This is a genomic window from Cohnella faecalis (assembly GCF_003570905.1).
GTDB classification, from domain to species: domain Bacteria; phylum Bacillota; class Bacilli; order Paenibacillales; family Paenibacillaceae; genus Cohnella; species Cohnella faecalis.
This window is the reverse complement of record NZ_QXJM01000039.1, coordinates 57672-173014: the sequence shown is the minus strand read 5'-3', so window position 1 is coordinate 173014 and position 115343 is coordinate 57672. Positions and strand designations below refer to the sequence as shown.

The window sequence follows — 115343 nt, the reverse complement described above, 5'->3', positions numbered from 1 at the left end:
CGTCCATATCGTGAGTGACGAATACGATCGTCTTTTTCAGCTCCTGTTGAAGACGGATTAACTCATCCTGCAATTGATCCCTGCTAATCGGATCGAGCGCGCTGAAGGGCTCGTCCAGCAAAATCACATCGGGATCCGCCGCGAGCGCCCTGATGACGCCTATCCGCTGCTGTTGGCCGCCGCTAAGCTCGGACGGGTAGCGGCTGCGATAGACTCCCGGATCGAGATTGACCATGCGCAGCAGCTCGTCTACCTTTTGCTCCGTCTTGCTTTTATCCCACTTCAGCAGCCTCGGGACGACAGCAACGTTCTTCGCGATGTTCATGTGCGGAAATAAACCTACGTTCTGGATGACGTAGCCGATACTTCGCCGCAATTCTACCGGATCGATTCGGGAAATGTCGCGGTCGCGAATATAGATGGCACCCGTCGTCGGATTGTTCAGCCGGTTGATATGCTTCATCAAGGTCGACTTTCCGCATCCGCTGGGCCGATCAGAACGGTAAGCTCGCCTTCCGAGAATTCGAGGTTGATTCCCTTGAGAGCTTCGAAGCCGTCGTCGTATGTTTTCGTCACGTTCTCGAACCGGATCATCCGTTCAACCTCCGATTAGTCTTGCGCTTAGACTGTCCTTTTGCGGCGAAGACCATGCCTGCTTCTGGCATTCATGGCTGATTCTTCAGCCGCTTCGTCCAGAAGCCTCCGCGAAAAGCGCGCGGCTCGTACGAAATAACGAACGCTTTTGGAGCCACCTCGTTAAGAATGCGCATAAAGTACTTTTCCTGATTCCTCTTCGTTAATACTTCCATCACCAGCCGCGGACCGTCCTTTCCTTCCGCAAGCCAGTTCGTGACGCCGAAGCCCCTCTCTCTTAGCAAGACCGGCAGCCGGTTGGAGCCGGATTCGACGACGATCTGCAGCGTTATGTAACCGAGAGCAAGCCACTCCTCGATTTTGATTCCGAGCCAAACCCCGCCTCCCCACCCGATGCAATAAGCAGCCAGATTTAGCGGGTCGTCGATATTTTTCAGCACGATGTTCAGAGCCATCAAATAGACGAAAACCTCGAACGTACTGATCAGAGAAGCCAGCAATCTTCTCGCTTTCATAACGAGAATGATTCGGATCGTAAATAAAGACACGTACACGACATTCATGAGCACGATGGTCAGAATGGTCTGCAATCCGTTCATGGCGGCTTTTCTTCCCCTCTCCTAGCAAGCACCCGTCAACGCGGTATTTTTCACTAATGCGCCGGATGCTATTCGAATGACGGTTTGGAAAAAATAAGCGCTGACGGTCGCCGAATTCCGCAAAATGAAGCCCTGCTAATCTAACGCCATTTGTCAGCTTCGTGAAGAACGCTTATAATAGCGACTAGTCACAAAATGTCGATAATAATATTATTTAAAATTTACAAAATGACTTGGAGGTCATCAAATGAGCGCAGCGATTAAAATAGGTATCGTCGGCTACGGCAACCTGGGCAGAGGCGTCGTGTCCGCGATCGGACAAAACCCCGACATGGAGCTGGTCGGCGTATTCACGCGCCGGGAGCCTGCTTCCTTCGGGAGCGAGGGCGGCCTGACTTTCCTGCACGTGTCCGACTTGGAGGGCTACAAAGACCGCATCGACGTCTTGATTCTATGCGGCGGATCGGCAACCGACTTGCCGGAGCAAGGACCGTTCTTCTCGAAATCCTTCAATACGGTAGACAGCTTCGACACCCATGCGAAAATCCCGGAATATTTCGAGCAGGTGAACGATTCGGCTCTTACAGCCGGCAAAGTCGCGGTCATCTCCACCGGCTGGGATCCGGGGCTCTTCTCCATCAACCGCCTGATGGCGGAATCGATTCTGTCCGAAGGAACGGATTACACCTTCTGGGGCAAAGGCGTCAGCCAAGGGCATTCCGATGCCATCCGCCGCGTGCAAGGCGTCAAAGGCGGCGTTCAATACACCGTTCCCGTGAACGAAGTGATCGACCAAATTCGCCAAGGGCAAACGCCGGAATTGTCGACTCGCCAAAAGCATCTTCGCCAATGCTTCGTCGTAGCTCAAGAGGGCGCCGATCAGGAGCAAATCCGCCAAGAAATCGTGTCGATGCCGAACTACTTTTCCGACTATGATACGACCGTTACTTTCATCAGCGAGGAAGAGCTTCGCCGCGATCACTCCCAGATGCCGCACGGCGGATTCGTTATCCGCAGCGGCGTGACCGGGACGAATACGAGACAAATCATCGAGTATTCCTTGAAACTGGAGAGCAACCCGGAATTCACGGCCAGCGTTCTCGTCGCCTACGCGCGCGCCGCTTACCGTCTGAACAAGGAAGGGGCTTCCGGCGCGAAAACCGTGTTCGATATCGCTCCGGGCTACCTGTCCCCGAAATCGGCGGCTCAGCTTCGCAAAGAGCTTCTGTAATCCGCTTGCTATTGCGGAAGATTAGGTAATTTTTGTGACCTATGCATAGTTCGTCTATGCATAGGTCTTTTTCGCGTTGTAAATAGTCCATAAAAAATGTTTTAACCCCCAAAAATAATTTTTATTTTCCTTTTTCGACTTCTGTATGTATAATTATTCGCTATAGTGCAAATTAAGTGTCATAAAGTGCAAAAATACGGAATTTAATAACATTTTACAGAAACAGGAGCTAACGACATGATCACAGCAACTCGCGCAAGCCTTTATGTTCAGCAGGTTTATGAAGGTGTTCTGAAAAGAAACCCGAACGAGAACGAGTTCCATCAAGCCGTGTATGAAATCCTCACTTCTCTGGAGCCGGTATTCGAGCAGCATCCCGAATTTATCGAGCGCGGCATTCTTGAAACGATCGTCGAGCCGGAAAGAATGGTTTCGTTCCGCGTTCCATGGGTCGACGACCAAGGCAAGACGCAAGTGAACCGCGGCTTCCGCGTGCAATTCAACAGCGCAATCGGGCCTTACAAAGGCGGTCTGCGTTTTCATCCTTCCGTTAACGCGAGCATCATCAAGTTTTTGGGCTTCGAGCAAATCTTCAAAAACTCCCTCACAGGTCTTCCTATCGGCGGCGGCAAAGGCGGCTCCGACTTCGATCCGAAAGGCAAATCGGACAACGAAATTATGCGCTTCTGTCAAAGCTTCATGACCGAGCTTTACCGCTACGTCGGCCAAGACACCGACGTTCCGGCCGGAGACATCGGCGTTGGAGCTCGCGAAATCGGCTATATGTTCGGCCAGTACAAAAGAATTCGCGGCGGCAACGAGCCCGGCGTCCTGACCGGCAAAGGATTGGACTACGGCGGAAGCCTTACCCGCAAGGAAGCGACCGGCTACGGCTGCGTTTACTTCGTCGACGAGATGCTGAAGACGGTCGGCGACAGCTTCCAAGGAAAAACCGTCGTCGTATCCGGATCGGGCAACGTGTCCATCTATGCGATTGAGAAGGCCCACCAGCTCGGGGCAAAAGTCGTGGCGTGCAGCGACTCCGGCGGATACATCTACGATCCGAACGGCATCAACCTCGATACGGTCAAGCAATTGAAGGAAGTCGAGCGGAAGCGGATCAGCGAATATGTGAAAATCCACGCCGGCGCCGAGTTCCATGCGGATTACCAGAACATCTGGTCGATTCCTTGCGATATCGCGCTTCCTTGCGCCACGCAGAACGAAATCGACGAGCAGTCCGCCAAAACTCTCGTAGCGAACGGCGTCAAAGCGATCGGCGAAGGCGCGAACATGCCTTCAACGCTCGAAGCGATCAACGTGTTCCTGGACAACAAAGTGTTGTTCGGTCCGGCCAAAGCGGCCAACGCCGGCGGCGTGGCGGTATCCGCCCTCGAAATGTCCCAGAACAGCATGAGATACTCCTGGACGTTCGAAGAAGTCGACACGAAGCTCAAGCAAATCATGACTTCGATTCACGCCAACAGCGCCAAAGCGGCCGAGCAGTTCGGACACCCGGGCAATCTCGTCGTCGGCTCCAATATCGCCGGCTTCCTGAAAGTGGCGCGCATCATGATGGCTCACGGCGTTATCTAGGTCTCCGCTACAGAGGCGATTTTTGGACAGCTTAACTGGAAAAGCCTCCGCAAGTGCAAAATCGGACCACACGACCCTCAAACGGCGCTCTCCCGATATATAGCCTTGCTCGTATATGCGCAAAAGCCCGGCAACCGCTGAAAAACAGCGATGCCGGGCTTCTTTGCGTTCCTTTGAGCCGTTTAACCGTTGCTGCTGCTAAGCCAATCCTGCAGCCTCTTCTTCTGAAGAAGGTGGTGGCGAAAGTGCATCTCGACGAGCGCAAACCATTGATTTGCGTTAAAAGCGCCGAGCCTCGGATGGTCGACGGTTTGCCGCGGATCGATGCTTTCCAATTCGGAGCTTATTTCCTTCATTCGGCGAAGCACCGTTTGCAGCCCTTCCGCAAGCTGCTCTTTGCTCTCGGGCTGTCCGGGCGTATATTGAGGGGAGGGCGGCACTTGAATGCGCACCGGAGGGAAGCCCCCTGCAGCGAAAATCGCTTGGCCGGCTTCCGTTGCCCCCTTCGTCTCGGTCACGCTCTCTCCGCTCCGGTCTCTGCAAATTTCCACATTGCGAAGCTGCATGTTGAGAGCGGTGTTAATAAGGTGAACGTACATTTGCCCGAGCGACCATTCGTCCTCGCTTGGCTTGCGAGTCAATTGTTCCATGCTGTAAGCCTTCAATTCATCGGCGTACAGATCCGTTAGCTGCCCCAGGCTAGTTACCGTCTCGATATGGCTTATCATAATCATCGGCTCCTTCGATTTTCAATCTGTTCCGATCATACAAAAACGCTACTGACATCTGTCTGTCAGTAGCGTTTTAACATTTTTTTGAGCTCATCCTTTACCCGCTTTCGGAACGAATCCGGCTCCAGCACGATGATGCCTGCCCCCACCCGAGCACCCATTGCAAAATATCTTCCGGATCTCGGACGCGGAACGTTACAAGCAAGCCATCCTTCGTCTCCTCGGTCGATTCCATGAAAAAGTTAGTCGATTCCTGCACAAAATCGGAGACAGCCGGCTTCGCCAACACGCGCACCCGAATATTGCGATCATCCGGTACCTTGTATTCCTCCAGACGAAAATCAGGTGGAAGCTGGTACCGCTCTTCCGTCACGGCAAGCTCGATCATGCGAGACAGCCGAAAATGCCGCAGCTCTTGCCGAAGATCGCAATGCGCCAGCAGGATCCACGACCCATGGACCAACACGAGCCCGTATGGAGCCGCTTCTCTTAGGGATTGCCTTTTTCCGTCGGCGTCCGGTTTCCTCTTCGAGTACTTGAACCGTACTTTCCGCCCTTCCAGAATAGCCCGGCGAATCGTGCGCAAGCCTTCTTTCTCCCGTTCGCCGCTTCTCGCTTCCGTCGTATCGATCAGCCGAATCGTCGTCCTTGTACGAGCGGCCTCTCTGCTTATGGCGTCCGGCAAAATCGCCTCGATCTTCCCCTTCGCAGACAGCGCCTTGGAACCGTAGCTCTCGTCAAATTGCTGCTCGACGAAGTCCGCTCCGACGAGAAGTGCGACGGCTTCCTCGACCGAAAAGCTCACCGGAGGCAAAAAGTACCCTGCCATGAGCGAATACCCGCGCCCCGCTTCGCCGATAATCGGAACTCCCGCCTCGCTCAGAGCTTGCATATCCCGATAGATGGTCCGAACGCTCGTCTCGAACGCGGCAGCCAAATCCTCCGCCCGCGAGACGCCTTTGCGCTGAAGCTCAAGCACGATGGCTAACAAACGGTCTGTTTTGTTCAAGCTGCCGCATCCTCCCCGGTAAGATGACTTTATGATCATTTTACCTGAAAGACGGCGGAATACGAACGATTTTGTTTGGGGCGGCGAAAAACAGGCGGCGTATTTCGGCTGCTCAATGACACAGGGGGGAGTGTGCAGAAGCGCGGTGGAATAAGGCACCCTCAGTTACTATTTCCGGCGGTCGGATGGCAATTCGAGGAAATAAGGCACCTACAGTTACTATTTCCGGCGGTCGGGCGGGCATTCGAGGAAATAAGGCACCTACAGTTACTATTTCCGGCGGTCGGATGGGCAGGCGTGGAAATAAGGCACCTACAGTTACTATTTCCGGCGGTCGGGTGGGCAGGCGTGGAAATAAGGCACCCTCAGTTACTATTTCCGGCGGTCGGATGGGCAGACGCGGAAATAAGGCACCCTCAGTTACTATTTCCGGCGGTCGGATGGCAATTCGAGGAAATAAGGCACCCTCAGTTACTATTTCCGGCGGTCGGGCGGGCAGACGCGGAAATAAGGCACCCTCAGTTACTATTTCTGGCGGTCGGGCGGGCATTCGAGGAAATAAGGCACCTACAGTTACTATTTCCGGCGGTCGGGTGGGCAGACGCGGAAATAAGGCACCCTCAGTTACTATTTCCGGCGGTCGGGCGGGCATTCGAGGAAATAAGGCACCCTCAGTTACTATTTCTGGCGGTCGGGCGGGCATTCGAGGAAATAAGGCACCTACAGTTACTATGACGAGCCATTCGAGAGCGCGGCGACCGGCCCGTTACTCGGCCGCAAGACGGCGGCGCATGAAGTACCAGCTGAGCATAGGAGCGCTGCCGATCAATAGCAGCAGCCAGTTGATGACCACCGGAGCGCGACTTATGTAAAGCGTCGAAATAAAAATGGCCATGCCCGCGATTCGGCCCGCGTTCAGCGCAAGCTCCCTCATGACCACGTACTCGACTCTCTGCCGCGCGCTTTCCTCGTCCTTCCCTATCATATCGAATACCGCCGACGTCATCGGAATCGTATAGAGCGGGATGAACAACGCAACGCCGATGCCGAATAGCAATAGCGTCGTAAAGCTAACGCCAAAAAAGAACGGGACAATGACCGCCGTCATGACGATCGTGCCGACCAGCATCGCTTTTTCCCTCCAAGCCGGCTTCAGCCATTTGCCGACCGCATAGAAGCTGGCGAAGCCGACCGCGGAGGTGATCAAAGCGAAGTTGCCAAGCTTCCATTCGCTGCCCGTCTGAATGTACACAAGTACCCCGATGACGATGCCGAAGACACCCTCCCGCAGCCCTTGCGCAACAAGCGCCGCCACGACCGGCCTCCAAGGCGCACCCGGTTTTCGCAAAGCCCGAACGGTCAGCAGCCAGTCGTAGTTCCCCGCCGCCGCTCTTTTTTGCAACAGGAAGCTCACCCCGATACCCGCCAAAAACAAACCGAACGAAATCATAAAAATGACCCGGTACCCGCTTTCGCCCGCCATCTTCGAGATGAGATAGCCCGAGCACCAGGGCGCGACCATTCCGGCGACTGAGCCGATGACCCCCGACCACCCGTTGAAGCGATCGCGATTGTCGGCGTTCGTCGCTTCAAAATAGACGACGTTAAAGGCCAGCCAAAAAAATCCGACCGCAATCCCCTGAACGATGCCTAACAGCCACACATACTGAATCGCAGCCTTGCCAAAGAGAAGCACGAGGACATAAAAGGAGGCGGACGCTCCGATCCCAAGCCTCAGGACAATCATTTTGTTGCCTTCCTTCGCTACGTTCCCGGCAATCCAGAACGTCAGCGCCATAAAAGCGTGAGTAAGCAGCGTAAACCATCCGAGCAAGATGAAGTCGTTGCTTTCTTTCCACAGGTACACTCCAAGGAAAGTACCGGACAAAGCATTGGCTGTAATAAAAAGACCGTTGACCGCGAGCAGCAGCAATGTCTGTTTGTCCAATTGACCGCCAGCGTGTGCGGATTGTCGCTTATTATGCATCCTTATTGCGCCGTATAGCCGCCGTCCACGAGCAAGCTAGCCCCGGTAACGAAGGAAGCGTCGTCGCTAGCTAGAAACAGAACCGTTTTCGCTACTTCATCCGGTCGACCGAGCCGTTTCATCGGATGCAGATCGACCAAGTGCCGCGTGATCGCTTCCGTTCGCCCTCCGATTAACGGCGTATCGATATAGCCGGGGCACACCGCGTTAACGCGAATTCCTCGGGTCGCATAGTCAATCGCCAATGTCTGGGTGAGCAGCTTCACTCCGCCTTTTGCCGCCGCATAAGCGGTAACGTTCCCTTTGCCGACGTGACTGTGTATGGAACCGCAATTGACGATAGTCCCGCCCGTTCCTTGCGTCAGCATCTGCTCGATAGCGTACTTATCGCAGTAAAATACGCCGGACAGATTGATGTCGATCGTCAGCCTCCAGGCATCGGAGGTCAGTTCGTGCGCAGGGCCGTCCTTGGCGATTCCGGCATTGGCGAATAACACGTCCACCTTGCCGAACGCCTCCACCGTGCTCGCGATCATCCGCTTAACTTGCTCCTCCTGCGTCACGTCCGTTTTTTCGAATAAGGCTTCGCAGCCTTGCGATTTAAGCTCCTCCGCCAGTTGCTCTCCGCGATCCGAGAAATCCGCGATGACAACCTTTGCCCCCTCAGCCGCGAACAGCCGAACGGTCGATTCGCCGATTCCGCTTGCCCCTCCGGTTACGATAACGCTTTTATCCTTGAACCTCATATCGCCAGATCCCTGCCTTTCTAACATCGCGCTCTTTCGAGAACTACGTAGTTAGACTGGCTTTTGAGTTCTAAAATATACGGCGCGCGTCGGATGAATGCTTATACCACAGCAATATTCCTATCGAACACAGACTGACGGCGAACAAGAGGCCATATACGTGACGATAGGCGTTCGCGAGCGAAGCATGCATCTGATATTCAAGCAGGAGGCCGCATATTGCAACCGAAACGGAGCCTCCGAAAAATTGAACGAGCTGGAGAAGTCCCATTCCGGAGCCGATCAGCTTTTGCGGGAGCAAGAGCGACGTTTCATTGTTGATGGAAGCCATCGTTGCAGAAAAAGCGGGCGAGAATACGAGGTATCCGCACAAAATGACGAGGGGCGAGGCTGCGAGCTCAAACGTGAAAAAGACCAGAACCGCAGCGATCATACATTGTCCGATCAGCAAAAATCGCACGTTGCCGTATCGATCGATCCACCGGCCGACGAAACGCGTAAAAAAAGTCGATAAAATGGCGCCCGGAGCGATCAATAACCCGATCGTCATCGCCGATTTGCCGAACAAATGGGCAAGCGCGAGCGGCATGAGGAACAAATTCCCCAAATTAAGCACGAGCATGCAAAACCCGACGGTCAGCAGCTTTCCATAACCTTTTTGCTTTAGCAGCTCGGGATTGATGAACGAATTTTTCGCTTTTTTCATATGCCGGGCATGGACGGCGAACGATCCTATGCTGACGGCAAGCCATAGGGCCGACTGCTGAGTAACCGCCGTTAGAAGCGATGCCGCGTTGACGACGGTCAGAAGCGCTCCCCATACGTCGAATGCCCGGCCGGCAGCGGGCTGCTCCTTGGGCAGCAATCGAAGCAGCACCGGGAGGACGGCAAGCACAAGACAAGTGACAGCGAACAGACCGTTCCACCCGAAGTACTCGCTGATCAACCCGCCTGCGATCGGTCCAAGCCCGAACGCCATCGCGCTTCCCGCCGAGATCATGGCAATCGCCTTGCCGCGTCGGCTGGCCGGGATATACCGGCTGGCGAGCACAAGACCAAGCCCTGCCATCGCGCCCGCTCCCGCCGATTGCAAAATCCTCGCACCCAGCAGGGCATTGAAATCGCGCGCAAATATTCCCAGAACAGAGGAAATACCGAGAATAAGAAGTCCCACGGTCGTTAGCTTTCGGATGGACGCAACATCCGATAATCGGCTGTAGATGACCGTCGACAGAGCATATCCGATGGAATAGCTCGAAATAATCCATGAAGCGAGATCCGCCGTTATGTGGAGATCCGCCGTTATGCTAGGAATCGACACGTTGAACATCGTCGTATTCATGACGACGATGAACAGGCCGAACGTCCAGATAGGCATTACCATTTTGTCATTCATAGCTGTCTCTTCTCTTTTCGTTGCGGATGCGGAGCTTTATTGAACGCCATGCAGCTTGTCGGGATTAAGTACCATATACAAGTTCCTGATCCGGTCACGCTCCGGCGTCAGCTCGATGCATAATACGCCGCGGGCGACCCCATCCTCCGAAAAAACGATGTTCGTCTCGCTGTTGACGAGCGTCAGCGAATGGCTCCACACGCTGCGCGGTTTGATCAGCGCTTTTGGAGATGTCAGCAGAGCGATTACGCGCTTGCGGCCGAGTATCGGATGGATAGCCGAGTTCACGCGGCCTCCTCCGTCCAAGATCATCGTCGCATCCTGCGCCAGCAATTCCAAAAGCCTTTCAACATCGTAATGTTGAAAGGCTTCGACGAATTTTTCCACAATCGGGCTTCGGATCAACGGGGTATCGGCGGCGGCGGACACGTCCTGCATCCCCGCCTTGGCGCGGCTGAAAATTTTCCGGCAATTCGTCGCCGATTTGCCGAGAATGTCCGCTATCTCTTCGTAGTCGTATTCGAACGCCTCCCGCAGCAGAAAGACCGCCCTCTCCGTTGGGGTCAGCTTCTCCAGCATGACCTGGTAGGCATAGGAGAGCGAATCGTTCTGCTCCGCCTCCAGTTCGGGAAGCCCCGAGGATTCGGAGAACGGCTCGGGGAGCCATTCTCCGACGTAGAGCTCTCTCTTGCGCCGAGAAGAACGAAGAACGTTCAGGCAGCGGTTCATTGTCCACTTGGCCAAATACGCTTTCGGATTCTTTATGTTTCGGGAATCGGCAGCGTACAGATCCGCGAACAAATCCTGCGCCGCATCCTCCGCATCCGATACCGATCCGAGCATCCGATAGGCGATGGAGATGACATACTTGCGGTAAGTTCGGTACCAAATCTCCCCCAAGGGAGGCTCGACGGCGCCCAGCTCCGTATGAATCAACTCAGCTCCCCCTCTCTCCGAAACCGCAATTACGAGAAGCAGCCGGGAACATTCCCGTTGCGATAGCGATTCGGTTCCAGCTATTGATCGTATTGATCGACACAATGAGATCGATGTACTCTTTCTCGTCGAAGTAGGCTCTGACGTTCTCGTACACCGGCTGCGGCACGCCGACCTGCGAAATATTCGTAACATGCTCGGCCAGCTCCAGCACGGCTTTTTCCTTATCCGTGAAAATAGGAACTTCCCGCCACAACCCGATCAGCAATATCCGGTCCGCGTGATCCCCGAGCTTCATCAAATCTTTGGCGTGCATATCCAGACAGAACGAGCAGCCGTTTATCTGGGAAACGCGTATTTTGATCAATTCGTACAGAACCTTGTCTACTCCGCTCTGGCTAATGTGAGCTTCCATCGCTCTCATAGCTTGATAAGCCGGCTCGTTGGCCGCGCGGTAATTGAATCTGAGTGACATGTAAGTTGCCTCCTTTAGTATTGTACACCTAGAAGACAACTGACAACCTCTTTTTGTGACATTAGGCAAAAGGAGGGGCTCTCCCGTATGTTTGCCCGTCGCATTCCGGCGCTGTCCCCTCTATTCGCCAGCCATAGTAACCATGAGTGTCTTATTCCGGCGCCGCTTCCTCCGTTGGCCCGCCATAGTAACTGTGAGTGCCTTATTTCGGCGTGCTCCCTCGCTTTGGCCCGCCACAGTAACCGTGAGTGCCTTATTTCGGCGCGCTCCCTCACTTTGGCCCGCCATAGTAACTGTGAGTGCCTTATTTCGGCGCGCTCCCTCCATTCGCCCGCCATAGTAACTGTGAGTGCCTTATTTCGGCGCCGCTTCCTCCGTTGGCCCACCATAGTAACTGTGAGTGCCTTATTTCGACGCGCTCCCTCACTTTGGCCCGCCATAGTAACTGTGAGTGCCTTATTTCGGCGCTGCTCCCTCCATTCGCCCGCCATAGTAACTGTGAGTGCCTTATTTCGGCGCGCTCCCTCACTTTGGCCCGCCATAGTAACCGTGAGTGCCTTATTTCGGCGCGCTCCCTCACTTTGGCCCGCCATAGTAACCGTGAGTGCCTTATTTCGGCGCGCTCCCTCACTTTGGCCCGCCATAGTAACTGTGAGTGCCTTATTCCGGCGCACTCCCTCACATTTCCCCGCCATAGTAACCGTGAGTGCCTTATTTCGCCGCTGCTCCCTCCATTCGCCCGCCATAGTAACTGTGAGTGCCTTATTCCGGCGCACTCCCTCACATTTCCCCGCCATAGTAACCGTGAGTGCCTTATTTCGCCGCTGCTCCCTCCATTCGCCCGCCATAGTAACTGTGAGTGCCTTATTTCGGCGCGCTCCCACACTTTGGCCCACCATAGTAACCGTGAGTGTCTTATTTCAGCGCTGATCCCTCCATTCGCTCGCCATAGTAACTGTGAGTGTCTTATTCCGACGCCGCTCCCTCCATTCGCCTGCCATAGTAACCGTGAGTGTCTTATTCCAACGCCGCTTCCTCCATTCGCCCGCCATAGTAACCGTGAGTGCCTTATTCCGGCGCGCTCCCCTCCATTCGCCCGCCGCAGCGTCCCCCACCCCAACGAGAAGAGTCGGAACGCAGCAAAGCCCCGATCAAGAGATCGAGGCTTGCTTCCGTTTTATCGTTTTCGATTACGATTCCGGCAAATTCTCTTTGCAGTAAGCGGCAAGCGTCTCTTCTTCGTCCGCTTCCGGATCGAAATCGAGGACCCGATCCGTCGATTTCTCGATGAAATTGCAGGTAACGATACTTGTCTTATCCTCGTCCACCTTAAAGACGACCCGGGCGTAGATTCCATTCTCCGAGTAGAGCTCGTCCTCTTCGTCGACTTCCAAATCGAGCTTGAATTCGTACCTTTTGCCGACCAGGATTCCGAACGGGTCCTTGGCCGCTTCCACGCTGTGCTTCGTTACTGTGAACATAGTTTCAATCCTTTCCGCGACAGTTCTTACCCATTATACACTTGTCGAGGCCATCTTGAACGCCGCGCCGAAGAACCCCGTCTGCGCAAGCGGCAGAGAGGTTCGTGCACCTGTCATTATCGGCTCATCGTTCTTGCTCAGTTCTTGCTCTTATCGGCGTAGACAGCCATCGCATCCCGCATGAACACAGCCAAGCCTTCGCCGAACTGGTCGATGTTAGCGGTAAACCGTTCGTCGTCGACGTACATTTGGCCGAGCGCTTTGAACGCCTCGGGCGAATAGCTGCCCATTTGGTTCAAAAAGTCGTACCATTCCTTGATGGCAACCTGCGCCTCCTCGGATTCCGGCGAACCGCCGCGCAGGGTGGCAAGCTTGAAGTAAATGGCGTTCATCTCGTCGGAGATCTCCTGCTGTTTATCCTTGGACAAGCCTCCAACCTTGGCGTTAGCCTCGTCGACCGCCTCGTCCCCCCATCGCTCCCGCGCTTCTTGCTCGTAAGGAGTGCGGCTAAAATCGAAGCCTTCGAATTTTTCTTTGTTGGTCATTTGAATTTCCCCTCTCGCATGTCGAACCGTCTTCTCGATCGTCGCGATCATGGCGTCGATCCGGCTTCGTTTTTCCATTAGCAGCTTGCGGTGCAGCTCCATCGCTTTTTCGCGGTCGAAAACGGGACTGCTCATGATTTCCTTGATCTTTTTCAGAGGGAAGTCGAGCTCCTTGAAAAAAAGAATCTGCTGCAGCGTCTCCAGATTAGCGTCGGAATAGAGGCGATATCCGGCATCCGTCGTCTCGTCGGGCGCTAGCAGCCCGATTTCATCGTAATGGTGCAAAGTACGCAAGCTAATGCCGACCAGCTCCGCCACTTCCTTCACTCTCATCGACACCCTCGCAGCCTCCCCTCAATCCGAATTATAGAGTATAACGATACGTTAGGGTCAATAGAAAAAAGCAAACGTATCCTCTACGCTCTCCACCAAGGGGAAGTCGGATATTCGGGAGCTCCGATCGTCACGGCTTGCCCGATTCTCGGGGTCGCTACGTCGGCCCCGCTCTGCTCGGCCTTGCGCAGCACCCGCTCCACAGGATCGGTCCAATCGTGCACCGCCAGCGTAAACGCTCCCCAATGGATCGGAATCATGAGCTTCCCGCCGACATCGAGATGAGCTTGAACCGTTTCCTCCGGCATCATATGAATCAGCGACCATCTCTCGTCGTATTGCCCGCACTCCATCAGCGTCAGGTCGAACGGACCGAAGCGCTCGCCAATCTGTTTGAAATGAGGCCCATACCCGCTATCCCCGCTAAAAAACACCTTCGTACCGCCGCCGTCGATAACCCAAGAACACCACAGCGTCGACAACCGATCGTTAACGCTGCGCCCGGAGAAATGCCTGGCCGGAGCGCACACCAGCTTCAGCCCCTCGAATTCGGCTTCGTCCCACCAGTCGGCTTCGGTAATACGTTCCCGAGAGACGCCCCATCGTTCCAGATGGGCTCCTACTCCCAACGGCACGAAAAACCGCCGAACCTTCTTTTGCAGCTTTTTGATGGAGCCGTAATCCAGATGATCGTAATGATCGTGGGAGAGGATTATCGCATCGATCTCGGGAAGCTCTTCGATCTCGAACGGCAGCTTGCCTCCGTAGCGCTTCCCTCCCAGCAGAGGAAAAGGCGAGGGTGCCGAGCCGAACATCGGATCCAGCAGAAGGGTCAATCCGTTCATCTGGAGCAGCAGCGCCGAATGACCGAACCAGATCGCTTTCGCTTGATTTTTATTTTGCAGAAGCAGAGGGTTAAAAGTATCCGCTGGGAGCGCTTTTCGAGGCTTGCGATTCGGGCTGCCCTTCAGCATTTCAGCCATGACGCCCATCATCGTCTTGAAGCTCATATCCATCGGGGTGGGCTCCGGATAGACGAACCGTCCGTCTGCGTAGTTGACGGAACCGTCGATAGACCGCCGATCGTCCCCTGCCGCTTTGGCTCCCAAGGGAGGATACAGCTTGATGACGAGATAGGCCGCGACAACGATAGCCGTTATAATGAGAAGATAAATCATAGGGATAGACAGCCTCTTTTCCGAAAAAATTCGCGGATTCGAGCAGCTGACTCCGCCCCTATATCCTATCAAACCGAAAAAGCGAAAACCAGAACGACCCGGCTTTCGCTTTCTTGCTCCAAAAAGGGAGGCTGTTCGGCAATGATTTTGCACAAAGGAGAGACGCTCTTTCGCCAGGGCGAATCCGGCCCGCTATACCGGTTGAAGAGCGGCTTGCTGAAGATCGTTCGCCTGCACGGAGACGGCACTCCGATTCTCGTCAACGTCATCGTACCGGGCGAGACGATTCCCCATCACTCGTTGATCAGCCCCAATCCTTATTACGGCACCGCCATTGCTCTCGTCACGTGCGAAATCGACGTTATACCGGCTGCGGAATGGTATACGGAGCTGGAACGAAATCCGGACAAATGCCGCTCGATCGCCCTGCTCCTTCAGGACAAGCTGAGAATGATGCAGCAGCGCATCGACCAACTGACGGAAGTCGCTCCGGCGGACAAGCTGCGCAAGCTGCAAGCCTGGTTCCACTCCTATATCGCTCCGACCAGCATGACCGACGTGCTCACGCAGGATGAGATCGGCCAATTCATCGGCCTCCGCCGGGAGACGGTGAACCGACTCCTTCGCTCCCAAGCCGCGAACGACGCTTACAAGGTTCCCGCCGGCCCGAAAAACTCGTAATGAATATCCGCCGCCGCAACGCCCAGCTCTTGAAGCGAACCGTTGATCGCCTTCATGAACGGCACCGGTCCGCAGAAATAAAAGCCGGCGTCCGTCGTCGGTACGACCGTCCGCAGCCACGGCAAGTCGACGTACCCTTCTTTGTCAAAAGCGTTCGCCGCCCGATCCTCGTCCGTCGGCTTCTCGTAGCACCAGTATAAAGACACTTGGGCGTGGTTGCGCGCAATCTCCTCCACCTGCTCCTTCAACGCATGAGCGTTCCCGTTGCGTGCCGCATGCACGAACGTGACCTGACGGGCAGGGTCGGTGTCGACCACAGCAGTCAGCATGCTAAGCATAGGAGTTAGTCCCACCCCACCGCTCAGCAGAACGATCGGCCGCTTGTCTTCTCTGTCGAGCGTGAACTCCCCGGCCGGAGCCGATACGGATAGAATGTCCCCTTCCTTCAATTGCTCGTGCAAATAGACCGATACTTTCCCGGCGGCAGCTCCGCGATTTCGTCCTCCCGCTTGACGGAAATCCGGTAGTACGGCTTACCCGGAGCGTCAGACAGGCTGTATTGGCGCAGATGAGTATGCTCCTCGCCCGGAATCGCCATTTTTAGGCCAATGTACTGCCCCGGCTCAAAAGCGGCGATAGCTTGACCGTCCTGCGGAACTAGGTAGAAGGACGTGATCACTTCGCTTTCCTTAACCTTCTTACTCAAGACGAAATCCCGATACCCCGCCCAGCCGCCATCCTGCTTCTCGGCCTGCTCGTACATCTCCGCCTCCACGCCGATGAATGCGTCCGCGATTACTCCGTAAGCTTCCGCCCACGCTTGCAAGATATCCTCGGTCGCCGCATCTCCCAGCACGTCCTTAATGGCAGCCAGAAGGTTCTGTCCGACGATCGGGTAATGCTCCGCCTTGACGCCAAGGCTGCGGTGCTTGTGGGCGATCTGCTTGACGACAGGCAGAATCGCGTGCAGCTTGTCGATATTCTGAGCGGCGGCATATACGGCGTTCGCCAACGCGGTCTGCTGTCTTCCCTGCTTCTGATTGGCATGGTTAAAAATATTCAGCAGCTCGGGATGTCCGGTGAACAGCCGCTCGTAAAACCGCTTCGTAATCGCCGTTCCGTGAACCTCAAGCACCGGAACCGTCGACTTGATAATAGCTATCGTGTTGGAGCTTAGCATTTTGATTTCCCCGCTTTCGTTGCGCTTGATATGTCCCAAGCCAAGTATACGGGGCGAGACGGCATCGAACGTGTGATTACAATCACTCGAATTAGCAACGAATTGTGACCGTGTATCGGCCGGCGGCGAATAATTCACGAACCCGGAGAAAAGCTAACGACAACTGCGAAGGGAGCGATCCTCAACGTGTATACCTTGTTATTTATTCTGGGCGCGGCCGCCGTCGTTTACTTGCTGGTCGGTTCCATCGTGCTTTTTCGCAAGCAGCAGCGCGAAAACTCGACTCTCGACAAAGGAGCCAGCATGACTACGGTGAAGCATCCTATTGCCGCGAATCCAATCTTCATCCTCTATCTGACCCTTCCGCTGCTCGCCGTCGTGTTGGCCATCATCTGGATTGCCGTCACTCAATAGGAAAAAGGAGGAGGCCTATTCCGTCATGGATAGACAACGATACTATGTGTCCGTTCAAGCCAAGACGATCACGAACCATCAAGGCGACGCGGCCTACGAATTCGCCATCGACGCCTTGCCCGAGGACATCGACAAGCTGCAGGAGCTGTTCGCCGCTATGGAGGAATTCGACGAGATGAGCTTTATCCGCAATCCTCTGCCGGGAATTCCTTACCATCACGACAGCGAGAACGACGGCTACGACTATTACTTGAAGGAAAGCTACAAGCTTATCGGACAGCTTAGCGACGAGAAAACCCGAAGCTTTATCGCCTCGATGCCTTTGAATGCGGAAACGTAATTCAAGCCTGCTGTCGATTAACATTCAGAGTACTTTCAGTTGGCCTTAAAGCTCCTTTCACATTGAACCTTCATGACGGTGCTAAAGAAACTTTTGCTGCGCCCACCGCAAGAGCCTGCTCAAAAAGCAACGGGCGGAGAGTGCGGCGTAACTAAAATAATGCTCAAAGGGCTGTCCGAGGGTCTGAAAGATGACCTTTGGACAGCCTTGTGCGTTTGCGGGCCCGCAGAGAGCGCGGCGTTGTACTCATTTAACAGAAGTACTATAATTGGAATAACTTTACACGAAAGCGAGTGGTTCTCATGTTAATGCTTAAATCCGATTCGACGCTAATCAAGGTGCGGAAGGGATAATACTGACTTCCCTTCCGCGATACATTCCAATTCTCGGAGGAAATGAGCGTGTCTTTTAGTTACTACGGCGAGCTTTGTACGGAAGTTTACGATCTGACCAAGGAAGTCGGTCAATCATTCGACGGCGACTTGGAATATTACCGCAGCCGGCTCGAAGGCTGCAAAGGGCGCATTCTTGAAGCGATGGTAGGGTCAGGACGCGTAATCGTCCCGCTGCTTCAGGCCGGATTCGACATGGACGGAGTCGACTATTCGCCCGAAATGCTGGCTTCTTGTCGCCAGCGTTGCGAGGAACGGGGGCTCAAGGTCAATTTGTACGAGTCCCATCTGCAAGATCTGATTCTGCCGCAACAATACGAGGCCATCATTATCCCTGGCGGCTCATTCTTGTTAATTGAACGGAGAGAAGATTCCCTCCATGCGTTAAGGCGTCTTTACGAGCACCTTCAGCCAGGCGGCCGGCTCATTCTCGATCTGTTCCTGCCCGACAATCGTTTCGAAATCGGTCCGTTAGGCGGAACATCGACGTTCCATCTCCCCGACGGCGACATCATTACGATGGAAAGCAAGCTTGTCGAGGCCGATTTGTTCAACCAATACAAAATAACTTACTTAAAATACGAAAAATGGCGCAAAGGCGCACTCGTTCAAACGGAATTGCAGCGTTTTGCTCTGCGCTGGTACGGCGTCGAAGAGTTTAAGCTCGTGTTGGAGAGCATCGGCTTCTCGGATGTTACGATATCGGCCGATTTCGTCCACGGTAAGCCGCCTGCCGACGGAAATCAGAAATTTGTGTATGAAGCGATTAAAAGGACATAAAAGCAAGGGTCATGGTTTTTTGCCATGACCCTTGTTTTTATGTTGCCCCGCATTAACAAGCACTCAACACCACAGGGTTTGATCGGACGCATGAATGTAGGATGCCAGAAAGCCGGTTTTCATCATGATAAAATTTCGAAAGAATGCGACAAAAATCTAAAAAAAAGGGATTTTCATCTCGGCAAAATCTGACATCATTATCCAATGTAATTCCAGAAATTATCACTTCTGTATGGTCTGAGCAAACACAATCCGCACATTTGAAGAGGAGTCTATGGAATGGAACCGGTTCGATCGAAAGCATATGCGAACAGGCAATCGAAGATATTCCTTTATTATGTAAGCATATTGAACAGTGGTTTCATTTAGAAAAGACACGTCCTTGTTTGCCAACATACCCACAATAATAAAGATATGTATAAGACCTTGAATGGCCCCGTGCTGTTCAAGTTTTTTCTTATCCCTATATTCTCCTATCACCTAGTAAGCGTAAACGCAGCATGTACCGTTCGGACCACAATACATATCAGGGGGATTACAAGCAAGGACGGGGATTTTTTTCTCGTCCTTGTTTCAATTTTACTGGATTATTTATCATAGTGAGTCTTTTCCTACAGGATAATAGCATAAATTGTCGAACTTCTTGTTATCTGTACGAATTCAGAACCTGGATTACCAAGAACGATTGGTTAAGAGGTGCGTAATGAAGACGGTGCGTTGGCTGGCGACTATCCTTACTCTTTTCGTTATAATTTCGCTATTTGCGTTGATGCCCCCTCGTGCGAGCGCCACAGCTAACAACGATAATGTTATTGAGAATTGGCATCTGCAATGGATTCCAGCGGGCAGTTCTACCGATAATATCCCGCTTTTGAACGGAACTTGGCTAGATGCCGACGTAGATAATCCTCAGACCACCCTTCCCGACGGAACAATTGGAATGTGGGTCCATTTTGTCATGCCTTCTACGGATAATTGGCAGCGGCCGGGAATACTCATCGAACGGTTATACCTGGATATATCCGTTTTTGAAGGAAGCCGGCTTATATTCGAATCCAACCGCGATTTCATCTACGAAGAAATAAGCTATTGCTGCCTGTCGACCCGCTTCCTGTTAAGACGGATTATTATGTTCGAATAAAAGGGAAGGAACGGGCAGGCTTCAGCAGCGACATCCAAGTCGGTGAGTTCGAACGATTATCCGACCAATACGTACGTAAGGGTCTGCCCGACCTTTTATTAGGGACATCAATCGCATTTTTAGCTCTAATAATGTTAATTTGTTCCGGCTATCTGAACCGTCGCCAGCGTCGATCATGGATATCGCTATGTCTGATAGCCCTGACTACAGGTACGTTAATCGTCGCCTATTCACCCTTGCCCTATATCTATTTCGAAGACTACGGTAACGTGCTGCTCATTTTTTTCGACATATCCATGTTCGTTCTCTTTCCTGCGCTCAGTACCTATATCGATGATGTCTTCGAAGGTCGATTCGTCTATTTTAAGAAGTTTCGTCGTTTCCAAACGGCCTACTCAGCGTTTTGTCTCGCCGCACTCTGTCTCTATAAAGCTACCGATGGAAAATACTACGCTCTATACGACTTCTTTTCGAATACGATTCTAGGTCCTCTCATTTTGATACAATTGATTTTTATAATCGTGCTCGCAGTGAGGAATGCAATCAATGGCAACAAAAATGCGGCTATTCTCTCCGTCGGCATCTTTCTTCTCGCATTATCGGGAGCGGCCGATTTGACCATCTATTACTTAAGCGAAACAAGGTACGTGCTGTTCCTTTGGAAATTCGGCATTATCATCATGATCGTGACTCTCGTCGTCATTCTAGCGAGGCGTATATCTGCCGATTACGCGATGCTCGTCACGTACTCGAAGGAGCTTGAGCTTTACAACCATAATTTGCAACGAACCGAAAAGATGAAGATTATTAGCGATCTAGCCGCATCCGTCGCACATGAGGTCCGCAACCCGCTGCAAGTTACTCGCGGATTCCTGCAATTGCTTTCGGAGAAATCCGACTTGGAGAACAAGAACTACTTCGGAATGGCGATAAATGAATTGGATCGAGCATCTACCATCATTACCGATTTCCTTACGTTCGCCAAACCGGAAATGGAAACGCTCGTAATGTTGGATTTATCTGAAGAAATTAAAAAGATTGAAGGAATCATGTCGCCGCTGGCAGCATTGCACGGGGGCATTCTCGTCATCGACATTCCCGAAAATTTACATATTTACGGGAATTCATCGAAACTTAAGCAGGCATTTATCAATATCATAAAAAATAGCATTGAAGCTATAGGCAAAGACGGTGTAATAGGAATTTACGCTTACTCAACCGAGAGGGATGTCATTCTTCGAATCTCGGATAACGGTGAAGGAATGGAAGAGGAGAAACTCGCTAGTCTGGGGGAGCCTTTCTTCTCGACGAAATCCAAAGGAACCGGGCTTGGACTTATGGTTACATTCCGTATAATCGAAGCGATGAAGGGGTCGATTGAATTTCGCAGCACCAAAGGAAAGGGAACCGAAGCTATTATCCGGTTCCCTCTCATTAAACAGTCTTAATTTAATTCCAGACCGTATTCGTTGATGATCCGGCGCCGCCTTGGTCTTCCGGATTAGGCGGTATGGTCAAATAGTAGAGAGATGAGCTTTCTACCACTACCTTGAGGTCGATGGCTGCGGGAATTTCTACACCGAATGCCGCTTGAATCGCTTGCTTCGGATCGGCTAGAAGGCTTTCCTTAAACGCAGGCTCTGCCCAAGCTTTTTTAATAATCTGTACCTTCAAAGATTCTAAAGACATGTCAGCACGACCCTTCCAAATAGTGGATTAATTACATTTCCATCATATCATGTCAATAGAGCGTAAGTCGCTATAAATTTATTGAATTCGACAAAAATATAGGACAAACCTCCTTATATACCCTTTCCCGAGTACTACGAGCGACACAAAGTAACGCCTCCTATCAGAAAAGACCGTTAGGGAAGCGCTCCCTAACGGTCTTCGCTTGTATATGATCATTTTGCGGAATGGTTTAGTAGAATAACCGAAAAACCGCCATTGAGAGCCAAATTAGTCGTCCATTCCTCCGCTGCCCGAGCATCCTCCCGAATCCCCGCAGCTATCGAGTCGTGAAAAGCTGTTACCTTGGGAGGAACATCCGGAAGCTCCTTCAATCGGCGGCCGTAGCCCTCAACGATGTCCGCCAAAGCATCCAGGCAGCCGTAACGATAAATCGCCTGCTTCACCGTCCGCTCATCCAAGGGAACATCCTGCGAAGCGGATAGCCTTTCTCTCGCGAGCGTAAGAAAAGCGCTGCAATTCTCGTCCGCCAGATCGTCTCGCCAATCGGCCCAATCATCGGACAGCTGCAGCGTGGCGAGCGCCAGATCAATGGCTTCTTCCGTAGTCCGGATTCGTTCTTGCCCGTCCGACAGCAGCAGCATGCCTGCCGCGCACAGCTTGACCGGAGCGGACTTGCGAGCCAGCCGGGCGGGATCGCGAGGGTCCGCCGGCTGCCGGCCTTCCAATGAAACAGCGGAAGCCCAATTCTCGACATAAGCGCGGTAATACGCCCACAACTCAGAATCGGCCGAAAAATGGCGCGAATACCGCTGCTGGAACCGAGCCTGAAGAAGCTGACCGAGAGCAAGCGAGCTCCGTATCCACCCCTTTTCCGCCGTTACCGGGTCCGTATCCATCGCGTCGTCGAGCAAGAAGAAATGAAGCATGGCAAATATGTTCCCAACCGACAAGTCTCTGCACAGGACGTCGGAGCCGGAGGTCTGCTCCTTCATCCAATAGGGGAGCAGATAACTGATAGAGTTGGTTCCTCCGCCGTTGCTCAACGGATTGGCGCGGGCGAGCAGCTTCAATCCGAACTCGCTCAGATGAGCGGGGAACGAAGCGATTTCCGCAGCCGCCTCCTCGAACACAAGCTCCAGCTCTCCCCGATAAGCCTCGATCACATTCATACGAGCACCTCCGCGCGACTTTTCGATTATGACTTTGAGTATAGCATCGGATAGAGACAGATATTGCTATTTAATTCGAAGCGTCCTTTCGGAAAGACCCGCTAACGTAGAAGAGCACCCCGAATGAAGGCACCCTCTTCGATACGTCTCTATGCAGATCGAATTCAGACTAGCGCGCGATGAAGCGAAGCGCCTTCCAGCCCTCCTCCTCTTCCAACCGAGCTTTTTCCAATAAAAGTATCGCTTGCCTCTCGCTTTCCGAGCCGGACGGGGCTTGAACTCCTCTCGGATAAGGATAGAGAGCGCGCAGCTTCCAGAGGGCGGAATGAACCTCGCGGAAATGCCGCAACGCCGTCTCCAACGCCAGCCGGATTCCCGGTCGCTTGTATAACGGCATATTCGAGTCAAGACATTCCTGCAAAAACAAGACGGCATTCCTCCTTGCGTCGCCCGTATAAGCGACCGCGAAGCACATCCCGAAATTTTCGCAGGCTCCCTCCCGGAGCAGTCGAATCCATACATCGTACGCTTCCAAGCCCTGTACAGTGCCCTCTATCGCCTCTTCCGTTCCGAAAGCATGATCTCCCATCCGCTTGATCGCGCTGAAGAACATCTCTTCTTCCTCCCGAGGACGGCCGGGAGCAATCCGCATGACGAAGAGCTCCTTTCTTACGAAATCCTCGTATGCCGCCTGCCGATGCTCCCACATCCCCGCGATCTCGAACTTCTGCGCCTGATCGTGGTAGCCCGTAATCAACCCGAAGAGCGGATTGCGCAAGTTCCAGCCGATAATCGGACTGCCCTCGTCGATCGCCCGGCGTACCCAGGCCACCGTCTCCAGGAACGTCTCCGGGGTACAAGGCCGGTCGGCGCTCCATCGGTATTCCGCCTGATATCCGATATTGGCGAATCCTTCGGAGTAAGCGCGGCCCCAATGAAATGCGAAAGGGCTGCTCGCATCCAGCCGGTCGCGATGAAGCGTAAGGCGGAAAGCTTGCCCGGTCATGCCCATTAATCGGGGAAGCGTATATTCGTTGCCGTGCGTGTTCTTCATTATTAACAGCGCGCCCAGTATCGCCGTGTCCCATACTTCGCCGAAATATTGAAAGGGAAGCGGAATATGGCGCTTGCCAGCCACACCCGCTCGGGTAACGGCATCCAAGTAATCCTGCAGCAGCAAACCGTAGCGCGCTTTTTGCAGCTTTTGCCGGGATCGCGACAGCAGCTGGTAGACGTTGGCAGGCGTAAGCAGCAATCGGACCGCTATCTCGCCCGCGGACAGCCGGCTGAACAAATGTGCTTCCATGACGGCTCTCTCGCGGGTGTTCAGCCCGTCGAGAAGACGGCGAAGCATATTCTCCGATTCGATTCTCGCCGCCTCGCGATCCGGCTCCGATTCCGGATCTCCGATCGCCTGCAAGAATGATTCATGCCCGGCGTCAACCGGCCTCTCCTTGCGGTAATACCCGCCCCGGCGCGCCTTCATCAATGCTTCGTTGCGCACGATCCGATACAGCCACGCCATAAAATGATCGGCGCCCAGGAGCGATTCCTTGCGCAAATACGCCCGCAAAAAAGCATCCTGTACGATATCTTCGGCCAAATAAGGATCCTTGACGACGTCGCGCGCCCAGCGATACGCCTTCGCCCGATAAAGCCCGATCAATTCGCCGAAAGCGATATCGTTTCCGGCTTGGGCTTCTTGGACTAACGAGACAATCGCCTCATTCGTTCGATCGGTGCCTCTCATGGGCGAACCTCCTGTTGTGTTCCTGCACTACGCCTTAACCGAGTAAAGATATCCGTCCCTGCTTGCAAAATAGACGGCGCCATCGGCGATTTCCGGGGAAGCGTACAGCGGCTGCTCCACCTTCACTTGCCAGATCGGCGTTCCCGTCGCCGGGTCGATCGCGTACAAATGATCGTCGTGCTTCTCTTCATAGGCGTAGGCCGTCGTCACGTACAGAATTCCGCCTGCAAGCTTGGGAGATGTGTTCACGTTGCTGCCGGTGTTGAAGGTCCAACGTTTTTTGCCGGTGGCCGCGTCCCAGGCGTATACCAAATATTCGTCCGAGCTGCCCGAGTAGACGATGCCTTCATGAGAGACAGGGGTGGATACGAACCAGGAGCCCATGCTCGATATCCACTTCCAGCTTTGTTCGCCGGTAAGAGCGTTCAAAGCGTAAAAGCTTGTTCCGAGACGCGTTCCAAAATACACCTGGCTTTCATCCGCAGCGGGCGAGCCCTGAATCGAGCCCATGCCTACTTGTTTCCACTTCAGCTTGCCCGTCTTGCCGTCTAACGCATATATGCGGCCTTCCCAGTCCGAGATAAAGACGATTCCATCCTTCAGCGTCGGAGTCGAATGGGTCGGTCCCCCCATCTCGTAGCTCCAGATCGGTTTGCCGGTTCCGGCATCGATTGCATATATGAAACGGTTATCGCTTCCGAAATACAAGACATTGTCTTCAAGAACGGGCGAGGAATCGTAATAATCCCACTCATCCACTTGCACGAGCGTGTCCCCCTCCGCTTTGAAATGCCACGTCTGCTTGCCGGTGGCGCGGTCTACCGCGTACAGATTGCCGAAGCAATCGACGAAATAGACGTTTTTGCCGTCTGCCGCAGCCGCAGACCGGATCGCTCCCTCTGCCTGGAACTTCCAGATCATCTCGCCCGTTTCTGCCGAAACGGCATATTCGTGCTTGTCGTAGCTGCCGACGTAGACGACTCCGTCGATAGCGCGAGGAGCGCCGTTAATCGAACCGTCCGATTTGAATTTCCAAGCGATTTCTTTGGCGGGAACCGCTCCGCTTGGCTCCGACGGAGCGCCGCCGTTCATCGCATCCGTCGCCCCCGCGCTTGCGGTTACCGTAGGAGTCGGCTCGGGCTTCGCTGCCGCCTCCTTCTCATTCGCTCCCGCTCCCTCTTTTCCCTTCGAACACGCGGCTAAAGATAAGCTTAGCACGATACAAAAGACCGCGACCATCAATCTGCGAACGAATATCATCTCTAAAGGGCCCCCTTCTGAATAACTTCCCTTATAGAGATGCCAACGGGCTTATTTTTCTGACAAAACGACAAAACGCCTCCTCGTCAGCCCGAAGGCAACATGGAAGGCGTTCTTAAATAAGAACGGAATAATCGCATTAGCAAACGTTCGTCAGCCGGCCGCTTTTATTTCGAGCAGCTCGTATTCCACCTTGCCCATAGGGGCGTTCACGCTGATTTTGTCGCCTACCGACTTGCCGATGAGAGATTGCCCGAGCGGGCTTTCGTAGGATATCTTATTCTCCATTACGTCCGCTTCGGCAGGCCCTACGATCCGATATTCGATTTTCTCCGCAAATTCCAGATCGTTCAGCACGACGACGAATCCGACCTGTACGGTCGAGATGTCCGCGCTTCGCGCGACTTTGGCGACCTTCAGCATCCGTTGGATGGTCTTGATTCGAGTCTCCATGAAAGCCTGATCGTTCTTGGCCGAATGGTACTCGCTATTCTCCTTCAAGTCGCCATAGCTAATCGCTATCTTGATCCTCTCGGCGATTTCTTTGCGCTTGACGATTTTGAGCTCCTCCAGTTCCTGCTCCAAATTGGCTAAACCTTCGGGAGTTAGAATAATTTCTTCATTGGACATTTCGACAGCTCCTATAGTCTCGATCGATTTAATATAGCTTACGCTTCCCTATTCTACACTATACCGGCCCGCAAAAGCGGAAAGCGCGGAATCCGTATGCGACGAAGACTCGAATAACACATTTTCCCCGTCGCATAAATCCGTCTCCAGCCCGATATTCGCCACGCACTCCAGCAGGAAGACACCCTATTGTCGGCGTGCTATTCTATTCGTAATCGAGCAATCAAGGTTTGCCGCAAAGGAGCGAGCATGTTGTCTATGAACCGCAAAACCCTCTTAGGGCCTCTATTCATTCTGCTTGGCGTGTTTATGTTCATGAAAGGAGGGCGAGATTTCGACGTCGGCACGATATTCGCCTATTTCTGGCCGACGCTGTTCGTTATTCCGGTAGGCGTCTTCTTCCACTGGCTGTATTTCTCCATGCTGCAGCGCCGGGGCGTTGGCGTTCTCGTGCCCGGAGGCGTTCTGCTGACAGCCGGAATCGTCTGCCAAATCGCCATGCTGTTCGATCTATGGGACGTGATGTGGCCCGGCTTCATCTTCGCTGCCGCCGTCGGTCTGTTCGAGCTTTATTGGTTCGGCGGACGCAACAAGTGGCTATGGATTCCGATCAACGTTCTGACGGTCGTATCGCTGTTGTTCTTCGCGATCTTCTCCGTAGGCAAGCTGCTCGGCAGCCTATTCCACGGCCAACCGATCTTCGCGCTGGCGCTTGTCGTCATCGGGTGCCTGATCCTGTTTCCGCGGCGCAAGGATACGTTCTAAGCAGAGGTCGCTCCTTCTGGAGCGGCCTCTTCCTTAAGCTGCTTGCTGCGCAGCTGTCCGCAGGCGGCGTCGATGTCGGCACCATGCTCCAAGCGGACGCTGACGCTGACGCCTTGCTTCTTCAACGTGTCGTAGAAGGCGAGTATCGATTCCTGCGCGCTTCGCTGATATTGGCTGTGCTCGTCCACCGGATTATACGGAATGAGGTTGACGTTAGCGAGCGGCTTCCGCTTGTCGCCGATCAGCTCGGCAAGCTCGAGAGCATGCTCCTTCCGGTCATTGACGTCCTTCAGCAAAATGTACTCGAGCGTAATTCTCCGGTTCGTTTTTTCGAGGTAGTAATCGACAGCCTTCATCAGCTTCTCGATCGGAATCGCTCTATTGATCTTCATAATTCGCGTCCGAAGCTCATCGTTCGGAGCGTGAAGGGAAATCGCCAGATTGACCTGAAGGCTGCGGTCCGTGAATTCGTAGATTTTGTCGGCCAGTCCGCTGGTCGACACGGTAATATGCCTGGCGCCGATAGCGAGACCCTTGTGATCCTTGACAACGGTCAGGAAGTCGACCAGGTTCTCGAAATTATCGAACGGCTCGCCGATTCCCATCACGACGATGTGGCTTACCTTTTCCCCTTGTCCCGCTTGATCCAGGTGCTGCTGCACCTTCATAAGCTGACCGACGATTTCCCCGCTGGACAGATCGCGGCTCTTCTTGATCAGCCCGCTCGCGCAAAAGCTGCAGCCGATATTGCATCCCACTTGCGTCGTGACGCATACCGACAGCCCGAATTTATGTCTCATCAGCACCGTCTCGATCAGATTGCCGTCCTGCAGCTGAAGCAGCAATTTGACCGTGCCGTCCGCCGATTGCTGCTTCGTATGCTCGCGGAGCGTCGTGATATCGAAGCTTTCCGCCAATACTTTAACGCAATCCGCATGAACGTCGGTCATCTCCGCAAAGTCCGTCACGCGCTTCCGATAGAGCCAATCCCACACCTGCGCGGCCCGAGACTTCTTATGTCCGCGCTCTCCGAGCCAGGCCGTCAGTTGATCTAAAGTCAGACCGTATAGGGACGGTCGATTCATACTTTCCCCTCCTTGCTAAGCCTTCTCTTCTTATTCTACACTTCCACGTCATTATAGAATATCACTTCCCCCTCCGATGGGCCAATTCTCTTATCCCTAAGCATGCCGCCTCGATCAAGCGATGAGCTTCGTTTTCTTCGCGTTCTCGTTCGATTTCCGGGTGATGCCGCTAAGCGGACGCTTGAGGAACAAAGCCGCGCACAAACTTAGTCCAATGTATCCGGCCAAATACAGCATATCCCGGAGCGCCGTCTCCCATAAAATCCCCCCGACCCCTTCTCTCAGAAGACTGATTGCGTAAGTGAACGGCATGAACGGATTCAGCGCTTGAAAAAACGGCGACGTCATACTGACGGGGAATGTGCCTCCCGAGCTGGAAAATTGGAACACCATGAAGATGATCGCGATACCTTTGCCCACATTGCCAAAAACGGACAGCAGCGTATAAGTAATCGCTACGAACACCGCGCTGATGAGTATAGCGAAAAGAACGAACGGCAGCTTGTCCGCGACGTACGCGCGCAGAAGGAACAAATTGCCGAGCGTAATGCTCAGCGCCTGAAGAAGCCCGATGGTCGCGAACGTTGCCAATCGGCCCAAATACAACTGATAAGGCTTGAATCGCCCTTCCGGATTTTCCGCTTCCGACTTCAACAAGGAAATCAACAGGGTAGCCCCTACCCACAGCGATAATACGCAATAAAACGGGGCCATCGCCGAGCCGTAATTCGGAATCGGATATAGACGGTTTTGCCGAATCGTAACCGGACTGGCCAGAAACTCGCTCTCCTTCTGAATATCGCCTCGCAGCAGCTTCGCAAGCTCGGCGAAGCGATTGTTCGCCTCGACCTCCCTGAGCTTGTCCGCCGCTTGCCGAACGGCGCTCTCCAGTTGAGGCAGGTCGTCGCGGACGAGACCCGCGACTTTGTGTACGCCAGCTTCGACCTCCGGCAGCGTATTGCGCACGAAGTCGGCGAGCTTGGCGAGCTCTTGCTCCGCCCGGGCAAGTCGTTGCGGACGAAGGATGTCGCCTCGTCGAGCTTCTTGCCGATAGCGGGGAGCCGGCTTTCGACGAAGGGGGCGGCGGCTTCGATCGCCTTCGCGAACTCGTCCGTCTTGCTCTGGAGCGCTTGCGCTAGCTCGTGGACCTTCGCGCGAATTTGCGGCAGCTCCCCTTGGAGGCGGGTCAGCTCCGCCAACCCCGATTCCAATCCGGTCTTCGCGTCCGCCAGGATGGCCGCGATGTCCGGCAGCTTGTCTTGAGCCGACTGCAGCTTGTCCGCAGAAGCTCCGGCTGTCGTCCTCAGCTTGCCGATGCCGCGGGCAATATCCGGAACGAGCTTGCTGTCGTATACGGAGAGAAAGCCGCCCAAATCGTCGCTCGTCTCACGGGAGAGTTCGTCTAATCGCCGAACGGCGTCCTTGGAGGGAGACTTCCCGTTGTCCAGAGCGGCTGCGAGCGTGCCAAGCAAGCGAATTTGCTCGTTCAACCGACCGTTCGCCGTCCGCAGACGCTCGATGTCGTCGCTTAAAGGCCGGTCCGGAATATTGGCGTCAATCCGATCCAGCAGAGCTATGGCGTTATTAATCATGCTTACGACACCGGCAAGTCTAAGCTTGACGGCGTTCGCCTCGTCTGCGGACGGCAAGGAATCGGGGTCGGCGCCGAGCAGCCGCTCCGCGAGCAGGGACGCCGCATTGGCCGCAAGGCGAGCCAGCTCCGCATTCTGCTTCACCAGCGGCGCAATCGTCGCGAACGCTTCGTCGTTGGCTGCCAGATAGTCGCCTGCCCGATTCGCTAACGCGGTGCCTTTATCCGCAAGCTCGGAAAGTCCCGGGAGCGCCTCTTGAGCGGCCGTAACGGTCGCTAGCGCTTTGTTCGCCCTGTCCGTCGCAAGGGCGACCGTGTCCGCCGCCTTGCCGAAGTTCCGATCCAGCTCCCCGATTCGAGCGGCCGCACTCCGAATGTCCGGAAGCTTGCTCCGGATAACGGCGATGTCCGACAGCGCTCCGCTGATTTGCGGCCAATAGCTTTGAATCTTGAGCACATATTGAGCCGCTTGATTGATTTCGGGAAGCTTGCTCTCCAGCTCGGGAATGATTTGCGCTTTGTTATGAATGGCCGGAAGCTTCTCCTCCAGCGCCAGCACCTTCCGGCCTGCGGCCTGAATGTCCGGAAGTCTGGCCTCCAGCTCGAATATACCGTTCTCGACCTTGCGGATAGTCGGCAGCTGTTCCTCAATCTGAACGCCGATTTCCTTGAGCTTCGTCAGCAACGCTTCGCTCACCGCTTCCGTGAAGCTCTCGTTGATTGTCTTGGCGAGCTCGGAAACCCCGGATGAGGTAATCTTGGGGGCTATCGCGCTCACCTTTTCGTTAACGCTGTAGATCACTTCGGGTCTGTCCAGCTTTCCGTCGACGATTCCCGTTATTCGGGATGAGAAATCCGCCGGGATCAGAATGGAGGCATAATAAGTCCCCTTGTCCAAGCCTATCCGCGCCTCCTCCTTGTCCACGATCGTCCACCCCAGCTTTTTGTTCGTTTTCAAGCCGTTGAGCAGCTCGTCCCCGATATGGACGGGCTTGCCGGCGACGGTCGCCCCTTGATCCTCGCTCGTCACCGCAACCCGGATTCCTTCCGTATGGCTGTAGGGGTCCCAGACCGATTTGATGTTGACCCAAGCATAGAGGCACGGAAGGATAATGATCGCCGCGATCAAAAAGATGCCGGTCGGCACCTTGAAGACGTTCAGCCAATCCGTCTTGTAGACCTGCCATATGGAGCGCATGCGCGTTTTCTCCTCCTCGGGTAGGCTGTGTGGACATTTCGCCATGGAAGTAGAGTCCCTCGCAAAAGGAATTTTTACCCGTTGAGGCGCAGTTTCATGTTAATCTGCTATTATAGGCGTGAATAGCCAGATAGATTAACCGGACCGGATGGCGGAGACAAAGGACGGAAGCCGTGAACAAACAACTGGCGGTACTGCTCGGAATGATCGGCATCTTCTTTATCGTTACGCTTATTTTCATATGGGATTGGCTGAACCCTCCGGGAGAATTTCCGGAAGCCCGCAATGGCGTACTGGATGCGCGGCAGTGGGATTTTGCGGAGCAAGGGGTTATTCCCCTTAGCGGACAATGGGAGTTCTATGAGGGGCAATTGCTCGGTCCGGACGATTTTCGCAGCGGCTGGAAGAGCATGCAGGCGCGTCCTCAGCTCGTAAAAGTACCCGGCAGCTGGCAGCGAGCGGTGAATTCCGTCAGAGGGGAAGGCTTCGGCGCGGGCACTTATCGCCTGCTCGTGGACGTGAACCGGGAGGACATCTACAGTCTGCGCGCCAAAAAAATTCGCCTCTCAAGTCATATCTATATCAACGGCACAGATGTGGGCGGCACCGGCCGACCGGCCTTGACGGCAGAAGACTTCGTCCCCAGCAACGTCCCCTTCTTCGGCACCGCCGCCGCGAATGCCGGTCAAGTGGAAATCATCATGCAAGTTGCCAGCTTCGAATTTTTCCAGGGCGGACTCGTACAAGCTCCGATCTTCGGCTTGACGGGGGACGTCATGGCGGATCGCGACAACTCACGGCTGGCCGATATGATTCTCATAACGACGCTGCTCGTGTTCGGGCTCTACTACGTCGGCATGTTCAAGCAATGGCGCAAAGAACCCCATATTATGTACTTCAGCCTGTTCTGCTTGTCGACGGGCCTGTTCTTCAGTCTGGACGACGAGATTTTGGCGACAACGCTAATTCCGTCTCTCTCGTTCCCATGGCTGCAGAAGATGATCTTTATTTTTCCTTATATGACGTTTCTTTTCTTTTTTCGCTATGTTTACAGCTATCTGGGCGAAAAGGAGTCGACTTTTATCCGGCTTCTCCGCCAGTTCTCTTATATGTATTTGGCTCTGGCCGTTATCGTTCCCAACTCGTATCTTACCCGCTTGTTCTCACTCGGGATTGCTCTGCAAATCCTTTGCTTTTTCGCTATCTTTTACGCCATATTCCACAGCCGCAGGCGAGAGACTCATGGCGGCTACTATGTGACGCTTGGCGTGTTTTTTCTGATTTTCACCTGGATCTACGGCCAATTTCGCTACTTGCTGGCGCTCGACAATCCGTATTACATCATCGTAACCCCGCTGCTGCTCGTCTTCTCGCAAGCGTTCCTCATGTCGGATCGGATTCGGGACGCTTTCCAGAGAAGCGATCGGCTGACTACCCGGCTGCTTCAATACGACCGTCAGAAGGACGAATTTCTGGCCACGACGTCGCATGAGATTCGCACTCCTCTGCACGGCATCATCAATTTGTCGCAAGCGCTGCTGGACAATCAGGATACGCCTCTTCGCCCGGAGCATCGGGAGAATATACAGCTGCTTCATCTGATCGGCAGGCGGCTTGCCGGACTCGTTCACGACATTCTGGACATGAACCGGATCCGGTACGGCCAGCTCTCCATCCATCCGACGGCCGTCAATGTCGGTACGTCGGTTCGGTTCGTCATGGAGACGCTGTCCGTCTCCTCCATCAACCGGGAAGTCAAGCTCGTCAGCGAGCTGCCCCGCAAGCTCCCCTTGGTGCGTGCAGACGAGAACCGGCTCCGGCAAATTCTTCACAACCTGATGGAGAACGGCTTGAAATACACGGACAGAGGCACGGTAAAAATTTCGGCGGAAGTACGGGAAGACGAGCTGGCCTTAACTGTCGAGGATACGGGCAGGGGCATACCAACCGATGCGTTCGCCGACCTCTTTCAGCCGTTCGTCCAGTATCAGGAAGACAGCTCCGGTTCGCGCGACGGCATCGGTCTCGGGCTCAGCATTTCGAAGCAGCTTGTAGAGCTTCAGGGAGGCCGGCTGGAGGTGGAATCCGAAGTCGGCGTCGGCTCCCGATTCACGTTCACGCTTCCGATAGCCCATTCGGAGGAAGAGGCCGCCGCGACGACGGAATGGACGGGCACGGGCGCGGCTGCGGAGGAGACGACGGCGCCATTGTCGGGAAGCTTGCAAGGCGGGAAAGCAGCGGAATTCCATATTCTTATCGTAGACGACGAGCCGTCCAATCTGAAGGTGCTGATCGACGCCGTCACCTCCATGAGACATGCCTATACGGCGGTCGGAAGCGGCAGGGAAGCGCTCGATACGCTGCTCCGCGCGCCTAAGCCGGATTTGGTGCTGCTCGATCTGATGATGCCCGGTCTATCGGGGTTGGAGGTGTGCCGGGAAATCCGCTCGCTGCGCGGGCTTGCGGAGCTGCCCGTCCTTATGCTGACCGCCTCGGGCCAGACGGGAGATATATTGGCCTCCTTCAATGCGGGCGCGAACGATATCGTGCAAAAGCCGTTCGAGATGGCGGAATTGAAAGCCCGGGTGCGTTCGCTGCTCGCTATGAAGAACTCGTCCGAGCAAGCGATTCGTCGGGAGATGGATTTCCTGCAGGCGCAGATTACGCCTCACTTTCTATATAACAGCCTGAACGCCCTCGTCGGACTGAGCTATAAGGACGTAGATAAGCTTCGGGAGACGATTCATCATCTGACGACCTATTTGCGGGGCAAATTCACGTTCGTGTTCCAAGGCGAATTCGTAGCGTTCGAGCGCGAGATGGAGCTGGTTCAAGCGTATTTGGCGATCGAGCAGCTTCGATTCGGAAGCCGGCTGCGGGTACGGTACCGGAACGAGGACGAGATTCGCTGCTTGCTGCCTCCGCTCACTTTGCAGCCGATCGTGGAGAATGCGGTTCGTCACGGAATCGGACAAAAGCCATCGGGAGGAACGATCGATATTAGCGTAAGCCGCAGCACGGACGGAGTCGAAATTATCGTCGAAGACGACGGGGTCGGCATGGACGACGACGCCTTGCGCTCTCTGAACAAAGGCGGAGCCTCGGGGGTCGGAATCGGCAACGTGAACCGTCGTCTGCAAATGCTATACGGCCGCAAGCTCGAAATTCGAAGCAGCCCCGGACAGGGAACGCAAGTCAAGCTCGTTATACCGGAGGACAACTATGTTGAACGCAATATTGATCGATGACGAAGAAATCGCTCTGGACGTGCTGGAAATTCTGCTTTTGGAAATTGGCGGCATCGCCGTCGCCGGCAAATTCCGATTGGCTGCCGATGCGATCGAGTGCGCGGCCGGGTTGAAGCCGGACCTTATTTTCCTGGATATCGAAATGCCGGGAACGAACGGGCTGGCGGCCGCAGAGCTGCTGCTATCGCGCTATCCAGACGCGGAGATCGTATTCGTTACCGCTCATCACCAATATGCCGTGGAAGCTTTCGACACGAATGCCATCGGCTATTTGCTCAAGCCGGTCGCGAAGGAGAAGCTGGTCAAGACGCTCGGGCGCTACACCGCCTTGCAGGCGAAAGCCGCGAAGCGCCGCGGGGATTCGTCCGGGGCAGCGACCGGAGGCGCGGATCGGGAAAGCTCCGGCGGCGGTGCCGGTGCCAATGCCGGTGTCGGTTCGACCGTGCGAAAGCCGCTGAATCTGAAAGCGATGGGCAGCCTGGAGCTGTACGATGCCGAAGGCCGTCTCGTAACCTGGCGAACGAAAAAGACGAAGGAGCTGTTCGCCTACTTGTGGCACCATGGCGGTTCTCCCGTCTACCGATATCGAATCCTCGACCATTTGTGGCCGGAGCTTGCAGCCGACCGCGCCCAAACGCTGTTCCACACGACACTGTACAATTTGCGCAGCACTTTGCGGACTGCCGGATTTCCGGAAGCGGTCGCCTTCGGCGACGAGCGCTACTGGATGCGCACCGATGACATTGGCTGCGACGCCGACCGCTTGGATGCGATTCTGCGAGCCGGAGACACGGCGGAATTCGCGGAAGAGCTGCTGTCGCTGTACAGGGGAGACTACTTGGAGACGGAGTATTACGGCTGGGCGGAGAGCCGGAGATATGAGCTGCGTTCCGCCTTTATCCGTTACCTCGACAAGGCGGTCGGCAAAGCAGGCATGACAGCCACAGAACCGATGCTGCGCAAGCTGATCGAATACGAGCCTTACCGGGAGCGCTCTTACGACCTGCTTCTGCAGCATCTGACCGCGACGGGCGATACCGCCGGAGCGGATCGGCTGCGGCAGTCGAAAAATCGGATATTCGACCAAGAGCTCGGGCTTCCGGAGTAAATCGAGTCTCGCAGTCGATTTCGGAAGGAGCCGAACGAAGCACATGGATGCCAGCCTTCAAAGCTATGCCACGCTGTTAAGGCGATTCAGCGACATACCCGATTCGGAGTGGCAATGGTTCGCAGCCCGATTGCACGCTCGCACATTGCGGAAATACGACTATTTTATCCGCTCGGGTGAACAGGCCCGGTTCATCGCTTTTTGCGCCGAAGGGCTGTTCCGGTTTTATTACGATACGGAGAACGGGAACGAGCTTAACAAAAGCTTCTGCGGCAAAGGGGATTTCGTGGCCTCTTTTCATTCTCTGCTGCTGGATTCGCCTTCCCGCCTGCACATTCAGGCATTGGAGGACAGCGAGCTATGGGTCATCTCCTATGCGGACTATATAGGCTTGTATGATAGACATGTTTGCTGGGAGCGTCTCGGAAGAAGGATGGCGGAGAGGCTGTTCATCAAAAAAGAACAGAGAGAACGGGAGCTGCTTCTCTGCTCGGCGGAGGAACGGTATCGTTTGTTCGTTAACGAGAATCCCGAGCTGCACGAACGGATTCCGCTGTATCATATCGCTTCCTACCTCGGCATCACTCCGGTAGCCTTAAGCCGAATCCGCCGCCGAATTAACCTAGGTTAAGGTAAAAAAGCCCCTCATGCCGTATAGTCGGGACTACCAGACTCGGAAGGGGCGATTAAGGCAATGAGAACTTCGGGCCATACGGTCTTGATTACGGGAGGATCGGCCGGAATAGGACTTGCGTTAAGCAAGCGGTTCGCGGCGAGCGGGAATCGGGTTATTGCCGTGGGGCGGGATTCCCGGAAGCTGCTGTGGTTGAAAGAAGCGCTGCCGCAAGTGGAGACGATCGCGTGCGATCTTGGCGACGGCATTCAGCGCGAGCGGCTTATCCATACGCTGAAGGAGCAGTATCCGGATCTAAGCATTATCGTCAACAATGCCGGCATCCAGTACAACTACTCCTTTCTTGAGGAAAAGGAACCGCGAATCGCGGAGGAAATCGCCATCAACCTGACGGCGCCCATCGAGCTGTGCTCCGGGCTGCTTCCGCTTCTGAAGACGAAGGAGGAAGCGGCCATTGTCAATATTTCGTCCGGACTGGGCTTGGTTCCGAAAACGTCGGGCGCCGTCTATTGCGCGTCCAAAGCGGGGCTCCATCTGTTCAGCAAAGCTCTTCGCCACCAGCTGGAAGGGACGAACGTCCGCGTATTCGAAGTGCTGCCGCCCGTTATCGACACCGATATGACGCGAGGAAGAGGCCGCAACAAGCTGTCTCCGGATCGGCTTGTCGACGAGTTCATGCCTGCCTTCGCCGGCAACCGGTTCGAGATCGCCATCGGCAAAGTGAAGCTGCTCCGATGGCTCGTTCGGATCGCTCCGGGCGCGGCAGATCGTCTGTTCAAGAACGATTGAAGTTTGGGAAGCCGCGCGGCGGCTTCTCCTCCCCCTCGAACCTCGTTTTCTCCTGCGCGAGCTTACTTCGCGAGACGGAGCCGATATTGCCCGGCCGTCTCGCCCTTCCACTTTTTGAATGCATTCTGGAACGCGCTCGGCTCCGAATAGTGCAGCAGATAGGCGACATCGCCTACACTGTACTGTCGGTTGCCCAGATATTTGATCGCCAGCTCCATCCTTACCCGGGATAAAATCTCGTTGAAGGTCGTCCCTTCCCCTTTGAGCTTCGCCTGCAGCGTCCGGGTTCCGACATGAAACCTCTTGGAAGCTTCGGCGAGGGACGGCAGTGCGGAGGCCATGGCGGATACCATCCACTCCGCGAGCCGGTCGGACAGTGCGCGGCCGTAAAGCAGGCGGCTGCGAACGTCCTTGACGTCTTCCTCGAAAGCTTGCAGCAGTTTCGCGTCCGCATACATGATCGGGAAGTCCAGCATCTCCCTGCTTACGCGAATAAGATTGCTCTCGCCGCCGAACTTCGGCATGACGCCCCAGACCGAAGCGTGCCCTCCGTATTCGCCGGGCTCGGGGTAGACGAACTCCACGGCACGGACCGGAACGCTTCTTCCGCTCAGCTTCGAGAAGAGGTGGAACAAGGAGCTTGCAACGCCTTCCGCGCAATGCCGCGACGGGTTCGAGGCAGGATTCGGGAACGTGACGAGAATATCGGCCTCTTCTCCCGACTCCTTCGTCGTTACGTCGATTCCGTTGCACAAGACCACATTGTACCGCTGATAGGAGGCCAGCGCCTCCCGGATCGTCCCGGAATGAACCAGGACGTATCCGAGAATGCCCAGGTCGAATATTTCAAGCGCCATCCCCTGCCGGACCCCGAACGATTCGTCATCCGTCAGCTCCGCCGCCGAGTTCAGAAGCCGATCGTATTCCAGCTCGGAAATCCGCGCCTCCGGATCCTGAAGCAGCCGTTCGTCGAATCCCGTGACGGAATAGAAACGAGCCAATTCGATGCCTTGAGCGGATAACGTCTTGACGATCGGATAGACGAGCTTGATAGACAATCCGATGTCGCTCATTAACAGCCTCCTTTGCGCGGAATCGCACTTTTTTGGCGTCCGATCTCATGGGAACGAATGCCGAATCTTCTTAGAATAAGATTATCGCAAGCATCGATGAACAAACCGATGAACAAAGGAGAATGAACATGAATATTGCCATTGTTATGGGGCATCCGGATTCCGGCAGCTATTGCGCCGCATTGGCGGCAGCCTACGGCAAAGGAGCTATTGACCGTGGCGCAAGCGTCCGGACAATCGATCTCAGCCGAATGGAGTTCAACCCGAGCCTGAAGCACGGCTACCGTCAACGAACGGAGCTGGAGAGCGATCTTGCCGCCGCTCAAGAGACGATTCGGTGGGCCGACCACCTTGTATTCGTCTACCCGACGTGGTGGGGCACGATGCCCGCTCTGCTCAAGGGCTTCCTCGACCGCACGCTGCTTCCCGGCTTCGCCTTCAAATACAGGGATAACTCCGTCCTATGGGATAAGCTGCTCGCCGGAAAATCCGCCAGGCTGATCGTCACGATGGATACGCCGTCCTGGTATAACCGCTTTGTGTACGGCAAGCCGGGCCATCGGGCGATGAAGATCGCAACCCTGCAGTTCTGCGGCGTCAAGCCGGTCAAGATTACCGAGATCGGCCCCGTCCGCCCATCCACGGAGCAAGCTCGGCTCAAGTGGCTCGGGAAGGTTGAGAAGCTGGGGACGCGATTTGCTTAGCGCTAGGCTCGGCTTGGTGCGTCTAGAGCGGCAAGCCCGCTTCCAGATTAACCCATGCTTCGTCCAACAGCTGCACGATATCCCCTTCGGGGTGTTCGGCATCGTAGAACATAATTGAAATGCTGACTCCGATAAAGGCTCCCGCGAAAGTCTGGACGGCAATGTCATCGATCCGCCTCTTGGTCCGCTTGGCTACCAATTCGGCGATGAGATGCATCGTCTGAATCATATTGTTCATCGAGGCCGCCCGCAATTCGGGAACCGTCATAATCAATCGGTTTCTTTCGCGCAGCGTCGCGATGTCTTCGGCCGTAAAGCTGGCGAACGCCGACTTCATAGCGGCTCGAATAGCTTGAAGCGGACTCAGCTCGGCCGGCTGCTCTTCGAATGCGGCAACAAGGAGAGGATCGTAGTTGTCTTTGATGACTACGTCCTCCTTGGTTGGAAAATAACGAAAGAAAGTGCTGGGAGAAACCTCCGCGGCTTCCGCAATCTGCTCCACGGTCGTCGCGTTATAGCCGTTCTCGCCGAAAAGCCTTGTGGCATGCATCTGGATGGCAGCCATCGTCTTCGCTTTTTTGCGTTCGCGCAATCCGACAGCCCTCTGATCATCTGGCGGCACCTTGCTCACTCCCCAATGTTGTTGGATCGGACCCCGCCTGTCTTCGCCCTTGCGCTCGTTGCGGCAAGAAGACCAACGTCAGCACGATTCCTAGCGCGGCAACGCCTCCGCACACCCACAGCATGACGTCCATGCCATGAACGAAGGCGGAACGAACCGAGTGGAGCAATGCCGTCGATTCGATCCCGTGCGCAGCCGCCACTCCGGCGGATACGCTTCGCTGCGCCGCCTCTGCGACATCCGCGGGCAATTGTAATTCGTCCACCTTCAGTTTATCACGATAGCCGTGGCTAAGCACGGTTCCCAGCATCGCGACGCCGATCGTACCGCCGACTTGCCGAAGCGCCATAATCAGCGCCGAACCGATGCCGCTCCGCTCGGCGGACAGCGCGCCCATCGCCGCATCCATAGCCGCAGGCAGCGCAAACCCAAGCCCCAGTCCGATGACGGAAATCCATGCGGCCACGAAGCCATAGCCGCTATCTATGCCGGTATTGGCCCCGACCGCCAGACCGATCGCGAGCAGCGCAAAGCCCAGCGTAATCGTAACCCCGGTTCCGACACGAGACTTAAGCCGCTCGGAAACCTTTGCTCCGATCAACAAGCCGCCCATAATCGGCAATAGCCGCAACCCGGTTCCGAATGAATCCGCCCCTTCGACCGCTTGAAAAAATTGCGGAGTTACGAACAATAGTCCGAACATCGCAAAGGATACGAGGGTCGCCAAAATCGAACCCCAGGTGAAGCCGGACGAACGGAACAGAGAGAGGTCAATTAACGGGTGACGCGCACGGCGCTCCCACAAGATGAAGCCGACGAGAACCGCAGCCCCGGCTATGATCGAGACCAACGTCATCGAATCGTCCCAGCCCCTCTCCCCCGCTTCGATAACGCCGTAAGTTACGCCGACCAGCCCCAGGCTGGAGGCCAAGACGCCGATGAAATCGACCTTGGGGCGCGTCGCGCTCTTGGATTCCGGCAGCAGGACGGAAACCGCGATCAGCGCTATCACAATAATAGGGATATTGATCAGAAACACCGAACCCCACCAATAATGGTTGAGAAGCCAGCCGCCTACGATAGGGCCAAGCGGAATACCCAGAGCATTGGCCATCGTCCATATGCCGATCGCCTTCGGCCGTTCCTCTTCCGTGAACAGCACGGGAATGATCGACATGGACAAGGGCATTAGAAACGCGGCCCCTAGCCCGAGAACGGCGCGTCCTGCGATCAGCCCTTCCGCAGAGCCGGCGAAGGCGCATGCCGCCGAGGCCGCTCCGAACAGAAGCAAAGCCAGAAGGAGCATCTTCTTCCGCCCATATCGATCGCCAAGCAGCCCGGCCGGCAGCAGCGACGCGGCCAGCACCAGATTGTAGGAATCGGCGAACCATTGAAGCTGCCCGTTGGTCGCGTGCAATTCCGTTGCGAGAGTAGGCAAAGCCAGGTTCAGCACCGTTAAATCAAGCCCGACTGTCAGCAAGCAGAGGGCCAGCGCTCCGAGCACCCACCACCTGCGGTTATTCGAATTTTTCATGATAGTTACCACCTTTTGAATTTTTATATTTAATGACAGTTTATTTTATTTGATAGTAACTGTCAATTTATTGATTTTGTCTTTGTCCTGCTTAAGGTTGTCCCGTGAGGTCGAATGAGACAGAGTGGGTACCTCGCGGCAGATAGTATGGGGGAAATATGAGAAAACAAAAAAAGTGTTGAGCAGAATGAAATCTCTGCTCAACACTTTTTTCAATACACAGCGGGTTTATTCAAACATCTGCACTTCGGCGACGGAAGTTGAATAAGCGCCGTTATTCGCGGTGATGACCAATCGATACATGGTGTAATCGCCGCTCGTGGTCGTTAAGAAAGGACCATACGTGAAATTCGGGTACAGCCAGTTCGATTCGGTAGCCAGCACGGTCCAGCTCGAACCGTTGTTGGAACCTTGGAGCGTCCAGGTTTTCGGAACGTTCCCGAGGGGCTCGGAAGAAGTCCTTACCGTATAGGACGTGACCCTCTTAGAGGTAGGGAAAGTGAAGCGCAGCTCCCCATAGACGCCGCTGGAGGTCGACCAGTAAGTGCTGTTGTCGTGGTCGAACGCCTTATAAGCATCATGGGTTGCCCACTCGCTGCTCGCGTAAGCGGTGCCATAAATGCTCGAATTGGAAGTCATGAGCGGGATGATGTTGCTGCCCGCGCTTGCGCTAATGATGCTCAAACCGGACACGACCGCCAGAGCGGCCACGGCCGAGATTACCTTTTTACCTACTAGGCCTTTTTTCAACAAACGCATGTCCTATCATCTCCTTAGTATGATCTGAAGCCAACTTGCAATCGTTGCCTTTTCCATGCGTCACACCTTTGCTTACAGCAATCCCGATACTTGCTATCCCTTAAATATCCCGCCTCCTTCCATTTGTAAGCGTTTCAATAGCACCTTTAATTTATCATATCCTTTCTGAAAAAAATGTCGAAATTAGGCGAATGAATGAGAAAATTCCAGTTTGTTAATCCGCGGCATTATACGGTTAATTACCCGTGCTGGAGAAAGCGCGAAGCCCGCGATTCCAGACGAAGTAAGCGATGGTCAAGCTCACGACGGCAACGATCGGCGAGATGACCGCGAACTGCCGGAAGCCGTCGGGATCCAGAAAGACGGCCGCCGGGTAGAACGCAGTAAAGCCGTAAGGAATGATCCATGTCAGCACGAATCGGATTCCTTTGCCGTAGATGCTCATCGGATAGCGGGCGAAGTCGCTCGAGCCGTGTACGGCGACCATGATCGGCAAGCTGTCGACCATCCAGAACGAGAACGATGCGAGGAACAGATTGACGGCCAAGAAGATCGCCGAGCTGGATACGATCATGAGGAGCAGCAGCAAAATGTCGGCGAAGCCCCAATCGATTCCTACGTGCGGCGCGGCCGTGAACATGACGATCAGCCCGATCAGCAAATTGCCGACTCCGTCCTGCTGCACCCGCTCTGCGATAAGCTGGAAAAGTACGTTCACCGGCCGAATGAGCAGACGGTCAAAATTGCCGGGTCGGATATATTGAAAGCCTATCGTCCATAAGTTGTCGAAAAAAATATGCTCGAGCGACCGGCCCAGCAGAGCGACCGCATAGATGAACATAATTTGATGATAAGTCCAGCCGTGCAAGGAATCGATCTGATCGAACACGATGCTGACGAACAGAATGGAAGTCCCTTGGATGAAAAAAACGGAAAAGACGCCGAGCAGAAAATCGACCCTGTATTCCATCATGACTTTCAATCGGGCCTTGAAATATTGCCAGTATAGTTTGCTGTAGCGCTTCACATGCAAGCTCCTTTCCCCTTATCCTCAGCCTCCGAATATCGTCACCTTGCGGATCGCGAACGACCAGGCCAACCGGATCGCCGCGTAGATGCCCGCCAACCATACTATTTGAATCCCAATTGCGTATACGGCTTCGATTCCGGCGATTTTACCGGTGTAGATGGATACGGGAACGTAAACCATCCATTGGAACGGAAGAAAATTGCTGACCGTCTGAAGCCACTCCGGAAACATCGAAATCGGCAGCAGCGCCCCGGAGAAGAACAGGAAGATCGCGTTGCGGAGCACCCGGAGTCCCCAGATGTACAAGAGCCAGAATGCCGCGATTCCAAGCACCAGGTCCAGTTGCGTGCCTATCAGAATGCCCAAGGCGGCGCTAACGATAAACAACGGAAAATCGGCCCAGCTATTAGGCGCGTTAATACCTATGAACAGGTATGCGACGAGCATCATCGGCAGCGCTTCGCGGAGAGTTCCCGACACCTTGTTGCCCAGATCCAGCGCCACCAGCTTATCCAGCAAGTTGTAAGGACGCATAAGCTCGACCGCGACGCCGCCGTCGCGAACGTTGCCGGCCAACTGGTTGCCTACGCCCGCCATATAGTTGTTAAGCGCCATAGCCAGGACAACATAAGTAATCATTGTATCGATAGGCATCTCGCCGATTGTGGTCCTGTTCTCGTATACGGCGTGCCAGAACGCGTAAATAATGAGCATCCGAAGGATCATCGACACCGTGCCCGCCCAGTACCACGCGTTATAAGCGGTGTCCACCTTGATCTGCGACTTCATCATTTCCCAATATTTTTTCATAGCTAGATACCTTTCTCGTAAATTTCCTGTACGATGGTCTCGATCTTCGGGTCAGCGATCGTCAGGTCGCGAATTCGGTAGTCCTTCATCACTTCCGTTATGACGTCGGCGGCCGTAATCGCCTGGTTGCTGAAGGAGACGCTGACAATCCCGTCCTCCTCCTGGCTGAATTCCGCCTGATTGGACAGCCGTTCGGGAAGCGCGAACAGCCCTTCCTGATCGAGCTCGAAATGAATAACACGCTTATGGCCGAACTGGTCTTTTATCGATTGCAGGCTTCCGTCGTAGAGAACTTTGCCTTCGTCGATAATAATGATACGATTGCAGATTTCCTCGATGTCCTGCATATCGTGCGTCGTCAAAATAACCGTCGTTCCCCGTGCTTGATTCATCTTCTTGATGAATTCGCGAATTTTGACTTTAACGGCCACGTCGAGACCGATTGTCGGCTCATCCAGAAAGACGATGGACGGGCTGTGCAGAAATGCGGCCGCGAGCTCGCAGCGCATCTTCTGTCCCAGCGACAGCTGGCGCACGGGCACGCCGAGAAGGGGCTCAAGCTGAAGCACCTCGGTGAACATCGCGATCGTCTCCCGGTACTCCTTGTCCGGAATCTCGTAGATATGCTTCAACAAATCGTAGGATTCCCGAACCGCGATATCCCAGAACAGCTGCGTCCGCTGTCCGAATACGGCGCCGATATTTTTGGCGTTCCGCTTTCTTTCCTTATAGGGAACGATGCCACCCACACGAACCTCGCCGCTGCTAGGGGTCAGGATGCCGCACAGCATCTTGATCGTCGTCGACTTGCCCGCTCCGTTAGCGCCAATGTAACCTACCATCTCGCCCGGCTTAATTTGAAAGCTGATATCGTCGACAGCTTTCTTCACGGTATATTCCCGCGAGAACAACCCTTTGACCGCTCCGGACAATCCCGGCTGCTTCTTGACAATCCGATAGTGCTTCGACATTCCGCTGACTTCGATCATAGTGACTCCCCTTCTTTTGTATGCGGATAGATGAATACAAAAAAACCCGATTCTCCGTGAAAGAGAAATCGGGGTTGACAGTAAACCGCGAATCTTGTCGGTTTAGCATACAGTGCCCTTAACTTGTGTAAGCGCGGACATGGAAAATATATACTGATTGTATGTGCAAAAGAATGCCGCGTCAATTAAAAACCGTCTAAAGATTACAAGGTTACCAGCCGCAAACTGTGCTAATTTTCGAGCTTGGCCGTTTGTCGAATTAAAAAAGCTGTCGGAAATCCATTGTTGGAATATTTTAGGGCGTGTTTTATAATGAATTGATGCAAAATGCGCAAACGACTGCGCTTTTTGGCTTACATAACAGGGGAGGGAAATTAATTGAAGAGAAGATTTGGATTAACGTTGCTGGCTTTGCTGCTCTGCCTAAGCACGGTATTTGTATCCGGTTCTTTGAGAGCGGTTTCAGCCGAAGCGACAACCGAGTTAATCATCCACTACAAGCCAGCGGACAAGGATACGCGAGATTGGAGCTTGTGGGTTTGGGAGGACGGCAAAGACGGCAAGCCTTACAAGTTCACAGGCTACGACGCTTTCGGCAAGGTAGGAAAAATCTCGCTGGCGGGAAGCGTGAAAAAGGCCGGCTTTATCGTTCGTACGGAGGATTGGCAGAAGGATGTGCCGGGCGACCGGTTCATTGAGAATATTGCGGGCGCAGCGGAAATTTGGCTATTGCCCGGAGATTCCCGTATTTATACCTCGAATCCCGAAGAGCCCGAAGGGCCTGCCAAATCCTTTGACGAGGTGAAGGTCAAGCTCCATTATTTCCGTTATGACGACAAATATGACGGATGGAACGTATGGGGCTGGGCGGAAGGCAAGGACGGCGCGTCCTATCCGCTGAACGGCGAAGACGAATACGGCAAATATGCCGAGTTCACCGTGCCCAATACGAAGGATTCGAAGCGGATCGGCTTTGTTCTCCGCCTCAGCGATGCCTCCAGCGACTGGGCCAACCGGGAATTCAGCGACCGCTTTATCGAGAAGATCAACGATGACGGCACCGCCGAAATCTGGATCGCGCAAAATCAGGAGCCTGTCTACTACAAAGACTATTATGTAGACAAATCCCCCAAAATTATCAAGGCTCAGCTGGACGATGCGCGGGTCATCTCCTTCGAAACCAACATTCCATTCCCGATCAGCGGTTCCGGAGACGAAGGCTTCACGTTAAAAACCGGTGATATCCAAATTCCTATCGCATCGGTGAAGCCAATCAATCCGGACGACAAGGGCGTTACGCGCCTAGCGAGACTGACGACCTCCGTAGATTTGGATCTGAGATCGAGTTATACGCTAGTTAAGGAAAATTACTTGCAAGCAACCGTTACGCTGGGCAAAATATTTGGAAGCGCCTCTTTCGACAAAACCTTCTACTACGCGGGGAACGACTTGGGGGCGACATATACGAAGGCGAAGACCAAATTCCGCGTCTGGGCTCCGACCGCCGCCGAAGCCAAGCTGGTCGTCTATGCGAAGTGGAACGATGCTTCCGGCCAAGAAATCGCCATGACCAAGGCGGAAAAAGGAACGTGGACCGCCTCCCTGGCTGGAGATCAGAAGGGCAAGTTCTATACGTACAAAGTGCTCGTTAACGGCAAATGGAACGAAGCCGCCGATCCGTACGCGTCTTCGGTAGCGTTGAACGGCGATCGCGGAGCGATTATCGATTGGGCCGCCACCGATCCGAAGGGCTGGAGCACGCAGAAGAAGCCTCCGTTCAAAAATTCGGTAGATGCGATTATCTATGAGCTGCACGTGAGAGACTTGTCCATCGCCGCCAACAGCGGAATCAAGAACAAAGGCAAGTTCCTCGGCTTGACGGAGACCGGAACGAAAGGTCCGGGCGGCACCAAAACCGGCCTAGACCATATCAAGGACCTCGGCGTCACCCATGTTCAGCTCCTCCCGATCTATGACTATGCAACCGTAGACGAGAGCAAGCTAAACACGCCTCAATACAACTGGGGCTACGATCCGAAAAACTATAATGCTCCGGAAGGCTCCTATTCGTCGAATCCGGCCGACCCTTCGGCGCGCGTTCGCGAATTGAAGCAAGCGGTGCAAGCGCTCCATCAGAACGGCCTGCGCGTCATTATGGACGTCGTATACAACCACGTCTACTCCGTGGATGCGTCCAATCTGGAAAAGCTGGTGCCCGGCTATTACTTCCGTTACGACGAGAACGGCAAGCTGTCCAACGGCTCCGGCGTCAACAACGATACGGCATCCGACCACTCGATGGTTCGCAAACTGATCGTCGACTCCGTCAAGCATTGGGCGAAGGATTACAAGCTGGACGGCTTCCGGTTCGACCTGATGGGGATTCACGATATCGAGACCATGAATCAGGTTCGCAAAGCGTTGGATCAGATCGATCCAAGCATCATTACGATCGGGGAAGGCTGGATACTGGGTACCGCGCTGGACAGCTCGCTCAAAGCGAATCAGCCTAACGCAGCCAAATTGCCTCGTATCGGACAATTCAACGACAGCTTCCGCGACAGCACCAAAGGCAGCGCATTCCTGCTCGATCAAACGGGCTTCGTAAGCGGCAATTATTCCGTGGAGAACAGCGTAAAAGGCGGCATCGTCGGCGGTATCACGTATCAGCCGAATATCGCCCAATTCGCGAAATCCCCGGATCAATCCGTCAACTACGTGGAAGCGCACGACAACAACACTCTCTGGGATAAGCTCGCATTCTCAAATCCGAAGGATTCCGAAGCGACCCGGATCAAGATGCACAAGCTGGCGACCACAGTGACGCTTACCTCGCAGGGCATTCCTTTCCTTCATGCGGGACAGGAGTTCCTGAGAACGAAGGGCGGCAACGGCAACAGCTACAACTCGTCCGACGCCGTCAACCAGCTCGATTGGACGCGCAAGGCGAAGTACCAGTCCGTCGTCGATTATTACAAGGGCGTCATCGCTCTGCGCAAAGCGCATCCCGCTTTCCGCATGACGTCGGCCGCCGATATTAAGAAGAACTTGAAGTTCCTCAATACGAAATCCGGCTTGATCGGATACACCATCGACGGCCGCGCCGCCCGCGATTCCTGGGCCAAGATCGCCGTGTTCCATAACGCCCTGCGCCAACCGCAGCAAGTAACGCTGCCGAAGGGCAAATGGAAGATCGTCGTGAACGGGGAAAAAGCGGGAACGAAAGCGATCTCCAGCGTTAAAGGAACGACAGTTACCGTGCCTGCCCTTTCATCCATGGTGCTGTATAGCCAATAAGGGCAATGTCGATGCTTAGAACACCGAGATGCTTCCCGTTAATTGATTCCTAGCGGAGCGGCATTGACTGCACGCGCGGTTAGTTCGTTTTTCCAGAACGAAAAGGAAGGGGCTGCCCCTAGGTCTATTTTATGACCTTTAGGGGCCGCCCCTTTAGCGTTCACGCCTACTATCCGCCGAATGTATGGTACCACGTCCCACTGTTGCGCTCTCAGTCACGCTTCCCGCAGAATGTATGTTACCTCGTACCCCTGTTGCGCTCTCAGTCGCGCTTCCCGCCGATTGTATGGTACCTCGTACCCCTGTTGCGCTCTCGATCACACTTCCCGCCGAATGTATGGTACCTCGTCCCACTGATGCGCTCTCAGTCGCGCTTCCCGCCGAATGTATGTTACCTCGTACCACTGTTGCGCTCTCAGTCACGCTTCCAGCCAATTGTATGTTACCTCGTACCCTTGTTGCGCTCTCAGTCACGCTTCCAGCCAATTGTATGTTACCTCGTACCACTGTTGCGCTCTCAGTCGCGCTTCCCGCCGATTGTATGGTACCTCGTACCACTGTTGCGCTCTCAGTCACGCTTCCAGCCAATTGTATGTTACCTCGTACCACTGTTGCGCTCTCAGTCACGCTTCCCGCCGAATGTATGTTACCTCGTACCACTGTTGCGCTCTCAGTCACGTTTCCCGCCGAATGTATGGTACCTCGTACCACTGTTGCGCTCTCAGTCACGCTTCCCGCCAATTGTATGTTACCTCGTACCACTGTTGCGCTCTCAGTCACGCTTCCAGCCAATTGTATGTTACCTCGTACCACTGTTGCGCTCTCAGTCGCGCTTCCCGCCGAATGTATGTTACCTCGTACCACTGTTGCGCACTCGACCACGCTTCCCGCCAATTGTATGTTACCTCGTACCACTGTTGCGCTCTCAGTCACGCTTCCCGCCGAATGTATGTTGAACCTCTGTCAAGAAAATAGACACTTAGAATCGAGAAAATTAGGCCGGATTTGAAAACGCCCGTTCGTAACTGTTCGGCGATAAATAGCCAATGGTTGAATGAATTCGTTCACCATTATAGAAACATGTAATGTACTCAAAAATCTGTTTCTTCGCGTCCTCACGCGTCCTGAATTTTGTAAGATAAATGAGTTCTTTCTTGAGGACGCTATGGAACGATTCAATGCAGGCATTGTCGTAGCAGTTGCCTTTTCGGCTCATGCTTCCTTCCATCTTGTACTGCTTCATTTTCTTCTGGTATTCGTGTGAGGCGTATTGGCTTCCCCGATCGGAGTGATGGAGTAATCCGGCTCCTGGCCGACGCTGGGCGTAGGCACGATCTAGCGCCTTAATGACGAGATCTTTGGTCATTCGATCCGACATGTGAAATCCAACAATTTTACGGCTGTACAGGTCCATGACGCTCGCTAAATACAACCAGCCTTCATTGGTCGGGCAGTAAGTAATATCAGTAACCCACGCCTGATTGGGAGCCTCAGGTATGAACTTCCTGTTCAGCGTATTATCATGTACGGGCAGGTTGTGTTTGGAATTCGTGGTAGCTTTATATTTCTTGACGGTACGGGATTTTAACCCCATTACCTGCATCAAGCGAGCAACGCGTTTCTCGGATACAACGACTCCCGAGTACGAAGGGCAGCTGTTACTTTCGGGCTGCCATACAGGCGTCTGGAGCCAAGAAATATACGCCTAATCTTCTGCTCCAAATCTTCTCTGCGTTTGCGGCGCTCAAGCCGCTTGTCGTAGCTTTTTTGCCATGCGTAGTAACCGCTTCGGGAAACCTTAAATACAGAGCACATCTTTGCGACACGGAGCTTAAAGCGGTATTTGTAGATAAACGGAAAAATCAGCGCCGGTCTTTTGCAAAGTAGTGCATTGCCTTTTTTAAGATTTCATTTTCCTCCTGCAAGTCACGAAGTTGTTTCTGCAAATCGCGTAGCGCCTTATCCTCAGGCTTTAGATTACCGCTTCCTGGGAAAGCCTGCATACCATCCTGTTTGAGCTCGGCAATCCAACGATATAGTGAGTTTTCATGGACGCCTACCTCACGTGCTACCTGCGCAATCGGCTTGCCTTCTTGAATCATCTGAACCGTCTGCATCTTAAACTCTCTGTCGTATTTCTTCGTCATGTCGGACACCTCGAATGAAAGTAATTATATTCTCCCATTCTCGATTCTTCGTGTCCACTTTCTAGTCTAACAGCACACTCGACCACGCTTCCCGCCGATTGTATGTTACCTCGTACCACTGTTGCGCTCTCAGTCACGCTTCCCGCCGATTGTATGGTACCTCGTACCACTGATGCGCTCTCAGTCACGCTTCCAGCCAATTGTATGTTACCTCGTACCACTGTTGCGCTCTCAGTCACGCTTCCAGCCAATTGTATGTTACCTCGTACCACTGTTGCGCTCTCAGTCGCGCTTCCCGCCGAATGTATGTTACCTCGTACCACTGTTGCGCACTCGACCACGCTTCCCGCCGATTGTATGGTACCTCGTACCCTTGTTGCGCTCTCAGTCACGCTTCCAGCCAATTGTATGTTACCTCGTACCACTGTTGCGCTCCCGATCACACTTTTCACCGAATGTATGGTACCTCGTACCACTGTTGCGCTCTTGAAGGGGCTATTCCTATGGTCTTTGCAAACCGTTAGAACAGTCTCGTTTGAGCGTTCATCGGCTCTTCTCCGCCTTATTGTTCAAGCAATTATCCTCCAGCATGCAGCTTTTGTCGCCGTATTCTTTAACGATGTGGTTTTCTCCCCAAGCGCACAGCGAATCGAGAATCGGCCGCAAGCTCGAACCGTATTCGCTAAGCTCGTACTCCACCTTCGGAGGCACTTGATTATAGCTGATCCGGTTCACAATGCCGTCCTGCTCCAATTCCCTTAGCTGCTGCGTCAACATTTTTTGCGTAATTCCGGGCATCAGCCGTTTCAAATCGCTCGTTCTTTTTTTGCCGTACGTCAAGTAACAGAGGATCACGCATTTCCACTTTCCCCCGATAACCTCCAAGGTCGCTTCCACGGAAATATTATATTTCTTCCGGTCCATCGACTATCCCTCCAAGCCGCTCTGTAGGAACATATAAGTGCCTATATTACTTTTTTGCCCCTATATTACTCGAAAGTGCGTACTATTCATTCCCGCTCGAAAAACCCATAATAACATTTGCCGGCCGGAGATAACCATACTGGAGGAGTGAAGCCGATGTCAGCAGATAAAAAAAGAAGCACCTGGGCGCTCCTTGCATTAGCGATAAGCGCCTTTGCCATTGGCACGACGGAGTTCATCAGCGTGGGGCTGCTGCCGCTAATCGCCGATGACTTGCATATATCTATCACGACCGCGGGACTGACCGTTTCCCTATACGCTTTGGGGGTGACGGTGGGAGCTCCGATTCTGACTTCCCTAACGTCCAGAGTGTCGCGCAAAACCTTATTGCTCTGGATCATGATCGTCTTCATTGCCGGCAACAGTCTTGCAGCCGCCGCGAACGGAATTGCCTTGCTGCTTGCAGCGCGAATCTTGTCCGCGTTCGCTCATGGGATATTCATGTCCATCGGTTCTACCCTTGCGGCCGATCTGGTTCCCGAGAACCGCAGAGCCAGCGCCATTGCCATCATGTTCTCCGGGCTCACCGTAGCTACCGTTACCGGGGTGCCCGCAGGCACCTGGCTTGGCCAGCAATTGGGTTGGCGGATGGCCTTTGTCGCCATCGTCGCCATCGGAATTTTGGCGATCATAGCCAACGGGATACTGGTGCCTTCCTCTTTGCTCAAAGGAACGGTTACTCCGATTCGTGAGCAGCTTAAAGTCATAACGAACGGACGGCTGCTGCTTGCATTCGCCATCACCGCGTTAGGGTACGGGGGTACTTTCGTCGTCTTTACTTATTTATCCCCTTTACTTCACGACGTAACCGGATTTAAAGAGAAGGCGATCGTCGTTATTCTTCTTGCATACGGAATCGCTATTGCCATCGGCAATGTGCTAGGAGGAAAAGCAGCCAACCGCAAGCCGCTGACAGCCTTGTTCTACATGTTTGCTTCGCAGGCGGTCGTGCTTCTCCTTCTGACGTTCGCAGCGCCGTTCAAGATTGCCGGTCTGCTGACGATCGTCTTGATGGGATTGCTGGCTTTTATGAACGTACCCGGCTTGCAGGTGTACGTGGTTACGTTGGCCGAGCGATATGCGCCGAAAGCGGTGGATGTAGCGTCCGCTATGAATATTGCCGCCTTTAATTTAGGCATCGCGATCGGGGCGTACCTCGGAGGCGTGATCGCGGATACGATCGGCCTTATTCATACTCCATGGATCGGCTCTTTGATGGTAGCAGGAGCCGTTGCCTTGACCGGTTGGAGCCGTGTCTTGGAAGCTAAAGAAGTAAATATCAGGCGCGGGACCGCTAATAGGGCTTCGCAACAATCAGTCGAAGCAGACACGGTTCTTCCCTCTTGATTTGGCCTTGTACAAATTCCGATCCGCCAGCTCGATCAGCTTCTTGTAATCCTTGTCCGCGTCCGAGTCGACGGTCGCTGCGCCGATGCTGACGGTAACGATGCCCGCCTCCGACTGGACGTGCGGTATTTGCAGCTGCCGAACCGCTTCGCAGATGTTGTTCGCCGTTCGTTCCGCTCCATCCTTACCGCAGCGCGGCAGCACGACGGCGAATTCCTCGCCGCCGTAGCGCGCCGCCAAACCGCCGTCTTCCGGAACCAAGCACGACTTGACAGCTTGCGCGACCTCCTGCAAGATGAAGTCTCCTTGGATATGGCCGTATTGATCGTTGTAACGCTTGAAATTATCGATATCGAGAAGCAGCAGCGTAAGCGGGGTTTCTTCCTCCCTGCTGATCGCAAGCCCGCTGCTCAGAAAATCGTCGAAATGACGCCGATTGGAGACGCCCGTAAGGCCGTCTACCATCGACCATTCACGAAGCTGTCGGTTGAGCTTCTCCAGCTTTTTGTTGGATTCCTCGATGACGAAAGTACGCTCGCGCACTTTTTTGTCCAGACCCTCGTTTAATTCGACGAGCTTGTCCGCGAGCTGCTGCGTCATCTTAAAGGATACGGCCAGCTTCTTCGACAACACGAAAGAGAAGCAGACGATAAACGTGACGACCCCTAGCGAGTACACGATTTGCGCGGTTGTAGTGAACAGGAAGCGGAACAAGTCAAACGCAGCCGTCAGCATGAACACGGAAAATCCGATCATGGCGTAGAAGGCCCCTTCTCTCTGGCGAAGCGTGGCCCGGACAAAGACGGTCATCGCATAGAGGAGCGCCGCCGCCATAAACAGCTGAAAGTAAATCAGAATACGATAGTATTGGTCCGCGTTCAACGCCATTGTGAGAACCGAGTAAATGATTACGGTTACAAAAGTCAGCCGAGTGAATCTGCGCAACGACTCTTCGGGAAAGAGCCTCTGAATAAACAGCGCCAGCAACAGAACCATGAGGTATAGCGTAATATATTCGAGCTTCATGCCGATTTCCCATGGGAAGTTCGGAAGCAGCTTCGTGAGCGGCACGACTCCCGTCGTCGTATTGCGAATAGCCGCGACTAAGCAGAACACTCCGAACAGGAATAGGGACGAATCCTTCTTGTGAAATGAACCCAGACCGATATGATAGATGCCGGACAGAAAAATAATGCCGAGCAGCAAATACTGTTCCGCCGATGTCCAATCGTGTTTGTTCTGAATGACGGAGGCGGAGCCGTAAACGATCGGCTCCCACATACCGCCCGCATAATTGTGATAATTCGATATTTGAAGCAAGAGCTGCACCTGTTCCGACTGGGGGTGGAAATAGACGACCCTCGTCGATTTTTGCGGGATGCTGCTCTTGCGATCCGTTCCTACTTGGCCGCTTACGGCCACAAGCCGATCGTCAACCCATAGCTTGTAATTGGAATACATAACGGGCAAAATAAGCCCCTTGACCTGATCGGGATCGGAGACTCGCAGTTGCAGCGCGAATGTCGCGAATCCGTTGCGGGGAAGCTTGTCGCCGTCCATCGTATGCTTGTACCAATTGCTTGGCATATCGATATATCCCGTTCGTTGTTCTGTGCCGGAAGAAAGGTCCTTCGGCTCCAGCAGCTGCCGCCAATAAAACGCCCATTCCCCGTTCAAGTCGACCAGCTCGTCAGCCTTCATCTTGCTGTCGGTCAAATCCATCCGGCCCGAGAACGATTTCGGTTTCTCGTCCGTATCGGACGGCGGCTTCGCGCATCCGGCCAGCACAATAACAAGCGTAATCATGAGGAATAGATGTCGTCTCATGTATGCCACAACCCCTCCGAGTCCTAATTAGAGGATTCGTTATGATTCTCAGTAAAAATTCGACAAAATTCTTCAAATCCCTCTTAAACGCAAACACGAGTAAAGCCCTGCGCGTACAACAGCGGCAGGGCTTTATTCACAGGACATGCGAGAAGAACGTACCGACTAGGATAACAGCTTTAAAACCCGATGGAAATCGCCATCCCAGATCTGATATTTGCAATCGACCTCTTTCACGTCGGGAGAGCTATTGGAGTGTATATAGCATCCGTCGATACCGGCACGACGAGCGCCCTCGATATCGGTGCGCGAGTCGTTGCCGATCATAACCGCGGAAGACAGGTCGGCTCCGTACTCTTGGACGAGATAATCGTAGAACAACGGATCCGGCTTGCTTATCCCCGCTACCGAAGAGATCGCTATGCCATCGAAATAATCGTAGATGCCGAGCACTCGAAGCTCGGCTTCGACGAACGTTTTTTGCCCGTTTGAGAGCAAATAGATCTTTTTATTCCGAGCCTTCAAGCTTTGGAGCGTCTCTTCAACGCCGTCATACAACTGCAATCTTCGCATGGACAATTGCCGGAACCATCGCACCGTTTCTGCAGCCCAGCCAGGAGCCGGCTTGACCCCTCTTCGGTCGGCTATCGTCTCGAACGTCTCCAGCATGTCGAAATCCGGATATTCGCATTTTACGCGAGGAGCGGCCATCTGCCGGCCGATCTCCTCCTGAAATTCTCTTGCAAGCTCCTTCGGCTCCGCAGATATTCCGCTGTAACGAAAGTGCAAGCTGAGCCGTTCCCAAAGCTCCGGTGAATTCTCGTCCGTATGAATATCGATTAATGTCCCGTATAAATCGAAAATATAAGTGTTGTACATTATCGTTCTCCTTCGGTATCGTTAGCTGCTTTCTTCTATTTTACATTATTTTTAAACCATGCCAACGTTCGATCGGCGGCAATATCCAGAGGCGTGGCCTGCATTCCGAAGCGTTCGGTGAACTTGCGGCTGTCCACGATGAAATCGTTCTCGAACTGGTACATCATTTCCACGCTTTCCCTCGCCCCCGGTATGAACAGTCCCGCCGCTCGAAGCGTGCCTTTTCCCATCGATTTGACGACCGGAGAGAACCCGGCAGCCTTATAGGCCATGTTAGCAAGCTCCCTCGGCGTAACCGCCTCCGCGTTCGGAACATGCCACGCTTGTCCGAACGCATCCTCATGCTCACTCAGCACGACGAGTGCTTTGCCGAAATCGTCGATATAGGTGTAGGAGTGCTTCTTGTCGGGATCGCCCATGACCACGCAAGCTTTTCCTTCCGCTATCGGCTTGAAAAACCGCGAGCCTGCGGACGATTGATGCACGTGCGGACCGAAAAAATCGGCCCCTCTTCCCATGGCGACCTGCAACGCCCCGTCTTGATGCAGCTTCAGCAGCTGGCGAGACAACGCCGCGCGCACCTTGCCCTTCCGGGTATTCGGTGCATAAGGCAATTCCTCGCGAATGCTCCCCTTCACAAAACCGTACATATACACGTTCTCGGCGACTACCAGCTTAGCCTTGGCGGCTATCGCACCGGCCACGACGTTGTCCTGCAGCGTCGGAAACTCGGCGGGCCACTTGTGGTAAGAAGGCTGCGCGCACTGATAAATCACCTTCGCTTGCTTCAAGGCTCCGACAGCCTGATCTCTGTCCATGAGATCCGCTTTCCGTATCCGCACTCCTTGCGGCAGCTTTGCCTTGCCGCTGAAGCTGACCATTGTCACAGACTCTCCTCGTTCGGCAAGCTCCCTCATGACGGCCACTCCGAGCGGTCCCGTTCCCAGCACGACGTTCATTTTATTTTTCCTCCCTCGACGATTCGGATGAAAATAAAATAAACGCTATAGCAACTATAGAGTCAATCCCTTTTCCACGGGAACTTGCAGCTCGACGATGAAATCCTCGGGATTCGTCAGCCGTGTCGGGTCGACCAAATATTGTTCGATGCTAGGCCCCGATTCCACATATTCGCTGCTCTCGATCCAATCGAGAAGCTTCCCGTAGATTCGCTTGCAGGATTCGGCATTGGGAAGCCCGCAATAAAGGGCGGTAATGTAAGAGCCCCCGGGAATGGTGCGAGAAAAAGGGAGCGCTTCAGCCGCACCTTCAGCCAAAATACAAAATTCAAGATCGGTATCGCCGCGATCGAAAGTCATTATATTGTCGTGAAAGATCGTCAGCATGCTGCGGGCGCTGCCCCAGCCGCTGGCTTCCGCTTTGAAGATGATCTCCGTAAAAATCGCAGCCGAGGACTCCATTCCGCAGACGGTGCGTCTTCGATCGGACAGCACAGGACGGTCTGGAAAATGCTTCAGCTCCACCAGAATATCAAGATCCTTCAACCCGTTGCCCAGCGTCTGGAGAAACTGAATCCGGCTCATTCTCTGCTCGATCGATTTCCCGATCCGCTCCAGCCGCCGGATCTCATCCGACGTTTCCTCGCGCTTGGCTTCGAGCTTCGCCAGCAGTCCGTCCAGATTGTCGCTCTTCAAGGCATGGCCGATGTCCTTGAGCGACAAATTCATCGCTTTCATGTCCTGAACGACCTTCAGATATAGAAGATCGGCATTCGAGTAATAGCGGTACCCGGAGGATTTGTCGATTTTGCTCGGGACAACCAAGCCGATCTTGTCGTAAAATCGGAGCGTCTGAATGGAGATGTTGCCTATTTTCGCAGCCTGTCCGATTGAATACAGTTGATCCGAACCCATCGTGAAGCAGCCCCTTTGCAGAACAATTTTCGTATGCCGCGGTGGCAAACCAATTGCCGGAATTATTGCTCTGCTATAAATTTTACCAGAATTTACGGCGAGGGCACGTAAATCTTAAGAGAAGCCTAATGAGACAACCTCACCTGAATAAGGCGGCCGGGACAATTGACCGGAATTAAGAGGATCGCTACTATGAGGGTAGCCTTATTTTTCCAATCATGCGCCTGCGCTACAGGACGGTGACCGGCATGCCAGAAAGTGAAAGCCCCTCGGATCAACAATTGGCCTTGAGCGTTATGAACGGCGACCTTGAAGCATTCCGCTCAATCGTGAATCGCTACTCGAACGCCTTGCTCTCCGTTGCCTACAGCGTCATTGGCGATTTTCACGAGGCGCAGGACGTTACCCAAGAAGTTTTCCTGAAATGCCACCATCAACTGCACACGCTGCAAAACCAGGCCCGGCTTGGGAGCTGGCTCTACGCCATTGCTTATCGCACGAGCCTGGACTATGCCAAGAAGAACAAGAAAACAGTCCCTTTCGACGAGACGAATTCCCCGAAATCGGACCCTGTCCATGCATGGCTGGACCGGCATGTTGTGCACGAATCTCTTTGGGATGCCTTGCAGACTTTGGAGGATAAAAATAAATCCGCCGTCGTGCTGCATTATTTGAGCGATTGGTCCATGAAGGAAATCGGCCGCTTCCTGAATTTGTCGCTATCAGCGGTTGAAAGCCGAATTCGCCGCTCTAGAGAATCACTCAAACGCGTCCTTGCCGACGATTTCGAATTGTACTTCCGGCCTCATCGGCTCGGCAGCGATTTCGGGCAAGCGGTATGCGAACAGCTATTGAAAAGAATGGGGCACTTCTACATTCCCGTTACGAATAAAAAACAGACGACGGACTGGTTCGTTCGGCATTTTCAATTGGGAACGACCGCTCGCGGCCAGCTGCAATTGGAGTCGGGGCAGCTCTTATACTTGCTCGAATGCGCCCCGCCCTTTACGAAGACGAGCCCCGGATTAACTTTCTCCGTTTCCGATGTCGAAGATCTATGGCTGCAATTAAACGGAGATGGAGTATCGGTCGATCCGGTCGAGGTTGACGAGTGGTTCGGCAAAATGTTCGTTTTTTACGACCCGGACGGCAATCCATATGAGGCCGTAGAAAAAAATTAAAAAAATACAGCTGCACGTGACGGATTTGTTGGAAGGAAATCGTCTATATAGCGAAACTACTTTACCGAGAGGTGGCAAGAACTATGGCGGAAAAAGAATTGATCGGCCTTGATGCGCAACCACGGGAGGCAGAGAAGAAGCCGCACCTAAAAAGAGTTCTCAGCAACTATTTACCCGTATCGAATCTGGAGCGGGCGACCAAATGGTACGAGGAAGTATTCGGGTTAACCGTAAGAAAGCGCGAGCCTGACGGAGCGATTCTCATCCTTGGGGACGGACAATGGCTGTTCTTGCTTGAAGCAGCGGAGAAGAGGACCGCAAACTTCTTTACCCGCCAATGGGATGGAGAACGGTATGAGATGTTCTCGCTTACGTTCGAGGTGGAGAACATCGCCGGACTTCACAAAAGGCTTCGCGAGAGCGGAGCCGAGGTCGAGCCGCTTGCGGATCATGGAGATTGCGGGCTGCAATTCAAGTTTAAAGACCCGGACGGCAATAAATTTAATGTGTGGCAAGATCCGGCAACCGAATAAACCGCGACAAGGGGCTGTCTCGCAAGCGCGAGACAGCCCCTTGTCGCGCCGGTTGGCCGGAGCCGCCCCGTTATCGCGCAACCGTACGGCTTTTAAAATTGGCCTTGCAGAAGCTTGATTTTCCCTTCGACGATCTCGACCTCGTCGAATCCTTTTAACGATATGATGCCTTCCTTGCTTTCGAACCACCAGTCGAACCGGTAGTGGGTTGCGTCGATCTTGACGGTTTCGCCTTTTTTGAAATCGTGATCTTTGTATGTGTCCCCGACGTAGACAATGTACTCTTCCAGTTCCTTGCCGCGAATGCCTAACGGTTTGGACGGATCTTTGTACAGCCCGTCATCCGCGAATAAAGCGGACACGGCGGCGGGGTCTCTATCCTCCCAGCCCTTGGCGTAAGCTTCGATGACTTCCTCGGGAGTGCTGACGCTTGCGGAATTGGAATAGAGGGGCGACGGAGAAGACGAATTGTCCGACCCGGAATAGTTGCAAGCCTGCAGCAGCGTTAGCGCGAAAATAACAGGGATGGCGAGCATTCGAATTTTCAACACGGGATGACCTCCATGATTAAGGTTGCAGCAGCTTTTTCACAAAGCCGATTATCGGCTCCTGCCGGAAGATTGCGTCGTCCGTTACATAAGCGGAATTGACCAAAAGCCCGACATAGTACGAAAGAATATAGCTCGATATTTGGTGCGGATCGAGGTCCGGGTGAATGACCCCGTCCTTCTGTCCAAGTCTCACCCAATCGCTTCCGAGCTTCAGCCAATAATCGTAGAAATCGCGAATAATGGGGCGTATTCTCTCGTTCTCGGGTTGGCTGACCAAGTACAGGTAGACGCTTCGAAACACCCGGCAATCGTCGGTGTCCCCGAACAATTCATTAACGATAATCGAGACGGGGCCTTCCAGATTCATCTCGGCTTCCCGGTAGAACCGCTCGTCGATTTGCTCAAGCCTCTTTTGCAGAATAAGACCGTAAATTTCGTCCTTGCTCTTCACGTAATGATACACGCCGCCGTTAGAAACTCCGCTGCTCGATATAATCTCCTTCAGAGTCGTCTTCTTGCACCCATGCTGAAGGACCAAAGCTTTGGTGACGGATAAAATACGGTTAAGCGCGCTGTAGGGGGCTGTTTGCGTACGATCGCCTCCTTTCTGGATTCGATTAATGGAAAGAAATATAAATCATTTCTGTAAAAAAATATAGCATACCGAGCGTCACTCTGTAAATGGCGCGTATGTATCTGCCGGCGGCAACTTTATTCTGCGTAAGTTCCCCCTCCGACGGCACTTACCTTACTAAATTTGAGAAACATTAAAATATATAGTACACTATACGTACTGAAGGAGATGATCCGTATGACTGCTCGATCGGCTAAGATGGAAATTGGAATAAGCACGTTTTTGGAGACGACGCCGGATCCGGTGACAAGGAAAGTGATCAGCCACGCCGAACGGCTGCGCCATGCGGTTGAGGAGATTGTGCTCGCCGACCAAGCCGGCCTTGACGTCTATGGGATCGGCGAGCATCATCGGGCCGATTATGCGGGAACCGCCCCCGCCGTCGTGCTGGCCGCCGCGGCGGCCATGACCAAGCGAATCCGGCTCACGAGCGCCGTTACGGTGTTGTCCTCGGACGATCCGGTTCGCGTGTACCAAGCGTTCTCCACCCTTGACGGCATCTCGAACGGACGCGCCGAAATTATGGCGGGACGAGGCTCGTTCATCGAGTCCTTCCCTCTGTTCGGCTACAGTCTCGACGATTATGACGAGTTGTTCGAGGAGAACCTGGAGCTGCTGCTGGCGATCAGAGCCTCGGAGAAGGTTACTTGGCGCGGCGGCCACCGTCCCGCCATTCCGAATCTCGGTGTCTATCCCCGATCCGTTCAGACTCCGCTGCCGGTATGGATCGCAAGCGGCGGAAATCCGGAGTCGGCCGTGCGTGCAGGCGCGCTCGGGCTTCCCATCGCATTCGCCATTATTGGCGGAATGCCCGAAAGGTTCGCTCCGTTGGTCAACTTGTACAAGGAAGCCGCCGCGAAAGCCGGGCACAATCCGGACGCGCTGCAAATCGCGACGCATTCCCACGGCTTCGTAGGCGAGACGACCGAGCAAGCCGCCGACTTGTTTTTCCCTTCGACGCAGGCCCAGATGAACGTCATCGGGCGCGAGCGGGGATGGCCGCCATACAGCCGCGACTCCTATGACGCGGCGCGCAGCCTTCGAGGAGCCCTCTATGTAGGCGATCCGGAATTCGTCGCGGAGAAGATCGTCCTGCTGCGCCGAAACTTGGGGATTACGCGCTTCTTCCTGCACGTGAACGTCGGAACGATGCCGCACCGCGAAGTTCTGCGCGCCATCGAGCTGCTCGGCACAAAAGTCGCGCCGATCGTGCATAAGGAGCTTGCCCGAATCGAGAAAAGCGAATAACGATCGGGCCTACCCGATAATAATAGGCTGCCTCCTAAGTCTGCCAAGACTTGCGAGGCAGCCTTTCTCCTCACAGCGCAATCGAGCCGGCTCGGTAAGCAGCGCTCGACTACCTATCTCTTCGCAGCTCCACCGAACTGATTCGGTCAGTAGTCCTCCGCTATCTATCCCCGCAGCATCACCGAAACGACTCAATAATTATCTCTCCGCTACCTATTCGCTTTCTCCTCATGTACTCAAGAAGGCGGCAAAAGAAAGTTTTCACAACATCTTCGTTTGTACGAAAACTTACTTTGGAGGCAGCCCCCTCACACTTCCCTCAAACGCCAAAAGTTACTGGAAATGGAACCAAATCGAAGCGCTCGTTGTCTAATTCATAGGAGGTGAGACAATTTGGAAGTAAGCTATTTGAAGCACCTGGACCGGATGGAGCATTGGCAGCTTGGCGAGCTGATGGCTTCCTACGGGCAAGAGGTTTGGAACTTGGCTTACTTGCTTACGCGCAAACACGAAATGGCCGACGATATTACACAAGACGTGTTCCTAAAGGCTCACGCGAATATCAGAGCTTTTCGCGGGGACTCCTCGATCAAGACATGGTTGCTTACAATTACCCGCAACCTTGCGATTAATAGTCTTCGGACGGCATTCATGCGCAAAGTTACGTTGGTTGCCTGGGTAATGCCCCAAGGCGCCGGTCCGTCCGCCGAGCAGGAGGCTATGGACAACGAATGGACTTCTCGTGTTTGGCTGAACGTGTTGAAACTGCCTGTCAAGCTGCGTGAGGTACTCGTCCTCCATGCCAAATACGAGATGAGCACAAAGGACATTGCAAAAATGCTGCAGCTATCGGAAGGAACGGTAAAATCGCGGCTGTCGCGAGCTCGCAGCAAAATGTCCGAGTATAGACGGGAGAGTGAAGAATATGAATAAACCTGCCGACGATTGGGAAAAGGAGCTGCGGCAAGGTCCATTTCGAAGGAGAACGTTCACCGAAGCGAAAATGAACGCTATCGAGCGGCAAATCGCAGCCGGAACGGGTCGCAGCGCCGCGAGAGCCCGGATCGCGGCGTGGACGGTATCGCTCGCTTCCATCGTCCTGCTCGTCATTGCAGTATCAGCGGTACTGGTTAACGTCCGCGGCGACGATCCCGTACAGGCGAAGCCCCCTCAGCCAACGCCGACGTCCGTGCCAACAGCCGCGCCCGACGACTCCGGTTCTTATGTGAAGCTGAAAGCGGACTGGGGTCTGCTGCGCAAGGTGCTGCCCTTCGATACGGAGAAGGTTCGGTCGATCACCGTAGAACGAACCGGTCAATTGCAGGTGATAACCATCCCCGAGGATCGAGTATTCCTTATTTTGAAGGATTTGTACTACACAAATCTGGATAAGGCACTTGCGTACGAGCAGCCGTCGGGCAAGAACGGAGCTGTCCTTCGACTTCATACTCCCGACAGATCTTATGCCATCCCTTACGATCTCGACACTAACACCTACAAGTTTAACGACAAGCTTTATTACGCGGACGACAAAGTAGCTTTCTTGATGTACTTCCTGCTGAAACCCGAGTCCGATCTAGCTAAGGTAGAGCGTCTAACCGCGCAAGCGGATCGGGAGATGGAGCAAAGCCGCGCGATTGTCGACGAAAGCTTCAGCTACGACATCAAACGATTTGAAATAAACGACTTGGACTACAACGGCTGGTCGAGAAAAGCTTATTTGAACAAGGCGTTTCCGACGATTAACTATTACTCCTACAACGTAGTCGATAACAGCGTAGCCAACTTCGTTGTGGATCTGCGCTACAATGAGCGAAATGCAATCGTCTATTCGCTGAACAGTATTTTCTTCCTGAATGACTATACGAGCACTTCCGATCACATTAAAGTCGGTCTCACGAAGAAACAGGTGCTCGAAAAGCTGGGTAAGCCCAATCTACAGCTTAACTCCAAGTGGAGCTACAAAATTGACGATTATTTGAGATTCCACATCTACTACGAGAACGATCGCGTTGCCGGCATCTCTCTAACAATGCCTGTCTGACACCTTAACGCAACAAGTCCGGCTGCATCGGCAAAAAACGATCCGATGCAGCCGGACTTGTTCGCGATAGCGGAAAGCGGCGCGGCGCATGGAATAATCCGAACGCTTCTTTCCGATCTATCTGAAAAACACCTTATCCTCGTTGTACTTGGCTTTGCGATCGTTAATAATGAACGTCTCGTAAATTTCTCTGTACACAGGGTTCTCGATAACGCACACTTCGATTTTCGCAACCTCGTCCCTATGCGCTTTGATGACGGATACCGAATCCTCGAAATGCTTTTTGATTCGAGGTCTTAGCTTCCGAGCCTTGCCGACGAACAACAGCTCTTCGTCTTTGTTGTAGAACATGAATATGCCGCCCACATCCCTGGGGATCAGATGAAACTCGGTGAACCCGTAAATATGGCTTTCCTGCGGGTTCTCTTGCTTCGTAATGGTCACGTTAGGCGTTGGAATCGTTACGATGATCATTTGCTCACACGTCCTTCTGTATTTTCGCGGGATTGTTGATCTTGTAGGGTACAGGATGCTTGGTCAGCTTCTTGGCTACGACTTTGCCTTCGAACGTAATCGTGTCGCCGATGGCAAGCTCCAATTTTTTGATCGTGGCGCTGTGGCTGGACCAAGCCTCGCCCAAGACGGTCTCGGAATCCAGAATAGCGACCGCCTCGTAGATGACCACTTCGTCGTCGTTATCGGAAAAATGATTCGGCACCGTCGCAAACTCTTTCACGGTTGCGGTCATTTTGACTTTTTCCTCCGGCAGCTGCACTTTCCCCTTTGTCTTCGGCGCTTTGGCCTTCGCGGGCTCTTCGGCCGCCGGAAGCTCCTTCGTTGGCGGAGCCTCTTCCGCAACGGTTAACTCAGGCTCCTCTTGCACGGCATGGAGCTCCGGTTCCGCCTCGGCTTGCTCCTGCAAATCTTCCGATTCCGCCCGGGCTGCATACTTCTGGCCGTAACTCGATGCCTGCATCTCCTTCAGGTAGGAAGGATGAATGCAATGCTTCTGCTTGTTGTCGAACTCGATGACAGCGACGAACCTGTCGACGTATCCTACGATGCTGCAGGCTTCGTTCTTGCCGTTGCCCTTGTAATAGAACGCTTTGGACTTCGTCGCCTTATCCGACAGCAGCCCCCACTCTTTGCACTTATCCAACTGCTCCGCCTCGTTCTCGAAAGCGATATACGTCTGAGGCTCGATAGCGAACGTATGAACCATCCCACTTCCGCCTTTCCGATCATAGTAAATACAGTTTATCATTTTTCAGCCTAATTCGCCGTCAACTCGAAATATTAAGGATTCCCTGGCGGCCATATCGAATTCGACAGTCCATTGGAATGAAGCAGCCTCTGCGCAAGGAAATCGCACGGTTCCCCGTTCCTACAGATTTGACCTCTTCCATTCTTCATGCTTGCGCTTGACCTTCTGCCACAGCTCGTCCCGTTCCTGACGGCTATATCGAACCAGGCGCTCGCCGAACACATCCCCCAGCAATGCAAACCAATCCGATTTCGTGCGAATTTCCGTCTTCTCGATACCGCTGCGATCGCGCTTGCTCCAGATGCAGCCTCTAAGCTCGTTGCTTCCTTGCTCATGCCGATGCCGAACCAGAAGCAATTGCGTCCATGGCGATTCCGCAGATTGGCTGTAATATTCATGCTTGGAGTTGAATTCGCTTATGTCCTGTACGATCCCGGGCGCAAAATCGACCCCGGCGAAGGAAGCGAACGGGTCGTGCTCCAGCCGCCATCCGTCCCGGACTACGCCGGACTCTACTACCTTATAAGTATAGGGACTTTGTTCATACTCGCCCATTCGAAGCGGAATAGGCTCATAGGGCATATCTCCGAGTCCTGCATCTACGATCCAGGTTTCGTCTTCCTCATTCGATTCCCCAGCCATGCTTACAGTTAAGCCAAGATGAAAAGAGTTGACCCTCGGCGCTTCGCCAAGAGGCTGCACACCGGCCCGGTGCATGGATACCCTGTAACCCAAGGAACGAAGAAGCGCACAGAACGCCCCATTCAGTTGAAAGCAGTACCCGCTTCTGCCGCCGATCATCAGTTGAATGGACTCCCGCACATCCATGGACGCAGGCTGACCGGCAAAAATATCGATCGTCTGCCACGACAGCTTGTTCACATGAGCCTTGTGGAGCTCGAATAAGAAGGTTCGAGTGGGAGCCTGAATTTCCCGAATCCCCAACCTTTTCAAATAGGCTGATCTTTCTTCCATCGTCATGATCATCACGGGTTGGCCTCCCGGACTCCTATGCCCGGCATAGCGGCAAACACGGCGCGCAGCTCTTGAACGATAACGTCTTGGTACCCGGTTCCCGAATTATACATAAGAGCAATCTCATTGCGTACATCGGTCACCTTCTCCTGATAATCCGGCGCCTCGCGGTCGGGATTGCGCTTGCGGAAATCGTTCATGACAGCCTGAATATATTGAGGCCGCGCCCCCCATTGTCCCTGCACATCCCCATTGGAACTCACAAAAACCGCAATCGGTTGTGCCCGACCGCCATCCGTCAAGAACAGATCCATCGTCTCCAAATGCTGCTCCATAAGCAGCACTTCCGTCGAAATCCGGCTATGCTCCATGACATGAAGCAGAACGGGCACGTTCCAGATGACATCCGGACACCAATCCGTACACAAAATGAAACCGTGCAGATCCCCGCTCTCCCCCGCAACGCGGAAAAATGCCTCGTTCTCATCTTTCCATGCAAAACGGTTGTACCAGCCAAGCAACTCATCCCGATTTCTCGTCATGCCGTCGATGAACGCTTGCGGGGTTATGCCTGTTCCTATTTTATGTTTGAGATTTAGAGTTTCGCTCATGAATTCGTCGCCTCGTCTCCTAAATGTTGATGTAGCCTAATGAACACTTTATACTAAAACTGACCCTCTACAAAGGGTCAGTTACGAATACTTTTTTGAAGTCAGATTGCCGAGGAGGTCCGCGTCCCATGCTTAATCTTAACCTGACTGCTCATTCCTCCCAGCCGCAGTACATGCAGCTGTACACTCAGATTCGGGATCAAATTCGAAGCGGCGGCGTTCCTTACGGTTCCCGTCTTCCGTCCGTCAGGTCGCTTCGGCTGCAAATGAACATCAGCAAATCAACGATCGAAACCGCCTATCAGATCCTATTGACGGAGGGATACGCCGTCAGCAAGCCTAGATCGGGCTTATATGTGGCCAATCCGCTTGGAGTGAAGCCTTATCGGCCGAGCAAGGACAGCGGCTCAGCACCCGGGGAGCATCCGCACTCTCCGCCCTCGCCGACATCCGAACCCTTCAGCATCGATTTTAGGCCTTCCGCTATCGACGAGCATTCCTTCCCCGTTCGCATCTGGCGTAAAATGCTTCACGATGCCTTGGATCGTTCCCCGGACAAAATCTGCAAGTATGGAGATCCCCAGGGCGAGCACTCGTTCCGAAGCGTCCTGGCCGAATATTTGAGAAACTCAAGAGGCGTCGTCTGCACGCCCGAGCAGATCGTCATCGGTACCGGCATCCGCTATTGTATAGGAGTTCTATCCAAGCTTTTGACGGGAATCGGTCCTGTCGCCTTCGAGGAACCGGGCTATGCCCCTGTCCGCGAGCATTTGATAAGCAATGGCTTTCAAATTGCTCCCATCCCGGTGGTTGATCAAGGGATTTCTGTAGAGGAGCTGGACAACTCTCCTGCACAAGCCGTTTATGTAACGCCTTCTCATCAATTCCCTACCGGGCGAGTGATCCCCTATCCCGAACGCGAACTCCTGCTCCAGTGGGCGCGAAAGCGAAACGCTTATATTATCGAAGACGATTACGACGGGGAATTCCGTTATTTCGTCAAGCCGATCCCCTCGCTGCAAGGGCTTGATCGCGACGGAAGAGTTATTTATGTCGGTACCTTTTCCAAGGCGTTTACTCCGGCATTGCGCATGAATTATATGGTGCTGCCTTTGGAGCTTGTCGATAAAATGAAGAACGTACAGTATTTATTGGACGGACCGTCCCGTATCGATCAATGGGCGATGGAATCGTTCATGGAGCAAGGCCATTGGTACCGCCACATTCGCCGAATGCGCAAAATCTACGGCAAACGGCATCATCGGTTTATCGAGACGATCCGCGCCCACTTTGGAGATCGGGTTCAAATCACGGGCCATAACGCCGGCCTCCACATCCAGCTAACGGTCAAAACGCGTCAGCCTTCCGAGGCTCTGGTGAGGCTTGCGGCGGAGGAAGGAGTCCGGGTGTACGACCTGCCCGAGATGTGGATGAAGCCGCACCGTTCGGAGCATCCGCAAATCTATTTGGGATTCGGGGGAATGGATGAAAATGGGATAGATAAGGGGGCTCGCTTGCTGAGGAAGGCTTGGGAAGGCATTTGGGATTAAGAAAGGGGAGGGAGGCCAACAGTCGGTCGATTCACCCTCAACTTCCCCCCGCCAGAATTATTCCTCAACCTCAAAGATCGAATCAATAATAATCGGAAGATTGTTTCTCACGGAGACGGCTCCGAGCACGGAGCGCGCATGTAATCCCTTTTCGCCAAATACATCCAATATCAAATCCGAGCAGCCGTTCAATACCTTATGGTGCTCTTCGAAATCAGGGGAAGCATTAACGAAGCCTTGAATCTTGACCGCTCTTTTCACTCTTTCCAAGGAACCTAGCGCAGAGTTCAACACAGCGAGAACTTCGATTCCGGCCTGCCTGGCGAACTGATAGCCTTCTTCGGTAGTATAATCGGTCCCCAGCTTTCCCTTGGGGTTCCCGGCAGGCCCCTTTCCCGACAGAAATAGCAATTTGTCCACTTTGACAAAGTTGGCATATCTGGCCGCAGGCTCGCTAGCGTCGGGCAACACGATTCCTAACGTTTTCAAGCGCTCGGCCACGGTTTGTTTAGGCATCCTTATTCCTCCTATTTTTGAAATGCTTCATTCCTTGCCTGCATAGAAGAGCAAGTAAGATTCCAGCTGTCCGGACCAGTACGCCGCATCATGCCCGCCTGGATTAGAGACCCATTGCGCATCGACATTCAAGTCGTTAAGCCGCTCATAGAGGCTGCGATCCTTCTCCGCCAGCGCATCGGCTTCTCCGGCATCCAAGTAGATCCGGGTTCCCGACAGCTTGCCGGATTCGGCCAGCTTGAACGGATCTCTTTCGTCTCGAAGAGCTTCGTTCGCATAGAGCCAATCCCTCTGATCGGTGAATTGGTCGGTTGACGTATAGTTCCAGATTGCGGCGCTGTGGGCGCCTATCTTGCTGAAGAGATCAGGGTGAGTGAGACCCAGGAACAATGAGGCATAGCCTCCCATGGATGCCCCGCCGATATATCTTCCGTCTCGAGAAGTCCGGGTACTGTAATGGCTATCCACATAAGAGACAACGTCTTGAATCAGGTAATCCTCGTAAGGACCGATACTTACGCCTCCCGGATCTTTGCTCTCTCCCGCTTTCGTGTTTACGCCAAAGCTGTTTCCGTAATCCGGAGAGACAATAATAACCGGATCTATCCGATTTTCTTGAATTAATCGGTCGGAAGCTTCGTTGATGCGGAGATAAGTAAACCAAGAGTCATGGGTGCCGCCGTAGCCGTATAGCAGGTAGAGTACAGGGTATTCGACAGCTGGACTGTACGCAGGCGGAAGATAAACGGACAGGCTCATCTCGCTATCCAGCGCAGCGCTATGAAAATCGACTTGCTCGATCCGGGAACCGCTGTCAGCCGAAACGGAAGACGGCGATGCGCTTGAGATCGAAGACGATGATGGCAACGGCGCGGAAGTCGACGTTTCGTCCGTGCACCCGTTCAGAAAGACCGCGCTCCATATTCCAACGATAGCCGACAGCTGTACGATTTTCATTTTACGAGGACTCCTCCGGAACTTCTATATAATCCGATACTCTCGATTTCAAAATCTCGATTAAATCCTCATCCATGAACTTGTAATCGTCCGGTATATCCAGACAGACGATTTGTTTTCCCCGCAGCTTATCCGAGAACTTCTCCCTTAGCCTGCGCGTATGCTTCTTTTCCATCACAAAAATCAAGTCCGACCACCCGATATGGCCCTCGGTGACCTTAATTCTTGCATTTTCTTCTGTTCCCGCAGATCTCACTTCATACCCGTTATATCCGTTAAAAATCTTCTCTGCCGTTAAGCTGCGCCACTTGTTGCGGCTGCACACAAAAAGTAGTTTAATACGCGGTCACCTGCTATCTGAATTTGATAAAAATAGGCGGCTGCCCCTCGGATGCTCCTCTACTCCAGTCCCGACCAGCCGAGCATATTCCAATAGTTCAAGTAAATAAGAAAAGCGATTTGCGCCGTAATTAGAAGACCTCGGCCCAATCGGATGAAGGCGATAGCCACTGCACTCCGATTGCTCGCGATTTTCCGTTGTCTCCATTCGTACACCCACCGAACAAGCTCAAGAGCTATCAATAGGGCCGAAATAATAGGAAGACTTAGAATAAAATAAAAGCTCGCCGGAGTAGCGCTTCCCATGTCTAACGTGTTTAATTCTGCTAGAATGCCTGCAATAAAAATCACGTAAATGCCGCATACAATGCCCGGAATCGAGCGCCATAGCTTTCTGAAACGAAGGCTGAACCCGATCCATGCCAATGTCCCCAGCACGAACAGCAGCCCAAACCCGGCGGCTACCGCCAAGTGAAGCTTCTCATCCTCATACCAGGCCATGCGGCGATAATCGGCGGTCGGATTGCCGGAGAGCTGCAAATAAAACCCGTCATCGTTCTCGTAAGAAGCAAATGCTACGGTGCCAAGCGTGTTGTGCCATAAGCCGCTTCCCTTATTGGTACAGATGCAGGAATAGTCTGTGCCGCTGACGAGCAATGAGCCGTCATCAATTGCGGCAACTTTCAGACGAATATCCTGCCATAGCGTTGCGATCTTGAAAACCGAATCGGATAGATGCCGATTGAGAATGTACCTGCCGGCATACTTGGCCGAAGATAGCGCATTTGAAGATTGCCCGCTTTCCAACGCGAACGCAGGTGTTGTCCATGTCACGTTTTCATTCAGAAACGTATTCATTAGCTCGTCCGGCAAGCCAGGTTCACCCTCCCCGTTGACGGCAACGAAGACGCCGATATTTAGTTCGGGGATGATCCACAGAATGCTGTGCCATCCGGGGATCGCCCCGCCATGCTGAAGAATCCGCATCCCGCTCCGCTCATTCATATAGAAGCCATATCCCATACCGCCCAGAGCGGGATTAAAAGAAGCGTGCAAGGATGTCATATCCGCCACCGCATCGTTCTGCAAAATACGCTGTCCCGTTAACTCTCCTCCATTGAGGAACGCTCTCATAAAACGGCCCATATCGGAAGCTGTCGCGTACAATCCCCCGCCGGCACATAAGCCGAATTAAGCGCCATTTCCCTAATCGGCAACCCGTGCGCATCATATCCGACGGCAAGACGAGAGAGCAGCTCTGCAGACGGATAAAAGCTGCTTCTATCCATCCCGAGAGGGTGAATAATATTCTCCTTCACATATTGTGCGAACGGAACGCCGGACTGCCTCTGAACGATATATCCTGCAAGGCTTATTCCGTAATTGCTGTAGCTTTTGACTGTACCGGGATCTCTAAGGACAGGCGGCGAAAATGTGTTTTCGAAATTCCCCAAGTCCGCATCTTCCGGCGGAGGCCAGTTCCAATTGAAGATTAACGCCGTCTCGTCAAAGCCTGCCGTATGCGTAAGAAGGTGGGCAAGCGTAATCGGATGGCCGGGGCGATTATGAATGCGAAAAGGAAGATAATTATTAATGTCTTCGTCCAGCTTCAATTTCCCTTGCTCTGCCAGCTGCATGACCGCCGTCGCCGTAAACAACTTCGACACCGATCCGACGCGGAATGCAGTCTGATCCGGATCGACCTTGCGCTTGCGCTCCTTGTCCGCAAAGCCATAACCATGCGAGAACAACTCCCCATCCTTGTTTACAGCGATAACGACGGCTCCCGGCGTCCTGTTCATCCTTCCCTCAAAAAAACGATTAAAAAAAGAGCTTAGATCGTTTCCGTTCCATTCGACCGGATCGGCGCTTGCCGTCGGCATTACGCTTAGGAACAAGCCCGCCGTTAAAAGTAACATGACTCCTGCCCGGAGCCTGATCCATTGCCTTATCTTGCGACCGACCGCCATCAACAGCACCCTTTTCTGGTTTATTATTCCTTATGTAGTACGCACCTTTATTTAGAAAGGTTGCTGTCCGTATACATCGGACATTTACTCTCTTTCCATTTCATACTATTCATGTTACCATTCTTCAAACATTAAGGAGTTGTTAACCTATGCGCATTGGCATTGATCTAGACAACACCGTGCTCGACGCCACTTCGGCGCACTTGCACTATTACAACAAAGCGTCCGGTCGATCGTTGACGCACGCCGATGTTAACGACTTCTATTTATACCGGTTATATGGATGGAACAAAGCAGAGCGCGATGCCATCTATAATCAATACGGTCATGACATTCATTGGAACTCGGCGCCGTTGCCCATGGCGGTAGAAATATTGCAGCAGCTGTTTAATCGGCATCATCTATCGATTATTACGGCACGGCCCGATCATTTTCGCGACGTTACCATCGAATGGCTAAAACATCACAAGATTAATTATCACCATATTACGCTCGTCGAGAACAAACTGCAGGAATGCATCAATAGCAAAGTGGATGTGCTCATTGACGATGGCCCTCACTACGCCGAGGAGTTTGCTCTAGCCAATAAGCCTGTTATTTTATACGAACAGCCCTATAATTTGTCCGTCGCTAACGATCTCGTATTTCGCGCTTCGAATTGGGTGGAAGTGAAAAAACATATCGATTACTTGGAATCCCGGCTCAAGCTTTAATTGTAAATACGGGCACCTTGAACCATGCTTCGATGAAGTCGTGCCATTTCTCTTACAAAATGACTGTCTCATTTATCTTTTGTTACCGACGAAAAATGATTGTAAGCGGTGGGTTACAGGAATTTCCACGCTTGCAACTCGAAGACGGATAAAGACGCTGAATATTTGGAGATGAAGAAATGGCTGCCATTATGTTAACCAAGCTTCAGGCAAGAACATTTTTGTTGTTCTATCAAGGGTTGAACGATGGTTGCGAATCCATGGGAAAAGAGGGTATCCTGTCTTACATCCGCCGAGTCGGATGCATACAATTCGATCCGCTCAATGTCGTGGGCATGAACCCGGAGCTTGTCCTTCAGTCCCGGATCAAGGATTTCGACCGCAGCATGCTCTGGGAGCTGTTATACCAGGATCGAAAGCTCATTGACTATTGGGACAAGAACATGTCTATCTTCCCTCTGGAGGATTGGCCATTTTTTTCGAGATGCCGGAGCAGCCACCAAGCTTGGTGCCATTCTAATAAAGGCGCTATAGAGCGGGTATATACCGAGATCGAAACCCGGGGGGCGCTGTGTTCGGGGGATCTGGATTACGAAGAGAAAGTGGATTGGGCGTGGGGCCCGACCAGATTGTCTCGCGCCGCTCTGGAAGGGATGTATCATGCGGGTCATCTTGTCATTCATCACAAAGCGAGAACTCGCAAATACTACGATCTGGCGGAGCGAGTAATTCCTCAAGACTTGTACGCCTTGCCCGACCCTTTCGAGACGGATGAACAGTATTACGATTGGTATGTTCTTCGCCGTATCGGCAGCGTAGGGCTGCTTTGGAACAGACCGAGCGACGCTTGGCTTGGGATCAGCGGTATGAAAAGCCTCCAGCGAAATGAATCCTTTGCAAGACTGCTTGCTGCAAAGAAGATTACGGAGATCACGGTTGAAGGACTCCAGCAGCCTCTCTATATCCGAAGCGCCGATCTCGACGTCCTGGATCGGGCATTGACCCATGCTTCGACTTCGACTGAGAAGCAGTCAAGAATACTTGCTCCGCTCGATAATTTGCTTTGGGATCGCGTGCTGATCAAGGAGCTGTTTGACTTTGATTATCGATGGGAGGTTTATAAGCCGGCAGCGGAAAGAAAATACGGTTACTATGTATTGCCTGTCGTATATGGCGATACGATTGTGGCTCGGTTCGAGCCAGTAAAATATCAACAAAATGCTCCATTATCCATTAAAAACTGGTGGTGGGAAAACCCCTCTTCCGTGAATAGCGAAATGAATGAAGGCGTGATAAGATGCCTTGAACGATTTGCCTCCTTTCTCGGCACCACTTTCCAACGAACGGACTTCAAGTGGTAATAGCCTGCCGCGTATGGCGGGCTCGCCTCCACCACGAAACCCATAACCTCACGCGGTTATGGGTTTGCATTTCCCGTTGCTCGTCGAACGGCAGGAGCCACCTCTACCGCCAGCCGTTCAATGTTGTCGGCTACCTTGCCGAACGGCAGGCCGCCGATGTCCAGCTGCGCAATAAATCGCTGGTGACCGAACAGCTCGTGCTGACGCAATATTTTCTCGACAATCTGCTGGGAGCTTCCTACGAATAGCGCGGTGTCCGGAGCAGACATCCGATCGTAATCGGCTCTTGACAGCTGGGAGCTCACTCCGCGCTGCCGATTGACTTCCTCCCAGTAATTGACGTAATACGGGTAGTATTCATCCCTGGCTTGTTCCGTGGTGTCTGCGATAAAAGTATGCCCGGTCACTCCGACCTTCATGGTCTCTCGTGCATGCCCGGCTTGATCCGCCGCTTGACGGTACAGCTCGACGAACGGCTTGAACCGGAGCGGATCGCCGCCCAGTATCGCCAATGCCAGATTGGTTCCGAATCTCCCCGCCCGTTCGGCGCTCTCCGCGGTGCCGCCGACACCAACCCATAGCGGAATTTCATCCTGAACAGGGCGCGGCGCAATATCAGCTTCATGGAGGGCAGGGCGATGACGGCCGCTCCATGATACTTTCTCGGACGCATTCAGCTTCAGCAGCAGCTCCAGATGCTCTTCGAACAGTTCGTCGTACTCGTTCACATCGTAGCCGAACAAGGGGAACGACTCTATAAAAGCCCCGCGTCCCGCTATAATTTCCGCCCGTCCGTCCGACAAGAGATCAAGTGAAGCAAAATCCTCGAATAACCGAACCGGGTCCACCGTATTTAACACCGTCGTGGCCGATGTTAACTTGATGCGCTTCGTTACTTGCGCAATCGCAGCAAGGACGACGGCAGGAGACGATACCGCATATTCCAGACGATGGTGCTCGCCCACGCCGATAACATCAAGCCCTGCCTCGTCCGCCAGCTTCGCGATCTCAATGATTTCATGGAGGCGCTGTCTCGCGCTAACGGTTTCCCCGGTATGCGGATTTCGACATAGATCGGCCAAAGTATATATTCCTATTTCCATTGTTTTCTCCTCGCTCGTCTTTCGATTCCTATACTAATTTTATCAGATTGCCGCAGGATCACTCGTCCAATATTCGTCCGATTTGTTCTCGACCGATACGGCGGATTGCTCCAGAAGACGAATCGCCCTCTGCCTAGCCGCTTCATCAGGGAATACGAGAGTATACCCATTCAGACCGACCATGTTCTTCGGCGGAGTCGGCGCCCCTGCTCCCTGCCAAGTATTGATTGCGATATGATGGTGATAACCTCCGGTGGACATAAAAGCGGCTTGCGGGTAATAAGCCACCGTCTTAAAGCCAAGAATATCGTTATAAAAGCGTTCCGCCTGCTTCAGATCCCCGACATGAAGGTGGATATGGCCCATGATGGTCCCGCAGGAAGACCGTTCCAGGGCTCGCTGCTTTCCTCCAGAATCCCCCTCGCATCCAGTTGAAGCGTCGCCATCTCCACGAAATCATTTTCCCATTTCCACACCGACGAAGGACGATCCCCGTATACTTCAATCCCATTCCCGTCGGGATCGGTAATATACAATGCTTCGCTCACATAATGATCCGCAGCTCCGAATGGGTAACCCGTCTGAATCAGATGCCGCAAAAATACGGCAAGATCGGCACGCGTTGGAAGCAGCAGCGCAAAATGGTACAATCCCGAGTGTCGTCCGGCAAGCGGAATAACATCCTTCGGCTGTTCAAGCGTAACTAATGGCGATTTCCCGTCCGCAGTTAAAACCGCGCTCCCTGCCGATCTCTCCAGCACCTTCAATCCAATTATCGTTTCGTAGAAGGATACTGCACGATCCAGTTCCATCACCTTAATACGGATCTCTCCTACAAAGACATTGGGGCTTTGATGAAATTTATCCATTCTATTCACGTCCTTGGTATTTATCTGATATTTTACTTTATTTTTTTAAGTAACTATAGTTATATGATAATTTATTTTAATTGCATTGTAAAGCACGGCCCGCTGAAAATCTCGTCCAACACCTTTTTTGAAGCAATCCGTCCGGACTGCGAGGAGGCCATTCCGTGCTTATCGAATCCAGGAATTCTTACACAAATAAAAAGAACCAGAGCGTTATACTCTGATTCCTTTTCCTTCACGTACTTACTGAAGTTAGCTAGCAGAAATCGTAGTGCCGTCAAAACCTCCTCCAGCCCCATGCTTCGTCATATCAGACTTCAGCTCTTGCAGTTGTGGAGTAATCCAAGCCTTTTTCATCGTTGTTCACCTCCTTTAAAGCCGTGCCGCATATATCGCTCAATAGTAATGCATCGAAAAATCGACGAAGCCGGATACCATTGTCGCAATAACGAACGTAGCTGATCCGTTCCAGACTGCATTATGCTTTGATTTAAAGAAGTTCTTATGTTCGAATCTCCTATGCATTCCATAAAAGCTGACAGGATCGAATCATGCTCATGTTCTATTCGATGCAGCCAATCCGCCGACTGAATGCCTTTGTCTCTCGTTAAATTTAGTATCGACGCCGGGAGCTTATCGGAATAGGCGCGACGCAGCAAACGTTTGTGGACGCCTTTGGAAACAAATTGCTCAAATGGCAGCGAAGCCAGAAAAGAAAGCAGCGGCACATATCCGGTTGGATCTCGTGTAACGATGTTGTATTTTAACGAAAGGAGCGTATGAATGACTCCCTGATGATGCGTTTTATGAGGCGCACTTAATTGCAGCATCAAGTCGAATGGCGAATCCTTCTTGTTTTGCATGTCATTCCAAGTCGAATGTTCCAATATCACAGGAGAAAAAACGAGTGATAATCCCGCCCTAACCTCTGCAATTAATTTACTAGACCCACGATGCGATAAAGCATTGCCTGCAACGATTCTCATTGCTCGCAACCATGAAATATCCCTAAGCCTCTTCTGATGCCATGTCTCTCGCGCCAGCTCCAACCATCTGCCGTGCTTCCGCAAATAACTATAGTGCGCGTTCAAAGGTCCAAAGGAGATCGACCCGTTTCCGTTTTTTCCATTCAGCATCACGCGATGGCCTTTCTTGGCCGCTTGCTCATAACAGCTCAGCATCCAGGGCGCATTACCGAAAAAGGAAAACGGTTGGTCTAAAATATCCACCCAGTCATCGATTACATTAAAAGCATGCAAAGCCTCATTCTCGACCCAGGTCGGCGAGATAGAAGGGTACATGTCTATTAGTTCTTCAACCAGAGGTCGTTCGTTCACCAATTCTTTTCCATTATGCTTAAATGTCGAGATGGGAACATGCGTATAGGAATGGAGCCGTCTTCCCTCTCGCTCAAGCATTGGCGCAGCGACAGCCGCTACCGTCGTAGAATCCAGCCCCCCGCTCAAGAGAATGCCGACGGAGCTATCGGTGCGAAGCGAAGCTTTCGTTGCCTCCTCCAGAAGAGAGCGGAATCGCTCTTCGTAATCCTCGTCCGAAGCCAGCGACAGTTCGAAAGGCCGCTCCAGCGTCCAGTATGGTCTGAAGGCGGCTTTTCCGTCCTTTACCTTCATAATATGGGCAGGCGGCAAGTAACGAATGCCTTCGTAGATGGACCTGTATTCGTCCGTATCCGGAGCGACGAACGGTGCGGTCAAATAATTTTGAAGCCATTGCTTCGAATACCGACTAGGTGCGACTTTCGCTATAGGTGCAACGGTGCTTGCAAAATAAAGCGTCGACTGGCGGATCGTATACGCAAGAGAGCGCATGCCGCGTTGATCGCGAACGAGCAACATCTCGTCATTCCGGCCGTCAAAAATCGCAAAGGCAAAAATACCGTTCAGCCTCTCCGCGCATCGATCCCCCCATTTCAAGTACGATGCAAGAATAAGCCGGCTGTCGGTCACGATCTCGCCTTCCCCCGGCAGTAATCCGAGAAGGCGTACTAACTCTTCTCGATTATCGAGGATCGCATCCGCCGTAATCCAGACATTCGACTCGGAATCGCGGAATGGAAGCTCCTCTTGCCGGGATTCCAGCGTAACGCACTGAAGCAAGCAGCCTAGCCCCACGCCCTTCGTCTCCCGTATTTGCAGTCGATCATACTCATACTTGCTTTTATATGTCTGCAGCATGATTTGCAGATCCTCTTGGTTCAGCGGCTCTCGCGGCAAAGAATACTGGCCAAAGATAGCGCTCATTCGACGTTCATCCCCCTTCCGCTTGCGCCATTTCGAGCAAAATTTGTTCGACGGATATTCCTTCCTGCTTGGACCACTGTTTGACCACAGCACCTTCGCGAAGAAGAATAATCCGATCCGCATAGGGCAATACGGTCGGCCGATGTGCAACCATGACGATGGTCGTCTTCTCGCGAAGGGCGGAAAACGTACGCATAATGTCCGCTTCGTTCTTAATGTCCAGTGCGCTCGTTACTTCGTCCAGCAATAACAGAGTCGGCTCCTTCAATAAGGCTCGAGCAAGCACAAGCCTTTGCCGCTCTCCTGTCGAAAGGGCTTCACCACCTTCGCCTAAGAGCGTATCCAGGCCATTCGGGAGCTTGGCGACGATAGATTCGCTTCCGGACAAGCGCAGTGCTTCCCCTATTTCCTCCTCTGTCGCGCGATCTTTTACCGCAAGAAGGTTATCCCGCACCGTTCCGTTAAAAAGATGAAGCTGCTGGCCTACATAGCTGACCGACTGCCTCCAACAAGCAAGCCATGAAGAATTAAGGGCTTCCCCATCGATCATTATTGTGCCTTCCGTCGGCTGCTGAAAGCCCATCATAAGATCAAGCAAGGTTGATTTACCCGAACCCGATGCACCGATGATGATCGTGAGCTCTTTAGCGGGAATTTGCAGGGAAACGCCGCTTAATGCCGCACGGCCGTCCTTGTATGCAAAAGAAACGTTATTCAACGCAATATGCCTATGCAGCCTCTTTACTTTCCAATCGCTCTCGGACGTTATGGCGTCATATTCCTCGCGCAGCCGTTCGGAAACGCTCTTGTACTGACTAAAGCTTGACATTAACAACGCCGCTTGCTGCAGCTGCATGTTGGCACTCGAGAAACGAGGCCACAATCTGGCAACGATGACGAGCAGCACTAGCAAATGAGAGAAAGGCACTTTAAGCAACGCAACCGAAATATACACGACGGCGCATATAAAGATGCTGACCCCCAATTTCAAGATTGTTGTCGTTCTAGTCGTCAACGCGGCATGCTCGGAGAAGCGCGAGAAAATGAGCCTGGACGTCGAGGCAAACTCGATGCCCGCTTTTCCCTCCAGCTGATAAGCTTTCATATCTTTAATGCCCGACACGTAATCAAGCATCATCGCAAAGCTCTTACGCATCAAACCGCTCATGCTCGTACCTAGATCGGTCGCCGATCTAAAGTAATTGCGCCCAAAGAACATAAGGAGCGCCGCGCACACGACAATCATCAAAGTAAATTTAACCGATATGCAGAAAGCAATCCCTAATTGCAGCACGGTAACGGTCATTGCTATCAAGAGCTGCAAGATGGCGTTTACTCCTTGCGCGATACGGGGCAGCTCCTGAGAAATAATGTGCTGGACAGTGATGCCGTACCTGGATACATCCGCCCAGGGTGCCTTTAACAGTCGGCTAAATAACGAGGTTCTTAGTCGATGGGCAAAGCCTTGAACGAGCTGGACATTGGTCAATGCGACTTGGCGCTGCACGAGGACTTGAAAAACCGTCAACAATAGATAGAGTAAAAGACCTATAGTTAATAGTTGCTCGCCCGATAACGCTTGCTCGTTCAGCCAAGAAAAAAGCGACGCGAACGGCCCGCCGGTCGATTCCGCGCTCATTCCGGCGACGGACAAGATCGGTATGAGGGTTAGAATTCCAATCCCTTCAATAAAGCCGAAAATAACGGACAAAACAACAAACGACGCCAGCTTCCATCCGGAAAATTGACAAAAAGAACGAATAAACGAAATATACGCTTCCATCCTAACCTCTAAGCTGCTGCCATCTGACTTTGACAAACGTAACCGGACGCGCCAGAAAATATAACGGATACCAAGCTCGCGGCAAGGGACGAGAGCTAAGTCGGAGATTGTTGGCTGAAAATGCTCCCCGACATATTGGAGACGATCCCGCCATGTCCATTTGACATCCCATAAGTATTTTTTATATCGAAAGTAGTCAGGCGTTCCGAACAAAATATCCTTCACTTCATCATCCATTACAACAAAGTGAATAGCTTGCTTTGCCAATGATTTCGACCGATCGGTAACCCGTATTGAAGGCGGCAGAGCCTGTCCCCAAAGTTCCGAACAAATAAGCTTCGCTTGCGCAAGCAAATCTTGAAGCTGCGGATGCTTCGCTTTTTCTTGAACAAGAGACGGATATTTTTTCAGATGCAAAACGATGTCCAGCAGCCAACGCAACCGTGCATACATATGCTTAGCCCCATGCAGCAATAAGTAGTCGAGCTGGTCTTCCGCCCCCAACGTTGGAAAAGCGTACGAGCCAAGGCGGCAATAAGCTCTCCGCTGCCAAAGCTTAGCAAAAGCCGTCTTTCCATAGGTTGCCGATTGCTGCCGCCAATGAATTTCAATGGTGAGAGGCCTGGAGTGATGATGGAACTCGGTATGGTAATGGCTGTCTTTATTCTCGATAATATATCGTTTCATAGAAGGATTGATGTCGGAAAAACCTGCGTGATTAGCAAAGCCCTTCTGAATCAGCAAAGCTTCTACTTGTTCATAATGCTCGGGAGCAACGAACAAATCGACATCCCGGGAAGTGCGAAGCGATACGTCGCCATACAGATCGATCGCAAGCGGAATCCCCTTCAAAATAAGAGCATCGATTCCCCGATCTTCAAGCTCCTTGAGCAGTCCGGCAATGGTTGCCGTCATCTCGAGCATTACACGCTGGTTAAATTCCACATCCTTCTTAAGGATGTCTAGAACAAACTCGGGGATCGAGGGCTCTTGCTTGAGCACATTGTAGAGAATAGGAAAAAGCCGATGCTTGTTGGCAAGCGCCAGAAAGGATGGCCAATCGGGCTCGCCGTCCGTCATCGTCACTTTATTTCTCTGGATGAAGGCAGCCAAGCAGTTGAAAAGCAGCCGTTCTTCAGCCGTATATTTCTTTTGACGCATAGCTCTCCTCATGGAGTATCCTTCCTTCTCGGTTGCGCAGAGAATGTGGCCACTACCGTATAGCGGTCGCGTTGTCCGGCTCCGCTCATCCACTGAGCGCCGCTCCGAATCCACGCATGGGCAATCAATTGCTGCGCTTCATCCTTGGCAACGCCCAGATAGATCGTATATCCGCGGCCTCTACGCCGAAGCATCCACGCAATTGCGCTCGCTCTTACGAAGCATTCGCTTTTCCACCATGTCTTTTTGCCGATGCGATGAACCGTTCTCTTGATTTCTATTAATTGCGGATTACCCTGCGACCGGGGATCCATTAGCGTATCCGTATGAATAGTCCCTAGATGTGGAGCCAACCGCCGAAAAGGGATGAACAGCATGCAAAAACGCGCTGTCGCCATCAAACAAAGCGCCTCTAAGGCTACTTGCTTATGATGCAAGCTCCTCCATACTCTCCTCATCGCTCTACAGCAATAATTCCCGCTTTTTCCATCTGCTCCACGAATGCCGCCACTTCTTGCTCGCATTGGCTTTCGGTTACTTCATATTCGGATACGAGTCGAGCTACAATCTCGGCAACAGTCATCCCCTGCCCCTGGGCTAATTGCCAGATCTGACCCCCGACAATTCCCAAGTTGTAGTACTTGCCATTCTCGACGCTAAGCATGACGAGTTCTCCGTCCATCTCGCTCGTTACATACCCGTCTTTTTGCCTAATGTTCGTTGATCCTGCCAATTGCATGGTCATTCCCCTTCGACATGTTGTTGGATTGAGCGAGAACCAAGTCGACCAGCTCGTCCGGATGAGTTCCCTCCAGAGGACGAATCAGTTCATAGATGTGAAGCTGTTGCGCGATTTGCGTTATCTTCCGGAAATACGCCGACTGCAAACCCATTTCCGCAACAAAAAAAGACCGATACGTTTCATCCAGTACGATTTGCAGCTTTTGGGCACCGGAAACTTCTCGTATCAGAGGTTTATCAATGTCAGGCGAAGCCGATAGTCTAAACAGCTTCTTAAGCGGAAATCGCCCTGCACGAAAGGAGGCAGCTACGGGAATTCGGTATTTGCTCTCGCCGTCCCAGATCGTTTCCAATCCGTCTCCCGTGCTGCCGAACATTTCGAGACTTGCGGGCCACAGCTTCTGCTGCGGATACGCCGAGCATACATGCGCCACTCCTCTAGCGTCTAGCTCGGTGGCCAGAACATCGTCGCTAATTAATGCATAGCCCCGCCGGGTAAAAGCATGGGCTAACGTCGATTTGCCCGCGCCCGACTGCCCGGTAAATAAATACGCATGATTGGAGAATGCCAAGGCGCTGCCATGCAGCGGAATGTGTCCGCGTTGGAACAGAAGCGCGCCGAAAGCCGAACCAAGGAGAAACACGCGGGTTTTCCTCCTGTCCGGTTGGATGGACTCCACGATGATCGTCCTTCCTGCCCGGACTTCATAGTACCCGACTCCTGCAATAGAAAGAACAAAAGCTTGATCGAAGCTTTCATACCAGGAAGACGAGGGCCGCCTCTCCACTTGCCCCCATTGAATAACAACATCGGGAGCAGCCGCCTCAGGATAAATCGCTAATTCCGGAAGTTCCATTTCGGAGGCTACCGTTAAACCGTAAGCCTGGTAGTAGAACATTGTCTCTGCTCTTCCTTCTTCGTCAATTAATGCTTTTTGAGTAGAATACGACGTACGATCGGCGCCAATATCGAATAAAACGGAATTCGTCGTTTTATTTCGATATTGCGCCGCTTCAGCTTTTCTAAATCCATTTCTATACGTTCACGTTTAAGTTCCGAAGCTCTTAATGCCACTTTGAGCTGATTCACTTCCATAGTTGCCGGTCCAGTCGTTGGTCGGGCGCTTATCGTCGGCCCTGTTGACCCTTGCGACAATTCATTCGAGCTCGGTCTGATCTTGATATTGTAAGAGAGCGGAATAGGCTGAGGAAATTGCTGCAGCCATTGGTCGTGGCGCATCTTAAGCCACTCTTCATCCGGCTCTCGAGGAAAAGAAGTCCCGGTGATGCGCTCTGCCTCCGCAACGACTTGTCCATAGCCAAGCTCTTCGAACAATCGGGTTCCCATGATGTTCATATAAGCGGCAATCTCTTCCGACGACAGCTCCGTTTTCCAAAGATCGACCGAAGCTTGATGCGGCTCATTATGCTTCCAGACATACGGATCGCCTGAGTGGGAAGCTGTTAGCAAAGCTTTCTTCGCTTCGTCCCGGCGCTCGCCGTAACGCTCTAGGCGATCAATGTAAGGAATATTCAAGAATGTGCAGAGACGCACCGTTTCTTCGAGCGGCTGTTCCGTCAGCTTTTCATAGGATAAGCGATACACCTGCTCTGACGATGAATTGTGGAAATAATGATAATAACGCCAATATCCGTACGTTAAATCAAATACGCGCATACTGAATTCTTTTTGCTTAAACAACTTTTCGCTAAAGGGCGTTCCTCTTTTGACATCCAACATCTTATAGGAGGCGACGACGCTAAGAGGGTTACGAATAAGCCATATCCGCTTCGAAGCCGGGAACAAGCGGTCGAGCAACTCCAGTACGGTATAATAACGCGGCGATTTATCCAGAAAAAGCGTGGCTCCATTGGCGGAGGCAAGTCCATGATAGGTCTTATCAACAAAAGCGCGCATAGCTTCTTCTTGCAGGGCTTCACCCATGATGCCGTTTATGAACGTTTGGAAAATTTTCTCCCCGCCGTATTTATTCGGCAGAGGAAGGAGAAGATCGTTCAATTTCATTAATAACCATGATTCCGGGGCGGCAAAGACATCGGGATGGTTGTTCAATATAGCCGTTGTCAGAGAACTGCCGCTTCGGGGTACGGATAACAGAAAAATAATAGATTCACCGTCAGACATTTCGCGCCCCCGTTTTCTTAGCCATCAGCTTTAAGAGATTCGTGAAGATCGAGATACTGGATAATTCGCCGAACGGCTTGCTCGACATCGACTTGATCGGTATTAATGGCGAGTTCAGGCTGCAGCGGCTCTTCATAAGGCGCATCGATGCCTGTGAACGACGTTAAACTGCCTGCGCGCGCCTTTTGGTAGAGTCCTTTGGGGTCGCGACGTTCACATACGGCAAGCGGACAGCGAACGTAAATTTCAAGGAAGCGGCCTTCACCTAACGAATGACGAACAATATCCCGGTCAGCCCGAAATGGGGATATGAAGGACACAATAGTAACGAGCCCCGCATCGGCCATGAGCTTGGCCACTTCGCCGATCCGACGGATATTTTCTTTGCGATCGGCGTCCGTAAAGCTCAAATCGCTATTCAAGCCATGGCGGATATTATCGCCGTCAAGGACGTAAGTCCTTATTCCTTGGCGATGCAAATATCTCTCGCATTCGACCGCCAAAGTCGATTTTCCCGCGCCGGAAAGACCGGTAAACCAAAGCACAAGACCTCGATGCCCGTTCTGCCGTTCGCGATCCGCTTGCGTCACGATCGGGCTGCTCCATGTTAATTGTTCAGCTTTCACCTTGCTTGAAGCTCCCTTCCTCCGCGCACTTCCATCAACAAGGCGCAGGCTTCTAAGATGCAGTAGGAAATGGAATGCATACGCGAAAACATACCCTGATAGAGAGGCTGCCCGTACTTATTTCGACATAAAACGACATTTACCTGCAAGTTGTCAGTATGCCTGAAAAAGGCCGCACCTTGACATCCCCCTCCATTTGCCTTACATTAACAATTAAATAACTAATTATTTAGTTGTTTGATCGAGAGATGGAGACGATGCATAGATGGAATCCGAATCCCCCGACACGACACAGCTTGAGACCAAGGTCCACAAGCAATTGCGAGAATGCAGCCCGATCTTCCTTGCTTTGGCCGATCCGATCCGGCAAGACATCATCATGATGCTGACGAAGCACGATTCGCTCAACGTCGCCCAGATCGTCGAACGATCGCCGATGTCCCGGTCCGCCATCTCCCACCATCTGAAAATTTTGAAGCAAGCCCATCTTCTCTCTTCCGTTAAAGTCGGCACCGAAATCTTCTATAGTCTGGACATCGAAGGCCCGGTATTGCTATTGAAGAGCTTTCTGGAGACGACGGAACGCATTATCGATTTGAAGACCCCCGGGCCGAATGAGCCCTTTCTTTTTCCGCTAAATGTCCAAATAATTAGATGTTTAGTTATTTGGTTTTTTAGATATACGACTCTTAGGAGGCCTCATCCGAATGAAGACCGTACTTATCACAGGCGCATCAAGCGGTATCGGCAAAGCATTCGCAGAACTGTTCGCAAGAGAGAACTACCGCGTCGTTCTCGCATCTCGCAGCGAAGAGAAGCTGAACGGTATCGCCCAGCAATTGCGGGAGAAGTTCGGCGCTATAACGAGCGCGATTCCCGCAGATCTGGCGCAAAACGGCGGCCCCGACTTGCTGTATGAACGACTGAAGGAGCAAGATATCGAGATCGACGTTCTCGTCAACAACGCGGGAATCGGCTCCTTCGGGCCGCTCCATGAGCAAGACATCCGCTCCGAGCTTGAGATGCTGCAGTTGAACGTTCAATCGCTTTCCCACCTCATGATGCTGTTCCTGCCGGACATGGTCGCCAGAGGCAGCGGGCGCATTCTGAACGTGGGCTCGACTACCTCTTTTTACGCCTGCCCCTTGAGTGCAAACTATTCCGCCTCCAAAGCATTCGTCCTCTCGCTCACCGAGGCTGTTGCGAACGAGCTGCAAGGGACGGGCGTCAGCGTCACCGCGTTGTGCCCCGGAGCCACGGGAACCGATTTCTTCCGGAGCGCGAGGATGGACGGCCAGAAGGTGGCTGATCCTAAAGCTCTCATGAGCCCGAGCGAAGTCGCCGAGATCGGATACAAGGCGCTTATGAACGAAAAGACGTTCGTGGTTCCCGGCTTCCAGAACTGGCTGCTCACCCAAGCGCCGCGCTTTTTCCCGAGAAAGTTCGTTACCCGGATCACGCGCAGCGTGCTGGAGCAGAAGCTGTAATCGTCGATCTTGCCACGCTGCCGCCGAGGTGACTTTATACGATTTTTTCTCCCATCTTGCTCTCCCCATCAGAAAAGTATCCGTTCAAGAAAAAAGCTCTCTCCGATTCGTTCGGAGAGAGCTTCTATCGCTTGCACAGGCCGCCAGCGAACCGGCTTATTGCACTCGCTGCGGCCGCTCACCGTTGCCGTCAGGCGGCATCCGATCTCCGCCGCCACCGCCCTGTCCGCGGTTGCCGCCGCCGGGTCCACCGCCTCCGCCCATCATTCCGCTGCGCGCTTCGGTCACTCCCGACTCGTTCAGCCACGTGACTACGCTGGAAACAGTGTACTCGACCACCTTCGTACCGCCTTGGTATTCGCCGCCGTCATAGAGCCCGTTCGCGTCGTTGCCCGTCGACGCGCCTCCCGAGTAGAGAGCATACGAGGCGTCCTTCTTCAGGTTCGGCGAGCTGACGAAGACCGACTGATAATTTTTCGACGGCGCGAAGGTGATGATAGCATTGCCGTCGCTGTCTTCCAGATGAACGATCGTGCCCGCTTGCTGCGTCTGCGGATACGTCATCAGGACGCCCGATTGCGTCGATTGCTCGGAAGTGGCTTGCGCCATACCGGAGCTTCCGGCGGCAACGAGGAAGCCGCCCGTCATAACGAAGGTTCCGTCGTAATCCAAAGCTCCGTTGCCGTTCTCCGTCGGGCCGTTAACGATAACGGTGCCGCCGGTCATCTCGATGGAGCCGTTGGCGTCCAAGCCGTCGCCTTGCGCATCGACGGCTAAATAGCCGCCGCTGATCGTTAGCTTTCTGCCGGAATCGGCGCCGGATTCGTTGCCTCCGGGAGGTCCGTCTGCAGCGGCAGTCTCATCGGAGCCCCCTGCGACATTCACTCCGTCGTCGCTGGCGACGACGCTGATTTTACCGTCCGAGATCGCAATCGTCGGCGCTTCGATCCCTTCGTTGCTGTTGGCGATATCGATCGTTCCTCCGGCTATCGCAATCGCGACATCCGCATGAATCCCGTCGTCTCCGGCCGCGATAGCGAAATTCCCGCCCGCAATTTGAATGCCTCCGCTGCTATGCAAGGCGTCTTCGCCGGAATCAATATCGAACGTACCGCCTGCGACGGCGATAACGCCTAACGAATCCTCAGCGTCGTTCGTCGTCTTGATGCCATGTCCGCCCGCTTCAACCGTAATGTCGCCCTCTTGGACAGCGACTAAATCACGTCCCATCAGCCCGTCGTCTTTCGCATGGATTTCCAGCGCGCCTCCCGTTATTTTCAGATCGTCCTTGCTTGTAATCCCATTGTTATAATTCCCTTCAACGACAAGCTTGCCGGTACCGTTAATCGTCAGATCGTCCTTGCTGAAGATAGCCGCATTCGGCTCGTCCGTGGAGGCATCCGGGTACACGTAAGCCGTCCCGTCCGAAACGACGTTCTCCGTCCCCTCCGGCAAGGAAATGATCGTCTTGCCCGCTTCCTCGACGTAGATCGCCGAGCTGCTGCTGTTATGGATTTCGGCCCCGTTCAGAACCAGTCGAACGACTCCCTTGTCCGGCACGTTAACGACGATCTGTCCTTCGTCCAGCTTCCCGCTTACCGCATAAGTGCCGGCCGCCGTAATCGTAATCGTGCCGCCCTTCGCCTCCGCTCCCGAACCGTCGACGGTTGCGCTTGCTCCGCTCAGCTTGATCACGGTCGGATTAGCCGCGCTCCAATCCGTATAAGCGTCATCGTCGTCATACTCGATCTTCTCGGTCAGGTCGACACTCGCCAACTGCACATTGGTCGCGGCTTCACTCGATTGAACCGCCGTCGCACCGGTAGCCGTCGACGTCCCTTCGCCGGAACTCGTTCCGGACTTGGCGCTGCATGCCGACAGAGTAACGGCGCATAATAGAAGAACTCCCCATTGCTTTATGCTCCATGCGTTTTTCATTGTTCATCTATCCTCTCTTGGTTTAATATTCCGACGTCGTCGGGCTCATCGTTAACGTAATATCAAGATTTCCGTTCCGGCACCTGACGGCGTCGAGAAACTCCTTCTGATTCGTGAGATGGTCGATTGTAACCGCATAGACGAGCTCGTACAAGCTGCCCAATTCGGTCGTTCTTACTTTTCTCAGCTCGTAATCGATGTTGAACTTCTTGAAAATCTCATCGAACGCTTCCTCATACCCCAGATTCTCGGGAATCGTCACTTTCAACAGCTTTTGCGTCGCTTTTTTGGATCCGAATTTAGTGACTTTCAGAACGAACATCAACAAGCAGAGAATGATCGTGAACAGGACGGCATATCCGAACGATCCGACGCCGCACGCGAGCCCGGCCGCCATCGTGAACAGGACGAACGCGATATCCTTCGGATCGCCCGGCGCGCTTCGGAACCGGATAATGGAGAATGCCCCGGCAAGACTGAAGGCTCTGGCGATATTGCTTCCAATCAGAAGAATGATAATGGCTACGATCGCAGGCAGCACGATCATCGTCAAAGCGAAATTCTGGGTGTATCCGACTTGCGTTCTCATGTAAGTGAAGCTAATAATCGCTCCTAAAGCGATAGAGATGAAGATAGTCAGCAAAGCATCGGTTAACGTTAACGTCGAGCTTTCCGTCGCCGCCGTGAATAGGGACTCGATCATAAAAGAATACTCTCCTTCGCCAATTTGTCGTTCGTCAGCATCTTTTTGTATTCATTGCCGTATTTGGAGAAGCTCGTCCTAAACATCCGAAGCTCCGACAGCAGATGGGATAACCAGACCGGTATCGTCTTCTCCGCCTTCACTTCCATCAGCCACTGCCCTCGTTCCATCAGCTGTTCCCCGTAGTCGCCGCTTTCCAGCCTGACATCATGCCTTCTTGATCGGATATTCGTGTCGAACGTAATTCGCAAATCCCGGTTATTCTTGCAGAACATCGCAATCCGGTCGTAAGCCAGATACACCTTCGGCTGCAACTCATACCGCTGCAGGAAGTAATCGATTTCCTGAATCACTTGCCGGTTCATATATTCCTTCGGCTCCGGTGCCGTTCCGGTTCGGACGAATTCATACGCTTCGTTCAGCTTCAGCGCCGTCCTTCGCTTGTTCACCAGACCGAACACCTTCTTCTTCAGCTCCAGGTACACCTTGGCGTTCCGCTCCGGAATTCCATAGGCTCTGATCCGAAGCTTCTCCCTGTACTTAGGCTTCGCCAGGCTATTGCGGATCAACGAATCCTGCTCGGTATCGTAATAGATGTTGCTGATGGAATAGAACTTGTCGTCCTTGTTGTACTCGTCCAGCACCATATATTCAAGCAAGCGGTTGTATAGGGCGTAGAAAGCTTTGCTATCCATCAAATACTTGTTCTCATATCGGTTGAATACCTCGATTGCCATCGGCAGCGCTCCTTCATCTTGCGGTCGACTTTATCGCCGTTCCATGACTGTATCTTAGTGCCGGAACCTTTAACGAATCTTAAATGCCGGAAAGCTTTCGTATTTTTTGCTCGAACGCACCCGAATGCTACTATTAAGGTTGATTAAAGGTTCGATATATATAATGATCATGCACATAAGGCTCTGCCATGTTGAGGCGAAGGGGAAGCGACCATGAGAATATTAATCGTAGAGGACGAGGTTCATCTTGCGGAGGCGTTAACCCAAATTTTGAAAAAGCACCATTACTCTGTCGATGCCGTCCATGACGGCCAATCGGGGCTGGACAACGCTTTAAGCGGTATATATGATTTGCTGCTGCTCGACATCATGCTGCCCGAGATGGACGGCATTACCATATTGAAGACGATTCGCAGCCAAGGAATCTCCACTCCCGTTATTCTGCTTACCGCCAAGGGAGAAATTTCCGACAAAATCTCCGGACTCGACTACGGAGCGGACGACTATGTTTCCAAACCGTTCTCTACGGAAGAGCTGTTGGCCCGAATAAGGGCGGCGTTAAGGCGCAAGGGCGAGGTCGTGCCGGAGGATGCGTTGAAACTCGGAGATATCGAATTGAATACGGGGACTCTCAAGCTGACTTGCAGAGGGAAGGAGCTCAAGCTGATCTTAAAGGAAAGCGAGCTGCTGGAGCTGCTGATGTCGAGGAAAAACGCAGTCGCTTCCAAGGAGCAAATTATCGAAAAGCTGTGGGGCTTCGATTCGGAGGTCGAGCATAATAACGTGGAAGTGTACATCTCTTTCCTAAGGAAAAAGCTCTCTTTTCTGAATTCTTCGGTCCGAATCAACACCATTCGAGGCGTAGGTTACGTACTGGAGGCGACCCCCTAATGTTCAATAAGCTTCGGAATCGATTTCTTGTCGTTAATTTGGTCATCATCTCCTTCATGATGCTGCTGGCCTTCGCCTCCATCTACACGATTACTTATCAAAACGTACGCAACGATATCGAGATGGAGCTGCAAAGAGTATCCGAATTTTACCACAAGCCTGACGGAAATGTTGGCGAGCCGCGCTCTGGCGGGAACCATCGGATGAAAGAGTCTATCGTCAACACGGGTCCGCCTCCGGAACGGTCCGTCTCCTTCTCGTTGCAAACGGACGAGCAATGGAACATTACGGCCACGAACTCCCGGTTCGAAATGGACAGCGATTTCTATGACCTGGCGAAAAATAAAGTCGCCTCCGATCGGTCGAATACCGGCCAATTCAGTCTGGATGGGAATAAATGGGCGTATACGCTGCAAAAAAATGAAGCCGGGTATTTCATCGTCTACCTGGACGTCACCGCCCAGCAAAAAATCATTACGAATCTGGTCTATACGTTCCTTGCCGTCGGCTTGGTCATGCTCATCGTCATCTATTTCACAAGCCGATTTTTCGCGAACCGCTCCATCGCCCCGGTCAAGGAAGCGTTCGATAAGCAGAAGCGGTTCATCGCCGACGCATCCCATGAACTAAAAACGCCGTTAGCCGTCATTAACACCAATGCCGACGTTCTTCTATCCAATAGCGATGATACCATTAGCAATCAGTCGAAATGGCTGCACCATATCAAGTCGGAGACGGAAAGAATGAAGACGCTGACCAACGATCTTCTGTACCTGACCGAAATGGACGATGCCCGGGCAAGCATGATCTTCACGAGCTTCAACGTGAGCGAAGCCGTCGAGGGCGTCATTCTGACGATGGAAGCCGTTATGTTCGAGAACAATATCTCGCTAAGCTATGAGCTTGAACCCGATTTGACCGTACGCGGCAACGGCGAGCAGATCAAGCAGGTCGTCATGATTCTTCTGGACAACGCCATCAAATATACCAATCCTAAAGGTGCGATCACCCTCTCCCTCAAAAAACGTCACAACGATATCGTTCTGAAGGTGACGAACTCCGGCGCAGGCATCCCGCCCGAGCATCTGGAAAGAATTTTCGACCGCTTTTATCGCGCCGATCCGTCCCGTTCGCGCAAGTACGGCGGATACGGACTCGGATTGGCGATAGCCAAATCGATCGTCGAGCAGCACAAAGGGAAAATTTACGCGAAAAGCGTGCCTAACGAGACAACGTCCTTTTATGTTCAGCTTCCTTAGGCGCACGTAAAATAAAAACGGACCTAGGCAAGGAATGTTAGCCTGCCTAGGTCCGTTTAAATAAACTTCCCAAAAGATGATAGTGAAGAAAAATGCTTAGAAATAAATAGCTACTTTTTAACTGTATTATTCAACACTTCTAAAGTCTCATACCATAACATTTTAGTTCCGAGTTTGTCTCAAAGCTTAGAACTAATTAACATAATCACTTTGAACACCTGTAAACTGCACAAGAGCAGTTCCAGTGCTGTTAAACGTTTTTAAGTTTCCACTGAAGTAGGCAGTATTGATAGTTGCTCTTGTCGTGTTCACGGAACTATTTTCTGTAAGCCCAGCAATTACCGCATAAGCTCTACCATAGTTATTATTCCAAGTATCCATATCCTTTTCTAGCTGTGGGTTTCCTGAATTATTTTCATGCGCACTACTCCAATTAGCGGCAAATGTAGTGCCACACCATGCTGTCATCCAAACATTCCATGTAACGTGTCTAAATGCATCTGCTCTATTGTTGTGGCCTTGGGATCCAAACTTATACAGTGTATAATCCAGAGCTTCTTGGCCTGCCACCAATGCCTTGAGACCACGAGTAGGATCGCTGTCAAATAGAGCTAACTCTGAAGCATTTAAATCACCTTTCACACTTGGAGGAAGCCAACTAGAGTATGAATACGTAGTGAATTGTGAGCTCTTTTCAGGCAATGCTGCATATTTCCTTAACACGCTTACGGTATATTCATTTCTTTGATCTTGTGAAGAATTAGGATTTAACAGTTCAAACCGCTTTACTTCATTAAACACATCCTTAATGTAGGAATCATTAATAAGATTTGAAGCTCCTGAAAAATGCTTTGTTGCAACCTTAGTAGACTCTAACTGTGTTTCAGTCAAACCCTTTGAAGCAAAGGCTGTAACAGGAAGGGCAGCAACTACTAAAATCAAGGCTAGTACTAAAAACATTTTTTTCATCAAATTCACTCCATTTTTATTTTTTTACTCAAAATACAATATATCCCTTCTTTTGTGTGAGAGTCAATAATTTTTAGTATTTAGAACAATGAGGTAAAATAGTTAAAAGGAGGAATCAATTAGTAGTTCTACAAATAAATAATTAAGAGGAGCTGAATTAATGCAAAGAAAACAACCCACCGTTTTATTTATGCTTGCTTTGATAGTTTGTTTTGTAATATTAACTAGCTGTGGCACCTCAAAAAGATATGTTGTTTTTGCTGAGTCTACTGTCCTTACAGATATTTCCCGCGCTTCTTTAGAAAAAAGATTAAGTGATAAAAAAATTGATTTTATTGTTAATGACGCTGGAGACATACTAGTACAAAAGAGTGATCTAAACAAAGCGACTGTTTGCTGTAGCTAAATTAATTCTATTGGTTGTAGGTTCGATTATCCTTAAAGCCAATAACTTAAAACTGTCCCTTGATCACATTCGTTTACTTAAACGAAATTGATGGATAATAGTTAAGGGTTACTCGTAATTTTATCTATTCTTTAGGTTTTGTTCGTATTGGAACTATTTGAAATAATACGAATACGTAATTTTTTAGCATTAAACTTGTACGTCCATTTTAGACTTGACTAACGTTGACGCATGCCGATGTTAACGACTTTATACCGGTTATACGGATGGAATGAGCAGAGCGCGACGCCATCTAAAATCAATAATTTTTTTATGTACAGCTTCCTGAGTGCAAATGACCTTGCCACCAAGCCTCTGGGTAAAAGAAATGACGGCTCCGGGGATAAGACCCCTCGCCGTCATTTCATTATTTTCATGGGATATTTATTCGCCCGGCTTACTTCTTAAGCATTTGGAACACTTGCTCGACGTCCTTGTCTCCGCGGCCGGACAAATTCACGATTAGAATTTGATCTTTACGCATCGTTGGCGCGAGCTTCTTGGCATACGCGACTGCGTGCGCGCTCTCAAGAGCGGGAATAATACCCTCCGTGCGGGACAACTCCTGGAATGCTTCCAGCACCTCCTCGTTGGTGACGGTCGCGTATTCGGCTCTCCCCGATACCTTCAAATGACTGTGCTCCGGTCCAATGCCCGGATAGTCGAGTCCTGCGGCGATCGAATAGGTCTTTTTCGGTTGACCCTCCTCATCCAGCAGCACTAAACATTTGAAGCCGTGAATGATGCTCGGAACACCTTGCGTCAAGGACGGCGCTTGGTCGGGCTCGACTCCGATCAGCCTGACGCTCGGTTCGTCTATATAGTGGGCAAACGCGCCGATTGCATTGCTTCCGCCGCCGGCACATGCCACTATCGCGTCCGGCAAACGACCTTCCTTCTCCAGGATTTGCCGTTTGGACTCTTCGCTGATAACGGATTGGAAGTGCTTGACCATCGTGGGGAACGGATGAGGCCCAACCGCGGAGCCAAGCAGATAGAACGTATTCTTGTAGTTGCGAACCAGATCGTCCAGCGCTTCATCCACCGCATCTTTCAACCGGCCTTGTCCTTTATTAACCGGAACGACGGTAGCTCCAAGCAGTTCCATCCGGAACACATTAAGCGCCTGACGGCGCGTATCTTCTGCCCCCATATAGATGATGCATTCCATATCGAACATGGCGCAGGCCGTTGCTGTGGCTACACCGTGCTGTCCGGCGCCGGTCTCGGCAATAATCCGCTTGGCGCCCATCCTTTTGGCGAGCAGAATTTGACCGATGGCGTTATTGATTTTGTGCGCTCCGGTATGGTTCAAATCTTCCCGCTTCAGGTAGATCTTGGCGCCGCCCCAAGCTTCGGACAACCGCTGTACATATGTCAACGGGCTCTGGCGGCCGACATATTCGCGCAGGTAGTAGCGGAGCTCTTCGTTGTACTCCGGGTCGTCTTTGAACTTGTAAAATTGTGCGCTTAAATAATTCAACACTTCTTGCAATTCCGGCGGTACGAAGCTGCCCCCGAACTCCCCAAAGTACCCCTCTTGCTGCAATTGTTGGCTCATGACGTCAGCGCCTCCAGTTAGTTGAGAAATGCTAGCTACTCCATGTTATAGTACCATATTCAGACCCTTTATTTAATCGAAAGACCTGGATTCACTCTGCTGTATAAGCGGACAAGCCTGATTCCAGATCCCACTCGTTCACCTCGGCGGTCACTTCCGTGCCGCCGTGTGCATACCAATCGCTCACATATCGATCGAAGGCATCTGGCGAAGAGTGACCGTAGACGATCTTCAGGAACGTCTGCTGCTCCATCTTGTCTAGGAGGCGCCAGCTTCGCGACATTGCGGGCGTCTGCGGACCGACGAACTGCTCCGGCCGGGAAATGCCCGCCTGCTGCTCGCCAACGATTCTCCCTTCCAGAAACAGACGGGAGGTGGTTCCCGCGAGCTTTTGCTCGTAATAGCTGTCGGTTTGGCCGTTAAATACGCGTCTTTCGATACTGTCTCCGCGCATTACATGCGGAGGCGCGCTCCCTGGCGCTACCAAGAAGAAGTTGCCTATCGTGCTGGACGCTCCGGGAAAATCGTAGACCGGCTTCCCATTCACGATCCGGTAGTCGTAGCCTTCGGCCAAACCGATGGCGAAATCCGACTTGGGATCCTCGATCAGCGAGCCATACACTTCATTGTAGTAAGCGAATATTTTATCGTAGTGCTCGAATCCTTTGCGGAACAAATAGCTGCCGTAGGAAAGCAGCGTGCCGATCCGGCCGATTCGGCCGTCTTCGCCGTGTGGATAAGGATACGGCTTGAAGTCCAGCCCCGATTCGCCAAGCGGCCAGCCTCCCATCCAGCCCGGTCCGGAGATGATGCCGGCGATGCCGGAAGTTACGAGCGCCACCGCTTCCTGCTCGTCGTGGGTGCCAAAGTCCTTGGACAGGTAGCCTGCCTCATACCATTCGGCCAGCCGCGTCAATGCCGACTTAACGGATGGCTGTACGGAGCCGTAGGCGAGCGAGCCGTCCGCCGTCCGGTTCCATTGATGCGGCTGATCGCCCAAGGCGCCGAACAGAAAGCTGACGTCGCCCATCCAGCCATTCAATGTATTCTGGCCGGCGACCGCGATGCCGACGGTATCGTCGATACCGTTGCGGTCCGGATCGCCATGAGTGAACGCATCCATTACTTTTTCAAGCTCGTCAATCGTTGTAGGGGCCTTCAGGTCAAGAGTATCCAGCCAATCTTGCCGAATCCATAGAATCGGATCGCCCAGCTTTCCGTCCGATATTTGCGGCAGCCCCCAGCGCTGCCCGTTCAGCGTAACCGTCTTCCAGACGTCGGGATTAAGCGCGTACGCTTCCTTGATGCGGGCGGGCGCATACTTCTCGAACACTGAGCCCATCTCCTGAAGCCGGTCCGCATCGATCAGGTCTCGCAGCAGCGACGGCAGCTCGTGATTCGTTACGAACAGAACGTCCGGCAGCTCCTCTCCGTTCGAGAGCGCTGTGCGTATGCGGTCGCTAAGGGCGTTATCCTGATCGGTCACCATCCACTTGTTCGTCTGGACGATGCATAGCTTATTGCGGGCCCACCTCGTAATGGGATTGTTCTCCGTCGTGTCCTCGTATCGGAGTATATCGTATTCGCGCAGCGCCTTCGCCGTCGAGATAACCGTCGGCTGCCCGCAATCGCCGCCATCCGCCGCAGACGCGGACTCGGACGGCTCCGAATCCGGAGACTGCTCCTTGCCGATACAGCCGGTCAACGCCAACAGCAGCGCCAACGTCAAAGTCAACAGGGGCCGAGGCAACCGCAGCGGACGCAAAGCAGACGCTATATTTCTCATCGAAATCCCCTTCCGATCATGCGCCATCCGCCCGCAGCCACCCGGCAGACGGAATCGATATTGTGAGCAGCGTACCTTCCGGATCGCTAGTTGCAAATAAGCCCGCTCTGCCGCCCAGCTTGCCGACCCTCTCGCTCATTACGTACAGCCCCGTGCCCGAATCTGCGCCGTCATAGGGCTTACCGTTGTTCCACAGCTCGAAGCGCAGGTCTCCTCCCGCAGCCTCAAGACAGAAGCGGAATGTCTCGGCGCCGCCGTGTCGAACACCGTTCGTTATGCCCTCTTGCAGCGCGTTCAGCAGCGCCTTGATGAGAGCCGGATCGTCAATCGGCTGGGACAGCGATATGCGCCGCTCGACGGAAATACATACGGCCCGCTCGGCGCCCTGAAGGAACCGCTCGATCAGCGACGCCAGATCGTCCGGCTCCTCCTCGCCTGCATTCTGTTCCATCGTTAGAAGCTGTCCGAGCGTCTCCCTGATCTCGCCAAGACTCTGGTGCATGAACCGCTTGGACTGCTCCAGCCGCTCGATTCCCGCTTCGCGATCCAATTTTAGCTGCTTGCCGACCACCTCTAGCTGCACAATCATGGTCGTAAGCGTATACCCGACAATATCGTGGATATCGCCGACGATGCGGGCGCGCTCCGTTTCCGCCGCTTGCTCCGCTTCGGATCGCGCAGCCAGCAGCTCGGCTCTCATTCGCGGCAGCTCGATCCGGACCGTATCCCGAAGCCGCGAGGCTTCGGCAGTTTCCGCAAGCCGGGCCGCGCGGTTATTCATCACCCGGGTGACCGTATGCACAAGCTCTTCATGTCTTACCGGCTTCATCAGATATCCGGCAGCGCCCAGTTCGACGGCCTGTCGGGCATATTCGAATTCAGCATGTCCCGTCAGAAGCAAGCAATCCGTCTGCGGGTTGCTCGTCCCGATCTCGCGAATCAGCTCCAGCCCCGACATGACAGGCATTCTGATATCGGTAACGACGATATCGACGGACTCCCGACGCAGCCGCTCCAATGCTTCCGGGCCGGAATACGCCTGCAATACGCGGGTCACCCCGTGCTCGGACCAAGAGATCGTCGTCGCTAGATCCTCCACAATATGCCTATGATCGTCCACAATCATGAGTGTCGTCATACATGGCCTCCATTTCCATCCCCGGCTTCGTCCGATCGCTCCCGCCATCGCAGCGCTATGGTCAAGCCTCCCGAATCGGAGGAGGCCACCGTCATATCCGAGCCCTCTCCGAATTGATAGCGCAGCCGCCATTTGACATTCCACAGGCCGAAGCTGTCGCCGTCCGGGTCCGGCAGAGCCAGCTTCAGGTTCAGCAGCTCCAGCTCCTCCGAAGCCATGCCGACCCCGTCGTCCGAGACGGATAGACGGTACCACTCGCCGTCCGTCTCGCCGCTTATCCGGATATGTCCAGGCTCAAGCTTCTCCTCCAGCCCATGCACAATCGCATTCTCCACAAGCGGCTGAATTAGCAAGCGGGGAATACGGCAGCCGAGCATGCTATCCGGCAATTCGATCGTATGGCTGATCTTATCGAGCTGATCTTCCATGATGGACAGATAGGTGGTGACAAAAGCAAGCTCTTCTCCGAGCGTCGTCTCCATCTCGCTGTTGCGCGTTGTATAGCGGAAATAATCGGCCAGCTCGTGGCTCATGTGTACCGCCTGACTGGGCCGATTCATGTTCACCATGCTTATGATATAAGCCATGCTATTGTATAAGAAGTGCGGATTAATCTGTGACTGGAGCTGCTTCATCACGGCTTCCTTGGAGCGGATCTTCTCGCGATACACCTTCTCGACGAGATGCTGAATCTCCGCAGCCATATCGTTGAAACGGCTAACCAGCCGCTCGAAGTCGGGCCCCGTCCTCGACCGGACCCGCACCGAGAACTGCCCGTCCTTCAGCTTCTCGACGCTGCGCGTTAGCAGACGGATCGGCACCTGGACGTTGACATACAGGACGACGGCCACGGCAACCCCTAACAGAACAAGCAGTCCGACCGTTAAATAGAACTGCATGCGCGCCCTTGTGACTGGCGCAAGTATATCCTCCAGCGGTACGTATTCGACAAAGAACATGTCGGTCATCGCCGACCTGAAGGTATATACCAAATACTGCTTGCCGTTCAGCCGGATCGTGCTGCGCTCCTTCATCCGTGAATCGGCCGAAAGCCCGGAAGCCTCGATGATCCGACGTGCCATCGATGCGTCCGACGTTGTGCTCAGCACTACGTCGCCCTTGCTCGTAACGAGGAAAGGCTCGTTGATGCCCTTGGTCTTGAAGCTGTCCAGCTTGGCGACGATATTGTCTTCCATAAGCTCCACCTCGATAACGATCGAGGCTTCCTTCAGATCGGCATAGCCGGCGTAAGGATCGACGAAGTAGCGGGTGAAAGCCCGCTTCGAAATTCCGTTTACGACAACCGGACGCAATCGCCAGTTAGGGTCGATCTTCGCGGCCAGCGCAGCATCGTCGTAGACCGGCTGCTTATCGGAAGAGACCGCCAGACGGGACTGCGGGAAATACAGATTGATCCGATTCACCCATCGGGTAGACAAGCTGAACAGCCTGAGCTTGCGCTCGGCTCTCTGCATCAGTTCCGCATATTGGTAGCGGTCTGCCGGCACGGAGCCTCCGGCGAATTCCGCGAAGTCGGGGTCCGTCATAATGACGCCCGAGTAGCTGGAGAATTGCTCCAGCGTACCTTCAATCTCCTCCAGAAAATGCTCCAGCCTGCTTTCATTCGCAAGATCGATCTGCGACTTCACCAGATCGATACTCTGACGGTTGGAATGGGTGAAGAGGAGAATAACCGGAATCATCAGCATGGCGATAAGCAATATCATCTTCGTAATTAAATTCATAGTCCTCCGAAAAAAGGAAAGGTGCAGCCGAAGCCGCTACGGATAATATCGGTAAAAGAACGGCGCGGCGAAATAGAGGGAGATCGTTTCTATCCCTATTATACCGAATTTTACTATGTCTTTCGTATCGTATCGCTCGAATCGGGTACCATTAGGATGCATAAAAGAGAGCTCAACAGTGGGACGTGGTACCATACATTCGGCCGGAAGTGTGATCAAGAGCTCAACGGTGGGACGTGGTACCATACATTCGGCCGGAAGTGTGATCACGAGCTCAACAGTGGGACGTGGTACCATACATTCGGCCGGAAGTGTGATCACGAGCTCAACAGTGGGACGTGGTACCATACATTCGGCCGGAAGTGTGATCACGAGCTCAACGGTGGGACGTGGTACCATACATTCGGCCGGAAGTGTGATCACGAGCTCAACAGTGGGACGTGGTACCATCCATTCGGCCGGAAGTGTGATCACGAGCTCAACAGTGGGACGTGGTACCATACATTCGACCGGAAGTGTGATCAAGAGCTCAACAGTGGGACGTGGTACCATACATTCGGCCGGAAGTGTGATCAAGAGCTCAACAGTGGGACGTGGTACCATACATTCAGCGGGAAGTGTGATCAAGAGCTCAACAGTGGGACGTGGTACCATACATTCGGCCGGAAGTGTGATCACGAGCTCAACAGTAGGACGTGGTACCATACATTCGGCCGGAAGTGTGATCAAGAGCTCAACAGTGGGACGTGGTACCATACATTCGACCGGAAGTGTGATCAAGAGCTCAACAGTGGGGCGTGGTACCATACATTCGACCGGAAGTGTGATCAAGAGCTCAACAGTGGGGCGTGGTACCATACATTCGACCGGAAGTGTGATCAAGAGCTCAACAGTGGGACGTGGTACCATACATTCGGCCGGAAGTGTGAAAGCGGCAATGAACCAAAAACGAGCAATGGCGGTGCAGGGATAACCACCTTGCACCGCCATTTCCCTTTTTAGCGAGTTGAAGTCGAATAGACTGGGCGACCGCGAGCTGTTGCTGTCTATGAAGATAACTTTACGAGCTCTCGGCCGTCTTGCTCAGATCGGAGGCCAGCTTGTCCAATTGAAGGAAGCTGTCCTCAATCTCGGCGATTTGACTGTCCTGCGTCTGCATCGACACGGATATCTGCTCGATCGATGCTCTGTTTTCTTCCGTGATCGCCGAAATATTCGTTATCCGTCCGGCAATTTTGGCATATTGCTCCCGCAGCTCGTCGGCGGACCGATTCACTTGCTCGGCTTGTCGCTCCACCCGCCCCGAGTCCTCGGTCAGTGCATCCAGCGCTTCCGCCACACGGCCGGCGGCTTCTCTGCTCAAGGCCACCGTCTGCTGACCGCTGATTACTTGCTCGGAAGCTTCATCCGTCTTCCTGCGAATAGCGTCGAGAATGCGTTCGATCTGCTCGGTCGATTGCTGAGAGGTTTCCGCCAGCTTGCGCACTTCGTTCGAGACGACCGCAAACCCTTTGCCGTGCTCGCCCGCCCGAGCCGCTTCAATGGCGGCGTTCAACGCCAGCAGGTTCGTTTGCGTCGAGATATGCTTGATAGTGGCCACAATCTCGCCGACCTGCTTGCTCTGCTCGTTCAATTGCCGCATAAGAAGCACAGAACCATCGATAGTCTGTTCTAGCTGACTCATCTGGACTCCAAGCTTAAGCGCCTCCTCGCTGCCGATCCCCGTCAACCGTGCCGATTCGAGCGACAGCTTCCGCATCTCCGTCGAGCTCTTCGCCAGCTCCTCCACCGCTCCGTCTATGGAGCGAGACGATTCGCCGATCTCGGCAATATCGGACGCTTGATTCCGGCTGCTGGCGGCGATCTCCGTAAAGGCGGCGGTTACTTCTCTGGAAATTTCGCCGGTCGAAGTCATATTTTGCTTCAGATTGGCACTGAAGCCGTTGAGCGTATGCAGGGAGGCGGCGACTTTGGCTACGATGGACTGCGCCCGTGTTTTCTCCTCCAACGCATTCTCGCGGTCGTCTGCGGACGCGAGCTGCAAACGTTCGCTGAACTTCGCGGAAGCGAGCAGCGGCGCGGCAATCATGCCCAAATACAGAAAAATCGTCAGTGGCGCGTTGTCCGCGAACAGCTCGCTGCGATACGGACTGACAAATAGATAAGCGGACAGGCCGACCCCCAAGAAGGCGGAAAATGCGGTCGCCCGAAAGCTGCCGTACAACGTCATGATAGCCAGATTAACATAGACAAGGAAATAAGTCGTAATGATGGGGCCTGTCAAAATCAGAAGAGTAGTGAGCACCGTAATAATCGCGGAAATAATATACATCACGTAATCTTCCAACCAGCGCTTGTAGGTTAGCACCGTCGCCACCGTACAGGTGACCGAGCCGACCGCGACAAGAACGAGCACCGATTTTACCGGAGCTGCGGTTAACATATCAACCCCTATTCCCAAAATCAGCATGCCCCAGATGATTTTGACAAGCAGTTTATTTCGCCGGTACAGGGTGTTGTCGGACTTCACTAATCTCCATCCTTCCATTTTTATCTAAAATATAAGCCTATCATACCAAAGAACTTGGCGAGTTTCGCCCAGCAAGATGCCAAAAGTATATATTTATCTAAAAAAATCCCGGCTTTGGGCGCATCTAGAAACACCTAATTGAATTGAAGCAGAAGGAAACTTTGGCGTTTTTGTCGAATTGTGTGATATATCCGCTATTCATTCAGAGGCAAGGGAAGGGATTCAGCATGAAGAAGGAAGAGCTTGAGCCAGAATCTATCCATCTATTGCGCGAGCACGGGATTTCGTGGGATGGAACAAAAAGCGTCTATATGACGGCGCTTCATAAAAATTTCTACTTGAAAGAAGCCGAGCTGCGGTCGGACGCTGTTCTGAAAGAATTTTGCGATTTGATCGTTTATCTAAAGACTCATCCCGAATATGGAGTGAGCACGGACTGGGCATCGTCGGAGCTCAATCGGTATGTCTATATGAACAACAAGGAAGCGATGAAGACCGGCTTTCCTTCGACCATTGAAGCGCTGTCCCGTTTCTATGACGACAGCAGCATTATCCGATTCTATAAGGATCAAGGCGCCAAAGCTCCGACGATTATCGACCTCATAGGAACGACCGGGGCCGGAAAGACGACGTTCTGCCAGCAATTCGTCGACGATTCCAGCAAGGACCTGCTCAAATTGACCATTACCGACTCGGCAGAAAGCACGGTTATGCAGACCGATATTTTGATTTTGCAGCAGACGTCGAAGAAGATGTTCTTGCGCGCGAGAAGCAAGGCCGACATTATGAAGGATATCATGACCGTCGCGCTGGAGCTGGATTTGACGGCAAGCGGGGCGACCATCAAAGAGCTTGTCAAAAAAAACGCGGAAATCATCGACAAAGATATGATCGACAAGGTAAGCCACTTCTTCTCCACCGATGCGCTTGTCGGTAAATTCACGGCTTTTGCCGATCAGGTGCAGACAGCGTTCAAAGCAGACGCGGTGGGGGAAACCGCCCGGCTCAAATGGATCAAGGAGCATTCGGCTGACAGCGGCTTTGTCTATATCCTCGACGACGAGGTGGCGAACCGCTTCCCGACGTCGTATTTCTACGGCTATTTGCAGGAATACGACTTGGAAACGGACGCAGACTTCAACATCGTTAGGACTATTACCAATACCGAATTCAAGTATAGAAAAGAGGATTTGGAAGACTACCCCGAAATGGCCGACGCCGTATCCGACAGACTGCTGTTCGATCACGCCATTCTGGTGCTGCCTTGCAGCGCCGAAGCCCAGGACAAGCTCGAATACGATTTTCAGCAAGGAATCGTGTTCAGAGATTCGCAAGGCCATAAGCTGGACGAGCAGAACGGCATTGCCTCCGACTTCGAGGTTAAGAACAAAATTTTTCTCATTCCGATCGATACGGGCGGGTACTTGATCGACGACAGGTACAGCAACATATTCGAGCGAATTCTTATATCGGAACCGAAAAACAACGTATTCGTGTTGACCAAGGTCGATTTGAACACCACATATAAAAGATACAAAGATAGCCACTACTTGAAAAACAAAGATTTTAATCGAGTTTTCTCCGATAAAATCGCAAGAACCCATAACAAGCTAATAAGCACCTTCCAGAATCAGCAAGCCGCCAAGGACAACGGGGATGGGCAGTCCAAGTTCTATAAGGACGAGACGGCTCTCTTTACGAATTTTATGGCGTCCTTCAGCAATGCCTATTTATCTGAGATTGACGGGGATACTTTCGCCGCCGAAGGCCATAAAATCGCGTATGCCGGCCAAGCGCTGGAGGAGCTGGATCGCTCGAAGCTCGACATCGAGTATTTGGAATCGTGGTTCGATATTGTCGGGGGCATCATTAAGGAGAATAAGCTAACCTACCATGACAATATTGTAAGGATAGCGAATCCGGCCCCCAGTAAACGGCTCGATTTCGTCGAACGCTGCAAAGGAACCGTAAAGATCCTTATGGATTACTACATCTCCACCCAAAAATGGCAGGATGAAATCGATGGACAGCTTGCCGTCTTCAATGTGGATTTCCGAACCGTTTATCAAAAAGGGGATGTGTGGTACCGCTCCAACTTCATCAACGACGGGAACACTACGGCATCGAACTCCTATTTTAAAGATCTGACGCGCCAGATCGTAAAGGATATCAATTCATACGTTATTAAGGGCACGACGACCAACTACGTGAAGAGCAAGCTGCAAGAGCCTTTGACCGACTATTTGACGACTCTTTACTCCAGCAAGAAGGGCGACAGCGCCGTCGTACTGAACTCCCTCTCCAACAAAATCATTCAAAATTCCTTGGAGCGCGCAGCCAAGATCGCATACAAAGTATTCGACAGGAAAACGAAAGACCATTATTTCATGGACAACATTCGGGATATCTTCAAAGGGAGCGAGGAATACTTCACGAAGCCGAAAAAAATAACCCTTCGGGAAGTCGAGAGAGCCCGAAGAGCTTACAGTACCTACACCGAGCATTACGCCGGGATCTACGGCTATTTGCTGGCTCGGCATACGTACAATCTAGAAACTTACTTTTTGGCTATTTTCCAGACGGTTATCGAGAGCGAACTGCATGAACTGAATGAGAAGGTCAAATAACAAAGGCTGTGCTGTTATCGATAGGGATCTTAACCCCTGTCAATAACGGCACAGCCTTTCTTCATTGACAATGGCCTTCTTTTGAAAATCAACGAGCATAACAAAAAGGTTCGCCCTTAAAGATACGGGGGGAAAATCTTTTATATAATTGTAAGCTTCAAGCGATTCGACAGCGATCGTAAACTTGACGGAGGGGCTCATTTCCAACGTGGCAATCGTTCCGTAAAGGCGGTAAAGATAAGGATCTTTTATTACAGTAGACGATTTCAATTCAATATGCCATACGGTATAGTCGGCATTGTTCAGCTTTATTGTAAAGTCGGGAGTAAAACGCGCCCCTCTGCTTTTCTCAAAGCTCCATTCATAATCCTGCTGGTACAACTCGGAGAGAAGGATGTGCAAAAACTCTTTCTCCAGACGAGAACCGGTCTCTCTATCCGCATTGCCGTCTTCATTGACGTTGGCTTTGCCAATGTGACCCGCCGCCATCATCAGCTCATTATAGCTGACTCCGTTATGGGCGCCCTGCGCAAACTTATTTATCGTTTCCGGCGATGGGGGCGTACCGATCAGCCCTCTTATGAGCCGGGAAATATGCGCAGCGCTTATATCGATGTCCTGGGCATATTTATTAATAGATCTGTTGCCCTTGGCGGATTTCAATAAGTCGGCAAACCGCTCTACATCGAAGCTCATCATCTTTAATCTCCTTAGAACGACGATCTTGCTCTTCCGTTAACTAAAGTATACCACACCGCTTTTCTTGCAATCAATGATTCTCCCGATTCCGAGCATTTATTGTTGACTGTAGTTAACGGTCGTGTTATGATTCTGACAACCCTAAATCACACCTTATTGTCTGGATTGGAGATGCCCAAGATGAAGCTGAACAAAGCTGCCCTTATTCGTCATATGAACGAAAACTTCAATGGAAACTATGCCTGGTTGGCGTGGGAGCTCAAAATCGATGTTGCTTATGTATACGCGGTTCTTGTCAACGACAAGAAGTGCGGCGAGCTGTTCCTTAAGAGCATTATACGTTGGTGCGATGAGAATAATACGGATTTCAGAGAGTATATTTTTTTACCTTAATCGTTTACTACAGACAAAGATAATTGGTGTTTGAAGTAAACGGCCAACACAGACTCACCGCTCTCCCGTGATTGGGGCCGGGCTTGTCCAGACGATCTTTCAAATACCCAAATAAGCCCCCATACGGCCAGGCATGCGATGACCGCCATAATTGCGGAGCCGCCCGCATGCAGCAGCAACACGGGAACCCACACCATCCCGAGCGAGCGATGCACGGCGCGCATCCACTTGTTACGTACCTTTTTGATGAAGTAACCGTACCCTGCGAGCGTCAGCAAGATAGCAAAGCCCGCCAGACCCGTAAATATTTTGTCGTCATGAAGCTTCGTAATCAAGAAATAGATGCCGTGAGCAGAGATAAGAATAAGGGTAATCCACCCCATTAGCTCATGCATGGAGTGAAGAAGCTTGCCAGCTTGCCTTACCAACCTCGACGGCGACCTTAGCTTCTTCTTGAACCAGAACCAGGAGAAACCAGCCGCTCCGAAATAGAGGGCAATCGTACCTAAAGTCGTGAAATAGCCTCCATAGCGTTCGTTTCCATCTTCCGGCGGACGATGTCCCTCCCCTGCCAGCGGGCGCGGGCGAACCTCTCCCCCTCCATGCGCGGATGTCCAATAATAATAGACGACGAGAAGTGCAGCGATCGCCGCCGCGATCATAGCCGGAATCCAAACTTTTTTGTTTCTGCTCATAACAGCCTCCTGATATGAATAGGGATTTGCTGCCTGCCCTCATATTAATCCCAGTATAATAGCGAATTATTTATTTTTTATTAACAGCAGGGAATACACGCGGCTTATGTCGAAACTCTTAATATGATGCTAACAAAAAATAAGACCTCACTCCAAAATATAGCTGTCATTCTGCTATTTCTTAGCGCTCTCCTCGGCCTCCGTTGGGCTTGGTCCGAGGTTTTTTCTACTGCGGAGCATCCGGGCGCAGTCGCCGGCGTACTCGACATGCGCGGCTGGGACTTGGATGAATCCCCCACTGTTGCGCTGAATGGCGAATGGAAGTTCTACCCCGGAAAATTATTGACCCATCGGGATACGCCGCTGGCGGCGGATCAAGCCCGTAATATCCAGGTTCCGGGAGACTGGAGCGGCGCGCAGGCCGAAGACTCGGGTTCCTCGTACGGGTACGGCACCTATCAGCTGCGCATTCTAATCGAACCGCCGGACCAGCCTATCGCATTCTGGCTTCAAGGCATACAGGCCTCATCCTCCGTGGAAATTAACGGATTGGCCGCAGCCCAGACCGGCGAACCTGCCGCAGCCGCCAACGAGTACAAGCCCAAAAACATCTCTTACACCGCTTCCCACTCCGTTGAAGGCGCGACCGAGATTGAATTGCTTATTCGAGTGGCCAATTTCGACGATCCTTATAAAGGCGGCATTCTGAGCCCTATTCGCTTTGGCTCTCAGGCAGCGATTGACTACGTGCGCTGGTACTCTATCGGCTTTCAACTGGTATCGTTTGTTATTTTGCTGCTTCACGGTTTGTACGCTTCTATCCTCTGCTTATTCAACCCCGGAGAACGGACTTTGCTCTTTGTCGTTCTGTTGACGCTGGCGGTCGGGGTATCCGTTGTGGCCGGTCATGACAACCTGCTCATGCTATGGCTGCCGATCAATTACACGTGGGCGCTAAAGATCAGGCTGCTGTCCCTTCTGTGGCAAACCTTTTTTATTCTTCTTGTTTTCAGAAGGTTCTCTTCGGCGCCTCCGAAAAACAACTTGCTGCGAATTTACACGGTGTCGCTCATTGCTTTTTCAGGCCTGCTGCTTGTTGCACCCGCTCCGCTGGTAAATGGAATGTTCCATCTGGGAATATTTACGGTTTTCTACTTGTTTCCTTTTGCCTGGTTTATTTATATAGTAGGAACGATGATCTTCAAGAAGCAAACCGACAACGATAGCGTCTTCTTGATGCTGTCAGCTGCGGGCATTATGTGTAACTTTCTCTGGAGCTTATGGGATTCTATCATTAGAGAGGTTACCGCCGTTTATTACCCAATCGATATCATTGCAGCCATTGTCGGATTTTCGACCTACTGGTTTAAAAAATATTTCCGCAATGCCAGTGAAAACGCCAAGCTGAACGAACAGCTCCAAAAGGCGGATAAGCTGAAGGACCAATTTCTCGCCAATACGTCGCATGAGCTGAGAACGCCGCTGCACGGCATCATGAATATCGCCCAGAACGTTGTCGCCAAAGAAAAAGAGATGCTGAACGAGCGCAGCCTCAAGGATATGGAGCTGCTTATAACGATAAGCCGCCGTATGTCTCATATGCTTGGCGATCTTCTCGATGTCGCCCGCCTCCAGGAGCATCGCATCGTGCTGCAGCAAGAGCCCTTGCAGATTCAATCGACCGTTCCCGGTGTCATCGGCATGCTGAAGTATATGATGGAAAGCAAGCCTATCCAACTGAATATGGACATTGCGGAGTCGCTGCCGCCGGTAATGGCCGATGAGAAAAGGCTTGTGCAGATTTTATATAACTTATTGCATAACGCCCTCAAATACACCGAAGAAGGAACGATTTCCATCTCCGCCGAGACGCGGAACGGGCACGCCATCATCCATATTTCCGACACCGGAGTCGGCATGGACGACGAGACGCAGGAACGTATATTTCTCCCTTATGAGCAAGGATCTTACGGCATAAGCGATGGAAGAGGAATCGGACTTGGCTTGAGCATTTGCAAACAATTGATCGAATTGCACGGCGGCACCCTGACCGTTCGCTCGGAACCGGGTATGGGCTCCGTGTTCAGTTTCGAACTGCCATTAGCTGCCTCGTCCAGCTTCCCATTGTCGCAGCCGCCTCTTCAGCACCGCCAGTTAGCGAACGGAATGGAGAACGAGCCAGTAGGCTCGATTTTCTCATACGCAGCCATCGGCGAATTGGCCGCAGCAGCCTCGCTTGCCCCTCCATTGTTGAATACGGGGAAGGTGAATATCCTTGCCGTCGATGACGACCCCGTCAATCTGAACGTACTCGTTGGAATCCTGTCGTCGGGGCCATATACGATCACGACAGCCGGTTCGGCTCGCGAGGCTCTGGATTTGCTCGGCACCCAATCCTGGGATCTGCTGATTGCCGATGTCATGATGCCGCACATGTCCGGCTACGAGCTGACGCATAGAGTACGGAAGCACTACTCTGTATCGGAGCTCCCGGTCTTGCTGCTGACCGCGCGCAGTCAGCCCGCCGACATCTACGCCGGATTTCTGTCGGGAGCCAATGATTATGTGACCAAGCCCGTCGACGCCATGGAGCTGCAATACCGAATCAGGGCGTTGACCGCGATGAAGCAATCCATGGATGAGCGTCTGCGCATGGAAGCCGCCTATTTGCAAGCGCAAATCCATCCTCATTTTCTATTCAACACGCTTAATTCCATTATGGCGCTAAGCGATATTGACACGAAGAAGATGCGTCAACTGGGCGATGCCTTTACGTCCTTTTTGCGGATTAGCTTTCATTTTCTCAACACGGGGGAATTGGTCGAGCTTTCCCACGAGCTGGAGCTTGTCGAAGCCTATTTGTACATTGAAAAAGCGCGTTTCGAGGACAGGCTGTCCATCGTATGGGAGGTTGAACCCGATATTGGCTTGCTGCTCCCTCCGCTTTCGATCCAGCCGCTCATTGAGAATGCCGTCAAGCACGGTCTTCTTAGCCGGAGCAAAGGCGGTACGGTTAAGCTTCGGGTTATTCGCCAAGATGGCTTCACGCTTATTGAAGTCAAAGACGACGGCAAGGGGATGGAACAAGATCAGGTAGTTCAACTGCTCAGTGCGACCATGAAGGGCAAGGGCGGAATCGGGCTGTCCAATACGAACCGGCGATTGACGCAATTGTACGGTCAAGGCTTGTCCATTCGCAGCAAGCCGGATGAAGGAACAACCGTATCCTTCGTTATTCCGGACAGCCGAGCCGAAATGCAAAAGAAGCCGATTTCCTTCGTTTGAAGAAAACCGGCTTCTTTTCTATGAGCCGCATCTAAGCAAAGAGACTTATCAAATTGCCGTCGGGATCCTCCACGATCGCGTAACGTTGACCCCAGAAAGCATCCCATGGCTCGCGATGACCGCGATATCCGCGCTCCGTTATTCGATTGAACAGCTCGTCCACCGCTTCGCGGCTATCGCATAGGAATGCCAGCTCGATTCGATGCCCGGCGGGCTCTTCCCATCCGCCATAAATGTCTTTGATCATTTCCTGCGAGTCAAAAGCGAGTCTGAAGCCGTCTTGCGCAACCTCGACGTGCGGGGCATCGTTGGCGCTCTCCGGTATTTCCAAGCCCAGGACGCGGTAGAAATCCAACGCTTTTCTCATGTCCTTCACGACAATTCCGATCATATCGAATTTAATTCCCATGATTCTCAGCTCCTATAGTGAGGTTTGGCTTGTTCAGAGAGACATTCTATCACTACAATAACCTTTCCGTTGCCGTCATATATAGTAAAAAACGGACTTCAACCGTCGATTTTCCCCAACTGCTTGGGCAGCAGCCCGTAATAGCGCTTGAAGCTTTTTATAAAATGCGATTGATCGTAGTAGCCGTACTTCATAGCAATATCCGTAAAGCTTGAATGGACGCCGCTGTGAAGCTCCTGCAGCATGCTTTGAAATCGAACGATCCCTAGCATCTCCTTCGGGCTCATCCCCAATTCCCGGTCAAAGATTCTTCTTAGATGCCGTTCGCTAAAGCTAAGCTTTTCCGCCAACTCCGAGGGTGAAATACTACCCTTGAATGCGTACATATATTGCATGCTGGCGTGCAACAAAGAACTGGATGAAACGACGTTGCATGAAAACAAAAGGTTCAGTCTGCGTTCAACGATTTCAACGATCTCGGAGGCTGTATCCGCCGCGAGAATCTCTTCGACTATGAACAGCCCTTCCTCTCCCCAAATATCCTCCAGAAAGATCGGGCTTCCGATAAAGGCGGAGACGGGGAACTTCAAGACAGTCTGCGCCGATTCGATAAAAAAGCGGATGCCGAATGAGGATTGGGCTTCGGTAAGAGTCATGACTTCATACTGAGCCATCAGCCCTGCGACAAAGGCGGCCTTTCGGCAAGAAGGCGACCGGAGGTCGATAATGATGTCCACGCAGCCATCCGGCAGGATTCGATGCACTTGATTCCCATCGCCTGCATGAAAATCCATCGTCCAATAGCAAGCGACATGCGAAGCCAAGCTTTCCGACGGAGCATATTCCCGGTACTTATAACCGGAGTGCTGCAGATTCCTCTGAAACCTGGGCGACTGAATAGGCTGATAGCCGCTGCGCATCCTCAGGACACCTCCCCATTCAACAGGATGAACTATTCAAAGTACGTGAACGATTGTTAACTTATACCATTGCGCTTCCCACTTCTTTTTCATCACTCTTTCTTCGTATGCCTTTCCCTTTGCATCCACATTATCAATGATGTACTGCGTAGGTCTCACAACCAAATGAATCAGATCTTCTATCCCGCTGGGAGCAGTTAAGACCAAATTATCCTCGCTGTCTAAATGAACTCCCACAGCGGTAGCCGTCTCAGTAAATTTAGAAATAGCTTCTGTTGACGATCTATAGGGGCTGTCTCCATTCCTTATGTGCATCCTGGCTTGATTTTTAACTGACCATGGAACATCTGGTTTGATAGTCCGCAAGGATTGTTCCATATTCTTTTCATCCATCCAATCCGTATTATCAGCATCAAAGTAAACGACATCAACATCTTGAAGCGGTGTTCTTTTTTCAAATCCATGCAGAGCATCCCAAACCTTCGAACGTACAAAGCCCGCACAGACCCAACAGTCAGGCAAACTCAGAGATTGTACCGCCCTAAGCAAGTCCATCATCCATTCGTCTTTTTTAATCAAATCCATAATATCCTGTTCTGTTTGTATACCATACATTTATTACACCTCGATTTCGAACTATACTAGTATGCAGCAGGATCTGGAATATTATTGTGGAATATCCTTCTATTATACTCGACGACGAGGGGTGAACTCCTTGAGATTAAAAAGCGTAAAGCTGCTTGCTGCAAATCTGGAGCAACAGAAATTATTTTATACTCAAATTATGGGGCTGCCTATATTAGACGATTGTATCGATACTTTTACCATTAGAGTTGGGCATTCTCGTTTGACTTTCGAAAGATCAACCCATGCAGACGAAAGCCCCGTATATCATTTCGCATTCGACGTTCCCGGAAATAGAGTGGCCGAATCCATAGTATGGTTAAGTTCAAGGGGAATATCGTTAAATTTATTACCGCAAAATAAGTATCAACTGATTTCAACAACATGGAACTCAACTTCCATCTATTTTTATGACTATGCAGGAAATATTGTTGAGTTCATAGCTAGACATAACCTGAATTATTCGTCAACTTCCCCATTTACCAGCAACAGCCTTCTAAATATTAGCGAAATAGGTCTTGTTGTCAGTGACGTTCCTTCTACAAGAGAGCTGCTGAGGTCCCGCTTCTCGATTGATGGATATAAGAATAATAATGATTGTTCTTTCGCTGCAGTTGGCGATGAGGATGGCTTGTTTATTTTAACTGCGCATAACCGAATTTGGTTGGGCTCAAACAAAGAAGCGAAAATATACAAGACGGAGGTTGAAATTGAAGGAGCTGTTACTAAAGGGGAGCTTATTTTTAAGGATTACCCTTATAAAATTATCGCTAATTAAGCGTCCTCTGGACGGAGAATGGCGTTTTTGTCGTAGACAGGCTGCCATTATGGTCGTGTAGCAATAGGACGCCATCCCACTCTTTTGGCGAACTTGTTGTGTAGACGCTCAACAATGGGACGCCATCCCATTCTTTTGGCGAACTTGTTGTTTTGACGCTCAACAATAGGACGCCGTCCCACTCTTTCGGCGAATTTGTTGTTTTGACGCTCAACAATAGGACGCCATCCCACTCTTTTGGCAAACTTGTTGTCTAGACGCTCAACAATGGGACGCCATCCCACTCTTTGGGCGAACTTGTTGTCTAGACGCTCAACAATGGGACGCCATCCCACTCTTTTGGCGAACTTGTTGTTTTGACACTCAACAATGGGACGCCGTCCCACTCTTTGGGCGAACTTGTTGTGTAGACGCTCAACAATGGGACGCCATCCCACTCTTTTGGCGAATTTGTTGTTTTGACACTCAACAATGGGACGCCATCCCACTCTTTGGGCGAACTTGTTGTCTAGACGCTCAACAATGGGACGCCATCCCACTCTTTGGGCGAACTTGTTGTGTAGACACTCAACAATGGGACGCCATCCCATTCTTTTGGCGAATTTGTTGTTTTGACACTCAACAATGGGACGCCGTCCCACTCTTTGGGCGAACTTGTTGTGTAGACGCTCAACAATGGGACGCCATCCCACTCTTTTGGCGAATTTGTTGTTTTGACGCTGAAATAGGGTAGTGATTGAGAAAATAGGGCACCCGGCTGGGTGCCCTTTGTTGGTTCCGGCGGAGCTTCTAATTCCTATGTCTCGCTGACTGTTGTTCGCTTCAGGGCTATTCCCGGTTCTTCCGCTTCCTTGGCCTGCCCTGCACGTTTAATGAAGAAGGAAAGCACCAGACCGACAATTCCGATTCCAATAATGACAAGATACGAATCATTAATACCTTGAATAGACGCCTCCATCATCATTTGCTCCTTAGAAAGCTCCCCTGAGCCGCCTGCCGCCATCATATCCGTAAGATGAGTTTTGGTGCTGCTCGTCATAACAGTGACCAGAAGAGAGGTGCCTATTGCGCCGGCTACCTGCTTGATGGTGTTGGAAATGGCTGTACCATGCTCATTCAGTCTTGAAGGCAGTTGGTTCAGGCCGGCAGTTGTAATTGGCATCAGAAACATGGCCATCCCGAAGCGTCGTCCTGTGGACATCAGAACCAAATACGTATAGCTGGTGGAATCGGTCAGATTAACGAAGCCGATTGTGGTTACGATCGTAATAGCCATACCGATAATGGACAGCCACTTCGCTCCAAACCGATCGAACAGCCTTCCTGTCACCGGCATCATAATTCCCATCAGAAGCGCCCCAGGGAGCATCAGCAAGCCAGACTCCAGAGCCGTGTATCCCCGTGCATTCTGCAAATACAGCGGAAGCAGCATCATATCTGCATACATGACCATCGTAACCGCAATATTAATAACGGTTGTCAAGGAGAACATGCTATATTTGAACGCCCGGAGATCGAGAAGCGGGCTCTTGGAGACCAGTTGTCTCCATGTAAACAAAATCAAGGAAACCACGCCTGCAACAATAGAAAGAATTACTTCCGCGCTTGACCAGCCCTTACTTCCCGCACTGCTGAAGCCGTAAAGAACGGCGCCGAAACCGATTGTTGAGAGAATGATGCTCCAAATGTCAATTTTCGGATATTTTCGTTCAGACACATTTTTCAGATAAAAAAAGGCGACCCCAATAACGATTAGAGCAAGCGGAATCATTCCGTAAAACATCGTGCGCCAGGAAAAATGCTCCATGACATAACCGGCGATTGTCGGCCCGATAGCAGGGGCAAAAATAATGGCGAAACCGACCATCCCCATAGCGGCTCCTCGCTTCTCAGGAGGGAAGACGGTCAGGATGACAGTCATTAGAAGCGGCATGATAATGCCGGCGCCGGCGGCTTGAATCAGGCGGCCAACCAGCAAAATGTCAAAGTTAGACGCTACTGCCGAAACAATGGTGCCGACGAGAAAAATAATCATGGAAGTCTGAAAAAGCTCACGGGTCGTAAACCGCTGCATGAGAAATGCAGTGATCGGAATTAGAACCCCGTTCACCAGCATGTAGCCGGTTGTCAGCCATTGGGCGGTTGACGCCGCAATGTCAAAGTCGACCATTAGCTCCGGCAGCGCGACGCTCATAATAGTCTGATTCAACACGGCGATGAACGCCCCCAAAATCATGACGAACAACAGTGGACCTTTCTTAATGGAACTGCTGTCAAAAGCCGAACTTTTACTCATTTTTGCTCAATCCCTTCAAATTCAAGCTGAAACTATTAAACAACTTGTTGTATAATAAACTCAATGTTAAGAATTATATTCATCTCGCTTTAACTTCACAAGCGACAGCTTTTTGAAAAACGTTTATTAGTTTACGGTTTAACGCAATCTGTCGTCTATGCGAAAAATAATCTACAAAGCAGGATCGAATTGTCGTCCGGAGTATTATGGGGAAAGGAAATGAGAGCCCATGTCAACAGCATCACCGCGTACGGACCCGCGTATTATTCGTACGCGCCAATTGATTCGAGATGCCTTTATCGATTTGCTCCAGGAAATTGAACTTGAGAAAATAACCGTGAATCGCATTGCGGAACGCGCAACTATCAATCGTGTCACCTTCTATCTTCATTACCGGGATATTCCGGATATGCTGGAGAGGATCGCGGATGACATGGTTAATGAAATCCAGGCGATCTTGAGGGATGTTCCGAATCAGACCCGTTCAGACATGGATTGGTCCATACTGGTCAAAATACTTGAGCATATTGCAGACAACTCAAAATTTTACAAGGTGCTGCTTGCTTCAAAACGTATACCGGTATTTACCGACCGCCTTACGAAGCTGATAGCGGAGGTCATCACCAGCAGAGCCGAGAAGCGTGAAGCTTCCTTGTCGGTTTCGGCTGTGAGCGTTCCGAAGGATATTGCAATCTGGTACGGCTCCTCCGCCTTCATCGGTACAATTGTGTGCTGGCTTCGCAACGATATGCCCTACACGCCGCTTTTTCTCGCCAAGCAGCTTTCTCTGCTGTTCCGTTTATATCAAAATACGGCCGATGCGTAGAAACGAAATAGAAGGGCACCCATGCGGGTGCCCTTGGCTCGTACAAGCATTCTATTAAATAGGATCTATAGAGCTTGTTTTTTGACGTCGATAACCATTTTCCCAACATGGTGAGCACCGCTCGTCGCCAGCTTAAAAGCTTCCGATATTTGATCCAAATCGAATCGGTGGGTCACCATTTCATCGATCTTGATCTTATTCTCTTGCATCAATTGAATAGCCGTTTCGAAATCCTGCTTCACATACATCTGTGTTCCTAACAATGTTTTCTCTGCTCTTTGCAGCATTTTCATTGGAAACACAGGATCCTTGCTGAACAATGCCGTAATGACAATTTCTCCGCCGTTCTTTGTAACGGCCAAGGCTTGCCCTAGAGTGAGCTCTATACCTGCAACGTCGAAGGCGCCGTCAAGCCCGATACCGCCAACTTCGGCTTGTATACGTTCTTCCACATTTTCCTTCGTCGGATCGATGACAATATCCGCTCCGAGCCTGCTTGCAATATCTCGTCTGCTCTCAATTGGATCTGAAGCGACTACTAGCTTCGCTCCGAATGCTTTAAGCACTTGGATGATTAGCAGTCCGATTGGGCCTGCTCCCAGGACAGCGATTTTCTTCCCCTCAACGCTCTTCATTCTACTGACAGCGTGTACAGCAACAGCAGCGCTTTCAACCATTGCACCGTCAGTTGCACTGAAGAGCTCGGGAATTTTCACAATATTGTATTCTGGAACCGCCGTATATTCGGCAAATCCTCCAGGATAAAGCCCGCCAATAACCTTCAACTCGCGGCATAGATTAAATTTGCCCGCCTGACATGGCTCACATTTCCCGCAGCCGACTCCCGGTATTGCGCAAACATAGTCACCGATCCGAATAGATCTCACGTCGGCTCCCACTTCCAC

Annotated in this window: 100 protein-coding genes and 5 pseudogenes (2 of these 105 cut by a window edge); 34 read left to right on the top strand and 71 right to left on the bottom strand. The window is 52.4% G+C overall.

Annotated elements, in window-relative coordinates:
• Together D3H35_RS13700 and D3H35_RS13695 are read right to left on the bottom strand one after the other, a co-directional pair.
• Positions 1 to 594: pseudogene (locus tag D3H35_RS13700) on the bottom strand (betaine/proline/choline family ABC transporter ATP-binding protein); it reaches 653 nt to the left of the window's first position.
• 71 nt (positions 595 to 665) lie between these two features.
• Positions 666 to 1193 carry a DUF2179 domain-containing protein gene (locus D3H35_RS13695; protein WP_119149891.1) on the bottom strand — a complete coding sequence of 176 codons (528 nt, stop codon included), beginning with the start codon at positions 1191 to 1193 and terminating at the stop codon, positions 666 to 668.
• 247 nt (positions 1194 to 1440) lie between these two features.
• Between D3H35_RS13695 and D3H35_RS13690 the strand changes: the two genes are divergently transcribed.
• Positions 1441 to 2424, top strand: a complete 984-nt coding sequence (locus tag D3H35_RS13690) for a diaminopimelate dehydrogenase (RefSeq protein WP_119149890.1) — start codon at positions 1441 to 1443, stop codon at positions 2422 to 2424.
• 237 nt (positions 2425 to 2661) lie between these two features.
• Entirely contained in the window at positions 2662 to 4020 is a 1359-nt protein-coding gene (gene gdhA, locus D3H35_RS13685) for an NADP-specific glutamate dehydrogenase (protein ID WP_119149889.1), read from the top strand.
• A gap of 182 nt (positions 4021 to 4202) precedes the next feature.
• Here gdhA and D3H35_RS13680 read toward each other — a convergent pair whose 3' ends face one another.
• The 10 genes and pseudogenes from D3H35_RS13680 to D3H35_RS13625 form a co-directional block, all read right to left on the bottom strand.
• Entirely contained in the window at positions 4203 to 4748 is a 546-nt protein-coding gene (locus D3H35_RS13680) for a DinB family protein (RefSeq protein ID WP_233567931.1), read from the bottom strand.
• Between the two features lie 65 nt (positions 4749 to 4813).
• A pseudogene (locus D3H35_RS13675) lies at positions 4814 to 5760 on the bottom strand (helix-turn-helix transcriptional regulator).
• Positions 5761 to 6526: 766 nt separating this feature from the next.
• Entirely contained in the window at positions 6527 to 7747 is a 1221-nt protein-coding gene (locus D3H35_RS13665) for an MFS transporter (RefSeq protein WP_119149886.1), read from the bottom strand.
• Positions 7748 to 7749: 2 nt separating this feature from the next.
• Positions 7750 to 8493 carry an SDR family NAD(P)-dependent oxidoreductase gene (locus D3H35_RS13660; RefSeq protein WP_119149885.1) on the bottom strand — a complete coding sequence of 248 codons (744 nt, stop codon included), beginning with the start codon at positions 8491 to 8493 and terminating at the stop codon, positions 7750 to 7752.
• A 70-nt stretch (positions 8494 to 8563) separates the two neighbouring features.
• On the bottom strand, positions 8564 to 9889 hold the full coding sequence (locus tag D3H35_RS13655) for an MFS transporter (RefSeq protein ID WP_119149884.1): 1326 nt from the start codon (positions 9887 to 9889) through the stop codon (positions 8564 to 8566).
• A gap of 36 nt (positions 9890 to 9925) precedes the next feature.
• Positions 9926 to 10825: a sigma-70 family RNA polymerase sigma factor gene (locus D3H35_RS13650; protein WP_233567930.1), complete on the bottom strand. Its 900-nt coding sequence runs from the start codon at positions 10823 to 10825 to the stop codon at positions 9926 to 9928.
• 1 nt (position 10826) lies between these two features.
• On the bottom strand, positions 10827 to 11300 hold the full coding sequence (locus tag D3H35_RS13645) for a carboxymuconolactone decarboxylase family protein (RefSeq protein ID WP_119149883.1): 474 nt from the start codon (positions 11298 to 11300) through the stop codon (positions 10827 to 10829).
• Between the two features lie 1190 nt (positions 11301 to 12490).
• The gene (locus D3H35_RS13635; protein WP_119149881.1) at positions 12491 to 12781 is read right to left on the bottom strand and encodes a DUF6509 family protein; all 291 of its coding nucleotides are present in this window, start codon (positions 12779 to 12781) and stop codon (positions 12491 to 12493) included.
• Positions 12782 to 12918: 137 nt separating this feature from the next.
• The gene (locus tag D3H35_RS13630) at positions 12919 to 13665 is read right to left on the bottom strand and encodes a MerR family transcriptional regulator (RefSeq protein ID WP_119149880.1); all 747 of its coding nucleotides are present in this window, start codon (positions 13663 to 13665) and stop codon (positions 12919 to 12921) included.
• 77 nt (positions 13666 to 13742) lie between these two features.
• On the bottom strand, positions 13743 to 14675 hold the full coding sequence (locus D3H35_RS13625; RefSeq protein WP_233568040.1) for an MBL fold metallo-hydrolase: 933 nt from the start codon (positions 14673 to 14675) through the stop codon (positions 13743 to 13745).
• A 303-nt stretch (positions 14676 to 14978) separates the two neighbouring features.
• Between D3H35_RS13625 and D3H35_RS13620 the strand changes: the two genes are divergently transcribed.
• Complete coding sequence (locus D3H35_RS13620) at positions 14979 to 15518, top strand: Crp/Fnr family transcriptional regulator (protein WP_119149878.1); 540 nt, start codon at positions 14979 to 14981, stop codon at positions 15516 to 15518.
• Here D3H35_RS13620 and hmpA read toward each other — a convergent pair.
• Positions 15485 to 16698, bottom strand: a pseudogene (hmpA, locus tag D3H35_RS13615) (NO-inducible flavohemoprotein). The gene D3H35_RS13620 and the pseudogene hmpA overlap by 34 nt on opposite strands.
• Before the next feature lie 186 nt (positions 16699 to 16884).
• Between hmpA and D3H35_RS13610 the strand changes: the two are divergent.
• From D3H35_RS13610 to D3H35_RS13590, 5 genes are all read left to right on the top strand, one after another.
• Entirely contained in the window at positions 16885 to 17112 is a 228-nt protein-coding gene (locus D3H35_RS13610; RefSeq protein ID WP_119149877.1) for a hypothetical protein, read from the top strand.
• Between the two features lie 25 nt (positions 17113 to 17137).
• Positions 17138 to 17452 (top strand): hypothetical protein, encoded by a 315-nt coding sequence (locus D3H35_RS13605; RefSeq protein WP_119149876.1) that lies wholly within the window; start codon positions 17138 to 17140, stop codon positions 17450 to 17452.
• Positions 17453 to 17853: 401 nt separating this feature from the next.
• Positions 17854 to 18624 carry a class I SAM-dependent methyltransferase gene (locus D3H35_RS13600; protein WP_233567929.1) on the top strand — a complete coding sequence of 257 codons (771 nt, stop codon included), beginning with the start codon at positions 17854 to 17856 and terminating at the stop codon, positions 18622 to 18624.
• Positions 18625 to 19327: 703 nt separating this feature from the next.
• The gene (locus tag D3H35_RS13595; protein WP_119149874.1) at positions 19328 to 19765 is read left to right on the top strand and encodes a hypothetical protein; all 438 of its coding nucleotides are present in this window, start codon (positions 19328 to 19330) and stop codon (positions 19763 to 19765) included.
• 269 nt (positions 19766 to 20034) lie between these two features.
• Positions 20035 to 21213 carry a sensor histidine kinase gene (locus D3H35_RS13590; RefSeq protein WP_158594104.1) on the top strand — a complete coding sequence of 393 codons (1179 nt, stop codon included), beginning with the start codon at positions 20035 to 20037 and terminating at the stop codon, positions 21211 to 21213.
• 1 nt (position 21214) lies between these two features.
• Here the strand turns inward: D3H35_RS13590 and D3H35_RS13585 are convergent, their stop codons facing one another.
• The 5 genes from D3H35_RS13585 to greA form a co-directional block, all read right to left on the bottom strand.
• Complete coding sequence (locus D3H35_RS13585; RefSeq protein WP_119149872.1) at positions 21215 to 21454, bottom strand: NHLP leader peptide family RiPP precursor; 240 nt, start codon at positions 21452 to 21454, stop codon at positions 21215 to 21217.
• A 215-nt stretch (positions 21455 to 21669) separates the two neighbouring features.
• Entirely contained in the window at positions 21670 to 22626 is a 957-nt protein-coding gene (locus D3H35_RS13580; RefSeq protein WP_119149871.1) for a hypothetical protein, read from the bottom strand.
• A 169-nt stretch (positions 22627 to 22795) separates the two neighbouring features.
• The gene (locus D3H35_RS13575; protein WP_119149870.1) at positions 22796 to 24376 is read right to left on the bottom strand and encodes an RNA polymerase sigma factor; all 1581 of its coding nucleotides are present in this window, start codon (positions 24374 to 24376) and stop codon (positions 22796 to 22798) included.
• Positions 24377 to 24403: 27 nt separating this feature from the next.
• Entirely contained in the window at positions 24404 to 25636 is a 1233-nt protein-coding gene (locus D3H35_RS13570; RefSeq protein ID WP_119149869.1) for an outer membrane protein assembly factor BamB family protein, read from the bottom strand.
• 153 nt (positions 25637 to 25789) lie between these two features.
• Positions 25790 to 26266: a transcription elongation factor GreA gene (gene greA / locus D3H35_RS13565; RefSeq protein WP_119149868.1), complete on the bottom strand. Its 477-nt coding sequence runs from the start codon at positions 26264 to 26266 to the stop codon at positions 25790 to 25792.
• 258 nt (positions 26267 to 26524) lie between these two features.
• Here greA and D3H35_RS13560 point away from each other — a divergent pair, with 258 nt between their 5' ends.
• Positions 26525 to 27031, top strand: coding sequence for a hypothetical protein (locus D3H35_RS13560; RefSeq protein WP_119151153.1), 507 nt, complete (start codon positions 26525 to 26527; stop codon positions 27029 to 27031).
• Here D3H35_RS13560 and rlmN read toward each other — a convergent pair.
• The 3 genes from rlmN to D3H35_RS13550 all read right to left on the bottom strand — a co-directional run bounded on the left by rlmN (position 27028) and on the right by D3H35_RS13550 (position 30905).
• Positions 27028 to 28116, bottom strand: a complete 1089-nt coding sequence (gene rlmN, locus D3H35_RS13555) for a dual-specificity RNA methyltransferase RlmN (protein WP_119149867.1) — start codon at positions 28114 to 28116, stop codon at positions 27028 to 27030. The genes D3H35_RS13560 and rlmN overlap by 4 nt on opposite strands.
• A 114-nt stretch (positions 28117 to 28230) precedes the next feature.
• Entirely contained in the window at positions 28231 to 28851 is a 621-nt protein-coding gene (locus D3H35_RS32420) for a YhgE/Pip family protein (RefSeq protein ID WP_233568039.1), read from the bottom strand.
• Positions 28794 to 30905: a YhgE/Pip domain-containing protein gene (locus tag D3H35_RS13550; protein WP_233567928.1), complete on the bottom strand. Its 2112-nt coding sequence runs from the start codon at positions 30903 to 30905 to the stop codon at positions 28794 to 28796. The genes D3H35_RS32420 and D3H35_RS13550 overlap by 58 nt, the downstream gene beginning before the upstream one ends.
• 173 nt (positions 30906 to 31078) lie before the next feature.
• On the opposite strand from D3H35_RS13550, the gene D3H35_RS13545 reads away from it, so the two are divergent.
• From D3H35_RS13545 to D3H35_RS13530, 4 genes are all read left to right on the top strand, one after another.
• Complete coding sequence (locus D3H35_RS13545) at positions 31079 to 34153, top strand: hybrid sensor histidine kinase/response regulator (RefSeq protein ID WP_119149866.1); 3075 nt, start codon at positions 31079 to 31081, stop codon at positions 34151 to 34153.
• Positions 34128 to 35261, top strand: coding sequence for a response regulator (locus D3H35_RS13540; RefSeq protein ID WP_119149865.1), 1134 nt, complete (start codon positions 34128 to 34130; stop codon positions 35259 to 35261). Before D3H35_RS13545 ends, D3H35_RS13540 begins: the two co-directional genes overlap by 26 nt.
• Before the next feature lie 43 nt (positions 35262 to 35304).
• Positions 35305 to 35892, top strand: coding sequence for a Crp/Fnr family transcriptional regulator (locus D3H35_RS13535; RefSeq protein ID WP_119149864.1), 588 nt, complete (start codon positions 35305 to 35307; stop codon positions 35890 to 35892).
• A gap of 63 nt (positions 35893 to 35955) precedes the next feature.
• Entirely contained in the window at positions 35956 to 36684 is a 729-nt protein-coding gene (locus D3H35_RS13530; RefSeq protein WP_119149863.1) for an SDR family oxidoreductase, read from the top strand.
• 62 nt (positions 36685 to 36746) lie between these two features.
• On the opposite strand, the gene D3H35_RS13525 is transcribed toward D3H35_RS13530, so the two are convergent.
• Positions 36747 to 37757: an AraC family transcriptional regulator gene (locus D3H35_RS13525; RefSeq protein ID WP_119149862.1), complete on the bottom strand. Its 1011-nt coding sequence runs from the start codon at positions 37755 to 37757 to the stop codon at positions 36747 to 36749.
• Between the two features lie 122 nt (positions 37758 to 37879).
• On the opposite strand from D3H35_RS13525, the gene D3H35_RS13520 reads away from it, so the two are divergent.
• A complete protein-coding gene (locus D3H35_RS13520) occupies positions 37880 to 38461 on the top strand; it encodes an NAD(P)H-dependent oxidoreductase (protein ID WP_119149861.1) in 582 nt (193 codons plus the stop codon).
• A gap of 22 nt (positions 38462 to 38483) precedes the next feature.
• Here D3H35_RS13520 and D3H35_RS13515 read toward each other — a convergent pair whose 3' ends face one another.
• From D3H35_RS13515 to D3H35_RS13490, 6 genes are all read right to left on the bottom strand, one after another.
• On the bottom strand, positions 38484 to 39083 hold the full coding sequence (locus D3H35_RS13515) for an acyl-CoA-like ligand-binding transcription factor (RefSeq protein WP_233567927.1): 600 nt from the start codon (positions 39081 to 39083) through the stop codon (positions 38484 to 38486).
• Complete coding sequence (locus D3H35_RS13510) at positions 39070 to 40617, bottom strand: DHA2 family efflux MFS transporter permease subunit (RefSeq protein WP_119149860.1); 1548 nt, start codon at positions 40615 to 40617, stop codon at positions 39070 to 39072. Before D3H35_RS13510 ends, D3H35_RS13515 begins: the two co-directional genes overlap by 14 nt.
• A gap of 228 nt (positions 40618 to 40845) precedes the next feature.
• Entirely contained in the window at positions 40846 to 41376 is a 531-nt protein-coding gene (locus D3H35_RS13505) for a discoidin domain-containing protein (protein ID WP_119149859.1), read from the bottom strand.
• Between the two features lie 235 nt (positions 41377 to 41611).
• Positions 41612 to 42403: an ABC transporter permease gene (locus D3H35_RS13500; RefSeq protein WP_233567926.1), complete on the bottom strand. Its 792-nt coding sequence runs from the start codon at positions 42401 to 42403 to the stop codon at positions 41612 to 41614.
• A 24-nt stretch (positions 42404 to 42427) separates the two neighbouring features.
• Positions 42428 to 43216, bottom strand: a complete 789-nt coding sequence (locus tag D3H35_RS13495; protein ID WP_119149858.1) for an ABC transporter permease — start codon at positions 43214 to 43216, stop codon at positions 42428 to 42430.
• 2 nt (positions 43217 to 43218) lie between these two features.
• Positions 43219 to 44205 carry an ABC transporter ATP-binding protein gene (locus D3H35_RS13490; RefSeq protein WP_119149857.1) on the bottom strand — a complete coding sequence of 329 codons (987 nt, stop codon included), beginning with the start codon at positions 44203 to 44205 and terminating at the stop codon, positions 43219 to 43221.
• A gap of 378 nt (positions 44206 to 44583) precedes the next feature.
• On the opposite strand from D3H35_RS13490, the gene pulA reads away from it, so the two are divergent.
• Positions 44584 to 47502, top strand: coding sequence for a type I pullulanase (gene pulA, locus D3H35_RS13485; RefSeq protein ID WP_233567925.1), 2919 nt, complete (start codon positions 44584 to 44586; stop codon positions 47500 to 47502).
• Positions 47503 to 48496: 994 nt separating this feature from the next.
• On the opposite strand, the pseudogene D3H35_RS13480 reads toward pulA, so the two are convergent.
• Positions 48497 to 49649 (bottom strand): annotated as a pseudogene (locus tag D3H35_RS13480) (IS3 family transposase).
• Positions 49650 to 50192: 543 nt separating this feature from the next.
• Complete coding sequence (locus D3H35_RS13475) at positions 50193 to 50573, bottom strand: winged helix-turn-helix transcriptional regulator (RefSeq protein WP_119149856.1); 381 nt, start codon at positions 50571 to 50573, stop codon at positions 50193 to 50195.
• Between the two features lie 156 nt (positions 50574 to 50729).
• Here D3H35_RS13475 and D3H35_RS13470 point away from each other — a divergent pair, with 156 nt between their 5' ends.
• A complete protein-coding gene (locus D3H35_RS13470; RefSeq protein WP_119149855.1) occupies positions 50730 to 51980 on the top strand; it encodes an MFS transporter in 1251 nt (416 codons plus the stop codon).
• Here the strand turns inward: D3H35_RS13470 and D3H35_RS13465 are convergent.
• From D3H35_RS13465 to D3H35_RS13450, 4 genes are all read right to left on the bottom strand, one after another.
• Positions 51948 to 53807, bottom strand: a complete 1860-nt coding sequence (locus D3H35_RS13465; protein WP_119149854.1) for a sensor domain-containing diguanylate cyclase — start codon at positions 53805 to 53807, stop codon at positions 51948 to 51950. The two genes, D3H35_RS13470 and D3H35_RS13465, sit on opposite strands and share 33 nt — an antisense overlap.
• 165 nt (positions 53808 to 53972) lie before the next feature.
• Positions 53973 to 54686: an HAD family hydrolase gene (locus tag D3H35_RS13460; RefSeq protein WP_119149853.1), complete on the bottom strand. Its 714-nt coding sequence runs from the start codon at positions 54684 to 54686 to the stop codon at positions 53973 to 53975.
• A gap of 35 nt (positions 54687 to 54721) precedes the next feature.
• Positions 54722 to 55645, bottom strand: coding sequence for an NAD-dependent epimerase/dehydratase family protein (locus D3H35_RS13455; protein ID WP_119149852.1), 924 nt, complete (start codon positions 55643 to 55645; stop codon positions 54722 to 54724).
• 54 nt (positions 55646 to 55699) lie between these two features.
• The gene (locus D3H35_RS13450) at positions 55700 to 56560 is read right to left on the bottom strand and encodes a MerR family transcriptional regulator (RefSeq protein ID WP_119149851.1); all 861 of its coding nucleotides are present in this window, start codon (positions 56558 to 56560) and stop codon (positions 55700 to 55702) included.
• A 248-nt stretch (positions 56561 to 56808) separates the two neighbouring features.
• On the opposite strand from D3H35_RS13450, the gene D3H35_RS13445 reads away from it, so the two are divergent.
• Entirely contained in the window at positions 56809 to 57741 is a 933-nt protein-coding gene (locus D3H35_RS13445) for a sigma-70 family RNA polymerase sigma factor (RefSeq protein ID WP_233567924.1), read from the top strand.
• 83 nt (positions 57742 to 57824) lie between these two features.
• Positions 57825 to 58274 carry a VOC family protein gene (locus D3H35_RS13440; RefSeq protein WP_119149850.1) on the top strand — a complete coding sequence of 150 codons (450 nt, stop codon included), beginning with the start codon at positions 57825 to 57827 and terminating at the stop codon, positions 58272 to 58274.
• 92 nt (positions 58275 to 58366) lie between these two features.
• Here D3H35_RS13440 and D3H35_RS13435 read toward each other — a convergent pair whose 3' ends face one another.
• Both D3H35_RS13435 and D3H35_RS13430 read right to left on the bottom strand, forming a co-directional pair.
• On the bottom strand, positions 58367 to 58825 hold the full coding sequence (locus D3H35_RS13435) for a nuclear transport factor 2 family protein (protein WP_119149849.1): 459 nt from the start codon (positions 58823 to 58825) through the stop codon (positions 58367 to 58369).
• A 16-nt stretch (positions 58826 to 58841) separates the two neighbouring features.
• A complete protein-coding gene (locus D3H35_RS13430; protein WP_267901419.1) occupies positions 58842 to 59384 on the bottom strand; it encodes a TetR/AcrR family transcriptional regulator in 543 nt (180 codons plus the stop codon).
• Positions 59385 to 59636: 252 nt separating this feature from the next.
• Between D3H35_RS13430 and D3H35_RS13425 the strand changes: the two genes are divergently transcribed.
• The 3 genes from D3H35_RS13425 (at position 59637) to D3H35_RS13415 (ending at position 62751) form a co-directional block, all read left to right on the top strand.
• Positions 59637 to 60707 (top strand): LLM class flavin-dependent oxidoreductase, encoded by a 1071-nt coding sequence (locus tag D3H35_RS13425; RefSeq protein WP_378125283.1) that lies wholly within the window; start codon positions 59637 to 59639, stop codon positions 60705 to 60707.
• A gap of 393 nt (positions 60708 to 61100) precedes the next feature.
• The gene (locus D3H35_RS13420) at positions 61101 to 61640 is read left to right on the top strand and encodes an RNA polymerase sigma factor (protein WP_233567922.1); all 540 of its coding nucleotides are present in this window, start codon (positions 61101 to 61103) and stop codon (positions 61638 to 61640) included.
• The gene (locus D3H35_RS13415) at positions 61633 to 62751 is read left to right on the top strand and encodes a hypothetical protein (protein WP_119149847.1); all 1119 of its coding nucleotides are present in this window, start codon (positions 61633 to 61635) and stop codon (positions 62749 to 62751) included. The genes D3H35_RS13420 and D3H35_RS13415 overlap by 8 nt, the downstream gene beginning before the upstream one ends.
• Before the next feature lie 117 nt (positions 62752 to 62868).
• Here D3H35_RS13415 and D3H35_RS13410 read toward each other — a convergent pair whose 3' ends face one another.
• The 4 genes from D3H35_RS13410 to D3H35_RS13395 form a co-directional block, all read right to left on the bottom strand.
• Entirely contained in the window at positions 62869 to 63225 is a 357-nt protein-coding gene (locus tag D3H35_RS13410; protein ID WP_119149846.1) for a nucleotide excision repair endonuclease, read from the bottom strand.
• Positions 63226 to 63229: 4 nt separating this feature from the next.
• Positions 63230 to 63973 carry a hypothetical protein gene (locus D3H35_RS13405; protein ID WP_119149845.1) on the bottom strand — a complete coding sequence of 248 codons (744 nt, stop codon included), beginning with the start codon at positions 63971 to 63973 and terminating at the stop codon, positions 63230 to 63232.
• Positions 63974 to 64135: 162 nt separating this feature from the next.
• Positions 64136 to 65005, bottom strand: coding sequence for an arylamine N-acetyltransferase family protein (locus tag D3H35_RS13400; RefSeq protein WP_119149844.1), 870 nt, complete (start codon positions 65003 to 65005; stop codon positions 64136 to 64138).
• Complete coding sequence (locus tag D3H35_RS13395; protein WP_119149843.1) at positions 65002 to 65601, bottom strand: thioredoxin family protein; 600 nt, start codon at positions 65599 to 65601, stop codon at positions 65002 to 65004. Before D3H35_RS13395 ends, D3H35_RS13400 begins: the two co-directional genes overlap by 4 nt.
• Positions 65602 to 65729: 128 nt before the next feature.
• Between D3H35_RS13395 and pdxR the strand changes: the two genes are divergently transcribed.
• The gene (gene pdxR / locus D3H35_RS13390) at positions 65730 to 67151 is read left to right on the top strand and encodes a MocR-like pyridoxine biosynthesis transcription factor PdxR (protein ID WP_119149842.1); all 1422 of its coding nucleotides are present in this window, start codon (positions 65730 to 65732) and stop codon (positions 67149 to 67151) included.
• 57 nt (positions 67152 to 67208) lie between these two features.
• Here the strand turns inward: pdxR and D3H35_RS13385 are convergent, their stop codons facing one another.
• From D3H35_RS13385 to D3H35_RS33540, 5 genes are read right to left on the bottom strand one after another with little or no spacing between them, the layout of a single operon-like run.
• Positions 67209 to 67667, bottom strand: a complete 459-nt coding sequence (locus tag D3H35_RS13385) for a RidA family protein (protein WP_119149841.1) — start codon at positions 67665 to 67667, stop codon at positions 67209 to 67211.
• A 27-nt stretch (positions 67668 to 67694) separates the two neighbouring features.
• Complete coding sequence (locus tag D3H35_RS13380) at positions 67695 to 68624, bottom strand: alpha/beta hydrolase (RefSeq protein ID WP_119149840.1); 930 nt, start codon at positions 68622 to 68624, stop codon at positions 67695 to 67697.
• A gap of 1 nt (position 68625) precedes the next feature.
• Complete coding sequence (locus D3H35_RS13375) at positions 68626 to 68964, bottom strand: low molecular weight protein tyrosine phosphatase family protein (RefSeq protein WP_119149839.1); 339 nt, start codon at positions 68962 to 68964, stop codon at positions 68626 to 68628.
• A 59-nt stretch (positions 68965 to 69023) separates the two neighbouring features.
• Positions 69024 to 70109 carry a serine hydrolase domain-containing protein gene (locus tag D3H35_RS33545; protein ID WP_119149838.1) on the bottom strand — a complete coding sequence of 362 codons (1086 nt, stop codon included), beginning with the start codon at positions 70107 to 70109 and terminating at the stop codon, positions 69024 to 69026.
• Positions 70094 to 70882: a serine hydrolase domain-containing protein gene (locus D3H35_RS33540; protein WP_158594102.1), complete on the bottom strand. Its 789-nt coding sequence runs from the start codon at positions 70880 to 70882 to the stop codon at positions 70094 to 70096. The genes D3H35_RS33545 and D3H35_RS33540 overlap by 16 nt, the downstream gene beginning before the upstream one ends.
• 200 nt (positions 70883 to 71082) lie before the next feature.
• On the opposite strand from D3H35_RS33540, the gene D3H35_RS13360 reads away from it, so the two are divergent.
• Together D3H35_RS13360 and D3H35_RS13355 are read left to right on the top strand one after the other, a co-directional pair.
• The gene (locus D3H35_RS13360) at positions 71083 to 71646 is read left to right on the top strand and encodes a 5' nucleotidase, NT5C type (protein ID WP_119149836.1); all 564 of its coding nucleotides are present in this window, start codon (positions 71083 to 71085) and stop codon (positions 71644 to 71646) included.
• Positions 71647 to 71825: 179 nt separating this feature from the next.
• Positions 71826 to 73007 (top strand): winged helix-turn-helix domain-containing protein, encoded by a 1182-nt coding sequence (locus D3H35_RS13355; protein WP_119149835.1) that lies wholly within the window; start codon positions 71826 to 71828, stop codon positions 73005 to 73007.
• Between the two features lie 56 nt (positions 73008 to 73063).
• Here D3H35_RS13355 and D3H35_RS13350 read toward each other — a convergent pair whose 3' ends face one another.
• The 10 genes from D3H35_RS13350 to cysC form a co-directional block, all read right to left on the bottom strand.
• Positions 73064 to 74110 carry an LLM class flavin-dependent oxidoreductase gene (locus D3H35_RS13350; protein ID WP_119149834.1) on the bottom strand — a complete coding sequence of 349 codons (1047 nt, stop codon included), beginning with the start codon at positions 74108 to 74110 and terminating at the stop codon, positions 73064 to 73066.
• 42 nt (positions 74111 to 74152) lie between these two features.
• Positions 74153 to 74476: a VOC family protein gene (locus D3H35_RS32410; RefSeq protein WP_233567921.1), complete on the bottom strand. Its 324-nt coding sequence runs from the start codon at positions 74474 to 74476 to the stop codon at positions 74153 to 74155.
• On the bottom strand, positions 74443 to 74979 hold the full coding sequence (locus D3H35_RS32405; RefSeq protein WP_233567920.1) for a VOC family protein: 537 nt from the start codon (positions 74977 to 74979) through the stop codon (positions 74443 to 74445). Before D3H35_RS32405 ends, D3H35_RS32410 begins: the two co-directional genes overlap by 34 nt.
• Positions 74980 to 75332: 353 nt before the next feature.
• Positions 75333 to 77240 carry an asparagine synthase-related protein gene (locus tag D3H35_RS13335; RefSeq protein WP_158594101.1) on the bottom strand — a complete coding sequence of 636 codons (1908 nt, stop codon included), beginning with the start codon at positions 77238 to 77240 and terminating at the stop codon, positions 75333 to 75335.
• A gap of 7 nt (positions 77241 to 77247) precedes the next feature.
• On the bottom strand, positions 77248 to 80184 hold the full coding sequence (locus D3H35_RS13330) for a nucleotidyltransferase family protein (RefSeq protein WP_158594100.1): 2937 nt from the start codon (positions 80182 to 80184) through the stop codon (positions 77248 to 77250).
• Positions 80185 to 80192: 8 nt separating this feature from the next.
• On the bottom strand, positions 80193 to 80621 hold the full coding sequence (locus D3H35_RS13325; protein ID WP_158594099.1) for a lasso peptide biosynthesis B2 protein: 429 nt from the start codon (positions 80619 to 80621) through the stop codon (positions 80193 to 80195).
• A 17-nt stretch (positions 80622 to 80638) separates the two neighbouring features.
• Positions 80639 to 80923: a lasso peptide biosynthesis PqqD family chaperone gene (locus D3H35_RS13320; RefSeq protein ID WP_233567919.1), complete on the bottom strand. Its 285-nt coding sequence runs from the start codon at positions 80921 to 80923 to the stop codon at positions 80639 to 80641.
• Positions 80895 to 81824: a hypothetical protein gene (locus tag D3H35_RS13315; protein WP_119149828.1), complete on the bottom strand. Its 930-nt coding sequence runs from the start codon at positions 81822 to 81824 to the stop codon at positions 80895 to 80897. The genes D3H35_RS13320 and D3H35_RS13315 overlap by 29 nt, the downstream gene beginning before the upstream one ends.
• Positions 81825 to 81850: 26 nt before the next feature.
• Positions 81851 to 83071, bottom strand: a complete 1221-nt coding sequence (locus D3H35_RS13310) for a sulfotransferase family protein (protein WP_119149827.1) — start codon at positions 83069 to 83071, stop codon at positions 81851 to 81853.
• 17 nt (positions 83072 to 83088) lie between these two features.
• Entirely contained in the window at positions 83089 to 83697 is a 609-nt protein-coding gene (gene cysC / locus D3H35_RS13305) for an adenylyl-sulfate kinase (RefSeq protein WP_119149826.1), read from the bottom strand.
• Between the two features lie 265 nt (positions 83698 to 83962).
• On the opposite strand from cysC, the pseudogene D3H35_RS34150 reads away from it, so the two are divergent.
• Together D3H35_RS34150 and D3H35_RS13295 are read left to right on the top strand one after the other, a co-directional pair.
• Positions 83963 to 84178, top strand: a pseudogene (locus D3H35_RS34150) (ArsR family transcriptional regulator); the annotation flags it as partial.
• Between the two features lie 226 nt (positions 84179 to 84404).
• Positions 84405 to 85184 carry an SDR family NAD(P)-dependent oxidoreductase gene (locus D3H35_RS13295; RefSeq protein WP_119149825.1) on the top strand — a complete coding sequence of 260 codons (780 nt, stop codon included), beginning with the start codon at positions 84405 to 84407 and terminating at the stop codon, positions 85182 to 85184.
• Between the two features lie 156 nt (positions 85185 to 85340).
• On the opposite strand, the gene D3H35_RS13290 is transcribed toward D3H35_RS13295, so the two are convergent.
• From D3H35_RS13290 to D3H35_RS13280, 3 genes are read right to left on the bottom strand one after another with little or no spacing between them, the layout of a single operon-like run.
• Positions 85341 to 87122 (bottom strand): carbohydrate-binding domain-containing protein, encoded by a 1782-nt coding sequence (locus tag D3H35_RS13290; protein WP_119149824.1) that lies wholly within the window; start codon positions 87120 to 87122, stop codon positions 85341 to 85343.
• Positions 87123 to 87144: 22 nt separating this feature from the next.
• Positions 87145 to 87825, bottom strand: coding sequence for a DUF4956 domain-containing protein (locus D3H35_RS13285; RefSeq protein WP_119149823.1), 681 nt, complete (start codon positions 87823 to 87825; stop codon positions 87145 to 87147).
• Positions 87822 to 88562: a polyphosphate polymerase domain-containing protein gene (locus tag D3H35_RS13280; RefSeq protein WP_119149822.1), complete on the bottom strand. Its 741-nt coding sequence runs from the start codon at positions 88560 to 88562 to the stop codon at positions 87822 to 87824. Before D3H35_RS13280 ends, D3H35_RS13285 begins: the two co-directional genes overlap by 4 nt.
• 213 nt (positions 88563 to 88775) lie before the next feature.
• Here D3H35_RS13280 and D3H35_RS13275 point away from each other — a divergent pair, with 213 nt between their 5' ends.
• Together D3H35_RS13275 and D3H35_RS13270 are read left to right on the top strand one after the other, a co-directional pair.
• Positions 88776 to 89453: a response regulator transcription factor gene (locus tag D3H35_RS13275; protein ID WP_119149821.1), complete on the top strand. Its 678-nt coding sequence runs from the start codon at positions 88776 to 88778 to the stop codon at positions 89451 to 89453.
• Entirely contained in the window at positions 89453 to 90712 is a 1260-nt protein-coding gene (locus D3H35_RS13270; RefSeq protein WP_119149820.1) for a sensor histidine kinase, read from the top strand. Before D3H35_RS13275 ends, D3H35_RS13270 begins: the two co-directional genes overlap by 1 nt.
• A 192-nt stretch (positions 90713 to 90904) precedes the next feature.
• Here the strand turns inward: D3H35_RS13270 and D3H35_RS13265 are convergent, their stop codons facing one another.
• On the bottom strand, positions 90905 to 91681 hold the full coding sequence (locus tag D3H35_RS13265) for a DUF6973 domain-containing protein (RefSeq protein WP_119149819.1): 777 nt from the start codon (positions 91679 to 91681) through the stop codon (positions 90905 to 90907).
• Positions 91682 to 91841: 160 nt separating this feature from the next.
• On the opposite strand from D3H35_RS13265, the gene D3H35_RS30360 reads away from it, so the two are divergent.
• Positions 91842 to 92087 (top strand): hypothetical protein, encoded by a 246-nt coding sequence (locus D3H35_RS30360; protein ID WP_147355835.1) that lies wholly within the window; start codon positions 91842 to 91844, stop codon positions 92085 to 92087.
• A 436-nt stretch (positions 92088 to 92523) separates the two neighbouring features.
• Here the strand turns inward: D3H35_RS30360 and trpB are convergent, their stop codons facing one another.
• From trpB to D3H35_RS13235, 5 genes are all read right to left on the bottom strand, one after another.
• Entirely contained in the window at positions 92524 to 93687 is a 1164-nt protein-coding gene (gene trpB, locus D3H35_RS13260) for a tryptophan synthase subunit beta (RefSeq protein WP_119149818.1), read from the bottom strand.
• A 91-nt stretch (positions 93688 to 93778) separates the two neighbouring features.
• Positions 93779 to 95473: a type 2 periplasmic-binding domain-containing protein gene (locus tag D3H35_RS13255; RefSeq protein ID WP_158594098.1), complete on the bottom strand. Its 1695-nt coding sequence runs from the start codon at positions 95471 to 95473 to the stop codon at positions 93779 to 93781.
• A gap of 16 nt (positions 95474 to 95489) precedes the next feature.
• A complete protein-coding gene (locus D3H35_RS13250) occupies positions 95490 to 96611 on the bottom strand; it encodes a response regulator (protein WP_158594097.1) in 1122 nt (373 codons plus the stop codon).
• Positions 96608 to 98356, bottom strand: coding sequence for a sensor histidine kinase (locus D3H35_RS13245; RefSeq protein WP_119149815.1), 1749 nt, complete (start codon positions 98354 to 98356; stop codon positions 96608 to 96610). The genes D3H35_RS13250 and D3H35_RS13245 overlap by 4 nt, the downstream gene beginning before the upstream one ends.
• A gap of 1060 nt (positions 98357 to 99416) precedes the next feature.
• Positions 99417 to 100886 (bottom strand): methyl-accepting chemotaxis protein, encoded by a 1470-nt coding sequence (locus D3H35_RS13235; protein ID WP_233567918.1) that lies wholly within the window; start codon positions 100884 to 100886, stop codon positions 99417 to 99419.
• 227 nt (positions 100887 to 101113) lie between these two features.
• Here D3H35_RS13235 and D3H35_RS13230 point away from each other — a divergent pair, with 227 nt between their 5' ends.
• Positions 101114 to 103513, top strand: coding sequence for a P-loop NTPase family protein (locus tag D3H35_RS13230; RefSeq protein WP_119149812.1), 2400 nt, complete (start codon positions 101114 to 101116; stop codon positions 103511 to 103513).
• 39 nt (positions 103514 to 103552) lie between these two features.
• Here the strand turns inward: D3H35_RS13230 and D3H35_RS13225 are convergent, their stop codons facing one another.
• Positions 103553 to 104212 carry a hypothetical protein gene (locus tag D3H35_RS13225; RefSeq protein WP_147355834.1) on the bottom strand — a complete coding sequence of 220 codons (660 nt, stop codon included), beginning with the start codon at positions 104210 to 104212 and terminating at the stop codon, positions 103553 to 103555.
• 180 nt (positions 104213 to 104392) lie between these two features.
• On the opposite strand from D3H35_RS13225, the gene D3H35_RS13220 reads away from it, so the two are divergent.
• Positions 104393 to 104605 (top strand): hypothetical protein, encoded by a 213-nt coding sequence (locus D3H35_RS13220; protein WP_119149810.1) that lies wholly within the window; start codon positions 104393 to 104395, stop codon positions 104603 to 104605.
• On the opposite strand, the gene D3H35_RS13215 is transcribed toward D3H35_RS13220, so the two are convergent.
• Positions 104602 to 105300 (bottom strand): hypothetical protein, encoded by a 699-nt coding sequence (locus D3H35_RS13215; protein WP_233567917.1) that lies wholly within the window; start codon positions 105298 to 105300, stop codon positions 104602 to 104604. The two genes, D3H35_RS13220 and D3H35_RS13215, sit on opposite strands and share 4 nt — an antisense overlap.
• Positions 105301 to 105567: 267 nt before the next feature.
• On the opposite strand from D3H35_RS13215, the gene D3H35_RS13210 reads away from it, so the two are divergent.
• Complete coding sequence (locus tag D3H35_RS13210) at positions 105568 to 108585, top strand: ATP-binding protein (protein WP_378125290.1); 3018 nt, start codon at positions 105568 to 105570, stop codon at positions 108583 to 108585.
• 31 nt (positions 108586 to 108616) lie between these two features.
• Here D3H35_RS13210 and D3H35_RS13205 read toward each other — a convergent pair whose 3' ends face one another.
• The 3 genes from D3H35_RS13205 to D3H35_RS13195 all read right to left on the bottom strand — a co-directional run bounded on the left by D3H35_RS13205 (position 108617) and on the right by D3H35_RS13195 (position 110499).
• Positions 108617 to 108994 (bottom strand): VOC family protein, encoded by a 378-nt coding sequence (locus D3H35_RS13205; RefSeq protein WP_119147777.1) that lies wholly within the window; start codon positions 108992 to 108994, stop codon positions 108617 to 108619.
• A 98-nt stretch (positions 108995 to 109092) separates the two neighbouring features.
• Positions 109093 to 109914: a response regulator transcription factor gene (locus D3H35_RS13200; RefSeq protein ID WP_119147780.1), complete on the bottom strand. Its 822-nt coding sequence runs from the start codon at positions 109912 to 109914 to the stop codon at positions 109093 to 109095.
• A gap of 36 nt (positions 109915 to 109950) precedes the next feature.
• A complete protein-coding gene (locus tag D3H35_RS13195; RefSeq protein WP_233567742.1) occupies positions 109951 to 110499 on the bottom strand; it encodes a nucleotidyltransferase family protein in 549 nt (182 codons plus the stop codon).
• A 130-nt stretch (positions 110500 to 110629) separates the two neighbouring features.
• Here D3H35_RS13195 and D3H35_RS13190 point away from each other — a divergent pair, with 130 nt between their 5' ends.
• Positions 110630 to 111316 (top strand): VOC family protein, encoded by a 687-nt coding sequence (locus tag D3H35_RS13190; protein ID WP_119147782.1) that lies wholly within the window; start codon positions 110630 to 110632, stop codon positions 111314 to 111316.
• A 796-nt stretch (positions 111317 to 112112) separates the two neighbouring features.
• Here D3H35_RS13190 and D3H35_RS13180 read toward each other — a convergent pair.
• Positions 112113 to 113612, bottom strand: coding sequence for a DHA2 family efflux MFS transporter permease subunit (locus tag D3H35_RS13180; protein ID WP_119149808.1), 1500 nt, complete (start codon positions 113610 to 113612; stop codon positions 112113 to 112115).
• Between the two features lie 229 nt (positions 113613 to 113841).
• Between D3H35_RS13180 and D3H35_RS13175 the strand changes: the two genes are divergently transcribed.
• Positions 113842 to 114438 carry a TetR/AcrR family transcriptional regulator gene (locus D3H35_RS13175; RefSeq protein ID WP_119149807.1) on the top strand — a complete coding sequence of 199 codons (597 nt, stop codon included), beginning with the start codon at positions 113842 to 113844 and terminating at the stop codon, positions 114436 to 114438.
• Between the two features lie 65 nt (positions 114439 to 114503).
• Here D3H35_RS13175 and D3H35_RS13170 read toward each other — a convergent pair whose 3' ends face one another.
• A protein-coding gene (locus D3H35_RS13170) for a zinc-dependent alcohol dehydrogenase (RefSeq protein WP_119149806.1) crosses the window boundary here: on the bottom strand, positions 114504 to 115343 show its 3' portion. 195 nt of this gene lie beyond the right edge of the window; only the last 840 of its 1035 coding nucleotides appear in the window; the start codon falls outside the window, past its right edge; it ends in the stop codon at positions 114504 to 114506.

Excerpts from the sequence above, each read along its gene's own strand:
- D3H35_RS13695 (WP_119149891.1), bottom strand. The coding sequence starts at position 1,193 with ATGAACGGATTGCAGACCATTCTGACCATCGTGCTCATGAATGTCGTG.
- D3H35_RS13690 (WP_119149890.1), top strand. The coding sequence starts at position 1,441 with ATGAGCGCAGCGATTAAAATAGGTATCGTCGGCTACGGCAACCTGGGC.
- gdhA (WP_119149889.1), top strand. The coding sequence starts at position 2,662 with ATGATCACAGCAACTCGCGCAAGCCTTTATGTTCAGCAGGTTTATGAA.
- D3H35_RS13680 (WP_233567931.1), bottom strand. The coding sequence starts at position 4,748 with ATGATAAGCCATATCGAGACGGTAACTAGCCTGGGGCAGCTAACGGAT.
- D3H35_RS13665 (WP_119149886.1), bottom strand. The coding sequence starts at position 7,747 with ATGCATAATAAGCGACAATCCGCACACGCTGGCGGTCAATTGGACAAA.
- D3H35_RS13660 (WP_119149885.1), bottom strand. The coding sequence starts at position 8,493 with ATGAGGTTCAAGGATAAAAGCGTTATCGTAACCGGAGGGGCAAGCGGA.
- D3H35_RS13655 (WP_119149884.1), bottom strand. The coding sequence starts at position 9,889 with ATGAATGACAAAATGGTAATGCCTATCTGGACGTTCGGCCTGTTCATC.
- D3H35_RS13645 (WP_119149883.1), bottom strand. The coding sequence starts at position 11,300 with ATGTCACTCAGATTCAATTACCGCGCGGCCAACGAGCCGGCTTATCAA.
- D3H35_RS13635 (WP_119149881.1), bottom strand. The coding sequence starts at position 12,781 with ATGTTCACAGTAACGAAGCACAGCGTGGAAGCGGCCAAGGACCCGTTC.
- D3H35_RS13625 (WP_233568040.1), bottom strand. The coding sequence starts at position 14,675 with ATGGATATGAGCTTCAAGACGATGATGGGCGTCATGGCTGAAATGCTG.
- D3H35_RS13620 (WP_119149878.1), top strand. The coding sequence starts at position 14,979 with ATGATTTTGCACAAAGGAGAGACGCTCTTTCGCCAGGGCGAATCCGGC.
- D3H35_RS13605 (WP_119149876.1), top strand. The coding sequence starts at position 17,138 with ATGGATAGACAACGATACTATGTGTCCGTTCAAGCCAAGACGATCACG.
- D3H35_RS13595 (WP_119149874.1), top strand. The coding sequence starts at position 19,328 with ATGAAGACGGTGCGTTGGCTGGCGACTATCCTTACTCTTTTCGTTATA.
- D3H35_RS13585 (WP_119149872.1), bottom strand. The coding sequence starts at position 21,454 with ATGTCTTTAGAATCTTTGAAGGTACAGATTATTAAAAAAGCTTGGGCA.
- D3H35_RS13580 (WP_119149871.1), bottom strand. The coding sequence starts at position 22,626 with ATGAATGTGATCGAGGCTTATCGGGGAGAGCTGGAGCTTGTGTTCGAG.
- D3H35_RS13575 (WP_119149870.1), bottom strand. The coding sequence starts at position 24,376 with ATGAGAGGCACCGATCGAACGAATGAGGCGATTGTCTCGTTAGTCCAA.
- D3H35_RS13570 (WP_119149869.1), bottom strand. The coding sequence starts at position 25,636 with ATGATATTCGTTCGCAGATTGATGGTCGCGGTCTTTTGTATCGTGCTA.
- greA (WP_119149868.1), bottom strand. The coding sequence starts at position 26,266 with ATGTCCAATGAAGAAATTATTCTAACTCCCGAAGGTTTAGCCAATTTG.
- D3H35_RS13560 (WP_119151153.1), top strand. The coding sequence starts at position 26,525 with ATGAACCGCAAAACCCTCTTAGGGCCTCTATTCATTCTGCTTGGCGTG.
- rlmN (WP_119149867.1), bottom strand. The coding sequence starts at position 28,116 with ATGAATCGACCGTCCCTATACGGTCTGACTTTAGATCAACTGACGGCC.
- D3H35_RS13550 (WP_233567928.1), bottom strand. The coding sequence starts at position 30,905 with ATGCGCTCCATATGGCAGGTCTACAAGACGGATTGGCTGAACGTCTTC.
- D3H35_RS13540 (WP_119149865.1), top strand. The coding sequence starts at position 34,128 with ATGTTGAACGCAATATTGATCGATGACGAAGAAATCGCTCTGGACGTG.
- D3H35_RS13535 (WP_119149864.1), top strand. The coding sequence starts at position 35,305 with ATGGATGCCAGCCTTCAAAGCTATGCCACGCTGTTAAGGCGATTCAGC.
- D3H35_RS13530 (WP_119149863.1), top strand. The coding sequence starts at position 35,956 with ATGAGAACTTCGGGCCATACGGTCTTGATTACGGGAGGATCGGCCGGA.
- D3H35_RS13525 (WP_119149862.1), bottom strand. The coding sequence starts at position 37,757 with ATGAGCGACATCGGATTGTCTATCAAGCTCGTCTATCCGATCGTCAAG.
- D3H35_RS13520 (WP_119149861.1), top strand. The coding sequence starts at position 37,880 with ATGAACATGAATATTGCCATTGTTATGGGGCATCCGGATTCCGGCAGC.
- D3H35_RS13510 (WP_119149860.1), bottom strand. The coding sequence starts at position 40,617 with ATGAAAAATTCGAATAACCGCAGGTGGTGGGTGCTCGGAGCGCTGGCC.
- D3H35_RS13505 (WP_119149859.1), bottom strand. The coding sequence starts at position 41,376 with ATGCGTTTGTTGAAAAAAGGCCTAGTAGGTAAAAAGGTAATCTCGGCC.
- D3H35_RS13495 (WP_119149858.1), bottom strand. The coding sequence starts at position 43,216 with ATGAAAAAATATTGGGAAATGATGAAGTCGCAGATCAAGGTGGACACC.
- D3H35_RS13490 (WP_119149857.1), bottom strand. The coding sequence starts at position 44,205 with ATGATCGAAGTCAGCGGAATGTCGAAGCACTATCGGATTGTCAAGAAG.
- D3H35_RS13475 (WP_119149856.1), bottom strand. The coding sequence starts at position 50,573 with ATGGACCGGAAGAAATATAATATTTCCGTGGAAGCGACCTTGGAGGTT.
- D3H35_RS13470 (WP_119149855.1), top strand. The coding sequence starts at position 50,730 with ATGTCAGCAGATAAAAAAAGAAGCACCTGGGCGCTCCTTGCATTAGCG.
- D3H35_RS13465 (WP_119149854.1), bottom strand. The coding sequence starts at position 53,807 with ATGAGACGACATCTATTCCTCATGATTACGCTTGTTATTGTGCTGGCC.
- D3H35_RS13460 (WP_119149853.1), bottom strand. The coding sequence starts at position 54,686 with ATGTACAACACTTATATTTTCGATTTATACGGGACATTAATCGATATT.
- D3H35_RS13455 (WP_119149852.1), bottom strand. The coding sequence starts at position 55,645 with ATGAACGTCGTGCTGGGAACGGGACCGCTCGGAGTGGCCGTCATGAGG.
- D3H35_RS13450 (WP_119149851.1), bottom strand. The coding sequence starts at position 56,560 with ATGGGTTCGGATCAACTGTATTCAATCGGACAGGCTGCGAAAATAGGC.
- D3H35_RS13445 (WP_233567924.1), top strand. The coding sequence starts at position 56,809 with ATGCCAGAAAGTGAAAGCCCCTCGGATCAACAATTGGCCTTGAGCGTT.
- D3H35_RS13440 (WP_119149850.1), top strand. The coding sequence starts at position 57,825 with ATGGCGGAAAAAGAATTGATCGGCCTTGATGCGCAACCACGGGAGGCA.
- D3H35_RS13425 (WP_378125283.1), top strand. The coding sequence starts at position 59,637 with ATGACTGCTCGATCGGCTAAGATGGAAATTGGAATAAGCACGTTTTTG.
- D3H35_RS13415 (WP_119149847.1), top strand. The coding sequence starts at position 61,633 with ATGAATAAACCTGCCGACGATTGGGAAAAGGAGCTGCGGCAAGGTCCA.
- D3H35_RS13410 (WP_119149846.1), bottom strand. The coding sequence starts at position 63,225 with ATGATCATCGTAACGATTCCAACGCCTAACGTGACCATTACGAAGCAA.
- D3H35_RS13405 (WP_119149845.1), bottom strand. The coding sequence starts at position 63,973 with ATGGTTCATACGTTCGCTATCGAGCCTCAGACGTATATCGCTTTCGAG.
- D3H35_RS13395 (WP_119149843.1), bottom strand. The coding sequence starts at position 65,601 with ATGAGCGAAACTCTAAATCTCAAACATAAAATAGGAACAGGCATAACC.
- pdxR (WP_119149842.1), top strand. The coding sequence starts at position 65,730 with ATGCTTAATCTTAACCTGACTGCTCATTCCTCCCAGCCGCAGTACATG.
- D3H35_RS13385 (WP_119149841.1), bottom strand. The coding sequence starts at position 67,667 with ATGCCTAAACAAACCGTGGCCGAGCGCTTGAAAACGTTAGGAATCGTG.
- D3H35_RS13380 (WP_119149840.1), bottom strand. The coding sequence starts at position 68,624 with ATGAAAATCGTACAGCTGTCGGCTATCGTTGGAATATGGAGCGCGGTC.
- D3H35_RS33545 (WP_119149838.1), bottom strand. The coding sequence starts at position 70,109 with ATGGGCCGTTTTATGAGAGCGTTCCTCAATGGAGGAGAGTTAACGGGA.
- D3H35_RS33540 (WP_158594102.1), bottom strand. The coding sequence starts at position 70,882 with ATGTTACTTTTAACGGCGGGCTTGTTCCTAAGCGTAATGCCGACGGCA.
- D3H35_RS13360 (WP_119149836.1), top strand. The coding sequence starts at position 71,083 with ATGCGCATTGGCATTGATCTAGACAACACCGTGCTCGACGCCACTTCG.
- D3H35_RS13355 (WP_119149835.1), top strand. The coding sequence starts at position 71,826 with ATGGCTGCCATTATGTTAACCAAGCTTCAGGCAAGAACATTTTTGTTG.
- D3H35_RS13350 (WP_119149834.1), bottom strand. The coding sequence starts at position 74,110 with ATGGAAATAGGAATATATACTTTGGCCGATCTATGTCGAAATCCGCAT.
- D3H35_RS32410 (WP_233567921.1), bottom strand. The coding sequence starts at position 74,476 with ATGGGCCATATCCACCTTCATGTCGGGGATCTGAAGCAGGCGGAACGC.
- D3H35_RS32405 (WP_233567920.1), bottom strand. The coding sequence starts at position 74,979 with ATGGATAAATTTCATCAAAGCCCCAATGTCTTTGTAGGAGAGATCCGT.
- D3H35_RS13335 (WP_158594101.1), bottom strand. The coding sequence starts at position 77,240 with ATGAGCGCTATCTTTGGCCAGTATTCTTTGCCGCGAGAGCCGCTGAAC.
- D3H35_RS13330 (WP_158594100.1), bottom strand. The coding sequence starts at position 80,184 with ATGCGTCAAAAGAAATATACGGCTGAAGAACGGCTGCTTTTCAACTGC.
- D3H35_RS13320 (WP_233567919.1), bottom strand. The coding sequence starts at position 80,923 with ATGCAATTGGCAGGATCAACGAACATTAGGCAAAAAGACGGGTATGTA.
- D3H35_RS13315 (WP_119149828.1), bottom strand. The coding sequence starts at position 81,824 with ATGTTCTACTACCAGGCTTACGGTTTAACGGTAGCCTCCGAAATGGAA.
- D3H35_RS13310 (WP_119149827.1), bottom strand. The coding sequence starts at position 83,071 with ATGTCTGACGGTGAATCTATTATTTTTCTGTTATCCGTACCCCGAAGC.
- D3H35_RS13295 (WP_119149825.1), top strand. The coding sequence starts at position 84,405 with ATGAAGACCGTACTTATCACAGGCGCATCAAGCGGTATCGGCAAAGCA.
- D3H35_RS13290 (WP_119149824.1), bottom strand. The coding sequence starts at position 87,122 with ATGAAAAACGCATGGAGCATAAAGCAATGGGGAGTTCTTCTATTATGC.
- D3H35_RS13285 (WP_119149823.1), bottom strand. The coding sequence starts at position 87,825 with ATGATCGAGTCCCTATTCACGGCGGCGACGGAAAGCTCGACGTTAACG.
- D3H35_RS13280 (WP_119149822.1), bottom strand. The coding sequence starts at position 88,562 with ATGGCAATCGAGGTATTCAACCGATATGAGAACAAGTATTTGATGGAT.
- D3H35_RS13275 (WP_119149821.1), top strand. The coding sequence starts at position 88,776 with ATGAGAATATTAATCGTAGAGGACGAGGTTCATCTTGCGGAGGCGTTA.
- D3H35_RS13270 (WP_119149820.1), top strand. The coding sequence starts at position 89,453 with ATGTTCAATAAGCTTCGGAATCGATTTCTTGTCGTTAATTTGGTCATC.
- D3H35_RS13265 (WP_119149819.1), bottom strand. The coding sequence starts at position 91,681 with ATGAAAAAAATGTTTTTAGTACTAGCCTTGATTTTAGTAGTTGCTGCC.
- D3H35_RS30360 (WP_147355835.1), top strand. The coding sequence starts at position 91,842 with ATGCAAAGAAAACAACCCACCGTTTTATTTATGCTTGCTTTGATAGTT.
- trpB (WP_119149818.1), bottom strand. The coding sequence starts at position 93,687 with ATGAGCCAACAATTGCAGCAAGAGGGGTACTTTGGGGAGTTCGGGGGC.
- D3H35_RS13255 (WP_158594098.1), bottom strand. The coding sequence starts at position 95,473 with ATGAGAAATATAGCGTCTGCTTTGCGTCCGCTGCGGTTGCCTCGGCCC.
- D3H35_RS13250 (WP_158594097.1), bottom strand. The coding sequence starts at position 96,611 with ATGACGACACTCATGATTGTGGACGATCATAGGCATATTGTGGAGGAT.
- D3H35_RS13245 (WP_119149815.1), bottom strand. The coding sequence starts at position 98,356 with ATGAATTTAATTACGAAGATGATATTGCTTATCGCCATGCTGATGATT.
- D3H35_RS13230 (WP_119149812.1), top strand. The coding sequence starts at position 101,114 with ATGAAGAAGGAAGAGCTTGAGCCAGAATCTATCCATCTATTGCGCGAG.
- D3H35_RS13225 (WP_147355834.1), bottom strand. The coding sequence starts at position 104,212 with ATGATGAGCTTCGATGTAGAGCGGTTTGCCGACTTATTGAAATCCGCC.
- D3H35_RS13220 (WP_119149810.1), top strand. The coding sequence starts at position 104,393 with ATGAAGCTGAACAAAGCTGCCCTTATTCGTCATATGAACGAAAACTTC.
- D3H35_RS13215 (WP_233567917.1), bottom strand. The coding sequence starts at position 105,300 with ATGAGCAGAAACAAAAAAGTTTGGATTCCGGCTATGATCGCGGCGGCG.
- D3H35_RS13210 (WP_378125290.1), top strand. The coding sequence starts at position 105,568 with ATGCGCGGCTGGGACTTGGATGAATCCCCCACTGTTGCGCTGAATGGC.
- D3H35_RS13205 (WP_119147777.1), bottom strand. The coding sequence starts at position 108,994 with ATGGGAATTAAATTCGATATGATCGGAATTGTCGTGAAGGACATGAGA.
- D3H35_RS13200 (WP_119147780.1), bottom strand. The coding sequence starts at position 109,914 with ATGCGCAGCGGCTATCAGCCTATTCAGTCGCCCAGGTTTCAGAGGAAT.
- D3H35_RS13195 (WP_233567742.1), bottom strand. The coding sequence starts at position 110,499 with ATGGATTTGATTAAAAAAGACGAATGGATGATGGACTTGCTTAGGGCG.
- D3H35_RS13180 (WP_119149808.1), bottom strand. The coding sequence starts at position 113,612 with ATGAGTAAAAGTTCGGCTTTTGACAGCAGTTCCATTAAGAAAGGTCCA.
- D3H35_RS13175 (WP_119149807.1), top strand. The coding sequence starts at position 113,842 with ATGTCAACAGCATCACCGCGTACGGACCCGCGTATTATTCGTACGCGC.